This window comes from Pseudomonas sp. IT-P2, assembly GCF_949767575.1.
In the GTDB taxonomy this organism is placed as follows: Bacteria; Pseudomonadota; Gammaproteobacteria; order Pseudomonadales; family Pseudomonadaceae; genus Aquipseudomonas; species Aquipseudomonas pharyngis.
Window position 1 is genome coordinate 171,838 of record NZ_CATKQA010000046.1, and the last position, 114,344, is coordinate 286,181.

A 114,344-nucleotide genomic window follows, 5' to 3' on the forward strand; every position below is an offset into this window, starting at 1 on the left:
TGAAAAGGTGGAGCCTAATCAGGCTCCACTTCCAGTTTCAGGCTGTCGTCGTCCAGGCGTTCGGTATGGCGGACGTTGCCGTGCAGGCGGCGGCCCTCGACGTTGACGACGATGGTCTTGGCCTTTTCAAGGTCTTCCGGCAAGGGGGCCGGTACGCGCAGGGCGAAGCGGTAGGGGTCGTTTTCGACGGGTTCCAGGCCAACCGGGCAGTCGACGCTTTTGGTGATGCGACCGAACAGGGTGTCCAGGCCGTAGTCCAGATGCGCCGGGCTGTTGATGGTTGTCATGTGTAGTCCCCCCGAAAGTGTCCCCGCCTGCGCGCAAGCTTAGCTTGCCGGTCGCCATGTGACGTTTTCCACGCCGAATTTTTCTGCCATCGGCTTGCTGGTCTTCTGCACTTTCTCCCGGCCGAAACGCGGGATGCGGCCGACCCCTGCGTCGCAGCTTGCCCAGTGCCACGCCTCGGTGTTGTCCATTTTGTCCGAGCGGATAATGAACGACTTTGGCGCGCCGTGAAGGGTGTAATCGATGACGTACAGTTTTGCGTTGTTCATAAAGCCCATCTTCCTCCCTGTGGTAATAGAAGGATCGCTGCGCTCCGGGAAAATTCATTCGGATTGTCCGACGGTATCTATCAATGGCGAGGTCCCGGTCGGACTGGTTACCATGGCGCTTCGCCAACCCCGATGAATGTTCGCCATGGCCCTCGCTGCGCCCCCTGATCTGAGTGATACCGATGTGCCGGTGCAACCGCTGGCGCGCACGTATCCGCGTGGTTTGTTCATCGAGCCGCATGAGCATGTCTGGGGGCAGTTGCTGTACGCGATGAGCGGCGTAATGTGGGTCGAGACGCCCCACGAGGCGCTGGTGGTGCCGCCGCAGCGGGCGGTGTGGTTGCCGCCGGGGGTGCCGCACGGAATTCGGGTGGTGTCGGATTTGCAGATGCGCAATATCTACCTGCGCCCGGCGCTGGCGGCGACGCTGGATGAGACCGTGCAGGTGATTGAGGTCGGTGGTTTGCTACGCGAGTTGATCGTCGGACTGGTGGCGCAGGGCGACAGCGGCGATGCCGAGTACTACGAGGCACTGGTCGGGCTGGCGCTGCTGGAGCTGAAACGCGCAAGGCGTTCACAGCTGAAGATCCCGCTGCCTGACGATGCCGACCGGCGGTTGATGAGTCTGTGTCAGGCGGTGATGGCCGCGCCGTCGCTGGACATTCCTTTTGAACAACATGCCGAAAACGCCGGGGCCAGCGTGCGCACCCTGGCGCGGTTGTTCAAGGAAGGGCTGGGCATGGGCTTTGCCGAATGGCGGCGTCAGGTGCAATTGGCGACGGCGGTGGCGGAGTTGATCCAGGGCGTGCCGGTCAGTGCGATTGCCCGTGAGCTGGGTTATTCGCCGAGCAGTTTCAGCGACATGTTCCGCCGGGAGCTGGGTGTCGCCCCTTCGCAGTTCGGTGTGGGGCAGCTTCCAGCCTGATTTGGCAGAAATTCAGAAGTCCTTGGCCGATGCCGGTCGCCGCCTTTCCCTAGACTTTGCCCATTCCTTTTTGTGGCGGAGTGATCCCATGAATTACCTGATTTCACTGGCCGTCGGTCTGGGTGTCGGCCTGCTGTATGGCGCGCTGGATGTCCGTTCTCCGGCGCCGCCGGCCATCGCGCTGGTGGGCCTGTTGGGCATGCTGGCGGGCGAGCAGTTGTGGCCGATGGGCCGGCAACTGGTCAGTGGCTGGCTGTCCTGAATTCTGTCCTTTCCCTTCGGTGGAGATTTCCATGAAAGCATTGCAATTCGATAAAACCGGCGACCTGTCGTCCCTGCGCTTCGTCGAGGTGCCGACGCCAGTGCCGGGCGCTGACGAGGTGCTGGTGCAGATCAAGGCTGCTGGTCTCAATCCCAGCGACGTGAAGAACGTGCTCGGGCGTTTCCCGTACACCACGCTGCCGCGTATTCCCGGTCGGGATTTTGCCGGTGTGGTGGTCGAAGGGCCGCAGGCGTTGATCGGCCAGGAGGTCTGGGGCACCGGGCGTGAGCTGGGCTTTTTCGCCGATGGCTCCCATGCGCAGTTCGTCAAATTGCCGGCCAACGGCGTGGCGCACAAGCCTTCGCATTTGAGTTTCACCCAGGCCGCCAGCCTTGGGGTGCCTTACACCACGGCGTGGGATGCGTTGGAGCGCAGCCTGGTCAGTGCCGAAACCCGTTTGCTGGTGATCGGCGGCGGGGCGGTGGCGACGGCGGCGCTGGCGCTGGCCAAAGTGCGCGGCGCGCAGTTGCTGGCGGCGGCGCGGCGGCCGGAGCAGGTCAAGGAGTTGCAGGTGCAGGGTTATCAGACGATTCAGCTGGATAAACCCGAGGATCTGGGCGCGCAAGTCAACGCGGTGTATCGCGGCGGTGCCGACGTGATCTTCGACACCACCGGTTTCTGGCTGCCGGCGTCGGTGGCGGCATTGGCGACATTCGGGCGGATCGCGATCATCGCCGCGCCAGTCGATGGGCATGTGCAACTGCCGGCGCTGGCGCTGTATCGCAAGGGCGGTTCGGTGGTCGGCATCAACTCGTTGCTGTATGGCGTTGAAGCCTGCGCGGCGATGCTGGAACAGTTCGGCCGGTTCTTCGACGAAGACCTGCTGCCACTGCCGCAAGGGCTGGTCGAAGCGCCGCTGGCCGAAGGGCTGGCGCGGTATGCCGATGTGAATCAGGGCAGCGGTGACAAGGTCATCCTGATTCCCTGAGCGACACCAATGCATTAGATCGTTCCCACGCTCTGCGTGGGAATGCCTCAATGGACGCTCTGCGTCCGCTCTTTGGGACGCGGAGCGTCCCGGGCTGCATTCCCACGCAGAGCGTGGGAACGATCAGTCGATCAATCGATCAGGCTGCAGCGGACGCCTCAGTCTTCACTTCCAGATTATCCAGCACCCGATTCACCGCCAGCTCACCCAGCATGATCAGTTGCGCAATCCCCAACAGCACATGCCGCTGCGGGCCATCCACCAGCCCGGCGAAGTCATTGGCCATCACCTTGGCCGAGGTCAGAGTTTCGCAGGCGTCGGCCAGCAGTTCTTCGTTGTCGATGCCGGGGGCGATGAGGTAGCGGGTGTTGTGTTTGAGCAGGGGTTTTCGGGGGAGCAGTGGATTGAGATAGTGATCGAGGGCGCGTTCGGCGGCTTCGTGGAATTTCTTGGAGTCGAGGGTTTCGTAGGGCGAGGTGGGGTCGGTTTCGGGTGGATTGGGTGTGGGTTTGATCATGGTGAAGCTCCTATAAGAGTGGAGCCGCCCGGAGCTGTCGCTAAACAGGAAGGTGGCGGCTGTACGCAGGTTAGCGAACCGGTTATAGGCACCCGGCAGACCCGAGGGTCTCCCGCATACAGCCACCATAGCGGAGTTGCAGACGTTGAGCCTGCGACAAAGCATGGAGCGCTGATGCACCTATTTATGATTCGAGTCGCTAAACCCGATCGCTGTTTTTCAGCGACCGCCAAACAATAGAACCCGCCCCCAAGGCGCACAAGCCGGCGGATTCTGGCGGATGCGTAGGCAAAGGCGCAAGGTCGCGTGGCTTTGCGGACATAATCTTCAACACTCTTCAACACTGCGTTGATTTGTGCCCGAAACGACAAAATCCGCCGTCCCGATCAAACGGGGCGGCGGGTTTGTATACCTGATGCGCTGTATTGTTCTGTAGGCGTCAACGCGAGCAGTCTCGCCAGTATGTTCAGCCTTGAAAGGGGCGGGATCAGAACTGATACCCGACCCCCGCGTAATACCCCCAGCCATTGGAACGTGCACGGAAATTACCGTCGCCGAAGTTCAGCTCGCTGCCGTCCTCCCAGTTGCCACCGTTGTGGAAATAACGCCCGACCAGGGTGAAGCGCAGGTGTGTGAACGAGTACAGCAACACGTTGGTCGCCACCGTGGCATTGGCAGTGCGCGCCGGATTGTCCTTGTGCAGGTCCGAGCCGAAATCGAAGTTGGTGAAGCCGATGTAGGTCAGCGAGGCACCGTTGCTGAATGTGTCGATCGGCACGATGTACTTGAGCTGCGCGCGGTAGCCGTCCCACGAATATTCGTTGCTGGCGCCGTAGTTTTCCCACTGGTAGCGCCCGTACAGGTTGGCCGACAGATTGACCCGCGAATGGGTGTCGATGTCGGTGCCGAAACCGCTGTACAGCGTGTTGGCGCGGTTCTCTTTGCGGCTGCCGTGATCGTAGATCCAGTCGAACGCCACGTACCATTCCTTGAACGGCCCGATGGCCAGGCTGCGCCCGGCGAGGTAGTCGATGGAGATGCGCGGCTCGTGCTCCATGAACACCGGCGAGCCGTGATCCCACACGCCTTTGTCGTGGCTGTTGCCGATGTTGAAGATCTTCGGAATGTCGATGTAGCCGTACAGCTCGAACGGGCCCTTGCGCCCGAAGTACTCGTATTCCAGGTAGATGTCATCGGCCGGTTGCGGGCCGAAGCTGATGTCCTTGCTGCCGATCAGCATCAGGTCCTGGTTGTACCAGTCCGACAGGTACGCACCTTTTTTTGGCGGGCTGGCTTCGGGGCTGAGGGCTTCACCCTGGGCGGATTCATCGGGCAAGACCGGTTGCGCCAGCGCGGTGTGGCTGAGAACTCCGGTAACGCCGGCCAGTAGCAGGGAAACAGCAAAAGTGCGCGCACCGCGAAGGCGGTGGCAGGAAAAAGCGTGCATTCAAAGTCCTTTTTGCGGATCAAGGCCCGGAATCACGGGCCTGTACGGTTTTGTAACGAAAATGCGGTCAACAGCGACTCGCAAACGTTTGCACAAGCCGTACCAGTTTCCCAAGCCGCTGAAAAATCGATTGATTCGCGGGTTAACCTGGCGACTCGATCAACGCCCCCTCAAAGCGCCTGCAATCGTCCTCAAGCCCTTGCTCAGAACGGCCGGAAGTATCGACGCAGGGCCTTATCGCACAAAAGTATTAACACTATTTAACCGATGCTCCATCGCAGGGCATCAACTAGCGTGTGTCTGGAATGGGACGGTTTATCTGATGACCGTCATACGCTTGATACGCGTGTTGGATCTTGCCGCTGTTACACGCCTTCAAGGACGAAATCGGCCACGAAAGGAGTAGCCCGTGGAAGCAAGGTTTGGTGTCGCCCTCGTTTCGCGTTTTTCCCCACTGTCCCTTGCTGTGCATCTGAGTGTCGCCGGGTTGCTGTTTGGCGGTGTCAGTGAGCAGGCATTCGCCACCTGTTCGGCGGCGGGCTCCACGATTACCTGTTCGGGCGTTCCGAGCCTGCCGCTGTTTCTCAATGACTACAGCAGTGCCACCAGCGGCCTGACGGTCAACGTCAACTCGGGCGCGCAGATGAATGCGACGCTGGGCGGCAAAGTCATCAACCTGACCGGGGCCAATATCACCCTGAACAACTCCGGCACCGTCGACCCGGCCTTGCTGGGCCTGGTGTCGATCCTCAGTGGCGGTGCATTCATCGGCACCGGCGCGACCAGCACGGTCAGCGTGGTCAACAATGCCAGCGGGATCATGCGTGGCACGGGGATGTTGCTCGGCCTCAACCTGACCAGCATTGACGGCCTGGCTATCGGCGTGAACAACGCGGCGGCGGGTACCACGACCATCACCAACAACGGGACCATTACGTCCACCGGGCTGTCGGTCGGCGGCATCACCCTGGCCGATACCCCGGTGGTCGGGGTGTATGGCGGTTCGCAAGTCAACATGACCAACAGTGCCAGCGGCACGATCAACGGCCGGATTGCGTTCGAGACGTCGGCAGCAGGCAACACCTTCACCAACGCCGGTAACATCACCGGCGGTGTGTCGATGGGGGCGGGCAGCACCAACACCTTCTACGCGATCACCGGGTCCAGCGTTAACGTCGGTGACGGTGTGCAAGTGTCCGTCGGCCTCGGTGGCCTGGTCGGCATCAACCTGACCTTCGCCCCGACCGGCACCATCGATGGCGGCGCGGGGGGCACCAACACGCTGATCCTGCAAAACCCGATCGGCGTCGGTGGTGGCGTCACCGGGACCGGCACCGCGTCCAGCGCGACCTACGTCAACTTCAACAACCTGACCCTCAACAGCGGCACCTGGACCTTGCAGGGGCCGTTGGTCAGCGGGGCGACCACCCTCAATGGCGGTGTCGCGCAGTTCAACGACAACGCCGCGTTCGGCAGCGGTGTGCTGACGTCCAACGGCGGGATTCTTCAGGCCAGCAATGCCGGTTTGTCGCTGGCCAACCAGATCAGTCTGGGCGCCGGTGGCCTGACCCTGCAGGGCATCAACGGCACGACCCTCAACGGCGTGATTTCCGGTACTGGCGGCCTGACCAAGATCGGCAGCGGTCAGCTCAACCTCAACGGCATCAATACCTACACCGGCAACACCGTGCTCAACGGCGGGGTGGTGCTGGTGGGCAACAACCAGGCGTTCAGCACCGGCGGCATCACCGTTGACGGCGCTTCGAGCATCTCGGCAACGACGCCGATTTCGCTGGCCAACGCGATCACGCTTAACAGCACCCTGACCGCAACCGGCACCGGAGCGCTGACCCTGGGCGGGGTGATCAGCGGTACCAGCAACCTGACCAAGACCGGCAGCGGCAGCCTGACCCTCAACGGCATCAACACCTACACCGGGAACACCAGCCTCAGCGCCGGCACCTTGCGCGTCGGCAACAACAACGCGCTGGGCACCGGTGTCCTCAACACCAGCAACGGCACCAGCCTCGACAGCACCGGCAACGTGACCCTGGCCAATAACGTCGGCATCACCGGTGCGTTAAACGTGCTCGGCAGCAATGCCCTGACCCTGGCCGGCATCGTCTCCGGCACCGGCGCGATCACCAAAAGCGGCAGCGCCAGCCTGACCCTGACCGGCAACAACACCAACAGCGGCACCACCGCGCTCAATGGCGGCAGCTTGCTCGTCGGCAGCAACACCGCCCTCGGCACGGGCGCGTTGAACGCAGCGGCCGGCACTACGCTGGATGCGACCACCGCCGTGACCCTGGCCAACGCGGTGGCGCTGGCGGCGGATCTGACCATCGGCGGTACTCAGGCGCTGGGCTTGAGCGGGGTCATCAGCGGCGCCGGCAATCTGATCAAGAACGGCACCGCAAACCTGACCCTCAGCGGCAACAACACCTTCTCCGGCGGCACGGCACTGAATGCCGGGACGCTGATCGTCGGCTCCAACACCGCGCTGGGCACCGGCGCGCTGACCACGGCGGCGGGCACCACCCTCGATGCCAGCACCACTGTGGCACTGAGCAACGCCGTCGCCCTCGGCGGCAACCTGAACATTGGCGGCAGCGCCAACCTGACCCTCGGCGGCGTGGTCAGCGGCAGCGGCGGGCTGACCAAGAACGGCGCGGCGAACCTGATTCTCAACGGCACAAACACGTTCCTTGGTGCTGTTGCGTTGAACGCGGGCACCATCACAGCGGGTGCCAACGCTGCGCTGGGCAGTGGCAATATCACCGTCGGCGGCGCGGCGACCCTCGACAGCAATACCGCGGTGACGCTGAACAACAACGTCATTCTCAACAACAATCTGGGGATCGGCGGCAGCAGTGCACTGACCCTCGGCGGCGTGATCAGCGGCGCCAGCCAGTTGATCAAGAACGGCACGGCCAACCTGACCCTCAACGGCGCCAACACCTTCACCGGCGGCACCGCACTCAACGCCGGAAGCCTGACCATCGGCAACGGCGCGGCGCTCGGCACCGGCACGCTGACCGTGGGCGGGGCGGGCGGCACGCTCAACAGCAGCGCCAACGTGACGCTGAACAACGCCATCGCGCTGAACGCCAACCTCACCACCGGCGGCGCCAACCCGCTGACTCTGGGCGGTGTGATCAGCGGCGGCAGCAACCTGATCAAGACCGGTGCTTCGACCCTGACCCTGACCGGCAACAACACCTACACCGGCGCTACTTCGCTGAACGCCGGGACGTTGGTCGTCGGCTCCAACACTGCCCTCGGCACTGGCGTACTCAACGCCGCCAACGGCACCACACTGGATGCCAGCACCGCGACCAGTCTGGCCAACAACGTCAACCTCGGCGGCAACGTGACCATTGGCGGCAGCAATGCGCTGACGCTCGCGGGTGTGGTCTCAGGTGTCGGCGGCCTGACCAAAAGCGGCCCGGCCGACCTGATCCTCAACGGCGCCAACACCTACTTCGGCAACACCGCGCTGAACGTCGGCAAGCTGATTGTCGGCAGCAATACCGCGATCGGCAGCGGCGCGTTGAACGCAGCGGCCGGCACCACGCTGGACACCAACACCGCCGTCACTCTGGGCAATCAGGTCAACCTCGCCGGTGCGCTCAATGTGGGCGGCAGCGCGGACCTGACCCTTACCGGGACCGTCGCCGGTGCCGGCAGTCTGGTGAAAAACGGCGCGGCCAATCTGAATCTCAATGGCACCAACACCTACGCCGGCGGCACCACACTGAATGCTGGCACCCTGACCGTTGGCAACAGCTCGGCGCTCGGCACCGGCGCCTTGACGGTGGGCGGTGCGGCAACCCTCGACAGCAGTTCGCCGCTGGTCAACCTGGCCAACGCAGTCGTGCTGAATGCGGCACTGAGCGTCGGCGGCACGCAGAACCTGACCCTCGGCGGCGTGCTCAGCGGCACCGGCCAACTGGTGAAAGACGGGGCGGCCAACCTGACCGTCAACGGCACCAACACCTTCAGCGGCGGCACCACCCTCAACGCCGGCACCCTGACCCTCGGCGCGCCCGGCGCATTGGGCAGCGGCACGCTCACCGTCGGTGGCGCCGCGACGCTGGACAACAGCAGCGCTTTCACCCTCGGCAACAACATCACCCTCGATGCCGGGTTGACGGTGGCCGGCAACAACGGCCTGACCCTCAGCGGCGTGATCGACGGCGCCGGCAGCCTGACCAAAACCGGTCTGGACGACCTGGCCCTCAGCGGCACCAACACCTTCACCGGCGCGCTGAACATTGCCGCCGGCAGCGTCACCACCCTGAGCAGCGGGGCGCTGGGCAACACCTCCGGCGCCAACATCAGCGCCGGCGCCAGCCTCAACCTCGGCAGCAACGCCAGCCTCGACGGCCTGAGCGGCAGCGGCAGCGTGCAGATCGGCGGCGGCAATACCCTCACCGTGGGCGGCGTGAGCAGCACCAGCACCTTCGACGGTGACCTCAGCGGCAACGGCGGTCTGACCAAGGTCGGCACCGGCACCCTGAACCTGACCGGCATCAACGGCATCGTCGGCAACACCGCCGTCAACGGCGGCACCCTGAACCTCAGCGGTTCGCTGGCCAGTGCCCAGGTCAACGTCAATACCGGCGGCACCCTCACCGGTAACGGTTCGGCACTCGGCGCGATGACCATCAACAGCGGCGGTCACCTGGCTCTGTCGTCGGGTAATACACTTTCGGCCGGATCGTTGACGCTCGCGGCTGGCAGTAATGTCGATGCGGCGCTGGGGGCACCTTCGACCACGTCGCTGATGAACGTCGGCGGCAACCTCACCCTCGACGGTAATCTCAACGTCACCGATGCCGGTGGTTTCGGCGTCGGTGTGTATCGTCTGTTCAACTACACCGGTGCCCTGACCAATCTGGGCCTGGACGTTGCCAGCGTGCCGGTCGGTTATGGGCTGGGCGATCTGGTGGTGCAGATCGGGGTCGCCAATCAGATCAACATTCAGGTCTCGGCGCCGAATTCGGACATTCGTTACTGGGATGGCAGCCAGACCATCGCCAACGGCACTGTCGATGGCGGCAGCGGTACCTGGAACGGTGCCGGCACCAACTGGACCGACGCCAATGGTCTGGTCAATCAGACCTGGGCCGGCGACTTCGCGGTATTCCAGGGCACGGCCGGCACGGTATCGGTCAACGGCACGCAACTGTTCACCGGCATGCAGTTCCTCACCGATGGCTACAACGTGGTCAACGGCACCTCGGGACTGCTGACCGCCGTCAACGGTGCCGGCGGCACCACGGCGATGCGCGTTGATCCGGGCGTGACCGCCACGGTCGGCGTGAACATCAACGGCAGCGGCATTCTCAATAAACTCGACAGCGGCACCCTGGTGCTCAATGGCGCCAACAGCTACACCGGCGGCACGCAACTCGATGGCGGCAAAATCGTGGTCGGCAGCAACACCGCGCTGGGCAACGGTGCGTTGATCGCCAATGCCGGCACGCAACTGGACAGCAACACCGCCGTGACCCTGGCCAACGCGGCCACGCTCAACGGTAACCTCACGATCGTTGGCAGCAACGCGCTGACCCTCAACGGCGTGATCAACGGCACCGGCGGGCTGATCAAGAACGGCTCGGCCAACCTGACCCTTGGCGGCAACAACGCCTTCCTCGGCCCGGTGGCATTGAACGCGGGCGGACTGGTTCTGGCGTCGAACAGCGCGCTGGGTTCGGCCACTCTGAACGCGGCGAACGGCACTACCCTGGATGCCGGCAGTGCTGTCACGGCGGGTAACGCGATCAACCTGGCGGGCAACCTCGGCATCGTCGGCAGCAACGATCTGACACTCAGCGGTGCGATCAACGGCGCCGGCAGCCTGACCAAGAACGGCGCGGCCAACCTGATCCTGAGCGGGGCCAACAACTTCCTCGGCGGCGTCACCCTCAACGCCGGCACCCTGACCGCCGGCAGCAACGGCGCCCTCGGTCTGGGCAACCTGACGGTGGCCGGTGCTTCGGCGCTGGACAGCAACACCTCGGTGTCGCTGGGCAACAACGTGGTGCTCAACGCCAACCTGACCAACACCGGCAACAGCGACGTGGCCCTCAGCGGCGTGGTCAGCGGCACTGGCGGTCTGATCAAGAACGGCGCCTCCAACCTGATCCTCAACGGCATCAACACCTACAGCGGCGGCACCACCCTGAACGCTGGCACCGTGACCCTCGGCACCGCGGCGAGCCTGGGTTCCGGCGCGGTGACCGTTGCAGGCGCGTCGACCCTCGACACCACGGCGCCGCTGGTGCTGGCCAACAACCTCAACGTCAATGCCAACCTGAGCGTGGCCGGCAACAACAACCTGACGCTCGGCGGCGTGATCGCCGGGGCGGGCACCCTGACCAAGAACGGTCTGGCCGACCTGACGCTGTCCGGCAACAACACCTTCAGCGGCACCTTCGACGTGCAGTCCGGCAGCCTGACCACCCTGGGCAACTCGGCACTGGGCAGCAACGCCGGAGTCAATCTCGGCAATGCCGCGACGCTGAACCTCGGCGGTTCGGGCAGCCTCGCCAGCCTGACCGGCAGCGGCACCGCATTGATCGGCGGCGGCAACACGCTGAGCATCGGCGGCAACAACGCCAGCAGCATTTTCGGCGGTGTGCTCACCGGCACCGGCGAACTGAGCAAACTCGGCACCGGCACGCTGACCCTGACCGGCCTCAACAGCCTGACCGGCAACACCACGGTCAACGCCGGCACCTTGAATGTCAGCGGCTCGCTGGACAGCGCCAGTGTGCTGGTCAACAGCGGCGGCACCCTGACCGGCGGCGGCTCGCTCGGCGGGGCCGTGACCGTGGCGGATGGCGGTCATCTGGCCGGCGCCACCGGCAGCACCCTGTCGGTGAATTCGCTGGTGTTCAACGCCAACTCCAACTTCGATGTCGGCCTCGGCACACCGGTCTCCGGTGGCGGCAACGCGCTGGTCAACGTCGGCGGTAACCTGACCCTCGACGGCACCCTCAACGTCAGCGACATCGGTGGGTTCGGCAGCGGCGTGTACCGCTTGATCAACTACACCGGCGGCCTGACCGACAACGGCATGCTGATCGGCACCGTGCCGGGCAGCGTCACTCCGGGCGACCTGACCCTGCAAACCGCGCTGGCCAACCAGATCAACCTTTTGGTCACCGCACCCGGCGTCACCGTGCAGTTCTGGGACGGCAACCAACTGGTCGCCAACGGTTCGGTGGATGGCGGCAGCGGCACCTGGGGCACCGGCACCACCAACTGGACCGACGTCAACGGCACCACCAATCAGGCCTGGACCAACAACTTCGCGGTGTTCCAGGGCACGGCGGGCACTGTCACCGTCAACGGCGCGCAAACCATCACTGGCATGCAATTCGTCACCGATGGCTACAGCCTGCAGAACGGCACGGCCGGTTCGCTGAATCTGGTCAACGGTTCGCTGGGCAATGCGACTGTGCGGGTCGATCCGAACGTCACCGCGACCGTGGGCGTGGCGCTCAATGGCGCCGGCACACTGGGCAAATACGACACCGGCACCCTGGTGCTCAACGCCGCCAACGGCTACACCGGTGGCACCGCGCTCAATGGCGGCAAGATTGTGGTCGGCAACAACGCGGCCCTCGGCACCGGCGTGTTGACCGCCGCCAATGGCACGGCGCTGGACAGCAATACGGCGGTCAGCCTGGCCAACGCCGTGGTGCTCAATGGCGGACTCACCGTCGCCGGCTCCAACGCGTTGACCCTCGGCGGTGTGGTCAGCGGCAACGGCAGTCTGATCAAGACCGGCGCCTCAAGTCTGACTCTCAACGGCAGCAACACTTACAGCGGTGGTACTCAGCTGTCCGGCGGTTCGCTGATCCTGGGCAACAACAGCGCGATCAGCAGCGGCGCCCTCAGCGTGCTGGGCAATGGCACCCTCGACAGCACCTCTGCGCTGCAACTGGCCAACGCCATCAACCTGGGTGCGGAACTGACCCTGGCCGGCAACCAGAACACCACCCTGATCGGTGCGATCACCGGCAGCGGCAGCCTGGTGAAAAACGGCAGTGGCGACCTCGTCCTTAGCGGCGCCAACACTTACAACGGCGGCACGACGCTGAACGGCGGCAGCACCCGTGGCGACACCAGCAGCCTGCAAGGCGCCATCGCCAACAACGCGACGCTGACCTTCGAGCAGAACAGCGACGGCAGCTACACCGGCAACCTGACGGGCGCCGGCACACTCAACAAAACCGGCACTGGCGCCTTGCTGCTGACCGGCAACAACACCTTCACCGGCAACACCGCGGTGCAGGCCGGTGCGCTGAACGTCAACGGTGTGCTCAACAGTGCCAACGTCAACGTTGCGAGCGGGGCGAAAATCGGCGGCAGCGGCGTGTTCGCCGGCGCCGTGCAATTGGCCAACGGTGCGACGCTGACAGGTGGCGGCGCTGCAACGCCGTTGTCGGTCGGTTCGCTGGCGTTGTCTTCGGGCACCAACCTGGACTTCACCCTCGGCTCGGCCGCCAGTTCCACAACCGTGGTCAACGTCGCCGGCAACCTGACCCTCGACGGCACGCTGAACATCAGCAACGCCGGCGGCTTCGGCACCGGGGTCTATCAACTGTTCAGCTACGGCGGCAGCCTGACCAACAACGGACTGGTCTACGGCAGCCTGCCGGTGTCGGCGGCCAACCTGACCCTGCAGACCGCGCTGGCCAATCAGGTCAACCTGCTGGTGCAGAACACACCGGGTGAAGTGCAGTTCTGGAACGGCGGCACCACCAATCCGGACGGCAGCATCGGTGGCGGCAGCGGCGTGTGGGGGCCGGGCACCAACTGGACCGATCCGAGCGGTACCCAGGCGTTGGCGTCGAACGGTCAGTTCGCCGTGTTCGGCGGGCAGAGCGGGACGGTCACCGTGCAAGGCAATCAGAACTTTACCGGGTTGCAGTTCCTCTCCAGCGGTTACAGCCTGGTTCCAGGCGCCGGCGGTACGCTGACCCCGGTCAACGGCCCGGGCGGCAGCCTCGCGCCGGTGCGGGTGAATGCCGGTGGCAGTGCGGAAATCTCCGCACCGCTGGTGGGCAGTGGCGGTATCGAGAAGCTCGATTCCGGCACCCTGGTCCTCAGCGGCGCCAACACCTACAGCGGCGGGACCACGGTCAGCGGCGGTACACTGATCGGTAATACCACCAGCCTGCAAGGCAACATCCTCAACAACGCCTCGCTGGTGTTCCAGCAGAACGCCAACGGCCAGTTCAACGGTCGCCTCAGTGGTGTTGGCGCCCTGGCCAAACGCGGTGCCGCGCGCTTGCTGCTGACCGGTGATCAACCCTTCAGCGGCACCGTGGCGGTGGATCAGGGCGTGCTGCAAGTCGGCAGCCGTGCGGCGCGAGCGTCCCTCGCCGGGCAGGTCACCGTGGCCAATGGCGCGGGCCTGGGCGGTAATGGCAGCGTCGGTTCGGTGGTCAACCATGGCGTGGTGGCTTCCGGTGGTGAGGACGGCACCTTGAGTGTCGCCGGCAACTTGACCAACGCCGCTGACGGTGTGCTGGCCCTGACCGTCAGTTCGCCGACGGCTACTCCGCTGGCCGTCGGTGGTACCGCGACCTTGAGTGGTGGTCTGCAGGTCAACAGCCTGGCACCGTTCACCGGCAACACCGTGTACTCGCTGATCACCGCCGGTGGCGGGGTGACCGGCACCTTCAGCGCCGCCGACCTGCCGCAATATGCCTTCCTCGACACGGCGTTGGTGTATGACCCGAACGCGGTGAACCTGTTGGTCAGCCGCAACGGCAACTCGTTCGTCGACGTCGCTGCTACTCGCAACCAGCGCAACACCGCTTCGGCGTTGATGCGCAACGGCGCGGCGGGCAGCGCGTTGCAGGACGAAATCGTCAACCTCAGCGTGGCCGGGGCACGTAACGCCTTCGACAGTCTGTCGGGGGAAATCCATGCCAGCACCGCCAGCGCAGTCCTCGAGGATTCGCGCTACGTGCGGGACGCGGTCAACGACCGTATGCGCCAGCCGTCGTGCAGCGCGCCGGACGATCCACGCCGCGCCCTGGCCCCGAGCGACAACCAACTGAGCAGCAACGGCTGCCACGGCGAAATGGTCGGTTGGGCCCGTGCACTCGGCGCCTGGGGCGAGTCGGACGGCAACAGCAACAGTGCGAAGCTGGATCGCAACCTGAGCGGCTTCATGCTCGGCACCGACAAGCAGCTCGACGACCAATGGCGCGTCGGCATGGCCGCCGGCTACACCCGCAGCGATCTGGACGCCCATGATCGTCGCTCGGATGCCACGGTCGAGAGCTACCACCTGGCGGCGTACCTCAACTCGCAATTCGATGCCCTGGCGGTGCGCCTCGGTGCGGCGTACAGCTGGCACGACATCGAGACCAAACGCGACGTCAGCGTCGGCGCCTACAACGATCGGTTGAAAGCCAATTACGACGCCCGTAGCGCCCAGGTGTTCGGTGAAGTCGGCTATGCCATCGAAGCGGCCGGGATTGCCCTGGAGCCGTTCGCCGGTCTGGCGTACGTCAACTACGACAGCGACAAGGCCAAGGAAAAAGGCGGGGTGGGGCGTCTGCGCGCCGAGTCCGATCAGGACATCACCTTCTCGACCCTGGGCGTGCGCGCCGGCAAGGTCATCACCCTGGCCAACGGCGGGCAGTTCACCCCGCGCGCGGCTCTCGGCTGGCGGCATGCCTTCGGCGACACCAAACCTGACGCGGACCTGACCTTCATCGACGGCGGCGCCTCGTTCAACACCCAGGGCGTGCCGATTGCCAAGGACAGCGCGGTGGTCGAAGCAGGCGTGGACTTCCAGATCAGCCCGACCGGCAAACTCGGCATCGGCTATTCGGGGCAGCTGTCGAACGAGAGCAACGACCATGCGATGACCATCAGCTTCAGCCTCGGATTCTGATTCAGGAGCGAAGCACTTCAGCCGCCCGCAAGGGCGGTTTTTTTTTGCCAGTTCACAGGCTGCGGCAGTTGCCTTCACCGAAGCTCGGATTTTGCTGTAGGCGTTTGCTAAAGCGGCAGGCTTGTTTCTGGCATCACGGACATGTCCTACACGATTAAACGATTGTCCTGACTGCGTCGAACCGCAGACCCACGCAAAGTCCCGAGCCTGAAAAAGGCACAGGAAAAAGTGGATGTTTGGCGCCAGCAAACCCGTTGTATTCAGACTCGATATAAAGGGTTTTCCCCACGACCTTCAGGTGTTCGAATTCCGGGCCCGGGAAGCGCTCAACCAAACCTACCAGGTCGAACTTGAGCTGGTCAGTGAACGCCGCGACCTTGATCTCGAAGCCCTGCTGCACCGGCCAGCCTTTTTGTCATTCTGCCCGGACGGCTCTGGCATTCACGGCCAGATCCATCGAGTCGCGCAAGGTGATTCGGGCACACGCTTGACCCGCTACCAGATTGTTCTGGTGCCCCATCTGGCCTACCTCGCCCATCGTCATAACCAACGAATTTTCCAGCATCAGAGCGTGCCGCAAATCATCGCTCGCGTGTTGAGCGACCACGGCATGCAGCCGGATGCCTGGCGTTTCCAGCTCAGCGCCGATTACCAGCCTCGTCTGTATTGCGTGCAATTTGAAGAGACGGACTTGTTCTTCATCCAGCGCTTGTGTGAGGAGGAGGGACTGCACTTTCATTTTCAGCACAGTCGCGACGGGCACCTGCTGGTATTCGGTGATGATCAGAGCGCTTTCCCCACGCCGGCTGCACCGACGGCTTATGCACAAGGCAGCGGCATGGTTGCCGAAACTGCGGTCATAGACCGCTTTAACGTCCGCGTGGAAACCCGCACCACGCACGTCAGTCGCCGTGATTACCACTTCGAAAAGCCCACCGTGCAACTGGACGCCGAAGCCAAAGAAATGCGGCTTCCAGTGCTTGAGGATTACCGCTTTCCCGGTCAGTTCACTCATCGCGATCAGGGTAGACATCTCAGTCAACGCGCCCTTGAGCGGCATCGCGCCGATTACCGGCAAGCACAGGGGCGCAGCGATCAGAGCCTGATGCGCAGTGGCAGCTTCGTCGACATCAGGGAACATCCGCGCGCCGATTACAACGGTTTATGGCTGCTGACCCGTGTCGATCACGTTGGCCGACAGCCGCAAGTGCTGGAAGAGTCGGCGACCGATCTTGCTACCGCAGACGGCTTCACTCAGGGCTATCGCAACCACTTCGTCGCGACGCCCTGGGACGTCATTTTTCGCCCCGCCCTCGAACACCGTAAACCCCGAATCAACGGCAACCAACATGCCGTGGTGACCGGGCCGCCCGGCGAAGAGATTTACTGCGATGCCTACGGCCGGGTGAAAGTCCAACTGCTGTGGGACCGCGAAGGCCAGCTCAATGAACAATCCAGTTGCTGGTTGCGCGTAGCCACAGGCTGGGCTCATGACCAATACGGCAGCGTGCAGATTCCGCGCGTCGGCATGGAAGTGCTGGTCGGGTTCACCGAGGGGGATCCGGACAAGCCGTTCGTGCTGGGTTGCCTGCCCAACGCCGTGGCGCCAGTGCCGCTGGATCTGCCAGCGGAGCAGACGCGCAGTATCTGGCGCAGCCAGAGCAGCCCCGGTGGTGGTGGTTACAACGAGTTGCGCATCGAGGACAAAAAAGGCGCCGAAGAGATCGCCATCCGCGCGCAACGTGACCTTGTCCAGCTTGTGCTCAATGACCAGCGAGTCCAGGTCGACAATCAACGCACCGTGGTCGTTGGCGGCATTGCCAGTCATGAGCTGCACAGCGACGAACACCATCTGACCCACGGCAATCGCCTGACCGAACTCAAACAGGAAGATCACCTGTGGGTGCATGGCGACCGCCACATTCGGGTTGCCAGCCAACGGCTCAGTGCCGGTCAGCAAATCCACCTCGGGGCCGGTCAGCAAGTGGTCATTGACGGCGGCACCCATGTGACGATCAAGGCCGGCGGGCATTGGTTGACGCTGGGGCCTGAAGGCATTTGCAGCAGTGTGCCGATTCTTCAGGGCGGCGCGCCTGCGCTCGGAATGGCGGCGCAACCGTTGGTGCCGGGGGCGTTGCCGTTGTTGAAAGTGGCTTTTGATCCGGTTCAGCAACGCCACGCCCTGGTGTCTACGCGCGCTTCGCGTTGTCTGATCTGCGAGGCTGCCCGCGCGTGAGCCTTTCGACCGGTCTGCCCGACGATTTGCCATGGACCCGACACCAGGCCTTTTTGCTGCTGGATGGGGCGACGATCAGTGATCTGCCAACGCGGTTGAAGCAGATTAACCCTTCGGTCAGCACATTGGCTCTGTATGACCAGCCACCCTTCGCGGCACTGCGCGATCTGTCGCCGTTGCTCGTGGCCATCCAGCGGGCTGACGAGCCATTGGCACGGTTCTTCCTGCAACACGCAGCGCAAGAGTGGGGCGTGCTGTTGTTCAGCTGCGCGCCGATGCACAGCGTTGGTGAACACCTGCGCAAACTGCTGAGCGTCGAATTGCCGGCCGGGCAATCGGCGTTGTTGCGGCTGGCCGATGCCGGGGTGGTGCATGCGCTGTATGCCAGTGGCGATCAGCGTCTGTTCGGGCCCTTGACCTGTGTGGCAACGGCGGACTGCGTCAACGATGCCTGGCACGTCCATCGGCCTCGGCAGGCCGAGTGTCCGGAGCTGCCTGTCCCTTATTGTCTGAACCCGGAACAGAACGCGGCGCTGGATCAGGTGGATCGGCGCCGAGCGTTGCTGGATCTGGATGCGCATCTGTTGAAGCACTTTTCCCGATTTCATGTCGGAGAAACCCTGACCCAGCGCTGGCCAACGCTGCAGCAAATGGAAGCCCAGGCCAGCGCGCTTGGCCTGAGCAGCCGATCCGAGTTGTTCAACTTCGCCAACCTGCTGGCGTTGCTCGACAGCCGCGATATCGCCCAACACCCGCAAATCCACCACTTGTTCCACACGCCTTCTCTGCAATCACCGGGCGAGCGCCTCACGCTGGCCGTTGATGTGGCGCAGCGTTGGGCCAGTCAAAGGGAACGCCCATGACCCATCCCGCCATCCTCGACGCTGCCGCCGCCTCGAAAGCCCCCATCGTTGCGCCCGCGGCTTGCCCGCTGCAACAAACCCATGTGCAACTGCTGCCGTTGAGCTACGGCCTGGTGGAAAGAGCGTTCGATCCGGGCACCGAATTGAAATTGCCGTACACCTTGACCGTGCGCCCGCTGGGCATTCGCCGGCTGCGCGATGGCTGGCTGTACATCATCGACAGCCTCAGCGGCGAGTTGTACGAATACCGAATGCTCGACGGTATCGTCACGGCCCTGCTGCACCAGGGCAAACAGGTCAGCGAGGATCAGCGCGCAGCGATTGAAGCGCATCCGGCGCTGATCTTTCCCCGGCAAAGTACGTTGTACGTGACCTTTGCCGAGGTGCAGTGGACGGCGGGCAAGTGCCATCAGGTGCTGGACAGCCGCGAAGAGCGCGAGCACTTCATGCAGGCGGTCGATCTTGCAGCGGTGAATTGTCTGACCGGTGGCGAGCATTTACTCACCGTGGAGCAGACCAGACAGTGGTTGGCGGAGGTGGCCGCCGGCGCGGAACCTGTCGCGGAGGTTGACGCGACGCGGATGCCAACCGTGCAGGTCAGCGACGCTCCCGAGCACGAACGCGAACCTTATCTGTGGGAGCAACCGCGGCGTTTTCGCCCAGCGCACATCGGCGAATTCCTCGGCCGGGTGCGCGGGCCCTATCAGGACGACACGCTGTTTCTGCTGGTCAACGACGATCTGGGTGTGATGCGCGATCTGGCCGAGTATCAGGACACCGTGGTCGGCTGGGTCGATGACTGGAGCAACACCGGCAACAACGCGCGCGATTATCTGCTCGCCAGCTATATCGAGTCGCTGAGCCAACTGAGCGAGACCGATGTCGACGGATTGGCCAAGACCAGCGAACAGCCGCAGGCCAAAGCCCTGTTTGCCGATCTGGAACAGTTGCCCGAGCCGGATCGCGAGAATACGCGCAAGGCGTTGCTCGATTATTTGAACAAGGGCGGGGATGTCCAGGCCGATGCGCCGGCGCCGCCCGAACTGCAAAAACTGCGCGCTCAGGGTTTTGATGACGGCATGGGACAGAATCGTCTGGCCCCTACGGCTGAGGTGGATCGGCGTTTTTACACGCGCCAGTACTTCGAAGCCGTCGCTCCCCAGGACTTTGTCGAACAGCATCTGGAGACGCTGATCCGCCTCGGCAAGGATCAGGATCGGCGCATCAAAGACGTGCTCGACGGCCCGCTACTCAGCGGTAAACGCGGGATCAACGACCTGATCGACCGCCCGGCGATGGACGAGCGACTGAACCTCTTGCGTGACGACCTCGGTCGCTGGAACCGCCTGCTCGAACGCATCACCGCCGACCGCACGCAACTGCTGGTCGCCGGACGCTTCCATCGTTCGGCCTGGTACTACGACGCGCAAGTGGCGGCGCAACTCCATCAGGCCCTCAGCGCCGAATACGCCTGCCTCAAGGACCTGTGCCGCAGCGACGAAGCCAGCGAAAAAATGCTCGGTTATCTGGAGGAACACCCGGAACTGACCCGAACCGTCTTCTACACCTTGCCGCTGCGCCTGCAATCGGAGCAGAGCGGGCAATACTCAACGCTGTTCAACGCCCTTATGGCCACGTTCAACAACCTGCCGGACTGGCTGGCCAGGCTGAAAAAGATCGAACAACCGCAACTGCCGGCCCTCGACGAGATGCCCGAACACACCCGCGTCGTCGCGGCAGCCGTGCAGGACACCTACAGCCCGGCATTGAACCTGGGCCTGAACCGCGTGCTGGAAGGCTTCGACCTCTCGGCCGAAAAAATCCCCGACCTCGATGAACTGTTCCAGCGCCTGCCCAAAGCACTGCGCCTGCGCCTGTTCGACGCGGCAAAAACCAGCGGCGTGACCTTCACCGTCGCCAGCCCGGCTGAGCAGTCCGCGCTGCAAACGGTGATCAAGGAAGTTCTGCGCGAACGCGAATACCTCACGACCCTCAACCGCGAACGCAACCAGATCACCCACAACAAGAATCGTCAGGGCCACAAAACAGCGAGAGCGGTGGAGCTGCAGGAAGAGATCATGCGGGTGCGGGCACAATTGACGCAGATCGAAGGGCGATTGGCGGCAGCGTTAAGCCCGATTGAAGAACTGCAGGACCGCTCGGCCCGGTTGTACGGCGCGACGCCTGCAAGAGCAGGGGTGACGGTGGTGTTTCCGCCGGCGCAGCAGCAGGAACTGCGCGGGTTGTTGGGGAATATTCGGGCGGGATTGGGCGGAGTGTCGGCGGGGAGTCTGGTGAAGACGGAAGGGATGGGGTTGGTGGTGGTTTTGGTGCAGGTGGTGAATTTGGTGGGGGCTTATAGGGAGTTGATGAAGCAGACCCGAGACAAGAAGAAGCGGGCGGACTTTTTTGCTGCTTTGGCTGCGACGGGAGCGGCCGGGTTTACTGCGGCGCAAAGTCTTGCGGATACGGCGATGAAAGCTCGTGGAACCGCGCTTGTTGCAGGGCTTCAGCACCATGCATTGTTGAATGTGAATGTACAGATGGGGATGCTACATATTGGGTTGGGTTTCTTCACTTATGGCTTTGGCTTGGTGTCATCAGCGATGAGTTTTAACAACCAGGAAAAAAATTGGCAGGGGGCGGTGCGCAGTGGAAATCAATCGGCGCAAGTTGCAGCCGCGCTAGCCACAATAGGTGCTGGCGGCATGGTAACGGTTAACGCTTACGGACTGAGTCATACTGTCCACGCCACTTTCACTGTATTGACCGCTCCGAACAAGGCCGCACAAACTGCTGCCTGGGCCGCCGCCGGTACACGTCTATCAACAGTGTTTTTCCGCTTCAATCTTGCGGGGGCGCTATTCACCGTTTTGGAACTCAGTGGTACTTGGCTATACAACCGCTACAACATCAGCGCTCACGACAAATGGCTGAAAATCACGCCATGGAGCCGGGATTCCGAAATGCGCGGGGACCATTCGCTGGATGACTATCAAAGCTATCTGGCCTTTCTGATCCACGCGCCTTATGCGCAACTTGGCCCAAATCCGTACGACTCCTGGCTGAAAAACCTGTTGTTCAAAGCCAAACCCAGCGATATCCACTTGGTGCTACCAAGACTGACATTGAGTGATCTCCTGTCTCCTTTGGGAGGCAAATCGAAATATCGATTAGGTATCGGCGCGCACCGTATCTCCATTCCCTTGCATAGTCGAGGAGCGCCGCGAGAGCGCAAGAAAGTGATCAGCGATGAGATTTTAAGCAGCTTGCGGATCGTCAAGTCATCGCCCGAAGGGCTGGTGCTCTGTCTGCAGTACCCGGTGGATCCTGATTCTGGGTTCACTCCTGCAAAAGAAACTTTGGAGCTGGCGGTTTGCGTTCAAAACGCTAATGGCAAAGGCGAGTGGACTTCGCGAACCCGTGTGATCCATCTTGATCCTCACGGTGATGGTCATTTTTCAGTGGTTGCTCCTGAACTCGTCAAAGAGAAACCACCGATTTTGCTTGTCGAAATCCAGTTTTTGGAACGGGCCGATCATGCCGAATAATCTCGTCGAGCCATTAGCTGTGCAGCAGCTTGAACAACCCAGAAAGGCAGGAGATACAGAGCCGTTTCCTAGTGGAAAAATTACTCATGTCTCTCCGCTGCCATTACCAACACTAATGCCACCTTACGGCCCACATATCGGTGAGTTGAATGATGTGTACATGGACTTTGGGTTGGGGTCGCCCCAAGTCTTTTCTTGGCAGGTCGTATTGGGTGGACCATTCAGCGTGTCTTTCACAGTAGTTTTCCTATTCCCACTGATTACCGGGTTTTTGGGAGTTATTTTTGGGTATGGACAGGAAGCCATTTGGGACTCGATGGTTGGCATTTTTGAAGTAGCCTGCGAGAACATATCGTTCACTGGCCCATTCATGCTGCTCATCACCCTCGGCGTCTGGCACCACAACCACAAAAAACGCGCCTCAATCATCCCGACCCGCTTCAACCGCCAACGCCGAGAAGTCTGCTTCATGCCCGAGGGCGCCACCGAACCGGTCTTTGTCCCCTGGGAATCCCTCTCCGCCTGGATCATCGAAGCCCAGGGCGCCACCCAATACGGCATCCACCGCCAATACGGCATGGGCATCGGCTTCTACCACGGCGAAACCCTCACCAGCCTCGAATTCCAATGCGCCGGCCTGCCCCTCGCGATCAGCCATTGGGAGGCCATTCGCGGCTACATGGAATACGAAATCCACGACCTCAAATCGCTTCAAGACCTTCAAGACCTGCAAGGCCCCGATGACCCGCCCCACGAAGGCCTGCACACCTTCCGCAACGCCCGCGCACGCATGCATCAGCAGATCCGCGACGGTTCACGCACTCGGTTGTCGGGCTTCTTTTGGTACCTCTATCACGTCATGACCTTGTGGACGATTCCCAACCACCTCGTCGAATGGGAAGTGCGCCGCCTCGAAAGAATCGGCAAACAGGCACTGCCCGAGGCCATGCGCCAATGGTCGGAGCCGCTGCCGAAGGATCAATGGGCCAAACCGAGTGAAGAGTTGCTGCGACTCAGTGAGCAAGTACGCCAAATGCAAAAACGCCAGCCGCATCGGCCGATCACCGAGATTTTTGCCGAGGTGCAGCGCACGGCATCTACGGGTAAGCGCCGTGCATGAATTGTTTTCCCAAACAGCGCACGGGGGCCGAATTCACGCCAGCGAAGGAAACTCAGGAGTTGGCCGTTTTGTTCAGAACTTGAACGACAAAGGTGAATGGACATGTCGCACCCGTGTCATTCATATCGATCCTAGGCGAGAGGGGCATTTTGCAGTGGTTGCTCCGCCGTTGATTAAAGAAAAACCACCGGTTTTGCTTGTTGAAACCCAATTTCTGGAGCTGGCCGCTCATGCTGAGTAATCAAGTCGAGCCGATAGTCATTCCGCAAGTCGACACACCTCGAAAAGCAGGGGATGTCGAGCCGTTTCCAGGCGGTAAGATCACCTATCTGTCCCCTTTACCCTTACCAACACCGATTCCACCTTATGGTCCACATATTGGTGAGCTGAATGATGTTTGCATGGATTTTGGGTCGGGATCACCGCAAGTATTCATGTGGCAAATGACTCTTGGAGGCCCTTTCAGCGTTGCATGCATGATCGCCTTTCTATTTCCCTTAATAGGTGGCTTCCTGTTTTTTTTATTTGGCATGGGATGGGAGGACATAACTCATGCCATAAACGGGATTTTTCACGAGGCCTATGGAAAAGCATTTCTTGCCCTTTTCTGGGGACTACTTATCGGCCTCGGCGTCTGGCACCACAACCACAAAAAACGCGCCTCAATCATCCCGACCCGCTTCAACCGCCAACGCCGTGAAGTCTGCTTCATGCCCGAAGGCGCCACCGAACCGGTCTTCGTCCCCTGGGAATCCCTCTCCGCTTGGATCATCGAAGCCCAGGGCGCCACCCAATACGGCATCCACCGCCAGTACGGCATGGGCATCGGCTTCTACCACGGCGAAACCCTCACTAGCCTCGAATTCCAATGCGCCGGCCTGCCCCTCGCGATCAGCCATTGGGAAGCCATTCGCGGTTACATGGAATACGAAATCCACGACCTCAAATCGATTCAAGACCTTCAAGACCTGCAAGGCCCCGACGACCCACCCCACGAAGGCCTGCACACCTTCCGCAACGCCCGCGCACGCATGCACCAGCAGATCCGCGACGGTTCACGTACTCGGCTGTCGGGTTTCTTCTGGTACCTCTATCACGTCATGACCTTGTGGACGATTCCCAACCACCTCGTCGAATGGGAAGTGCGCCGCCTCGAAAGAATCGGCAAACAGGCACTGCCCGAGGCCATGCGCCAATGGTCGGAGCCGCTGCCGAAGGATCAATGGGCCAAACCGAGTGAAGAGTTGCTGCGACTCAGTGAGCAAGTCCGCCAACTGCAAAAACGTCAGCCGCATCGACCGATCACCGAGATCTTTGCCGAGGTGCAGCGGTAGTCCCGGGGGCAGTAGAGACGCAGGGTGGTCGATTGCATTGAGCGGCAGAAACGTGCTTCCCATCCCCTCTGCTAGTATTTGCCCCACTGCCTCCCGGAGACTGCCCCCATGACCGAGCCCATCCGTCTGACCCAATACAGCCACGGCGCCGGTTGTGGCTGCAAGATTTCGCCCAAGGTGCTGGAGGTGATTCTGGCCGGCAGCGGGGCGCAGAACCTTGATCCGAAACTGTGGGTCGGCAACGCGTCGCGCGATGATGCGGCGGTGTATGAAATCGATGCCGAGCGCGGGGTGGTCTCGACCACGGATTTCTTCATGCCGATCGTCGACGATCCGTTCGACTTCGGCCGGATCGCCGCCACCAACGCGATCAGCGACATCTACGCCATGGGCGGCGATCCGTTGATGGCGATTGCGATCCTCGGCTGGCCGGTAAACGTGCTGGCGCCGGAAGTCGCGCGGGACGTGATCCGCGGCGGACGTGCTGTGTGCGATGCGGCGGGGATTCCGCTGGCAGGCGGGCATTCGATCGATGCGCCGGAGCCGATCTTCGGTCTGGCTGTCACCGGGCTGGTGGAAAAGCGCTTCATGAAACGCAACGACACCGCCACCGCCGGTTGCCTGCTGTACCTGACCAAACCGTTGGGCATCGGCATCCTCACCACCGCCGAGAAGAAGGGCAAGCTGCGCCCCGACGACATCGGCGTGGCCCGGGACTGGATGTGTACGCTGAACAAGCCCGGCAGCCGTTTCGGCAAACTGGCCGGGGTCACCGCCATGACCGACGTCACCGGGTTTGGCCTGCTCGGGCATCTGGTGGAAATGGCCGACGGCAGTCACCTGACGGCGCGGGTTTTTTATGACCGGGTGCCGCGGCTTTCGAGCATTGAGTACTACCTCGAACAGGGCTGCGTGCCCGGCGGCACCTTGCGCAACTTCGACAGTTATTCGAGCCGCGTCGGGCGAGTGCAGGAATTGCACAAACGGGTTCTGTGCGACCCGCAGACCAGCGGCGGGCTGCTGGTGGCCGTGACCCCCGAAGGCAATGCCGAATTTCTCGCCGTCGCTGCCGAACTCGGCCTCGCGCTTGAGCCGGTCGGTGAATTGATCGCGCGACAGAGCCACGCGGTCGAGGTGAATTGATGACCGCCGACTTCACCGACTACCGCGACATTTTCCTCAACGACCGCCCGCTGATGGACGCCCGTGCGCCGGTCGAGTTTCACAAGGGCGCGTTTCCCGGGGCGGTCAATCTGCCGCTGATGAACGACATCGAGCGGCAGCGGGTCGGCACTTGCTACAAGCATCACGGGCAGCAGGCGGCCATTGAGCTGGGTCACCAATTGGTGTCCGGCGCGGTGAAGGCCGAGCGTCTCCAGGCTTGGGCGGCGTTTGCCCGGGCGCATCCCGAGGGTTATCTGTATTGCTTTCGTGGCGGCCTGCGTTCGCAAATCGTGCAGCAGTGGCTGAAGTCGGAAGCCGGCATCGACTACCCGCGTATCGGCGGTGGCTACAAGGCGCTGCGAGGTTTTCTGATCGACACCCTCGAATCGGCTATGGACGAGTGTGATTTCGTGCTGCTGGGCGGCATGACCGGCACCGGCAAGACCGAAGTGCTGGTGCAACTGCGCAACAGTGTGGATCTGGAAGGCCATGCCAATCACCGGGGCTCGAGTTTCGGCAAGCGCGCCACCGGTCAGCCGTCGAACATCGATTTCGAGAACCGGCTGGCCATCGACTTCCTGAAAAAGCGTGCGGCCGGCATCGATCAATTTGTGCTGGAGGATGAGAGCCGGGTGGTCGGCAGCTGCGCGCTGCCCTTGCCGTTGTATCAGGGCATGCAGCAGTACCCGATGGTCTGGCTCGAAGATCGTTTCGAGCAGCGCGTCGAGCGGATCCTGCGCGATTACGTGGTGGATTTGTCTGCCGAGTTTCAGGCCGTGCATGGGGAGGAAGGTTTCGGTCGGTTTTGCGAGCGCTTGCTGGAAAGCCTCGACAACGTGCACAAGCGCTTGGGCGGCGAGCGGCATCGACGGATGCGGGTGTTGATGGAAGAGGCGCTGGCAGAGCAGGGCCGCAGCGGGGCGGTGGAGTTGCATCGCGCGTGGATCGAAGGTTTGCTGCGTGAGTATTACGACCCGATGTATGTGTTTCAGCGCGAGAAGAAGGGCGGGCGGATCGAGTTTGCGGGGGAGCGGCAGGCCGTTATCGAGTACCTGCGTGAGCGGGTCAAACCCAAGGCCTGACGGGACCCGAGCGGGCCCCGGACAAACTCAGGTCGGACAGCTTTCCTGGCCGTTATCCAGTCCCTGTTTGTAGCTGTGGCTCTGCAGGCTGGCCTTGCCGTTGTGCCAGGTCAGGGTCAGCACATACAGCGAGTCGTAATCGCTGGATTCCCAATCCTCGGTGATCTTCTGCTTCCCGCCGACCGCCTTGTCCGCCACCTTGTTGATCAGCTCCGGCAGGTAGCCATGGGACCACGCGGTGTAGATGGTCGAGTTGTGGTACTTGTCGTCGATCAGCTCCCGGGCCAGGTCACTGGTGTCGTTGGCCGAGAACTCGATGTTCACCGGCAGGCCGAGCTTGATCGCGGCGGGGCTGATGGTCATCAACGGGCGGATATAGCTGTAGGAGTTGTCCAGCTCGCCTTCCTCGACATTGCGCGTCGGATTGGCGGCGAACACGTAGTCGGCCTTGCCGAATTTTTCCGGCAGCAGGGTCGACAGGTCGATGGCCCGGTTCAGGCCCTGGCAGTTGAGCTGGCCGAGACCACCGGCCGGTTTCTCCGCATGGCGCAGGAACACCAGGGTCTGGGTGCCGTCCACCGGTTGCGCACGGCTTTCGCTGGATTCCAGCGACAGGAACAGCGCGCTGACTGCCAGCAGGGTGGGCAGGGCCACATAGGCGCGATGTTTGAAGCGGTTGGCGACTTTCATCAAGTTCGTCATGGGATAAGGCGTCTTCAGTCTGTTCGGTTAAGGCTGACAAACCTCTGCACCGGGGCTCGCGCGCCGGGTGTTTTCCCTGTCATCAATGGCTTGCTTGGAGCCCCCTGAGGCCCGTTTGGTTCGATCCGCTTGAGTGCGCCGCACTTTACCGTTGAGGCTGTGCGGTTGGAGGGAAGGTTAATCACAGGATGTTGCGGATTTAAGTAAGCCGGCGGGCGAGGGCGTAAAGAACCCGAGCCAGAGCGCTGTTCGTGGATTATGCTCAGGCCTTTCATTTTGTGACTGGATGCTACACATGACTGATCTGTCCGCGTTCCCGATCACCCAGAAATGGCCGGCGCAGTACCCTGACTGGATTCAGCTCTATTCCCTGCCGACCCCCAACGGCGTCAAGGTCTCGATCATGCTCGAAGAGATCGGCCTGCCGTACGAGCCGCACCGCGTGGGCTTCGACACCAATGACCAGATGTCTCCGGAATTCCTCTCGCTGAACCCGAACAACAAGATCCCGGCGATCCTCGACCCTCACGGCCCCGAGGACAAACCGCTGCCGTTGTTCGAATCCGGCGCGATCCTGATCTACCTCGCCGACAAGAGCGGCCAGTTGCTGGCCCAGGAAGGCGCGCTGCGCTACGAAACCATTCAGTGGCTGATGTTCCAGATGGGCGGTATCGGCCCGATGTTCGGCCAGCTCGGTTTCTTCAACAAATTCGCCGGCAAGGACTACGAAGACAAGCGTCCCCGTGACCGCTACGTCGAAGAAAGCCGCCGCCTGCTCAGCGTCCTCAACACCCGCCTGGAAGGGCGCGACTGGATCATGGGCGAGCGCTACACCATCGCCGACATCGCCACGTTCCCGTGGGTGCGCAACCTGATCGGCTTCTACGAGGCGGGCGATCTGGTCGACATCAACAACTTCCCGAACGTCACCCGGGTGCTGGAGCGCTTCCTGGCGCGGCCGGCGGTGGTGCGCGGCCTGACCATCCCTTCCTGACCCTGCGGGAATCGGGCGCGCCGATTATTGCGCGCCCGGTAACGCACTGTTGATTGATCCAGGTTTGTACCCCGATCCCCGCAAGGCATAAGCTTCGCCCCCTACGACTTTCGTCTCATCCGCTGTTTTCAGGAAAGGCCCCATGTCCAGTCAGTTCCCCGAAGCACGTCCACGCCGTCTGCGCCGCAATGCGAGCCTGCGCAGCCTGTTCCAGGAAACCGAGTTTTCCCTCAACGATCTGGTGCTGCCGATCTTCGTCGAAGAAGAGATCGACGATTTCGTGCCGATCAAGAGCATGCCCGGCGTGATGCGTATTCCCGAGCGCAAACTGGCCGGCGAGATCGAGCGTTACGCCCGGGCCGGGATCAAGTCGGTGATGACGTTTGGCGTGTCTCATCACCTGGACGCCAACGGCAGCGACACCTGGCGCGAAAACGGCCTGGTGTCGCGCATGTCGCGGATTGCCAAGGACGCCGTGCCGGAAATGATCGTGATGTCCGACACCTGCTTCTGCGAGTACACCGACCACGGCCACTGCGGCGTGATGCACAACCATGAAGTCGACAACGACCAGACCCTGATCAACCTCGGCAAACAAGCGGTGGCGGCGGCGCGTGCCGGTGCCGACGTGATTGCGCCATCGGCAGCGATGGACGGCCAGGTACGGGCGATTCGCCGTGCGCTGGACGACGCCGGCTTCACGCAGATTCCGATCATGGCCTACTCGACCAAATTCGCCTCGGCGCTCTACGGCCCGTTCCGCGAGGCCGGCGGCAGCGCGCTGAAGGGCGATCGCAAAAGCTATCAGATGAACCCGATGAACCGCCGCGAAGCCCTGCGCGAATCGTTGCTCGACGAGCAGGAAGGCGCCGACGCGCTGATGGTCAAACCGGCCGGCGCGTACCTGGACATCATCCGCGACATCCGCGAAGCCTCGAACCTGCCGCTGGCGGCGTATCAGGTCAGCGGCGAGTACGCGATGATCAAGTTCGGCGCCCAGGCCGGGGCCATCGACGAAGATCGCGTGGTGCGCGAAAGCCTCGGCGCAATCAAGCGCGCGGGTGCGGATCTGATCTTCACCTACTTTGCGATGGACCTGGCCCTGGCCGGGATCTGATCCGTCAGGGGCAATTGAAAAACGGCCGGATCCCGTGATCACGGAAGTACCGCTCGATCACCTTCGGATCCGCGCTGTTGTCGGCAATCGCCACGTAGGTATCCGGGCGCAGCAGGTAAAAGCCGTTGCGCCCCAGGCCCGCCGTTTCAAACGCCGGACGCCAGTCGAACACGTGCAGCGGCAAGTGATGTTCATTGCACCAGGCGATCATCTCGTCGCTGGTGTCGCCGTACACATGCACCTGCCAGCACGGCTGGCGCAACGGCTCGTAATTGTCCCCCTCGCCATCATGGGCCCACGGCAAGCGGTCGCCGCCGTGGACGTGCCCGGCCACGCCTTCGCTCAACGCCATGCCCCGATAGTTGAGGGTGATCTGCGACACCGTGCGAAACAGCAATTCGCGGCTGGTCTCGAATGAGGCCATTTTCGGAATCAGGAACGGCGCCAGCCGTGTGCGCAACAGGTCGGCCATGCGGCCTTCGGCGGTGACGAAGCTGAAGACCTTGTCGGTGGTCGACACCAGTCGCCGGGCGAAGGCGATGCGTTCGGTTTCGTAGCTGTCGAGCAGTGTGGGCGTGGCCGCGCCGCCGAGCACCGCCGCGAGTTTCCACGCCAGATTGATCGCATCGCCGATGCCGGTGTTCATGCCCTGACCGCCAGCCGGGCTGTGCACATGCGCCGCGTCGCCGAGCAGAAACGCCCGGCCCTTGCGAAAGTGATCCGCCACCCGGTGATGCACGCGGTAGGTGGAGAACCAGTTGACGTCCTCGATGTGCACGTTCAGATGTTCGATAGCGCGAATGCTGACATCGGAAAATTCCAGGGTTTCGGCACGCTCCGCACGCTCGTCGCGCACGGTGCCAATCAACCGCGCGCGGCCTTCGCCGGCCAGCGGGAACACCGCCAGAAAATCCGCTTCATCCAGATCCAGATGCAACTCGCCATTGAGCGCCGGACCGCTGGCCCGCACATCCGCGACATAGAAAATCTGCTGATAGGTACCGCCGGGAAAACCGGTGTCGAGGGTTTTGCGCACGACCGAACGGGCGCCGTCGCACCCGGCCAGATAGCAGGCCTGACAGATTTCCTGCTCGCCATCCGGCAGGCGCAAATGTGCGGTGAGGCCGTCACCGTTTTCCGTGAAACTTTCCAGCGTCGTGTTGCGCTCGACGGTCACGTCGTAGTCTTCGAGGCGGTCGATCAACAGCCGCTCGTGTTCGTCCTGCGGGTACATCTCCAGAAAGGCATAGGGCGTCAGGCCTTCGCCGATCCGGTTCAACGGCAGCTGTGCCACGGGTTTGCCCTTGACCCAGAAATTCGCCGCGGCCACCCGATGACCGTTGCGCACCACCGTATCGGCCAGGTCCAGTTGCCGGTACAGCTCAAGGGTGCGCGCCTGTACCGCCAGCGCCCGCGAGGTGGTGCCGGGGGCAGAGGTCTTGTCGATGATGCGCACGCGCACGCCCAGTTTGCTCAGCCACAGGGCCAGCACCAGCCCGGTGGGGCCCGCGCCGATGATCAGAACATCACTGCGGTTCATGGTCTGTCCTCCTCGCGTGTCCTGACCCCAGGCTTGCCACTGAGTGTGCAGCAGCAAGTATGGATCAGACGGCGAGGGCGGCCAGTCGGCCTGCCAGACGGGACGATGGAACAGCGCCGCCGGCCCGCAGTCCTATCCTGCACCCTGCGATTGAGCGTAGGGTTAACCCGGCTCAACGGACTGGATGAAGCGTTATGCACACCCCTCGATTATTCGTCAGCCTCGCCGCGTTGCTGGTACTGGCCGGTTGCGCCGGTCAACGCAGCGAAGAACCGGCGCCGCGCCCGCCCGCCGAGGTCAAGGCACAGATCGTGCGCCTGCTGCCGGCCAAAACCGTCGACCGCCAAGGCTGGGCCACCGACATCTACGCCGCGTTCGCCGCCCAGGGCATCAGCCCGACCACGCAGAATCTGTGTTCGGTGCTGGCCGTCGCCGAGCAGGAATCCACTTTCCAGGTCGATCCGCCGGTGCCCGGCCTGGGCAAGATCGCCCGTGACGAAATCGACCGCCGCGCCGCCAAGGTTCATATCCCGAGCCTGTTGGTCAGCGGTGCCTTGCAGGTGCGCTCGCCGAACGGCAAGACCTACAGCGAACGCCTGAGCGCCGCCCGCAGCGAAAAGGAATTGAGCGCGATTTTCGATGATTTCATCGGCTCGGTGCCGATGGGTCGTACGCTGTTCAGCGGTTTCAACCCGGTGCACACCGGCGGGCCGATGCAGGTCAGCATCGAATTCGCCGAGCAGCACGCCAAGGACTACCCGTACCCGGTGGACGGCACGATTCGCCGCGAGGTGTTCAGCCGTCGCGGCGGGATGTATTTCGGCATCGCCCATTTGCTGGGTTATCCGGTGAGTTATCGCGAGCCGCTGTACCGCTTCGCCGACTTCAACGCCGGCTGGTACGCCAGTCGCAATGCGGCGTTTCAGAACGCGGTCAGCCGGGCGTCGGGCATTCCCCTGGCGCTGGATGGCGACCTGATCCGCCCGGGCGCGATCATGCCGGGCAGCACTGAACTGGCGGTGCGCACCCTCGGCAAATCCCTGGGCATGCGCAATCCGGTGATCCGCGATCAACTGGAGAAGGGCGATAGCCTGGCGTTCGAGGAGACCAAACTGTATCAACGGATCTTCGAACTGGCGGAGCGTGCGGAAGGCAAGACATTGCCCCGTGCGGTGCTGCCGGGCATCGTGCTGCAGAGCCCGAAGATCACCCGCAAACTGACCACGGCGTGGTTTGCCAAACGGGTCGACGAGCGTTATCGGCGCTGCATGGCCAAAGGCTGAGGACGATCAAAAGGGTATAAAAAAACCCGGCTGACGGGAGCCGGGTTTTTTCTGGGTTGTTGCGGTCAAGCCATTCATTCAGGCAACGCGACGTTCGATCAGACGATCCGAACCACCTTCAGCAACGCGGCGTTCGATCAGACGATCCGAACCACCTTCGGCAACGCGGCGTTCGATCAGTCGATCCGATCCACCTTCGGCAACGCGGCGTTCAATCAAACGATCCGAACCACCTTCAGCGACGCGGCGTTCAATCAGACGATCCGAGCCACCTTCGGCAACGCGGCGTTCGATCAGACGATCCGAACCACCTTCAGCAACGCGACGTTCAATCAGACGATCCGAACCGCCTTCGGCGATCATGGTGTGGGCCGGTTTGGCGGCAAATGCGTTGAAGGCCAGAACCGAAAGGGCAATGCTGAGGATGACTTGGCGTTTCATGATTTTGTGCTCCGGGGGTGTTGTTTGTTTGGTATGGAGCGGATGTTACGCCCGGGATTTTTTAAGAGAACTTCATTGACGTGATGGTGAACATCGACGCCGATGATGGTTTGTCAAAGCACCTTCACTGCGCGGCCAATTGCCTGGATCGGCCCGGTGGGTTTGCCGATCGGCGAACCGTTGGCGCCCTCCAGCGTCAGCTCGAACAACTGATTCGGTTGCAGCGGCGGCAGCTTGTCCAGCGGGATCGACAGCGCCTGGCCCGGTTTGACCAGCCCCAGCGACACCGGACCCTGCCAGCCGTCGGCCTTGGTCCAGAACTCCAGCGCCTTGTCGGCCGGCACTTCGACCACGCCCAGCGGAATCAACTGAATCTCCCGTGCACTGCTGGCCTGGATCACCCAGCCCGGCGCCTTGTCCTGCGGGGCGACCAGCACCACCAGATAGCTCGGTTTCGGTGTGGTTTGAGTCAGCAGGATCGAACCCAGCAACAAGGTCGCGGCCAGCCCGGCAGCGCTCAAACCGCGCCACAGCGACAGACGGTTCCACCAGGAAATCTCTGGCGCCCTCTTGTGGATGAGTTGCCCGACACTGCGCTCGATGCGTTGCCACAGCTGCGACGAAGGCTGATGCGCCGGGGCGAGGTCGGTCAGCTCCAGCAGCCGCCGCTCCCAGGCATCCACGGCCGCTTGCAGCTCGGGCTCGTTGGGCAAGCGCCGCTGCACTTCGGCGCGCGCTTCGGCCGAGAGCGTGCCGAGCACGTATTCGCTGGCCAGTTCATCGCGGTCCTGCGCCGATTCGGTGGTCATCCCATGCACTCCCGCAACGCATTGAGGCTGCGCTTGATCCAGGCTTTGACGGTGCCCAGCGGCGTGTCGAGGCGTTGGGCGATCTGCGCGTGGCTGTAACCGTCGACGTAGGCGTGAAGGATGCAGCGGCGGCGTTGCGGTTCCAGTTGATGCAGGCAGCGGTGGATGCGGGTCGATTGCGCCAGTGCGTCTAAGTCGTCATCTTTCGCGGGTGATTCGTTGCTGTCGTTCAGCGGCGTTTCCCGGTCGTGATTGCGCAGCACATTCAGCGCCAGATGCCGGGTCACGCTGAACATCCAGCCCCGGGCCGAACCGCGCGCCGGATCGAAACCCGCCGCGCCAGCCCAGATCTTGATGAATGCGTCGTGAACGATGTCTTCGGCCAGCGCCGTGTCACGCACCAGACGCCGGGCCACACCCAGCAGCCGCGGACTTTCCTGCACATACAATTCGCGCAGGGCCCCGCGCTCGCCGCGGGCACAGGCGGCGAGGCGGGCTTCGTAATCGAACGCGGTTTCGGGTAATGGCATGTCCTGCAATCTAGCAAGCATCGGCCAAACGTCCAGTCAGGCTCAGTTCGCCGCCCAGAAAATGTAGTCGGCCTGGTACTTCACCACTTCCTGTTTGCCCTTGTTCGCCGCCGTGCATTCGCTGCCCGGTGCCACGCCGCCCTTGAGCGCGACGCGCTGGATGTAGCTCACGCCGCTCATCGCGCCTTTGCCTTCGGCGGGGTTGGCCTTGACCAGTTGATAGGGCAGGTTGCCCGGGCTCGACGGCGCTACGGCCAGTTGCGTGCCGGTGACTTTCGAACCGTCCTTGGCCTGCCAGGTGGCGGGTGGGCCGAAGTAGGTGCCGACCTGTTTGCCGCTGCGATCGTTGAGCACCGCTTTCGGGCCGACGAACACCCACTCGGTCTGGCCGGCGGCATTGGCCTTGTCCCGGCATTCGTAGGTGATCTCGCCGATCCCGGTGGTTTCCATCGCGATCTTGTGGCCGTCCGGCACTTTGATCGCGTCGGGATAACTGCTTTGGGCAAAGCTTGTCGAGGCGACGGCGAGTAAACCGGTGAAGCCGATCAGTTGGGTGATGTTCATCAGTGTTTCTCCGAAAAAGGGTAAACCGCTGACAGCCGAAAGAGGGCTGTTACAGGGACTACCCGTGACGGAGCGGTTTGGATGCAGTGGCCGGAAAATAAATCTGAAAGCACTGACGGAAAGCACTGAAAGTCAGATTGTTGTAACCAGCTCTTTCCCGGTTTTTGCCAATGCCAGGCCGGAGGCTTTCAGCAGTTCCTGGGTATAGGCATGCTGCGGCGCCGCAAAAATCTGGCGCGACGCTCCCTGTTCGACCACCTTGCCGTCCTTGATCACCATCAAGTCGTGCGCCAGCGCATGCACCACCGCCAGGTCATGGCTGATGAACAGGTACGTCAGCCCATGGCGGATCTGCAATTGCCGCAACAACTCCACCACCTGTTTCTGCACCGTGCGATCCAGTGCCGAGGTCGGTTCGTCGAGCAGAATCAACGCCGGTTCCAGCACCAGCGCCCGGGCGATGGAAATGCGCTGGCGCTGGCCGCCGGAAAATTCGTGGGGATAGCGATGCCGGCTCTGCGGATCGAGGCCGACTTCCTCCAGCACGCGGATCACCGCTGCCTCACGTTCCTCAGCCGTGCCGATGCCGTGGGTCAGCAGGCCTTCGGCGATGATCTGCTGTACCGACATTCGCGGGCTGAGGCTGCCGAACGGGTCCTGGAACACCACCTGAATCTGCCGGCGCAACGGGCGCATCAAGCGCTGATTGAGCAGGCTCAAATGCTTGTTACCGAAGCGAATATCGCCCTCGGATTCCACCAGCCGCAGAATCGCCTGGCCCAGCGTCGACTTGCCCGAGCCGGACTCGCCGACAATGCCCAGGGTCTTGCCCCGTTGCAGCCGGAAACTCACGCCGTCCACAGCCTTGATGTACTCCTGAGTGCGACTGAACAGCGCCTTGGGCAGCGGGAACCAGACTTTCAGATCGTCCACCTCCAGCAGGTTGTGATCGTAGCGACTCGGCACCGGTGCGCCCGACGGTTCCGCCTCGATCAGCAGGCGGCTGTAAGGATGCTGCGGCGTGCGGAACAGCGTTGCGCAATCGGCCTGTTCGACGATTTCCCCGTGGCGCATCACGCACACCCGCTGGGCGATGCGTCGCACCAGATTGAGGTCGTGAGTGATCAGCAGCAGCGACATGCCGAGGCGTTGCTGCAACTCGATCAGCAACTCGAGAATCTTCTGTTGCACGGTCACGTCCAGCGCCGTGGTCGGTTCGTCGGCGATCAGCAATTCCGGTTCGTTAGCCAGCGCCATGGCGATCATCACCCGTTGCCGCTGGCCGCCGGAGAGCTGGTGCGGATAGGCCTTCAGGCGCTGCAACGGCTGGCGAATGCCGACCAGTTCCAGCAGTTCCAGCGTGCGCTGGCGCGCGGCACGGCCCTTGAGTCCCTTGTGGATCTCCAGCACTTCGCTGATTTGTTTCTCCACCGTGTGCAGCGGGTTCAGCGAGGTCATCGGCTCCTGGAAAATCATTGCGATGCGGTTGCCGCGCAAGCTGCGCATCTGCTGTTCGCTGGCGTGCAGCAAGTCCACGCCGTTGTAGCGGATGCTGCCCGTGCTGCTGACGGTTTTGCCTGGCAGCAAACGCAGGATCGAGTGGGCCGTCACCGACTTGCCCGAGCCGGATTCACCGACCAGTGCCAGGCACTCGCCACGGCGGATATCGAGGTTCACGCCGTGCACCACTTCGTGCCCGGCGAAGGCGACGCGCAGGTCGCGGATTTCAATCAGGTTATCGGTCATTTCAGCTCCGGGGATCAGGATCGCGGATCGAACGCGTCACGGCAGGCTTCGCCGATAAACACCAGCAGGGACAGAATCAGCGCCAGGGCAAAAAACGCCGTCAGCCCCAGCCACGGCGCTTGCAGATTGCGCTTGGCCTGGCCGATCAGTTCCCCCAGCGACGCGGTGCCGGCGGGCATGCCGAAGCCGAGAAAATCCAGCGCGGTGAGGGTGGCGATGGCGCCGGTCAGAATGAACGGCAGATAGGTGAGGGTGGAGGTCATGGCGTTGGGCAGAATGTGCCGGCGCATCAGCTCGCTGTCCGTCAGGCCCAGGGCCCGCGCGGCCTTGACGTATTCCAGGCTGCGCCCGCGCAGGAACTCGGCGCGCACCACGTCCACGAGTGCCAGCCAGGAAAACAGCGCCATGATCCCCAGCAGCCACCAGAAACTCGGCGAGACGAACCCGGACAAAATGATCAGCAGGTACAGCACCGGCAGCCCCGACCAGATTTCCAGCACCCGTTGCCCGAGCAAGTCGACCCAGCCGCCGTAATAACCCTGCAACGCCCCGGCGACGATGCCGATCAGCGCACTGACGGCCGTGAGAATCAGCGCGAACAGGATCGAAATCCGCGTGCCGAAAATCACCCGCGCCAACACGTCCCGGGCCTGATCGTCGGTGCCCAGCCAGTTGCTGGAGGACGGCGGACTCGGCGCCGGTTCAGTGAGGTCGTAATTGACCGTGTCGTAGCTGAACGGGATCGGCGGGAACAGCATCCAGCCGCCCTGATCCTCGATCAGTTTGTGCACGTAATTGCTGGCGTAATCCGGCTGGAACGGCAGTTCGCCGCCGAAATCGGTTTCCTGATACTCGCTGAGGATCGGGAAGTAAAAGGCGTTGTGGTAGCGGATCACCAGCGGCTTGTCGTTGGCGATCAGTTCGCCGCCGAGGCAGATCAGGCACAGCCCGATGAACAGCCACAGCGACCAGCGCCCGCGACGGTTGGCCTTGAATTGGGCGATGCGCCGCCGGCCCAGAGGGGAGAGTGTGAACATCAGGCAGTCCTCGCCGAGAAGTCGATGCGCGGGTCGAGCAGGGTGTAGCAGAGGTCGCCGATCAGCTTGATCAACAGGCCGAACAGGGTGAACAGGAACAACGTGCCGAACACCACCGGGTAGTCTCGCGACACCGCCGCTTCGTAGCTCATGCGCCCGAGGCCGTCGAGGTTGAAGATGGTTTCGATCAGCAGCGAGCCGGCGAAAAACACCTCGATCAACGCCGACGGCACACCGGCCACCACCAGCAGCATCGCGTTGCGAAACACATGGCCGTAGAGCACGCGTCTTTCGGTCAGGCCCTTGGCGCGCGCGGTGATCACGTACTGGCGGCTGATCTCGTTGAGGAAGCTGTTTTTGGTCAGGATCGTCAGCGTCGCAAAACCGCCGATCACCAGCGCCGTCACCGGCAACACCAGGTGCCAGAGGTAGTCGCCGAGCTTGCCCCACAGACTCAGGCTGTCGAAATTGTCCGAGACCAGCCCCTGTACCGGAAACCAGTTGACGTAGCTGCCCCCGGCGAACACCACGATCAACAGAATCGCGAACAGAAACGCCGGCATCGCGTAGCCGACGATGATCGCCGTGCTGCTCCAGACATCGAAAGCGCTGCCGTTTTTGATTGCCTTGCGAATGCCCAGCGGGATCGAGATCAGGTAGGTGATCAAGGTCGCCCACAGGCCGAGGGACAGCGACACCGGCAGCTTCTGCACGATCAGATCGGTGACCTTGGCACCGCGAAAGAAACTGCTGCCCAGGTCCAGTTGCGCGTAGTTTTTCAGCATCAGCCACAGGCGTTCGTGCATCGGTTTGTCGAAGCCGTAGTGGTGTTTGATCTCTTCGATCAGTGCCGGGTCCAGACCACGGCTGCTGCGCCCGGCACCGCCGATCGCGGTGACCTCGCTGGCACCGCCCATGCTGTGCCCGCCGAAGCCTTGCAGGCGGGCGATGGCCTGTTCCACCGGGCCGCCGGGCGCGGCCTGCACGATGACGAAGTTGACCACCAGAATGCACAACAGCGTCGGGATGATCAGCAACAGACGTCGACTCAGATAACGCCACATGTCACTGGCCCCCCGCGAGCTGGCGCAGGGCGCTCATCTGCTGATTGGTCAGCGGCTTGGCCGAAACCTCCCACCAGGTGTCGAGGCCTTCGCTGTAGATCGGCTGCACCGCCGGCCTGCCGAAGCGGTTCTGAAACACCGTCGGCGTGCCTTTGGAGTAGTAGTTGGGAATCATGTAGTCACCCCATTGCAGCACCCGGTCGAGGGCGCGGGCGTAACGCACCATGGCGTCGCGGGTATTGGCCTGGACCAGGCCGTCGATCAGCCGGTCCACCGCAGGGTTGGCCAGCACCATCGAATTGGAGCTGCCGACCTGCGTGGCGCTCTGCGAGGCATACAGGCTGTACAACTCGCGGCCCGGCGAGACGATCGGATCGCCGCTGCGCGGGAAACTGGTAACGATCATGTCGTAGTCCCGGGCGTTGAGCCGGTTGATGTACTGCGCCGAATCGATGCGTCGCAGATTCAGGGTGATGCCGATCTGCGCCAGGGTGCGTTTGTACGGCAGCAGCATGCGGTCGAAGCCGCCCTGGCCGTCGAGGAAGGTGAATTCGAAGGGCTCGCCGGCGGCGTTCACCAGCCGATTGTTTTTCGGCGTCCATCCGGCCTCGGCCAGCAGCTTCAGGGCTTGCAATTGCTTGTCGCGGATGTAGCCGCTGCCATCGGTTTTCGGTGCCTGATAGACCCGGCTGAAAACCTCGTCCGGAATCTGTCCGCGCAGCGGTTCGAGGATCGCCAGTTCTTCGGCGTCGGGCAGTGCGGTAGCGGCCATTTCACTCTTCGGCCAGTAGCTGTTCTGGCGCACGTAGAAGCCGCGCATCATCTGCTTGTTGGTCCACTCGAAATCCCACAGCAGGCTCAGCGCCTGACGCACGCGGCGATCCTTGAACAGCGGGTTCTGCAGGTTGAACACGAAACCCTGGGCGCTGGTCGGTTTGTCCGGGGCGAGAATCGCCTGTTGCAGGCGACCGTCACGCAGGGCCGGGCTGTCGTAGCCGACCACGTAACCGGACGAGGAAAACTCGCGGTTGTAGTCGAATGCGCCGGCCTGCAGCAGTTGCCGGGCGACGTCGGTGTCGCCGTAGAAATTCACGGTCAGGCTGTCGAAGTTGTACATCCCGCGACTGACCGGCAGGTCTTTGCCCCACCACTGCGGGTCACGCTGGAAACTGATGCTGCGTCCCGCATCGACCTTGCTTACCCGGTACGGGCCGCTGCCCAGCGGGGCTTCGAAACCGCCGCCGTTGGCGAAGTCGCGGGTTTCCCACCAGTGCTCGGGCACCGGCCGCAGCGACGCCAGATCCAGCGCCAGGGTGCGGTTGAGGTTGTTCTTGAAGGTGAAGCGAATCTGTCGCGGGCCTTCGATCAGTACATCCTGCACGTCGGCATATTGCTGGCGATAACTCAGGCTGCCCTTGGTCATCAACAGTTCGAAGGTGTAGCGCACGTCCTCGGCGGTGATCGGCGTGCCGTCGGCGAAACGCGCCTCGGGATTCAGGTTGAAACGCACCCACAGACCGTCGGGATCGCGCTCCATGGTTTGCGCCACCAGACCGTAGACGGTGTAGGGCTCGTCCAGCGAGCGGAACGCCAGCGGCGAATACACCCAGTCGTTGACCTGCACCACGGAAATACCCTGATCGGCATACGGGGTGATGTAGTTGTACTGACCGATCTCCATCGAAGCGCGGCTGAGCGAGCCGCCCTTGGGGGCGTCGGGATTGACGAAATCGAAGTGCTGAAAACCGGCGGGGTATTTCGGCGCCTCGCCGTACACCGTCATCGCGTAGCTGCCGCCGGCCAGCGCAGCTGCCGCGTTGCACAGCAGCGCGCTGCCGAGCAGCAGGCCGGCCATGTTGCGCATGAATGTCATGAAGTCGTTCCTCTGAGCCGGAAAAACCCGAAGCGGCGGCAGGCCGCTGCGGGATGCGAATTCGCAAGGGGAAGGGGCCGGCCGGAGTCTTGCGCGGCCCCGACCGGGACTCAGAAGTGGTACGTCATGCGCGCAAACAGCGTGCGGCCCAGCGGATCGGTGTAGCGCGGGTCATAACCGCTCTGGAAGTTGTAGGCCTGGTTGGAGAACGGCGGATCGCGGTCGAACAGGTTCTTCACCCCGGCATCGACGTCCAGCACCTTGTCGAAGGTGTAACCGGCCGACAGGTCCCACACCGAATACGACGCGACCCGCGCGTTGGTCTCGCGGTCGTAGTCGTTGTAGCCGGTGGTGAAGCGGTTGGTCAGCGCCGCGCGGGCTGCACCGAAGGTCCAGGACCCGGTCAGGTTGTGTTTCCAGCGGGCAATCACCCCGTCACCCTTGAAGTCGCCGACCTTGTCGGTGAACGGTCCCTTGATGGTGCTCTGGAAGTCGTACTCGTCGACATAAGTGCCTTGCAGGCCCAGACCGAATTGACCGTACGGCGTGTTCGGGAAGCGATAGTCCAGCGACACGTCGACGCCGTTGGTTTCGACGATGCCGAGGTTGGCGTTGCCGGTGACGATGTAGTTGAGCGTGCCATCGGCGTTGCGCACGAAGCGGTCAGGGTAACTGCCGGCCTGATCGAACACGGTGGATTCCGGGAACGGCTGGATCTGGTTCGAGATGTGAATCCACCAGAAATCCAGGCCGACTGACAGATTGCTGACCGGCTGATAGACGAAGCCCAGCGTCACGTTGCGCGCTTTCTCCGGGGCCAGGTCTTCGTTGCCGCCGATCTGGTTGAGGAACTGCTGACCGCAATCGCGCCCGCCGTTGCCGCCCGGTTGCACCACGCCGCCGGTACACAGCACCGGGTCGTTGTAGTAGCCCTGGGTGTAGGTGATGCTGCGCGGCGAATACAACTCATACAGCGACGGCGCGCGGAAGCCTTCGCTGTAGGCGCCGCGCACCACCAGCTCCTTGAGCGGCTGATAGCGGAACGAGTATTTCGGGTTGGTAGTGCTGCCGAAGTCGCTGTATTTGTCGTGACGCACAGCGGCGGACAGTTCCAGGCTGTCGAGCACCGGCACGTTGATTTCCGCGTAGGCGGCTTTCACGCTGCGGTCGCCCTCGACGCTGCCGGCCGGGTCGATGCCCAGGCTCTGGATGTCGCCGGCGAAGGCTTCGAAGTCCTGGTGGAATTTCTCTTTGCGGTACTCGCCGCCCAGGGCCAGGCCGGACGGACCGGCACCGAACCAGTCACCGATTTCGCGGCTGATCCGCCCGTCGAAACCGGCGACCCGACCGACCGCCGTGGAATAGGCACCGTGGTACATGGCCTGGTCGATGTACTGCTGACCGGCGCTGGTCTGCGGGCCGAACGGGTTGAGCAGGCCGCTGGCCAAACCGTCGATCATCGCCTGATCGCTGACGTAGCCGCTGGTGACGCTGGAGACGATCTTGTTCTGGTTGTACGAGGCGCCGACGTTGTAGTCCCAGCCGCCGACCAGACCGTCGAAGCTCAGCAAGAAGCGCTGGCTGGTGTTCTGGTCTTTCGATTCGCGCGGGCCCGCGGCGGTTTCGCGCCAGTTCACGTCCACCGGTTGCGTCGGGTCGAGGGCGAAACCGGTGGGCGCCGGGGTGATGCCGTTGCCGGGATAGTAGGGCGAGGACGAATCCAGGCTCAGGCCGGTCAATGGCGCCGGGCCGACAGCGGTGGCGTTGTTGTTGCGCGACCAGAAGTATTCAAGGTTGACGTTGTGGTCGTCGGCCAGTTTGCCGGTGGTCTTGCCGAAGAACGACGTCTTCTCGGTCTGCGGCACCAGGTCGATGAATTCCCGGGTGCTGAAGCGGCAGAGGCCGTCGCGGGCCACCAGGTTGGGGCCGTTGCAATTGCTGTTGGCCAGTGGGTTGGTGGCATTGCCGTTCTGGCTGTAGTTGCCGGGGAACGCGGTGCCGGAGGTCTGGTCCAGACCTCGGCCAGGCACGTAGTCACGGGCGAAGGAGCGGTCGTTGGCGTCGAGGTTCTGCTGCTTGTTGTAGTTGAACACGCCGAGCACGTTGAAGCGGTCCTGCTCCAGGTCGCCGTAGCCCCAGCTTGCGCTCATGTCCTTGGTCGCACCGCCGCCGCTGTGGGTCGGGGTTTCGCCGCCGAGGGTGAGCTGGCCGTCGGTCATGGATTTCTTGGTGATGAAGTTGATCACGCCACCGATGGCGTCGGTGCCGTACAGGGCCGAGGCGCCGTCGCGCAGCACTTCCACGCGCTCGATCGCGGCAAACGGGATCATGTTCAGATCCACCGCGCCACCGGCCGAGTTGGTGCCCGACAGGGCGTTGTTGGCCAGCCGGCGACCGTTGAGCAGCACCAGCGTCTTGTTCGCGCCGATGCCGCGCATGTCGGCGAACGAGGCGCCGCCGGTGGCCGCGCCGACCGAGCCTGCGCTGTTGTTGATCGACTGGCTGCCGGTGATGCGCTGCACCAGTTCGGCGGTGGTGGTCACGCCCTGTTTGCGCAGCTCTTCGGCCTTGAGCACGGTGATCGGCACCGCCGTTTCCGCGTCGACCCGACGGATCGCCGAACCGGTCACTTCGACCCGTTGCAGTTGCGTGGTCGGCGCGACCACCGCCGCAGCGGCCGGGACGCTGTTGTCGTCCTCGGCAGCCTGAACCCCGGCGCCCATCCCCATGGCCACCAGGTACAACGGAACGAAACGGTGGCGGGAAATCGTCGCCACCAAGGGTTTGAGCGTGAAGCGTGGAGTGTTCATCAGCATGGTTGTTTCCGACTTTGTTAGACGTTTATCGAAATGGCCTTGTGAGCCCTCTTTGCACGGAGCACGGTGGTGCCGCGCCGCGAAAACCACTTTCTTCAAGCAAGCCGATCCCCTCCGAAGACGCGCTGCGTTTTTTCGGTCGGCCGATTGCGACGGGATTCAACGAACGGTGTCGGGCGCGTCCCTCACAGCGCGCCCGGCACCGCCGTCAGCGGGTGGTCATCACCGATATCTTGGTGATGCCCGAGCGCTCGATGGACGCCATGGCTTTGGCGACCTGGCCGTAATTCACGGCGGAGTCGGCCTGCAGCTGCACGCGTACGTCGGCATCTTTGGCCTTGACCTCCTTGAGGCTGGCCTCCAGTGATTCCGGCGCCAGCTCAGTCTTGGCCAGGAAGAACTTGCCGTCCTGATCGACGCTGACCACCACCGGATCCTTCTTTTCGGCGGGAGCGACGGCGTCGGTTTTTGGCAGGTTGACCTTGATCGCGTTGGTCATCAGCGGCGCGGTGACGATGAACACCACCAGCAGCACGAGCATCACGTCCACCAGCGGCGTGACGTTCATTTCACTGAGCACTTCATCGCTGTCTTGAGTGGAAAAGGACATCAGCTGGCCTCCCGCACGGCGGCCGTGGATTTGGCGATGGCCTGGCGGCTGATGGAAAACGCACTGCGCGAGGCGAGGGCGTCAAAGTCGTGGGCGAAGTCATCCATGTCCGCCGAAGCCAGCTTCAGGCGCCGCAGGAAGAAGTTGTAAATCAGTACCGCCGGTACCGCGACGGCAATCCCCACACCGGTGGCGATCAGCGCGTGGCCGATCGGCCCGGCCACGGTTTCCAGGCTGGCCGAACCGCTGGCGCCGATGCTTTGCAGGGCTTCCATGATTCCCCACACCGTGCCGAACAGGCCAATGAACGGCGCGGTGCTGCCGATACTGGCGAGGATCGCCTGGCCGTTTTCCAGTGAGCGGCGTTCCTTCTGGATCTGCTGGCGCAGGTTGCGTTCCAGGCGGTCGGCACGGTTGATGGTGTGCGCCAGTTGTTGGGTGGTGCGCGGGGATTCTTCCACCAGCAAGGCTTCGAAACCGCTGCTGGCGATCCGCGCCAGGGAGCCCGGATACTGGCTGGCGTGTTCGGCGGCGGTCAGCAGGTCCGGCGCGCCCCAGAAGGCTTTGCTGAATTGCTTGTTCTGGGTTTTCTGGCGCAGGTATTGCGCCGACTTGACCAGCAGGATCGCCCAACTGACCACGGAAAACAGCACCAGCCCCCAGAGCACGCCGGGGACAATCATCGAAGACAGAGAATCGTTCATGGCTACACCTCGCTTGCGTTAATCGGTTGTGAGTTCGGTTGTTGTGCCGTCATTGCGGCAATTTGAAATCGATGGTCTGGGTGGCGAAGCCGTCGATCGGTGTGTCGCCGCGCTTGGCCGGGATGAACTTCCAGGCCTTCACCGCCGCGACCGCCGCGTCATCCAGTTGCGGCTTGCCGCTGGATTTGGTCACCGTCACCGAACCGGCGCGACCGTTGGCCAGCACCTGAATCCGCAGCACCACGCTGCCTTCCCAGTTGCGCCGCAGTGCCAGCGACGGGTATTCCGGCGGCGGGTTGCCGAGGCTGGCGAGGCCGGAAATCGCCGCCGACTCTTTCACCGGCCCCGGCGCCACAGCAGGTGCCGGAGGCGCGCTCGGGGTGGCCGGGGCGGCAGGCGCTGCCGGTTGTGCAGGGGCGGGCGGTGCTTTCGGTGGCTCGGCCTTTTTCACCGGTTTGGGTTTCTCGACCGGTTTCGGTTTTTCGATCGGCTTGGGTTTCTCGACCGGTTTGGGCGGCGGCTTGACCGCGTCCTCGTCTTCCACCGGTTGTTCCGGTTCGGGCGGTGGCGGTGGCGGTGGTGGGGGCGGCGGCTCCGGTGTCGGCGGGGCCGGCGGTGTCGGGCTGGTCAGCTCGACGGTCATTTCCGGAATTTCCGGCGGCGTGGGCAGCGGCTCGGCCCGCGCCTGCTGGAAAAACCACCAGGCGCCGCCGTGTATCAAGGCCGACACCGCCACCAGCAACAGCATCTGCTGTTTGTTCAGGCCGCCGGGCTGCGAAGTGTTGGCCTTAAACACGGGCCGGCCCGCAACCGACGGGAGCGGCGCTTCCCGCAAGGGCCCCGGCGGACTTCTGTGCTTTACCGCATCGTTCATTAAAGCTCCCTCGGGTGGATGAAGGGCAATAAGGTGCCGTTCGAACAACAGGGCGTTGTTCGAGTGAGTGGTCGCAACTTTCATACAGGTGTGCAGAAGCCGATAGTTGAACTATCTATTGAACAGGGCTTGTGCAGCTTATTGCTTCAGTAATGTCGACTTCGATGGTTCATTGATCCGGTCCGTGGCTGTTCTTTTATAAGTGAGTGTGCAATTGAGTGGCAAACATCATTCGTGCCCTCATGGTTGATGCAATAGCAACCGCTGTGCCAAAGAGTGACCAAATGTGTATCGGTTATTTCATGGGTGATACGTATGTCGCATTTATATAAGTTTCATTAACCAGGCCGGTTTTCCTGGGCGCATAACCTCCCGATGGCCCTGTTTGCAGGGCTTTTTTCAGGGCGAGACAGCTCTGGCGCGGTATCGCGCTGTTCAGCGAGATAGAGCGGCTGTTCTCGTGTCGGCCAGGGCGCGTGATGGTGCGTGGCGGACTGATTTGGTGCGGGTCAGGGTTTTAGCGGGTCACAGGCGATGTTCCTTGTTCTTGTTTAAGTAAAGTCGGTCGTTCCGCATGAACGATGTAATGACTGGAAGTGCAGTTTTGGTGCGCTTCGAGCATCAACTCCGAACAGCAAAAGTTGTACGGGTGTGCTGTCTGAAAGTTATTGTCGAACAATCTGTTCTGGCATTCATTAATGCAGCGCGCACGCAATGACTGCTTGCGTGCTATTTAAAAAATAAATAGTGCAGGTGTTCAGGTAATAAAAGGAATGCACGGACTGTTCGGCGGGCGAACGCGGCGCAGGTAAACGGGCATCGAGAGAAGAGGGTGGCGCAGCAGATGAAGATTCACGCGGTGAACTCCTTGTTGCCAGCTCGGATACGCGAACTTTTGGTTCGGTATCGCACCTTACAAGAACGCGGATAGCGTTCGCTGATTGCTCTTGGTGCGGGATGGGCACCGCCAGCGCTGTTTTGCGAGATCAGGGATTCGCAAGCTGCCGATGAATGCGCAATCCGTGCCAAATTCGATACAACGGCTATAAATAGGGCCAGGCGGGATGCCTTTCGCAGTGGAGGAGGGGATATGTATCAGCTCTACGGACACCGCAACTCAGGAGCAGCGGCCATCGAGGCGGCGCTCGAGCTGTGCCAGGTGGCTTACCGCTTCATCGATATCGAGGCCAGTGCGGAAGCGGCGCAGGAGCTGGCGCGGCTCAATCCGCTCAAACAGATCCCGACCCTGCAGCTGCCGGACGGCAGTGTCATCACCGAAAGTGCGGCGATCCTGATTCATCTGGGGCAAAGCTTTGCGCAATCCGGCCTGCTGCCGGCCAACGGCGCTGACCGCGATCAGGCGATTCGGGGCCTGGTGTACATCGTCAGCAATTGTTATGCGGCCATCGGGATCATTGATTACCCGGAACGCTGGCTGGTGATGCCGGACGAGGCCTCGCGACAGAATCTGATGGCGGGTGCGCGGGAACGACTGCACTGGAGTTGGGAGGTGTTTGCCGATCAGTTCTCGGCCGAGCTGTACCTGGACGATGAAACACCGGGGGCGCTGGATGTGCTGGCGGCGGTGGTCACGCGCTGGGCCGGTGCCCGCGAACACCTGCGCCAGGCCCGACCCGGTTTCCATGCGTGGCTGCAGCGCATCGACCGGCACCCGGTGCTGGCGCCGGTCTTTGCGCGGCATTGGCCCGGCTGATCACTCCCCGCGAATGTTGATCGTTCCCACGCTCCGCGTGGGAATGCAGCCCGGGACGCTCCGCGTCCCAAAGCGTGACGCAGAGCGTCACAAGAGGCGTTCCCACGCAGAGCGTGGGAACGATCAAACCGGAACTATTCCCCGCGAATGTACTGCTCCAGCTGTTTGATCAGCTCGGCCTGTTCGGCAATCGCTTCCTTGACCAGGTCGCCGATCGACAGCAGGCCGATCAGTTTGCCGTCCTCCACCACGGGCAAGTGACGCAGGCGTTTGTCGGACATGATGCCAAGGCAGGTGTCGACGGTCTGGTGGGTGTCCACCGTGATCACGTTCGCCACCATGATGTCGCGCACCGGCGTGCCCACCGAGGAGCGCCCGTGCAGCACCAGTTTGCGCGCGTAATCGCGCTCGCTGATGATGCCCACCACTTTGTCGTCTTCCACCACGAGCAAGGCGCCGACGTTCTTCTCGGCCATTTTCATCAGCGCTTCGAGCACCATGTGATCGGGTTTGATCTGGTGCACTTCCTGATTTTTCTGATCTTTGAGCTTGAGCAGCTGGGCGACGGTTTTCATGGCGGTTACTCAGGTGTTGTCGTTGTTCTCCAAGCATCGTAGACGCAGGCGCGCAGGGCAAGGCCGCAAAACGGCAGAAAACACGCAAAAAACGTCATTTGACCGGGTTTTTCATGGCGAGGCCTGTGTCACCGCTTGCGGCAATGCCGCGTAGAATGCCCGTCTGAATCAATTCCTGAGGTTGCAGTGGTGGATTTACAGCAGGGCTTCGTCCTGACCCGGCATTGGCGCGACACCCCGGCCGGCACCGAAGTCGAGTTCTGGCTGGCGACCGACGCCGGGCCGCGCCGTGTGCGCCTGCCGCATCAGCCGTCGGTGGCGTTCATCCCGGCGGCGCAGCGTGAGCAGGCCGAGCGGGTATTGGCGGACGAAAAGAGCGTGGAGCTGCGCCCCTTGGCCCTGCAGGATTTCGAGCATCGCCCGGTGCTCGGGCTGTATTGCCAGCAGCATGGTCAGTTGATGCGCCTCGAAACCGCGCTCAACCGGCACAGTGTCGATGTCTTCGAAGCCGACGTGCGACCGCCCGAGCGCTACCTGATGGAGCGTTTCATCACCGCGCCCGTCTGGTTCAGCGGCACGCCCGATGCCGACGGCGTGTTGCTCGACGCCCACCTCAAACCTTCACCTGACTATCGCCCGCAACTGCGGCTGGTCTCGCTGGATATCGAAACCACCGAGCAGGGCGAGTTGTATTCCATCGCGCTGGAGGGCTGCGGCGAGCGGCAGGTGTACATGCTCGGCGCACCGAACGGCGATCACAGCATCGTCGACTTCGATCTCGAGTACTGCGAGTCGCGCACCCTGATCCTGAAGAAGCTCAACGACTGGTTCGCCTGCCACGACCCCGACGCGATCATCGGCTGGAATCTCGTGCAGTTCGACCTGCGCATCCTCCACGAACACGCCCGGCGCCTCGGCGTGCCGCTCAAGCTCGGGCGCGGCGGCGAGGAAATGCAGTGGCGCGAACACGGCAGCCGCAATCACTACTTCGCTGCAGCGGCGGGACGGTTGATCATCGACGGCATCGAATCCCTGCGTTCGGCGACCTGGAGCTTTCCCTCGTTCAGCCTGGAAAACGTCGCCCAGACTTTGCTTGGCGAAGGCAAGTCCATCGACAATCCGTACCAGCGCATGGACGAGATCAACCGCATGTTCGCCGAGGACAAACCGGCGCTGGCCAAGTACAACCTCAAGGACTGCGAGCTGGTCACGCGGATCTTCGCCAAGACCGAACTGCTGAAATTTTTGCTTGAGCGCGCCAGCGTCACCGGCCTGCCGGCGGATCGCAGCGGCGGCTCGGTGGCGGCGTTCACGCATTTGTACATGCCGTTGATGCACCGTCAGGGTTTTGTAGCGCCTAACCTCGGCACCAATCCTCCGCAGGCCAGCCCCGGCGGATTTGTCATGGACTCGCAACCGGGGCTGTACGAATCGGTGCTGGTGCTCGACTACAAGAGCCTTTATCCGTCGATCATCCGCACTTTTCTGATCGATCCGGTGGGATTGATCGAAGGCTTGCAGCATCCCGATGACAGCGACTCGGTGCCAGGTTTTCGCGGTGCGCGCTTCTCCCGTACCCGGCATTGCCTGCCGTCCATCGTCGCTCGGGTCGCCGAGGGCCGCGAGACCGCCAAGCGCGAGCACAACGCGCCGCTGTCCCAGGCGTTGAAGATCATCATGAACGCCTTTTACGGCGTGCTCGGTTCCAGCGGTTGCCGGTTTTTTGATACGCGGCTGGCGTCATCGATCACCCTGCGCGGCCACGAGATCATGCTGCGCACCCGGCAGCTGATCGAAGCCCAGGGCCACGCGGTGATTTATGGCGATACCGACTCGACGTTCGTCTGGCTGCGTCGCCCCCATGGTCAGGAAGAGGCGGCGACCATCGGCCGGGCGCTGGTTGCGCACGTCAACGACTGGTGGCGCGAGCATGTGCGTGAGCAGTATGGGCTGGAAAGCGCCCTCGAATTGCAGTTCGAGACCCACTACAAGCGCTTCCTGATGCCGACCATCCGTGGCGCCGAGGAGGGCAGCAAAAAGCGCTACGCCGGCCTGGTGACCCGCGCCGACGGCAGCGAGGAAATGGTCTACAAAGGCCTGGAAACCGTGCGCACCGACTGGTCGCTGCTGGCCCGGCAATTTCAGCAGGAGCTGTACGAGCGGATCTTCCAGCGCAAGCCGTATCAGGATTACGTGCGCGAGTATGTGCGCAAGACCCTGGCCGGCGAGTTCGACGAGCGACTGGTCTACCGCAAGCGCCTGCGCCGCACCCTCGACGACTACGAACGCAACGTGCCGCCCCACGTGCGCGCCGCGCGGCTGGCCGATGATTACAACGCGCAACACGGTCGCCCGCGCCAGTACCAGAACGGTGGCTGGATCAGCTACGTCATCACCCTGGCCGGCCCCGAGCCGCTGGAAGTGCGCCGCGCGGCCATCGACTACGACCACTACATCACTCGCCAGCTGCAACCGGTGGCGGATGCGATCCTGCCGTTTGTCGACGACGATTTCTCAACCCTGATCGGGGGACAACTGGGCCTGTTTTGAGTCCAGCAGTTGCAGGGTCCACTCGTCCTGAATGCCGTGGAAGAAACGCTCCAGCGCCTGATGCCAAGGGCTGTCGTCGACAGCGAACTGGGCGAACAGGGTCATTGATGAGTGGAATTTCAGGTCGTCCGGATGGCCAAATATCTCGGCAATCGAACGCTGCTGAACATTCAGCACAAGCTGCGTGCAAGTCCGCAGCCGGGCGCCGAGCAAAGGGTGGTCGAGATAGGCGCGGGTTTCCGGCGCCGAGTTGATCGCGAACCGTCGCGACATCTCGCTGCCGCCGAGCCCGGCGAACTGCGGGAACACGAACCACATCCAGTGGCTGCGCTTGCGGCCCTCGCCGAGCTCGCGCTGGACCCGTTCGAACACCGGGTCCTGGGCAAGCACGAAGCGTTGCAGGTTGAATGGATCGTCCTGATCAGTGCTTCTCATGGCGAAGCCCTCTGTCAGTCGGCGGTGGCTCAGACCATGGCCAGCCGCTGCTTGCGTTTTGGCGCGTGAAACGCCTGGTCCAGCGCCGCCAGATCCCCGGCATCGAGTTGCAGCTGCGCGGCTTGTGCATTGAGCTGCACGTGTTCCGGGCGCACGGCCTTGGGAATCGCAATCACCCCATCCTGACGCAGAATCCACGCCAGCGAAACCTGTGCCGGGGTCACGCCGTGACGAGCGGCAATCTGTTTCAGCACCGGCTCGACCAGCATCGCGCCGCCCTGGCCGATCGGGCAGTACGCCATCAACGGCATGCGCTGCTGTTGGCACCACGGCAGCAGGTCGAATTCGATGCCGCGTTCTTCCAGGTTGTACAGCACCTGATTGGTCGCGCAGACCGAACTCGACAGTTCCTCAAGATCGTCGACATCGAAATTCGACACGCCCCAGCGACCGATCTTGCCGGCCTCGCGCAGACGCTCGAACGCCTCGACGGTTTCTTCCAGCGGATACTGGCCGCGCCAATGCAGCAGATAGAGGTCGATGTAATCGGTGTCGAGCCGGCGCAGACTGCGCTCGCAGGCCTGGGGAATGCCCTTGCGACTGGCGTTGTGCGGGTAGACCTTGCTCACCAGGAACACTTGATCGCGCAGGCCGGCAATGGCTTCGCCGACGACGGTTTCGGCACCGCCTTCACCGTACATTTCCGCAGTGTCGATCAGGGTCATCCCCAGTTCGATGCCACTGCGCAAGGCCGCCACTTCACGCTTGTGCGCCGAACGGTCTTCGCCCATGCGCCAAGTGCCCTGGCCAATCACCGGCACCTGCACGCCAGCCAATTCGAGGGTACGCATTCAAACCTCCTTTCTGAAACGGTCGATACCTTGAGTGGGCAGCAGAATAGCCCACGGGTTCCGTCCGGTTCCAGAAAGGAGGTCAGGTGCTTACCTGGCGGAGAACTTCAACACCACGCTCTGGGTGTAGGTCTGGCCGGGATCGAGCCGGGTGCTCGGGAAGTTCGGCTGATTCGGCGAATCCGGGTAGTGCTGAGTCTCCAGGGTGAACGCGCCCCAGTGCGGATAGACCTTGCCACCCTTGCCCTTGACCGTGCCGTCGAGGAAGTTGCTGGTGTAGAACTGCACGCCCGGTTCGTTGGTGAACAGCTGCAAGTGGCGACCGGATTGCGGGTCGCTGACTTCGGCGGCGAGTTTGCTGACGTCTCCCTTGGTGTCCAGCGCCCAGTTGAAATCGAAGCCGCCTTTTTTCTCTTCAGCGAATTTCAACTGCGGATGGTCGGCCTTGATGTGCTGGCCGATGGCGGTCGGTTTGGTGAAGTCCATTGGCGTGCCGGCCACGGGCGCCAGTTCGCCGGTCGGGATCAGCTTGGCGGTGACCGGGGTGTAGTGACTGGCGTGCAGGGTGGCGACTTGCTTGAGGATGTCGCCATTGCCGGCGCCGGCAAGGTTGAAGTAGCTGTGGTTGGTCAGGTTGAGCACGGTCGGTTTGTCGGTGCTGGCCTTGTAGTCGATGCGCAGTTCGTTGCTGTCGGTGAGGCGGTAGGTCACCTCGGTGGTGAGGTTGCCGGGGAAACCCATTTCACCATCCGCCGACAGATAGGTCAGGGTCACGCCGACCGAATCCTTGTCCTTGGTTTCCTTCGCCTTCCAGACCTTTTTGTCGAAGCCCTGAGTGCCGCCGTGCAAGGCGTTGGTCTTGTCGTTCTGCGGCACCTGGTAGCGTTTGCCGTCGAGCTCGAACGCACCGTCGGCCAGGCGATTGCCGAAACGGCCGATGGTTGCGCCGAAGTACGCGGTGCCTTTCTGATAACCCTGCACATCATCGAAACCGAGGACGATGTCGTCGAGCTTGCCGTGCTTGTCCGGCACTTGCAGCGCCTGCAAGGTCGCGCCGTAGGTGATGACCGTGGCTTGCATGCCGTGGCTGTTGCGCAGGATGTATTGCTCGACCGGCGTGCCGTCATTGGTTTTGCCGAAGGCTTTGTGTTCGCTGGACAGGCCGGCGGCCTGGGCGGAGAGGGTGGCGATCATCAGGGACAGTCCGAGGCCGCAGAGTGAGTGTCGGGATTGAAGCATGGGTTGACCTTCCTTTTTGTTGTTGTTTTGAAAAATCGGTAAATAGTCATGCTAATTAACGGGTGAGTGGGAATTTATAGCGGATTAAACGGTTAATGCAAAAATAAAGTCGGACTAAATTGATTAAGCCAACGGCGCCGAAGGTCGGGAATCCACGTCGGCACTGCACTTTTGCGAAATCCCCGGCTCTATCCATGGCCAGGGTGCGGTGACTTCCGCCGCACAGGAACGTGTCCGTCAAAGAATTCATGCCGAGAGTTTTGCACCCCATCGCTGCATTCATTCATCGCCCGTGCTTGCTACTGGCCTGCCTGTCGACGCTGTTGCTCGGCGGTTGCAGCCATCAGGACGGCAACAATTTCATCACCCAGATGCGCGAGGGCAGGCCTCAGGAATTTCTCCAGACCAGTGTCGACCGCATGGCAACTCTGGCGATGCGTGACAACCTCGACAGCCTCTATCGCTTGATGGGCAAGTTGTACCTGCGTAACCCTGAGGAGCTGCGCAAATCCGGTTTTCTCGACATTCGCACGGCGGTCAAACAGGTGCGGCTGGCCATCGAGCAACAGCAACCTTTGCCGACTCTCGGCGGCAAGAAAGATCTGGCGGCACTGAGCTATGCCATGAGCCCGGAATTCCTCGGCGACCGGGTCGGCGCGTTCATCTATGCGATCGGCAGCATGCTGGTCACCGCCCACGGCAACCGCACCGAGTTCTACATGACCGATGCGATCAACCCGACCTTCGTCAACAACGCCGCGCGCAACATCGAGAAAGCCACGTGGATCCTCGCCCAGCGGCAGAACAAGGATGGCCAGCCGCTGCTGTTTTCCAACGAGATTTCCGAAGAGGGCAGCAATCTGAGCTTCGCCACGGAGTTCGGCAAAGTCGTGGCGCGTCTGGATCTGCTGACCCAGATGCTCGACGAGCGCTACCGGCGCATTGGCCTGAATTACGCCCAGAGCCTGTTGTTTTTGAATTTTTTGCCCGTGCAGTGAAATGGCATAACGATAGATCCGATCGATATAGGGCGTTATAAGAAAACTGGTTATGCTGCGGGCCGGATTTTTCCTGTGGTTTGTCTGGACGTCTTAATGGAATTGGCAAATTTCGGCCTGGTGATTGCCGGGCTGGTGGTGGGGTTCATCGTCGGCATGACCGGTGTCGGCGGCGGTTCGTTGATGACGCCGATCCTGCTGTGGTTCGGCATCAATCCGGCCACGGCGGTGGGCACGGATCTGCTGTACGCGGCCATCACCAAATCCAGTGGCGTGCTGGTGCACAGGAAGAACAAGAACATCGACTGGGCCATCACTGGCTGGCTGACCCTGGGCAGTGTCCCGGCGGTGGCGATGACCTTGTGGTTCCTCAGCACCCTGCACACCGCGCCGGATGCGATGAACGCCATCATCAAGCAAGCGCTGGGCTTCGTGCTGTTCGCCACGGCGCTGGCGATTCTGTTCAAGAAGCGCCTGCTGGAATTCGCCCACAAACGCGCCGGCGGCAACTACAACCCCAGCGGTGCGCGCCTGAATGGCATGACCGTGATCACCGGTCTGATCCTCGGCACCATGGTCGCCCTGACCTCCATCGGCGCCGGTGCCCTCGGCACCGTCGCACTGTTCATCCTCTATCCGCTGCTGCCGACCCGCCGCCTGGTCGGCACCGAAATCGCCCACGCCGTCCCGCTGACCCTGGTCGCCGGCCTCGGCCACGCGAGCATGGGCAACATGGACTGGGGCGTGCTGGGCTTTCTGCTGGTCGGCTCGCTGCCGGGCATCTGGCTTGGCAGCCACCTGACCGGCCGCGTCTCCGATGAACTGCTACGCCCGTGCCTGGCGACGATGCTGGTGTTGATCGGTTACAAGCTGGCGTTCTGATCGGCGAGCATCCATGACCCCGAAGGGTCGAGCGTCAGGCTGGCGGGGCATGAAAGGTAAACAAATGGGCGCAGGGTCGCGCCCATCCGGTTGCGCAAAACCGGTGCTGACCTAAGCTTTGGGCAAGGCGAAACACTTTTGCCGGGCAGCCTCCGGAACAATCGCCGCGATGCGCAATCATTAGAGCGTGGATATCAAAAGGAGATGCGCATGCTCATCAGGTCACTGACCCTGACACTCTTGCTGGCGATTGCCGGCCCCCTGTTCGCCGCCGACGGCGATTCCCCTCTGGACGTCGACAAGGGCATTAACCGCCCATTGATCGTGATCGCTTCCAGTACGGTCGATTCTTATTGGGTCAGCCTGAAAAAAGCGCTGGACGACCCGGCCAACAAACAAGGCATCGCCGACCGCAAGATCAAGGTCTACACCATCCTGAGCATGAGCGGTCAGGTCGATGGCAAAAGCCTCGAGCAGCAGCAAACCATGGCGCTGTTGCGCTCGCTGAAGCTGGGTGCGGGGGCGTATCCGAAGGTATTTCTGGTGGGCAAGGATGGCGAGACCAAACTGACGGCTTCGGGGGATGAAGCGGCGGCGGTCGATTTGAAGAAGATTTTCGACACCATTGATGCGTTGCCTGCCGCTGAAAAAGAAGCCACTTCCACCGTGGTCACCGCCCCGGCTGCTGTAGAACCCGCACCGGCCAAAGGCGCAAAAGGGACCAAACCGGCGAAGCCAACCAAACCGGCCAAGCCGCCGGAAATGCCGGATGACTGATTGCGGCAGGCTCTGAATAAAATGGCGAACGTTATCAAGCGTTCGCCATTTTTTTTGCCCTCGGTGTTTTGATCTGAAGATGATCGCAGGCGGTCATGGATGACATTTCAGCCCTGTTTTGCGATGCAGGTCCGCATCTGACTGGCATGGAATTTTCAAAGGCTATTGCGCTCATAAAGCTCGTCGTCATTCAGCACGTAAACCAGTGCATCTTTTGCTTCGCTAACGACCAAGGGAGACTGGGTTGTCAGCACGAATTGGCAGTTTGGAAATGTTTTGCTCAATTGCTGGATAAGGTTGAGCTGCCATTCCGGATGCAGATGAAGGTCCACTTCATCGATGAGGACGATGCCTTCGCCGTGGAGCGGATTGTCTAGTGACGGGTTCATCATGGCCAGTCGGCGGGCGATGTCACCGACCAGCGCCAGCATCGATTTTTCGCCTTGTGACAATTGGGCGACATTCAAAGTGACGCCGTCCTTGTCGATCGCCATGTGCAGGCGAGGTTGTCGCTGTATTCGCAGGTTGGTGAAGCCCGGCATGAAGGCCGCGATGGCGCAGCGGACGGCCGTCAGTTGGGAGTCACGGGACGAAGCTTTGAGCTCGGATAACGTCTTCCAGGCTTCGCTTTCAGCACCAAACTTTTGAGCTATTTCGTTCAATGCGGAATCGGAAATGCCGGACTCGTTTTCGCTGTCTTCACGCTCTCGAAACCATTCAAAGAAGCGGCGAAAGTCGGTGCTGTATTTCAGTGAGTCGTCGTAGCCCGCCAGTTGATCGAAGGTGTGTCCGCTTTTGATTTTCAGCGGGATTTCGAGAACCGATCGCTCCACCGGATAGTAGGCGATCAGGGGGAGTGAGGCGTTGTCATCGGCTGTCAGCAGGGCGCGATAGTGATCGGCGAGCAGATTTACATCTTCCAAGGAGCTGCTCAGAGCCGTTTTCCCTTCCTGCTTGCTGTGTGACATACCCCATACGAATACATCGTCTTCTTCATCGGGATCAGACTCGGGATTGACTCGCGGATGTGCGGGTTCTGTTACCGCGATCGAGACGATGGCAGCCGGGGTCCCGTTTTGAATGTCTTCCTCTGCGATATGGCTGCCATTGCCTCTTTGGGTGCGAATTCTTGCTATCAGCCAGCTCAGGCAGGTGGTGAGCGCTTTCAGCAGGGTGGTTTTGCCGGCGCCGTTGATTCCCACGAAAACTGTGACGTTGGAATGGGGGCCGGAGAGAGGAGCCAAATGAACGGTGATGTCATTGAACCGACCTACATTCGTGAGTTTGAGGCTGTCGATCTTCATTCATTCCCCTCTGTGTTTCAGTCGGTCAGGTGTTTGGCGAACGTCATTTCATCCGCGATAACCCGGCAATGCGGTGCAGTTTAGATGCATCTCTTTCAGCCGGTCACCTTTGAAAATCATTGCTGAATGTGCCCGGAAATTTACGCGGCAACACCCTTCAAACCCATCGGACGTTTCCTTCAAAACGCGGCGGCGTTGGTGAACTGGTGGCTTGAGTGATAGGCCGATAATCTATTTGGGTCGCTGCAAAATCAGCCTCCGGATGTGGAAGTCCGATGATCACCGAGAACGTATTTGCGCCAGTACCCGTTGGCGTGTTCCTTTAGTTATCGAGATATTCACACATGGAAAAATCAGATCCAAACGCACCCGAAACGCCGACGAACACAGATTCTCCCAAACCCCGCTACATCCCCATCACCGGCATCGACTGCCAGATTCCCTGCCTCCTGATCGACCGCGAAGCCCCGGTAGACGTACTCCACGGCACTGCCGCCTACCGCTTGCGCAGCGTGACTCAACTGCTGGAAACACTTTCCCTCAGCGATGGCACCGGCCACGACGCCTTGCTGCTGCAGGATTTCGCTAGGGTGCTGGCAATCCCTCTGCGCGATAGCTGCGATCTGATGGATGTACTGGGCTGGAAGCTACAGGCGTAGTATTCAAACCCCCAAACAAAAATGGGCGACCTTCTCAGGTCGCCCGTTTTTTATGGCGTGATTATCGGGTCAACTCACCCAGAATCCTGTGCGCAATCTTCACCCGCTCTCCATTCGGGTAATTGCGGTTCGCCAGAATCACGATCCCGACTTTCTTCGACGGTACAAACGCGACATATGCGCCGTAGCCTGCGGTGGAGCCGGTCTTGTTCAGCAGCACGTTCGCCGGTTCAGGCTGTGGCGGATTCAGCCATTTGACCTTGTGCGGTTCCATGGCCATTGGCGTCGAGTTGCCGTCCAGCAGGCGGTCGAGGCTGATCGGGTAGGTGTAGCGTTCCCAGCCCAGGCCCTGGGTCATGTCGCCGACGGTGTAGTAGCCGGTGTGGGTGAGGGCGATGGCTTTTTGCAGAGGTGTTTCGAGTTTGTCGGTGTCGAGGTTGGCCTGGACGTATTGCAGCAGGTCGGCGGCGCTGGTTTTCACGCCGTAGGCTTCGGAGTCGAGGGCGCCGGGGCTGACTCGAACCGGTTTGTTGTTCTTGTCATAGCCTTGGGCGTAGAGCTTTTGTTCAGACGCCGGCACCGACAGGAAGGTGTGCTTGAGCCCGAGTTTCGGCAGCAGGGTTTCGGTCATGACCTGATTGAAAGGCTGGCCGAGGCTTTTTGCGGCCAGGTAACCGAACAGGCCGATGCTCGGGTTGGAATACAGGCGATGACTGCCGGCCGGATACGTCGGTTTCCACTGTTGGTAATAGCCGAGCATCTTGTCGGAAGAATCCGCAGCATCCGGAAATTGCAGCGGCAGGCCGCCCGCGCTGTAAGTGCCCAGTTGCAGCAGGCTGATGTGGTCGAAGGCGCTGCCTTTGAGTTCGGGCCAGTGCTGGCTGGCCTTGTCGGAGAACTCCAGTTTGCCACTGGCCTGGGCGTAGCCGGCGAGGGTCGCGGTGAAGGTTTTGCTCACCGAACCGATTTCGAACAGGGTGTTTTCACTTACCGCTTGCCCGGTGCTTTTGTCGGCGACACCGTAATTAAAGTAATGCGCCTTGCCATCGACTGTCACGGCCACGGCGAGACCTGCGATGTTCTGTTGCTGCATGACCGGGGTCACGGTGGCCTTGACCAGCGCCTGCAACTGATCGTCGGTTGGCGGGGCGGCCAGGCAAGTGGCGGCGCTGAAGAAAAGTCCGAAAGCGCTGTAGGACTTGAGTTTATTCAGGTTGATCGAAGACATGCTTGAACCACTCTCCATGAGTGTTGATGGTGTTATCCCGCTACACTGCGAGCGTTTTCCGTCGGGCCGGCTGATCGGCGCCGCCAAATCTAGGCAGTCCGGCGTCTTTCGACAAACGATGAAAACTCGGACGAGCCATTAGAAAAATTTGGGACTTGGCATGATTCGACCTCAATTGCCCTTGAATGCGTTACGTGCCTTCGAAGCCTCTGCGCGTCACTTGAGCTTTACGCGCGCCGCCGTGGAGTTGTGCGTGACCCAGGCGGCCGTCAGCCATCAAGTGAAAATCCTGGAGGCGCAACTCGGCGTGATCCTGTTCAAACGCCTGCCCCGTGGGCTGATGCTGACCGGCGAGGGCGAAACCCTGCTGCCGGTGCTGACCACGTCGTTCGATCATATCGCGCAGATGCTCGAGCGTCTGGCGGGTGGGCAATATCGGGAAATGCTCACGGTCGGCGCGGTGGGCACCTTCGCGGTGGGCTGGTTGTTGCCGAGGCTGGCGGACTTTCAGGCGAAACATCCGCTCATAGATTTGCGACTGTCGACCAACAACAACCGGGTGGACGTCGCCGCCGAAGGGCTGGATTACGCGATCCGCTTCGGTGCCGGGGCGTGGCACGGTATCGAGGCGACCCGTTTGCTGGAGGCGCCATTGTCGGTGCTCTGCGTGCCGGAAATTGCCCGGCAACTGCATACGCCGGGGGATCTTCTGCAGCAGCGTTTGCTGCGCTCCTATCGCACCGATGAGTGGCCGGAATGGTTTCATGCGGCGGGGCTGGCAACCCATGCCGCGCCGCCCCAGAGCATCGTGTTCGACTCGTCGCTGGCGATGATGGAGGCGGCGTTGCAGGGTGGCGGGGTGGCACTGGCGCCGCCGTTGATGTTTGCCCGGCAACTGGCGGCGGACCTGATCCGCCAACCTTTTGCCATCGAAATCACCACCGGCAGCTATTGGCTGACGCGCTTGCAGTCACGGCCGGAGACGTCGGCGATGGCGGCGTTCAGACACTGGTTGCTGGAGGCTGCGCAGGCCTAGCGCACCAGGCACGGCTTCTTGTTATCGAACGTCCAGCCCGGAATCAGAAACTGCATCGCCACGCTGTCATCCCGCGCGCCCAGTCCCATGCCTTTATAGAGTTCGTGGGCCTTGGCCACTTGATCCATGTCCAGCTCCACGCCCAGCCCCGGTTTCTTCGGAACCTGCACGCAGCCGTCGACGATTTGCAGCGGTGCCTTGGTCAGGCGCTGGCCGTCCTGCCAGATCCAGTGGGTGTCGATCGCGGTGATGTCGCCCGGCGCGGCGGCCGCGACGTGGGTGAACATCGCCAGGGAAATGTCGAAATGGTTGTTGGAGTGCGAGCCCCAGGTCAGGCCCCATTCGTGGCACATCTGCGCCACGCGCACCGAACCCTGCATGGTCCAGAAATGCGGATCGGCCAACGGAATGTCCACCGACTGCAGCTGAATCGCGTGGCCCATTTCGCGCCAGTCGGTGGCGATCATGTTGGTGGCGGTTTTCAGCCCGGTGGCGCGGCGGAATTCAGCCATCACTTCGCGGCCCGAATAGCCGTTTTCCGCACCGCACGGGTCTTCGGCGTAGGCCAGCACATGATGCTGGTCGCGGCACAGACGGATCGCTTCTTTCAATGACCACGCGCCGTTCGGATCGAGGGTAATGCGGGCGTCGGGGAAGCGTTCGGCCAGTGCGGTCACCGCTTCGATTTCCGCATCGCCGCTGAGTACGCCGCCCTTGAGCTTGAAGTCCTTGAAGCCATAGCGTGCGTGGGCAGCCTCGGCCAGACGCACCACGGCATCGGCAGTCATGGCTTTCTCGTGACGCACGCGGAACCAGTCGTTGTCGGCATCCGGTTCGCTGCGGTAGGCGAGGTCGGTTTCCCGGCGATCGCCCACGTAGAACAGATAACCGAGCATCTTCACTTCATCGCGCTGCTGGCCTTCGCCGAGCAAAGCGGCCACCGGCACGTCGAGGTGCTGGCCGAGCAGGTCGAGCAGTGCGGCTTCGAGTCCTGTGACCGCGTGAATGGTGATGCGCAGATCGAAGGTTTGCAGGCCGCGGCCGCCGGCATCACGGTCAGCGAAGGTCTGGCGCACCTGGTTGAGGATCTTCTGATACGTGCCGATCGGGCTGCCGACCACCAGACTGCGGGCGTCTTCGAGAGTCTGGCGGATGCGTTCTCCGCCGGGTACTTCGCCGACGCCGGTGTGGCCGGCGTTGTCCTTGAGGATGACGATGTTGCGGGTGAAAAACGGCCCGTGGGCGCCACTCAAATTGAGCAGCATGCCGTCGTGGCCAGCCACCGGAATGACTTGCATCTCGGTGATGATCGGGGCTTTGGCGATGTCGTGTGCGGTCATTTGGGATTGTCCTTTCAAGCGTGTTTCGGCGCGGCATCGGCCACGGCGATGTCAGGTGCGGATTTGGGTGTCATACGGGCGGCGAACACGATGATCGCGGCAATGATCGAGGTTGCGGCCAGACCATAGAGGCCGCCCTGGATCGAACCGGTATGTTGTTCCAGCAAGCCGAAAGTGGTCGGGGCGACGAAGCCGCCGAGGTTGCCTACCGAGTTGATCAGCGCGATCACGGCAGCGGCGATCCGTGCATCGAGATAGGCCTGCGGAATCGGCCAGAACAGCGACGACGCGGATTTGAAACCCAGTGCGGCAAAGCAGATCGCAACGAAAGCGAAGATCGGCCCGCCGGTGGTGGACATGAACATCCCCGCCGCGGCGATCAACAGCGCCGTGGCGACCCACGCCTGCTGGTGTTTCCATTTGGCCGAGAACGAGGCGAATGCATACATGCCGATGATCGACAGCAGCCACGGAATCGAGTTGAACAGGCCGACCTGGAAGTCGCTCATCTCGCCCATTTTCTTGATGATGCTCGGCAGCCAGAACGTCGCGGCGTAGATGGTCAATTGAATGAAGAAGTAGATCAGGCAGAACAGGATGATCTGGCGATCCTTGAGCAGTTTGCCCAGCGACGGCCGGATCGGGGTCGCAGCTTCGCGTGCCTTCTGTTCATCGTCGATGGCTTTGACCAGCGCATCCTGCTCGGCGCGGGTCAGCCACTTGGCGTCGTGGGGCTTGGCGTCGAGCCAGAACCAGACGAATACGCACAGGCCAACCGAGAACATCCCTTCAATGAAATACATCCACTGCCAGCCGTGCATGCCCAGACCTTCGATCTGCAACAGCAGACCGGACAACGGGCCGGAAATCAGCGAGGCCACGGCCGAACCGCTCAAGAAAATCGCAATCGCCTTGCCGCGCTCGGCCCCCGGCAACCAGCGGGTGAAGTAGTAGATCACCCCGGGAAAGAACCCGGCCTCGGCCACGCCGAGCAGGAAGCGCAGAATGTAGAAGTGGGTTTCGTTCTGGATGAACGCCATGCCGGCGGCCACCAGCCCCCAGGTGAGCATGATGCGGGTCAGCCAGATTCGCGCGCCGACCTTTTGCAGCAACATGTTGGAAGGGACTTCGAACAGCGCGTAACCGATGAAGAACAGACCGGCACCGAAACCGTAGGCCGCGGCACCGATGCCGAGGTCGTGTTCCATGTGGGTACGGACGAAACCGATGTTCACCCGGTCAATGTAATTGACGATGAACATGATGACGAACAGCGGCAGGACGTGGCGTTTGACTTTGGCAATGGCGGAGGACAGCACCGAATCGGCGCCCTCGTTCATCCCGGCGATGGATGATTTCACTTGGTTTTCTCCCACTCGTTATTTTTATGCGGGGTGTGGCTGGTGTTGCGTTGTTGATAGACATCATACAACTAGATTTTTTTGTCCTACAAGCGGGAGTGCTCAATCAAATTTGTCTACGGGAAAGGGTTTTTATGCTTTTTCAGATTTTATGCGCCGTGTTTGTTGGCTTTTGTAGGGGTTTTGGCACGCGTAGTAGAGCGTTTTGTTCCAGTGCAAGTGGGGCGACTGCTCGGCGCAGTGGAAGATTTTCTAGCTAAAATTGAGTGTTGTCATACAAGTTAGATCCCGGAATTCATAGGAGCTCATACAAGTCATTGCCGCCAGTGCTACGATCGGTTTGCCCCGATCACCGGAACCGACCATGCAAGACGACCTCGACGCCCCCGCCCGTAAACGCGCGCACAACCTGGCCCACGACCTGGTGGAAAAACTGACCCAGAGCATCCTGCTCGGTCAGATGCTGCCCGGTGACAAGTTGCCGTCGGAAAACTCGATCGTTCAGGAACACGGCGTCAGCCGCACCGTCGTGCGTGAGGCAATTTCCAAATTGCAGGCGTCAGGGCTGGTGGAGACGCGGCACGGTATCGGCACCTTCGTGATCGAACGTGCGCCGGAGCAGGGGCTACGGCTGAATGTCGACACAGCGCTGGGCGTGCGCAGCATTCTCGAATTGCGCATGGGCCTGGAGACGCAAGCGGCGGCGCTGGCCGCGCAGCGTCGCACCGAGCAACAACTGGTGCAGATGCGTCAGGCGCTGGACGACTATCAGCGTCTATTGGCCAACAACGACAGTTGCGTCGAGGCCGACCGGCGCTTCCATCTGCTGATTGCCGAAGCCACCGGCAATGTCTGCTTCACCGAAATCATGCAGCATCTGGGCAGCGCGATGATCCCGCGCACCCGGGTCAATGCGGCCGAGCGCGGCGCGGTGGATTTGAGTAAGCTCGGGCAACTGGCGAATCTTGAGCATGAGGCGATCCTCAACGCGATCAAGCGTCAGGACCCGGACGCGGCGCGCGCGGCGATGTGGCTGCACCTGACAAACAGTCGAGACCGGTTTTCAGCCACGAGCTGAATGCCGCTGGTCTGTTCGATAGCACGCCCGGTGCGGCGGCACTTCCAACGAGTACGACCCGGATCTTCCGGGCCTCATGCTCTGAGGTGCAATCATGGCTGACGATACGCTGTTTCAGGGAGGCACGGCCCCAACCGACCCTACCCGCAAAGTCCCCGGTACGGATGAGCCGACGCTGGCCGATCACGAGATGCCGCCGGGCGTCATGCCCGGGCGCGACCCGTTGAGCGATGCCGACCGGCCAGAAGACTGGAAGGATCCGACGTCCGATGAAGACATACCGCCGGCTGATGAGCCGACACCGCTGTCCGATGACAGGCGCTGAACAAAACCCGGCTGATTGGCCGGGTTTTTTTGCTGCTTCTAAACAGCGCCGAGATCGCGCATCAACAACCCGAACCGCAAATCCACCGCATCCGGAATCGGCAGATACACCGTGTGCCCGTCCCCCGGTGCCACGTCGATGGCTTCACCTTTCAGGTTCTGCAATTCATGCAGATCAAAGTGGAAATTGCCCTTGGGCGTCATCAGTTCCAGGTGATCGCCCAGTGCAAAACGGTTCTTAACCTTGACCTCGGCCAGACGATCCCGACGTTCGCCGGTCAACTCGCCCACAAACTGCTGACGCTCCGACACCGAGCTGCCGTTCTGATAGTTCTGGTATTCGTCATGCACATGCCGGCGCAGGAAGCCTTCGGTGTAGCCGCGCTGGGCGAGGGATTCCAGATCGGTCATCAGGCTGCGGTCGAATTCGCGGCCGGCCACCGCATCGTCGATGGCCCGGCGATAGACCTGGGTGGTGCGCGCGCAATAGAAGTGCGATTTGGTCCGGCCTTCGATCTTCAGTGAGTGCACGCCCATGCGGGTCAGGCGCTCTACGTGCTGCACCGCGCGCAGGTCCTTGGCGTTCATGATGTAGGTGCCGTGCTCGTCTTCGAAGGCCGGCATCAGCTCGCCGGGGCGGTTGGCTTCCTGCAACAGGAAGACCTGATCGGTGGGGGCGCCGAGGCCGAGGGTCGGTTGCGGTTCGAAGGTCTGCACGATTTCGCCGAGCTGGTTTTCGCTGGCCTCCTGCGCCGAGTATTTCCAGCGGCAGGCGTTGGTGCAGGTGCCCTGATTGGCGTCGCGTTTGTTCATGTAACCCGAGAGCAGGCAGCGGCCGGAATAGGCCATGCACAGCGCGCCGTGGACGAACACTTCCAGTTCCATGCCGGGCACTTGCTCGCGGATTTCGCCGATCTCTTCCAGCGACAATTCACGGGACAGGATGATCCGACTCAAGCCCTGCTGTTGCCAGAATTCGACACTCGCCCAGTTCACCGTGTTGGCCTGCACCGAGAGGTGGATTGGCATCTGCGGGAAGTGCCGGCGCACCAGCATGATCAGGCCGGGGTCGGACATGATCAGCGCGTCCGGCGCCATCTCGATCACCGGCGCCAGGTCCTTGAGGAACGTCTTCAGTTTGGCGTTGTGCGGCGCGATGTTGACCACCACGTAGAAACGCTTGCCCTGGGCCTGAGCTTCACGAATGCCGAGCGCGAGGTTGGCGTGATCGAATTCGTTGTTGCGCACCCGCAGGCTGTAGCGCGGCTGGCCGGCATACACCGCATCGGCCCCGTAGGCGAAGGCGTAACGCATGTTTTTCAGGGTGCCGGCGGGGGCGAGCAGTTCGGGGGTGAAGGAGGTCGTCATGGCGGCGTCGGTCGCAAAAGCGCGGCAGGGTAGAGCAGTTGCGCCGAGGGTTTATTGATCTGGATCTATGCTCAATGAAGAAACAGGGCACTCGCGCTGACGCTGGCTGACTAAACGGGACGGGCGCGGGTGGCGCCTGACTGACCTGGACCGGACATGAACCAAAAGAGTCTGCAATTCAAATCCCTCACCGTGCTGTTGTTTCTGGTGACGGTCGCCTTCATCTGGATCCTGCTGCCGTTCTACGGTGCGGTGTTCTGGGCGGTGATCCTCGGCATCCTGTTCGCACCGATGCAGCGCCAGTTGCAACTGAAATTCGGCTGGCAACGCAACCTCACATCACTGTGTACCTTGAGCATCTGCCTGGTGATCGCGATCTTGCCGGTGATCGTCCTCAGCGTGCTGCTGGTGCAGGAAGGGGCGACACTTTACGACAATATCGAAAGCGGCAAGCTCGATATCGGCGCCTATTTGGCGCAATTCAAGCACAGTCTGCCGCCTTACTTTCAGCACCTGCTCGACCGCTTCGGCATGGGCGAGCTGAATGCCTTGCGCGAGAAGATCGTCAAGGCCGCCATGCAGGGCAGTCAGGCGCTGGCGAGCCAGGCGTTCAGTTTCGGCCAGGGCACGTTCGAGTTCGTGGTGAGTTTTTTCATCATGCTGTACTTGCTGTTTTTCTTCCTGCGCGACGGCGCCGAACTGGCGCGCAAGGTGCGCACAGCGATACCGCTGGAGGAGCATCACAAGCGTCGCTTGCAGTTGAAGTTCAATCGCGTGGTGCGCGCCACCGTGAAAGGCAATCTGCTGGTGGCGATCACGCAGGGTGCGCTGGGCGGGGCGATTTTCTGGTTTCTCGACATTCCCAGTGCGTTGCTCTGGGCGGTATTGATGGCGTTTCTGTCGTTGCTGCCGGCGGTGGGCGCGGGGATTGTCTGGGTGCCGGTCGCGATTTACTTCCTGCTCAGCGGGATGATCTGGCAGGGCGTGGTGCTGGGGCTGTTCGGGGTGTTCGTGATCGGTCTGGTAGACAACCTGCTGCGCCCGATTCTGGTGGGCAAGGACACCCGGATGCCGGACTACATGATCCTGATCTCGACCCTGGGCGGGCTGGCGGTGTTCGGGCTGAACGGCTTTGTGATCGGGCCGCTGATCGCGGCCCTGTTCATGTCGAGCTGGGCGTTGTTCATCGAGAGCAAACCGAAAGTGCAGCTGCCTTAAGCCTTGAACGGGCCGTTGAGCAATTGTTGCGACAGTGCCTGCGCCGCCGGCAAGGACGTGAGCGGGCCGCTGACCGGCTCGCCGTCGCGCACCAGATACCAGCAGGCGAGCAGCCCCAGCTCTCTGAGCGATGCGGGAACGGCGCTGCCGACAACGGACATGATTTGAACCTGAGCCATGAAAAGTACCTCCATCAATCTGTGGAGCTACCTTAGGGAATTGGCCGTTTCAGGGACAATCAACGCTTTCGATAGTGGTCATTGACGCCGCTGAGGGCTGGCTCAATCCACCACTTGATCGAGCATGTGCACGATCTCGTGTTCGTTGAGAAAACCCTTGCGCACCAGGTTTTCCGCCAGCAACGAGAGAAACTTCGCGGTGCGGTGGCCTTCCAGGTGCTTGAGTTCGGTCAGGGCGTTGTAGACCTTGCTCGAGGTGCATAAACCGACGATGCGGTGCGGATTCTGTGTAGGCATTCAAGTCGTCCTTGTTGTTATCAACCTGTTGTTTGCGGACGGATTCAGAGTGCGGTTCCGTCATGACAAATAGATGACCGTTTGTGTTTTGCCCTTAACGGTCGAGTCCATCATGCCGACTTTAGCGGTTCAAACTGTCCTCACAGCGACCTTGGCGAGATTTTTTCAGACCCTGGCCGACGAACGGTCGGCTTTCCCGAAGGCAATAAAAAGCCCCGCGATCAGGCGGGGCTCTGGGGACCGGTTACCAGCGCGGGCCACCGTAGTAGTGTGGCCGGCCGTAATAACCGCGCGGTGGGCCGTAATACACCGGGGCCGGTTGGACGTAGACCGGTTGCTGCACATAGACCGGGGCCGGCTGGTAATAAACCGGTGGCGGCGGTTGCTGGACATAGACCGGCGCCGGTTGAGCGTAAACAGGCTGCTGGACGTACACCGGCCGATCCTGGTTGATGAGCGCCGAGCCGATGATGGCCGAGCCGACGATCGCACCAAATACCGCCGGGCCCTGCCAGCCACCGCCGTGGGCTTCTGCCTGACCCGTGATCGCGAATGCACCAATCAACAAGGCCACGATGGGGAGTTTACGAATCATGATAATTCCTCGGTTCTTCGACCCGGCGTCCGAACCTGCAACAGGCCCGGAATGGCGCGGGGATACTTCTAAGACAGCAACATTTTGAAAAACAGCACGGCCGCCAGGTAAATTTTGTGTAAGGTCTGTACCGGTTTGTTTACCGAGCTTGCGGCATCGACCGTGATGCCCGGAACAGACCGCCTTATGATCGTTCAGAACCCGATGGCCTGGCTAATCCCGTCCATCCGAAAGTGCATACGAAGGAGCCTCCCATGCAGATGAACCCCAATAAAGACACCCAATTGTGCATGTCCCTGTCTGGGCGTCCCGGGAATTTCGGTCTGCGGTTTCATAACCATTTGTATGAACAACTGGGCCTGAATTTCTACTACAAGGCCTTCAGCAGCCAGGATCTGCCCGGTGCGGTCGGCGGGATCCGCGCGCTGGGGATTCGCGGTTGCGGGGTATCGATGCCGTTCAAGGAAGCCTGCATTGCGCTGGTTGATGAACTGGACGCCTCGGCGGCGGCGATCCAGTCGATCAACACCATCGTCAACACCAACGGTCATCTCAAGGCCTACAACACCGATTACATCGCCATCGCTCAGTTGCTGGAAACCCACGCGGTGCCGAAGGACTCGACTTTCGCCCTGCGCGGCAGCGGCGGCATGGCCAAGGCTGTGGCCAGTGCCTTGCGCGATGGCGGTTACAAGAACGGTTTGATCGTCGCCCGCAATGAGCGCGCCGGTCGTGCGCTGGCGGACTCGCTGGGGTATCGCTGGCAGGCGGAACTGGGCGACGAGCGCCCGCAGATGCTGATCAACGTGACCCCGGTGGGGATGGACGGTGGGCCAGAAGCAGGTCAGCTGTCTTTTGAGATGGATGTGATCAAGTCTGCCGACACCGTGTTCGATGTGGTGGCGATCCCCTCGGAAACCCCGCTGATCGTGCGCGGTCGTGCCGAAGGCAAAAAGGTGATCACCGGGCTGGAAGTGATCGCGATCCAGGCGCTGGAGCAGTTCGTGCTGTACACCGGCGTGCGGCCGACGGTTGAGCAGTTCGATGCGGCGGTGGCGTTTGCCCGTAGTTGATGGAGCCTGAGCAACGGCGAACCCACCCGGATTTGCCGTTGCCTATACTGCCGGATCAGCAAGCACAGACTTGCCTACACAAAAGCCGAGGTTTGCATGCATCCGCCCATTCTCAACCTGAATGACGTTGAACTCGAACCGCTCCCCGAAGCCCTGTCGCCCGAAGGCGAAACCGCCGGGCGTTATCAGCAACGCCTGGCCCGGGTCGGTCAGCAACTGGGTGCGCAAAAGCTTGGTTATCGCCTGTATGCGCTGCCGCCAGGCATGCGCGGCAGTCCGTTTCACAGTCATCGGGTCAATGAGGAAATGTTTTACGTGGTGGCCGGGGAAGGAGAGGTGCGCCTCGGTGCCGAACGTTTCCCGATCCGTGCCGGTGATGTGATCGCCTGCCCACCGGGCGGCCCGGAAGCGGCGCATCAGATCATCAACACCAGTGCTGCGGAGCTGCGCTATCTGGCGGTCAGCACTCAGCAGCAACCGGAAATCTGCGAGTACCCGGACTCGAACAAATACGCGGTGATGGACAACTTCAACATCGATGCCGAGGGCAACGCCTCAGGATTCGTGGCGGTGGCGCGGCAGGCGGACGGGCTGGATTACTGGGACGGCGAATAACACCGTCCCCGGTGCACTTATTCTTCGAGACGGGCCAGACGCTCTTCCAGCGCCGCAATCCGCGCTTCCAGCTCTTCGATGCGCTCCAGTGACACGCCGCTGGCAGCGCCGCGATCGCTCGGGTTCTGCCGCGCCGCGATAATCGCCTCGATGTCCGCCGGATCGCCCAGCGCGTGGGTGTAACGATCTTCACGCTGACCGGGCTGACGCGGAATCAACACCGCCAGCTCCCGGGCGATCAGGCGTTCCAGCTGATGCACCACTTGTTCGGCGTCTTCAAACTCATGCATTCGACCGCTGCGGGTCAGCAGTTCGTTGACGGTCTGCGGGCCGCGCAGGAACATCAACCCGGTCAGGACCAATTGCGCCGGCACCAGCTCCAGTGCCTTGTCGACCTTATGCTCCCAGCGGTCGGCGCGACTGCCCATCACCAGTCTGGCGAAACCGCGGCTTTCGAGGGCGCGCAGGCTCTGGCCGACCTGGCCCTGAGTCAGGTTCATCACTGGCTCCCGGCTGGTTTTCTGGTTGCAGGCCAGCACCAGTGCGTTGAGGGTCAACGGGTAGGTTTCCGGGCTGGTGGCCTGTTTCTCGATCAACGAGCCCAGAATGCGGATTTCCGTGGCGTTGAGCCGTGGTTCATCGGAGCGGGTTTGAAATTCTGTGGTCATCGCGCGTTCCCTCTGCAGTCGAAGGCGCCTAGCCTAATCCTTGCTGGATAAAAGACAAGCCGCGCCGCCATGCGAGCATGGCTATAATCGCCCCCACGATTCACCCAGCCACCACGTGAGACAGCCATGACCATTTCCCTATACGCCGCATCCGTCCCGGTTTTCCAACAAATGCTCAACGCCGTGAGCGATGTGCTGAAAAAGGCTGAAGCCCACGCCACCGAGAAAAACATCGACCCGAACGCCTTCCTGCAAGCGCGTCTGTACCCGGACATGTTCCCGCTGGTGCGTCAGGTGCAGATCGCCGTGGACTTCGCCAAAGGCGTTTCCTCGCGTCTGGCCGAAATCGAAATCCCGAAATACGACGACACCGAAACCACCTTCGCCGAGCTGCAAGCGCTGATCGCCAAGGTTCTGGCCTTCATCGGCGAGATCAAGCCAGAGCAAATCAATGGCAAGGAAGGCATCGAGATCGTGACTCGCCCGGGCACCCCGAAAGAGAAGCGCTTCAGCGGCCAGGCTTATCTGCTGAGCTACGGCCTGCCGCAGTTCTTCTTCCACGTCACCACCACCTACGCATTGCTGCGTCACAACGGTGTGGAAGTGGGCAAGCGCGATTACATGGGCGCGTTCTAAAACGTTCTGCAACAAAAAGCCCGCCAAGGTTTACGCCTTGGCGGGCTTTTTGTTGCGCCGGGTTTTTACGCCGGACGCTGGGCTTTCTGCTCTTCGCCCAGGCACGCGGCGGCGGTGAACAGCACGTCGGTGGAGGAGTTCAGCGCCGTCTCGGCCGAATCCTGCAGCACGCCAATGATGAAACCGACGGCCACCACCTGCATGGCGATTTCGCTCGGGATGCCGAACAGGCTGCACGCCAGCGGGATCAACAGCAGCGAACCACCGGCCACGCCCGAGGCACCGCAGGCGCAGATCGCAGCGACGACGCTGAGCAGGATCGCGGTCGGGATGTCCACGGCGATACCCAAGGTGTGCACGGCGGCGAGGGTCAGCACGGTGATGGTGATCGCCGCGCCGGCCATGTTGATGGTGGCGCCGAGCGGGATCGATACCGAATAGGTGTCTTCATGCAGGCCCAGGCGCTTGCTCAGTTCCAGATTGACCGGAATGTTCGCCGCCGAGCTGCGGGTGAAAAACGCAGTGATGCCGCTTTCACGCAGGCACTGGAGCGTCAGCGGGTACGGGTTGCGGCGCAGCTTCCAGAACACGATCAGCGGGTTCATCACCAGCGCCACGAACAGCATGCAGCCGAGCAGTACCGCCAGCAGGTGCGCATAACCGATCAATGCGCCAAACCCGGAGGTGGCCAGGGTCGACGCTACCAGACCGAAAATGCCCAGCGGTGCGAAGCGAATCACGACCCGGACAATCAGCGTCACGCCATTGGACAGATCGCCCAGCACTTCGCGGGTGGTGTCGCCGGCGTGCCGGATCGCCACGCCCATGCCGATGGCCCAGGCCAGAATGCCGATGAAGTTGGCGTTCATCAGTGCGCTCACCGGGTTGTCGACCACGCTCAGCAACAGGCTTTGCAGCACTTCACTGATGCCGCCCGGCGCGCTTACGGCGATGTTGTCAGTGGACAGCACCAGATGCGACGGGAACATCATGCTGGCAATCACCGCGACCACGGCAGCGGCGAAGGTGCCCAGCAGATACAGGAACAGAATCGGCCGGATGTGGGTTTCCTGGCCGTGCTTGTGGTTGGCGATCGAGGCCATGACCAGCACGAACACCAGGATCGGCGCCACGGCTTTCAGGGCCGAGACGAACACTTTGCCGATGAAGGCTGTGCCTTTGGCCGCTTCCGGCGCGAACAGCGCGAGGGCGATGCCGGCAATCAGGCCGATCAGGATCTGGGTGACCAGGCTGAGGCTTTTAAGACGTTGCAATAGAGAAGGGGATGAAGCGGTCATGAACGGCATCTCTGTTTTTATAGGGTACAAGGTTGCGTGATCCGGGCGATTGATCGGGGGCAGGCCATGGACACAAACCGAAAGAACTGACGCGCCAGACACGCCGTTAAACGGGTGGCTGAACAGGGTGTACGTTTTGCAGGGCGCGGACTTTATCACAGCGTCGTCCGGATCCTTCAGACCTGTGACGATCTGCCACCCGATCCCTCTGTAACTTAGACAGGTTTGTGCAAGTCACCCGGGAAACACTCTGTTAAGATTGCGCATCCTTATTTTCAAGTTCTGCCAGCGGGCCTTCGGGTCAACGCTGGTGTCGTCGTTTTGCTGGAGTTCCTCATGCTGTTGCCCATCCTTCTGTTGTCCGCCGCCGGGTTTACGGTGCTGACCACGGAGTTCGTCATCGTCGGCCTGCTGCCGGCGATTGCCCGCGACCTGGCCGTCACCATCCCGCAGGCCGGGCTGCTGGTGACTCTATTCGCTTTCACCGTGGCGATGTTCGGTCCTTTCTTGACCGCGTATTTCGCCCGCTTCGAGCGACGCAAGCTGTTCATCACCATCCTGATCATGTTCGGCCTGGCCAATACCGTGGCGGCATTGGCGCCGAACATCTGGGTCATGGCCATCGCCCGGTTGATCCCGGCGTTGGGATTGCCGGTGTTCTGGGCGCTGGCCAGCGAAACGGCGGTGGATATCGTCGGCCCGGACTTCGCCGGTCGCGCGATCGCCAAGATTGGCTTCGGCATTGTCTGCGCCACCGTGTTCGGAATTCCGGTCGGTACGTTGATTTCCGATGCGTTCGGCTGGCGCAGCGCGTTCGCCATTCTGGCGGTGATCGCGTTTGCCAAGGCGCTGCTGCTGTTTGTCTATCTGCCGAAAACCAGCCTGCACCAGCATCAGGTCAGTTTCGCCTCGCAGTTCAAGATCCTGCGCAGCCCGTTGATGCTCGGCCATGTGTTGCTGTCGATCCTGGTGTTCAGCGGCATGTTCACCGCCTACACCTATCTGGCGGACATCCTCGAACGTCTGGCCGGCTTCAATGGCACCGTGGTCGGCTGGTGCCTGATGGGCTTTGGCGCGGTCGGTCTGATCGGCAACTCGCTGGGCGGTCGTGCGGTGGATCGCCATCCACTGATGGCTTCGGTGATGTTCTGCGCGTTCATGATTCCCGGGATGGTGGCGCTGGTGCCTAACATCAATTCGTCGCTGGGTCTGGCGGCGGCGATGGGCATCTGGGGCGTGACGCAGGCGGCGCTGTTTCTGGTCAGTCACGTGCGCTTGATGAAAGCCGCACCGGAAGCGCCAGCCTTTGCCGCCTCGCTGAACATTGCCGGGGCCAACCTCGGGATTGGTTTGGGCGCGATCATTGGCGGTCGAGTGATCGACAGCGCCGGCCTGGGTTTTGTGGGTTTCGCCGCTGCCGGGTTCATTCTGCTGTCGATTTTCCTCGCCATGGTGCTGATGGTGCTCAAGCCGCGCGACGTCTGCGCGCCGGCTTAAAACGCTGTAAACAGCTCGCGTCGGGCACCTTCGGTAATCGCTTTGATGCCGGGGTGCTTGACCTTGCGCTCCACCGAGATCGCGTAAAACGACTCGCTCACCGCATCGGTCTGGCCGATCAACTCGACGCCGTACTGGCGCTTCACCTCATCGGCAATCACGCTCGGGCCGATGAAAATCCCGCTGCCGGACTGGCCGAACGCCTGCATCAGGGCGCTGTCATCGAACTCCCCGACAATCCTCGGCTGAATCTGTTGCTCTGCGAACCAGCGCTGTAAACGGCTGCGCACCACGGTTTCCGCGCCGGGGATCAACAGCGGCGCACCGTGCAGGCTGCGCGGGAAATCCTGACCGTATTGCGCTGCCAGTTCGGCGGTGGCGAAAAAACTGATCCCGCATTCGCCTAGCTTCTGGCTGTAGCCCTTGATGTCCAGGTGCGAGGGCATCGGGCTGTCGGAGATCACCATGTCCAGGCGCTGGATCGCCAGATCCGCCAGTAATCGCTCGAGTTTGTCCTCGCGGCAGGTGATGCGCAGCGGCTCGCTCAATTCCATGGTCGGCGCGATCAGGCGATAGACGATGGATTTGGGCACCACGTCCGCCACGCCGACCCGGAACAGGATCTGCTGTTCGTTGGGCTGGGCGCGCAGCATCAGCTCCAGCTCGCCGCCGAGCTGGAACATCTGCTCGGCGTAGGGCAGGGCCTGGCGCCCGGCCTCGGTGAGTTCTAATTGCCGGCCGACTCGTTGAAACAGCTCGATGCCGTAGGTCTGTTCGAGCAGGGAAATCTGCCCGCTGATGGTCTGCGGCGTCAGGTTCAGTTGCTCGCACGCGCGCACGATGCTGCCGGTCTTGGCCACCACCCAGAAGTAATGCAGTTGTCGGTAATTGAGCATGGGGTTCGGTCCGTCCAATACAGTTCGTATAAATCGAAGTATAGCCGCTAAAAATACGAATTTTCCTGAAGTGTTTGTCTCCCTAGAATGCCCAGCCATCGACGGCCGGCCTGTACGGCGCTGTCTGTTCTATCGAGGGAAGCATCATGAAACTAAAAACTACGGCGTTGTTGATCGCGTCTTTACTGGTACTGGCCGGTTGCGACCAGGCCGAAAAGAGCGCCCAGCAACTGATGGGGCAGGCGGCTGAAGCGGCCAAGCAAGCCATCGATGACACGCACAAAGCTGCCGAGCAGGCGCTCAGCGATGCCACCGGCAATCTGATCAGCAAGAAAGAACCGAAAGACGACGAAGAAAAATCCGAATCGTCCTCCCAGGAAATCTAAACCGTCTTACACAGAGTCAGGACTGACCCATGGAATACCTGTTAGAACTCGCTTCCAGCCCGACCGCATGGATTGCCTTGGCCACACTGGTGGTGATGGAAATCGTGCTCGGCATCGATAACCTGATCTTCATCTCGATCCTGACCAACAAGCTGCCCGAGCAGTACCGGCAGAAAGCCCGTCGTCTGGGGATCGGCATGGCGCTGATCATGCGTCTGGCCTTGTTGAGCACCATCGCGTTCATCGTTCAGCTGACCGCGCCGGTCATCGAGATCCTTGGCCACGCGTTCTCCTGGAAGGACATGATCCTGATCGCCGGCGGCCTGTTCCTGTTGTGGAAGGCGACGACCGAGATCCATCACAGCATGGACCCGGCACCGGAAGATCCGAAAACCGCGACGTCCAAGGTGACCCTGGGCTTCGCCGCCGCCATCGGGCAAATCCTGATGCTGGACATGGTGTTCTCGATCGACAGCATCATTACCGCTGTCGGCATGACCGAACACTTGCCGATCATGGTGATTGCGGTTGTGGTCTCGGTGCTGGTGATGCTGTTTGCGGCTGACCCGCTGGCCAAGTTCATCAACGATAACCCGACGGTGGTGATGCTGGCTCTGGGCTTCCTGATCATGATCGGCATGACGCTGATCGCCGAAGGCTTCGGCGCCCACGTACCAAAAGGTTATGTGTATGCCGCCATGGCGTTCTCGGCTGCGATTGAAGTGCTGAACATGATGTCGCGCCGCGCCAAGCAGAAGAAACTGACTGCCGAAGCGTAATCGTTGGAAAAGCAAAGGCCGCCTGAACTCGCGAGAGTCCAGGCGGCCTTTTTGTTTGTATCGGTTACGGAAAGTCAGTGCGCGGTGGCGTGACGGGCGTCGTGTTTCTCGATCTTCCTGGTCGGTGCAGGTTGTACCGGGTGGTGATGGCGGCGGGAAATCCGCAGTACGCCCCACAACATGGCGGCGGCAACGGCCAGCCAGCCGGCAATCAGCATTACGATGGTCATGGTCAGGCTCATCTGTGCCTCCTCTTTGCCCTGCGTCGGGCTAACGCTCTTTGGCTCTTCTCTGAATGACAGTCTAGTCGCTGGTGTGTTTCAGGCTATTGACCAAAGGTCGGTGGTGATCAATCAGTTCGCTCTATGCAGCCGATGCATCTGCCGTTTTGGGCTATACCGCAGCGTGACGCCGTCCTATGATCCTCGACCAAGCCGGAACACGATGACCGGTAACTGATCAAGAGAGTGACGATGGTGCAGCTATTTTCCCGGATTCGCGCGGCGCTGCTGGTGGCCGGTTGCGTGACAGCATTGGTGGGGTGTGCGGGCAGTGTGGCGCCGGAGGTCAAGCGCCTGCCGGAGCGGGTCGAGCTCAGTGGCACCTTCTATCGCGGTGAGGCCTATCAAAGCGGGCCGCAAGTGCTGGCCAGTCTGCTGTCGCAGCAGGGCATCGTGATCACGCCGGGTCTGCTGGAAAAGCCGCTGCACTTGCCGGGCGCCGAGGACAAGTTGCAACAGAATCTGCAGAGTCTGGCCCGTGAATACGGCATGGTCGTGTATCCGCTGGACAGCAATCTGCCGGCGCTGCTGACTCAGGTGGCGGCCGGGTATCCGGTGATGGTGCGTTTCAGCGAGGGTTCGGCGTTTTGGGCTGAGCCGCGTTACGCGATCCTTTCCGGCTACGATCGCTTGAAGCAGAAGGTGCTGCTGCGCGCCGGGATGAATCGCCGTGAATTGATGAGCTTCAGCTCCTTTGAGTCGGCCCTCGAAAAATCCGGAGGCTGGGCGGTGTTGATCCAGAAACCGGCGCAGATTCCGGCGGCGGTCGATCAACAGCGCTGGCTCAAGGCTGCCGACGCACTGGCGCAAGCCGGGCAGGAGCGGGAAGCGGCGCAGGCGAGGAAGGCGCTGGCGGCGCATTGAAGTTCCGTTCGTCGCCTGTCGGGCACCCTGATGGAGGATGCGCTTCTGAACTGTAGCGTCCCGTGTTTTTCGGGCCAGTATCAGGAGGCGAACATGGCAATTCCAACTTCACCCACTGGGCCGCATTCTTCCGAGCATGGCAGCGGCGACGACCTGGGCTTTGATCCGGACTCGCCTGATCTGGACGATCCGCAAGTCGATCCCATTGGCCCGGCGAAGGCGCCGAAGGATGTGCAGCCGGGCGACGATCCCAAGCGTCCGGCCAAGCCTTACGATCCCTTGGCTGATCTCAAGCCTTGAAGCGAGGTGCGTATGAGTACCGATTCGAGTTTCGACGACCACAAACCTGACAGTGTGCCAACCACCCCCGAGCCGGAAGTCGATCCGGTTCTGGATCCGGAGAGCCCGCTGCGCGATCCGCTGGCGCGTCCGGCGGTGGTGACGCCGGAGCATTCCCGCGACCCGAGTGCCGGTGACGGCATTCCCGATGACGACAAGATGCCGTTGCCAAACGACTGAGTGCATAAATGAAAAAGCCCCGACGATTCGGGGCTTTTTCATGGGGGACGGATTACTTGGACGCTTCGATCACGCCGCTCTGGCGACTCTTGAGGTTTTTGTCGGCCTTGTATTGCTGAGCCACGGCTGGGACGTTGGCACTCTTGCCGGTTTCCACCCAGCTGCGGATGCGGCTGGCATCGGCGAAGTGAGTGTATTTGCCGAACGCGTCGAGAATCACCAGGGCAACCGGACGGTTGGCCATGCGGGTCACCAGCACCAGACAGTGACCGGCAGGGTTGGTGAAACCGGTTTTGGTGATGCGGATATCCCAGTCGGCCTTGTTGACCAGGTGATCGGTGTTGCGGAAACCCAGGGTGTAATTGGGTTTACGGAACGAAACGGTCTTTTCCTTGGTGGTGGTCAGCTCGATGAGCAGCGGCTGTTTATGCGCAGCCACCAGCAACTTGCTCAGGTCGCGGGCGGTGGAGACGTTGCGCTCGGACAGGCCGGTGGGTTCGACAAAGTGCGTGCTGGTCATGCCCAGCGCCTTGGCCTTGGCGTTCATTGCGGCGATGAATGCCGCGTAACCACCCGGATAGTGGTGGGCCAGGCTGGCGGCGGCGCGGTTTTCCGAGGACATCAGGGCAATCAGCAGCATCTCCCGGCGGGGCAGTTCGCTGCGCAGCTTGACGCGGGAAAACACGCCTTTCATTTCCGGCGTGTGGCTGATGTCGACGTCAATCCATTCGTCCATGTTCTGGTGTGCTTCGACAACTACCAAACCGGTCATCAATTTGCTCACGGAAGCGATGGGCACCACCACGTCCGGGTTGCTGGAATAAATGACTTTGTTGGTCTGCAGATCCATCAGCAGGGCGCTGCCGGAGGCAATCTTCAATTGCGAGGCGTCTCGAGGGGCAGCGGTGGTTTCGGCGGCGTTGACCGTTGGCGTGAGGAGCGTGCCTGAAAATGCAAAAACCAGGCTCAGGATGGACAGACGAATATTCACGCGGGCGAACTCATGAAGGTTGGAAATGCCGTTCTTTGTAACGGCCTGTGTCGTAAAAACGACGCATTGTAGGAGTATGGTTGAAGAACTGTCGATGGTTGTCCGCCAGGCATGAAAAAGTCGTGAAAAGCCCTGTAAAAATAGGGGTTTCCGGCGAACGGTAAAGGTTTTTTCGAGGGCATGAAAAACCCCGCGCAAGGCGGGGTTCTCGGAGCGCGGAAAACGCGACTCAGGCGTGCAGGGTTTCTGCCGCGTAGAGCGTGTTCTCAAGCAGGCAGGCGCGGGTCATCGGGCCGACGCCGCCGGGTACCGGAGTAATCCAGCCGGCGCGGGGCAGGGCGGTCTCGTAGACCACATCACCCACCAGTTTGCCGTCTTCCTGGCGGTTGATGCCGACGTCGATCACGATCGCGCCTTCCTTGATCCACTCGCCCTTGACCAGGCCCGGCTTGCCGGCGGCCACGACCACCAGATCGGCGCGGCCGACGTGGCCGGCCAGATCCTTGGTGAAGCGGTGGGTAACGGTTACGGTGCAACCGGCCAGCAGCAGCTCCATCGCCATCGGACGACCGACGATGTTGGATGCGCCAACAACCACCGCGTCCATCCCGTACAGATTGGCACCGGTGCTTTCCAGCAGGGTCATGATGCCTTTCGGGGTGCACGGACGCAGCAGCGGAATGCGCTGGGCCAGACGACCGACGTTATAAGGATGGAAACCGTCGACATCCTTGTCCGGGCGGATGCGCTCCAGCAGTTTGGAAGCGTCCAGGTGCTCTGGCAGAGGAAGTTGAAGCAGAACGCCGTCGATTGCCGGATCGTCGTTCAGTCGATCGATCAGATCGGTCAGTGCTTCCTGAGTGGTTTCGGAAGGCAGGTCGTACGCTTGAGAGAGGAAGCCGACCTCTTCACAGTCTTTACGCTTGTGCGAGACATAAACCTGAGAGGCAGGATCGCTGCCGACCAGGATCACCGCGAGGCCTGGCGTGCGCAGACCTTGCTGGCGACGTTCGGCAACCCGTTGGGCGATCTGCTGGCGCAGGCTGGCGGCGATCGATTTGCCGTCGATTAGTTGTGCAGTCATTGCGCGTGATTAACCATCGAGAGGGGAAAAAAAGAGAACGCATTCTCGCATGTCAAACGGTGAGGGCAAAGGCGCTTGGTCAGCAAATTCCCCTAAGCCCTTTAATTAAATGAATTTTTTTTAAAAAGGATTTGACGACCTTCGGGTCGCTCTATACTATTCGTCGCACTTGTCGGGCACAGCCTAGCACTGGTTAAGAAGGTCGAGCTAAATCAACGTTTTGCGAGACTGGAAAGCACTTAGTTTGTAGTCCTCCAAGGGTACAGCTAACAAGGCGCCCGTAGCTCAGCTGGATAGAGCATCCGCCTTCTAAGCGGATGGTCGCAGGTTCGAGTCCTGCCGGGTGCGCCATTAGGCAGCATTGGCACAAGTAACGCGATATGGTGGGCGTAGCTCAGTTGGTAGAGCACGGGATTGTGACTCCCGTTGTCGTGGGTTCGATCCCCATCGTCCACCCCATATTTCGAAAGGCGCCAGATGTAACAGTCTGGCGCCTTTGCTTTAAAAGCTTCATCTGCGGATGTGGTGGAATTGGTAGACACACTGGATTTAGGTTCCAGCGCCGCGAGGCGTAAGAGTTCGAGTCTCTTCATCCGCACCAATCAAAGCTTCATTCATGCCGTTGGCCGGGTGAAGTTCTACAAAGAAGTTGTTTGGCTTCTTTGACACGCAATATGGTGGGCGTAGCTCAGTTGGTAGAGCACGGGATTGTGACTCCCGTTGTCGTGGGTTCGATCCCCATCGTCCACCCCATATTCCGAAAGGCGCCAGATTTCACAGTCTGGCGCCTTTTTTGTTTTACGGTTTCGGATTTTCGCGGCTGCAGGTTTCGGGTCGCAGGGCAGGGTGCTTCGTCGTATTAATGTTGCTCGATGATGCTGCGCTGCCCGCCGTCCTTGCTTGCGAGGTCGGCTGTCAGGGAGATGATTCAACCGCCTCTATATATAGAAGAGGTTGGCGCAGAGCCCTGGCTTGAATTGGCTGTATTTGCTAACAGGGCGAGGCGCAACCGTTTGTCCCCGCCTTCAAATGGCCTGCTGTTTTTTACCCGTTTTCAGTAGGGTGACTTCTTGAGTTTGACCTACTAGAATGCTTGCCCTTGATTCTTGGGTCGGAAACGGCCGGCTAACGTCTGTGCAACGAGGAATATCCATGCAAGTTTCTGTTGAAAATACTACTGCTCTTGAGCGCCGCATGAGCATCACCGTGCCGGCTGAGCGCATCGAGACTCAGGTCAACAAGCGTCTGCAGCAGACTGCCAAAAAGGCCAAGATTGCTGGCTTCCGTGTTGGCAAGGTGCCAATGAGCGAAATCAAGCGCCGTTTCGGTGCTGATGCGCGCCAGGAAGCAATCGGCGACGTGATCCAGTCCTCCTTCTACGAAGCTGTGGTTGAGCAGAAGCTGAACCCGGCCGGTTCGCCATCGATCGAGCCAAAATCGCTCGAGGCTGGCAAGGATCTGGAATACGTAGCCGTATTCGAAGTGTTCCCAGAGTTCACCGTTGCCGGCTTCGAAGGCATCACCGTCGAGCGCCTGAGCGCTGACGTGGCTGACGCCGATCTGGACAAGATGCTGGACATCCTGCGCAAGCAGAACACCCGTTTCGAAGTGGCCGATCGTGCTGCCCAGAACGAAGACCAGCTGAACATCGATTTCGTTGGCAAGGTTGACGGCGAAGTGTTCGCTGGCGGTTCCGCCAAGGGCACTCAGCTGGTACTGGGTTCCGGTCGCATGATCCCTGGCTTCGAAGAAGGCCTGGTAGGCGCTAAAGCCGGCGAAGAGCGCGTTCTGAACCTGACCTTCCCGGAGGACTATCAGAACCTGGACCTGGCTGGCAAAACCGCCGAGTTCACCGTGACTGTAAACACCGTTTCCGAGCCAAAGCTGCCAGAGCTGAACGAAGAGTTCTTCGCTCAATTCGGCATCAAGGAAAGTGGCATCGACGGTTTCCGCACCGAAGTTCGCAAGAACATGGAGCGTGAACTGCGTCAGGCGATCAAATCCAAGGTCAAGAATCAGGTCATGGACGGTCTGCTGGCCACCAACCCGATCGAAGTGCCCAAGGCTCTGCTGTCCAACGAAGTTGACCGTCTGCGCGTGCAGGCTGTTCAGCAGTTCGGCGGCAACATCAAGCCAGACCAACTGCCGGCCGAGCTGTTCGAAGAACAAGCCAAGCGTCGCGTTGTCCTGGGTCTGATCGTGGCCGAAGTGGTCAAGCAGTTCGACCTGAAGCCAGACGAAGCCCGCGTTCGCGAAATGATTCAGGAAATGGCTTCGGCTTACCAAGAGCCTGAGCAGGTCGTGTCCTGGTACTACAAGAACGACCAGCAACTGAACGAAGTTCGTTCGGTTGTGCTGGAAGAACAAGTTGTGGATACTGTTCTGCAGAAAGCTAGCGTGACCGACAAATCGGTCTCTTACGAAGAAGCGGTCAAGCCGGTAGAAGCTCCAAAAGCCGACTGATTGTTTTTGCGTTAGAAGCACACACCATAAGCCAGCCTTCGAGCTGGCTTATGCGTATTCAAGACATGACTATTTGGGAGTGACTGCAGAGCATGTTCCGTAATTCCTATATTCAGCAGAACTCTGATATCCAGGCCGCCGGCGGCCTGGTCCCGATGGTTGTCGAGCAATCTGCTCGTGGCGAGCGCGCCTATGACATCTACTCGCGTCTTCTCAAGGAACGAGTAATCTTTCTGGTGGGTCCGGTAGAGGACTACATGGCCAACCTGATTTGCGCGCAATTGCTGTTCCTTGAAGCGGAAAACCCGGACAAGGACATCCATCTTTATATCAACTCCCCGGGCGGTTCGGTGACAGCGGGCATGTCGATCTACGACACCATGCAGTTCATCAAGCCAAACGTATCGACTACCTGTATCGGTCAGGCGTGCAGCATGGGCGCATTCCTGCTGACGGCCGGTGCACCTGGCAAGCGTTTCTGCCTGCCGAACTCGCGCGTGATGATTCACCAGCCACTGGGCGGTTTCCAGGGCCAGGCATCGGACATCGAAATCCATGCCAAGGAAATCCTCTTCATCCGCGAGCGTCTGAACACGCTGATGGCCAAGCACAGCGGCCGTACGCTTGAAGAAATCGAGCGCGACACCAACCGCGACAACTTCATGAGTGCAGAAGCTGCGAAGGAATACGGTCTGATCGACGAAGTGATCAACCAGCGCCCAGCTTAAAAATAAGCAGCTCAAAATAGGCTTGGTCGGCGCGTCTGATCAGCGGCGGGCTTGAAAAAGCCCGCAATAGCCTTCATCTTGTGTTGCAAGCCTATCGGATTTGGATCGAACGAATGACTGACACCCGCAACGGCGAGGACAACGGCAAGCTGCTCTATTGCTCCTTCTGTGGCAAAAGCCAGCATGAAGTACGCAAATTGATTGCCGGCCCCTCGGTCTTTATCTGCGACGAGTGCGTCGACCTGTGCAATGACATCATCCGCGAGGAGGTGCAGGAAGCACAGGCCGAAAGCAGCGCGCATAAATTGCCTTCGCCTAAAGAAATCAGCGGCATCCTTGATCAGTATGTAATTGGTCAGGAACGTGCCAAGAAGGTTCTGGCAGTAGCGGTGTACAACCACTACAAGCGTCTGAACCAGCGTGACAAAAAGGCTGACGACGTCGAACTCGGCAAAAGCAACATCCTGCTGATCGGCCCGACAGGCTCCGGTAAAACCCTGCTGGCCGAAACTCTGGCCCGCTTGCTGAACGTTCCGTTCACCATCGCCGACGCAACCACCCTCACCGAGGCCGGTTACGTGGGTGAAGACGTCGAGAACATCATTCAGAAGCTGCTGCAGAAGTGCGATTACGACGTAGAGAAAGCCCAGATGGGCATTGTCTACATCGACGAAATCGACAAGATTTCGCGCAAGTCCGACAACCCGTCGATCACCCGGGACGTTTCCGGTGAAGGCGTGCAGCAGGCCTTGCTCAAACTGATCGAAGGCACGGTCGCTTCCGTTCCGCCGCAAGGTGGCCGCAAGCATCCGCAGCAGGAATTTCTTCAGGTTGATACCCGTAACATTCTGTTCATCTGCGGTGGTGCGTTCTCCGGTCTGGAGAAGGTCATTCAGAACCGTTCCACCAAGGGTGGTATCGGATTCAACGCAGAAGTGCGCAGCAAGGAAGAAGGCAAGAAAGTCGGTGAATCCCTGCGTGAAGTCGAGCCTGACGATCTGGTCAAGTTCGGTCTGATCCCGGAATTCGTCGGTCGTCTGCCGGTTCTTGCGACGCTGGACGAGCTGGATGAGGCTGCTTTGATGCAGATTCTCACCGAGCCGAAAAATGCCCTGACCAAACAGTATGCCAAGCTGTTCGAGATGGAAGGCGTGGATCTGGAATTCCGTTCCGACGCGCTGAAATCGGTCGCCAAGCGTGCCCTGGAGCGTAAAACCGGTGCCCGTGGCCTGCGTTCGATTCTCGAAGGTGTACTGCTCGACACGATGTATGAAATCCCCTCGCAGTCCGAGGTGAGCAAAGTCGTGATCGATGAAAGCGTGATCGAAGGCAAGTCCAAGCCACTGTATATCTACGAAAACAGTGAGCCGGCTGCCAAGGCAGCGCCGGACGCGTAAGCGCCCAGCCTGCCGGAACAAGGAAGGGGCCTTCGGGCCTCTTTTTTTTATGTCGTTTTTTACATCCGCTTTGCGCTTGTTTTTTTTCAAGGCAACCCCCATCTTGGTTTCAAGCTTAATTCCATCTGATTACGGCCATATGGCCGCCGTAGAGGCGAAATCATGAAGACCACCATCGAATTGCCTCTCCTGCCATTGCGTGATGTCGTTGTGTATCCGCACATGGTTATCCCGCTGTTCGTGGGGCGCGAGAAATCCATCGAAGCCCTCGAGGCCGCGATGACGGGTGACAAGCAGATCCTGCTGCTGGCCCAGAGAAACCCGGCTGACGACGATCCCGGTGAAGAAGCTCTCTATCGCGTAGGTACTATCGCCACCGTTCTGCAGCTGCTGAAGCTGCCGGACGGCACCGTCAAGGTTCTGGTCGAAGGCGAGCAGCGTGGCGCTGTCGAGCGCTTCAGCGAAGTCGATGGCCACTGCCGTGCCGAAGTGTCGCTGATCGACGAAGTCGACGCCGCCGAGCGCGAATCCGAAGTGTTTGTGCGCAGCCTGCTGTCGCAGTTCGAACAATATGTGCAGTTGGGCAAAAAAGTCCCGGCTGAAGTCCTGTCGTCTCTCAACAGCATCGACGAGCCTGGCCGCCTGGTAGACACCATGGCTGCGCACATGGCGCTGAAGATCGAGCAGAAGCAGGAAATCCTCGAAATCATCGATTTGTCGGCCCGGGTCGAGCACGTTCTGGCCTTGCTGGACGCCGAGATCGACCTGCTGCAAGTCGAAAAACGCATTCGTGGCCGCGTCAAAAAGCAAATGGAGCGCAGTCAGCGCGAGTACTACCTGAATGAGCAGATGAAGGCCATTCAGAAAGAACTCGGCGACAGCGACGAAGGCCACAACGAAATTGAAGACCTGAAAAAGCGCATCGACGCTGCCGGTCTGCCGAAAGACGCGCTGGCCAAGGCCACTGCCGAGCTGAACAAGCTCAAGCAAATGTCGCCGATGTCCGCTGAAGCCACCGTGGTGCGCTCGTACATCGACTGGCTGGTTCAAGTGCCGTGGAAGGCTCAGAGCAAGGTACGTCTGGACCTGGCCCGTGCCGAAGACATTCTCGACGCCGATCACTACGGCCTCGAAGAGGTCAAGGAGCGCATCCTCGAATACCTCGCCGTGCAAAAGCGCGTGAAGAAAATCCGTGGCCCGGTGTTGTGCCTGGTCGGTCCTCCGGGCGTGGGTAAAACCTCGCTGGCCGAGTCGATCGCCCATGCCACCAACCGCAAATTCGTGCGCATGGCCCTCGGTGGCGTGCGTGACGAAGCGGAAATCCGTGGTCACCGTCGGACCTACATCGGTTCGATGCCAGGAAGATTGATTCAAAAGATGACAAAAGTGGGTGTCCGCAACCCGCTGTTCCTGCTCGATGAAATCGACAAAATGGGCAGCGACATGCGTGGCGACCCGGCGTCGGCATTGCTGGAAGTGCTTGATCCGGAGCAGAACCACAACTTCAACGATCACTATCTGGAAGTCGATTACGACCTCTCGGATGTGATGTTCCTGTGCACCTCGAACTCGATGAACATTCCACCGGCGCTGCTGGACCGGATGGAAGTCATCCGTCTGCCGGGCTACACCGAAGACGAGAAGATCAACATTGCGGTCAAGTACCTGTCGCCCAAACAGGTTGCAGCCAACGGCCTGAAGAAGGGCGAGCTGGAATTCGACGAAGAAGCGATCCGCGACATCATCCGTTACTACACCCGCGAAGCCGGTGTGCGTGGCCTCGAGCGGCAGATTGCCAAGGTCTGCCGCAAGGCGGTCAAAGAGCACGCGCTGGAAAAACGCTTCTCGGTAAAAGTGACAGCTGATCTGCTGGAGCATTTCCTCGGCGTTCGCAAGTTCCGCTACGGTCTGGCCGAGCAGCAGGATCAGATCGGACAAGTCACCGGCCTGGCCTGGACTCAGGTGGGCGGCGAACTGCTGACCATCGAAGCCGCTGTGGTGCCGGGCAAAGGTCAACTGATCAAGACCGGTTCGCTGGGTGACGTAATGGTCGAATCGATCACTGCGGCCCTGACCGTTGTGCGCAGCCGTGCCAAGAGCCTGGGCATTCCGCTCGACTTCCACGAGAAGCGCGACACCCACATCCACATGCCGGAAGGCGCTACTCCGAAAGACGGCCCGAGCGCTGGTGTAGGCATGTGTACCGCACTGGTGTCGGCTTTGACGGGTATTCCTGTGCGCGCCGATGTCGCCATGACCGGCGAGATCACCCTGCGTGGTCAAGTTCTCGCCATTGGCGGTCTGAAGGAAAAACTGCTGGCCGCTCACCGTGGCGGAATCAAGACAGTGATTATTCCGGAAGAGAACGTGCGTGATCTGAAGGAGATTCCTGACAATATCAAGCAGGATCTGCAGATCAAACCGGTTAAATGGATTGACGAAGTCCTGCAAATTGCGCTGCAATACGCGCCGGAGCCCTTGCCGGATGTGGCTCCGGAGATAGTTGCCAAGGACGAAAAACGTGAGTCTGACTCTAAGGAAAGAATTAGCACGCATTAATACGCTTTTGCCTGGGGGGCTTCCTTGACAGCTTTTTAGAGCCCTTGTTATAAAGCGGCTCTTAAGTGTCTGTAGGCCATTCAGCACTCGTTTTTGCTTTCACCAAAAAACTTAGAATCATACTCAAATAGATATAAGGGGACTTAGAGTGAACAAGTCGGAACTGATTGATGCTATCGCTGCATCCGCTGATATCCCGAAAGCTGCTGCTGGCCGTGCGCTGGACGCTGTAATCGAATCCGTCACTGGCGCTCTCAAGGCTGGCGACTCCGTTGTTCTGGTTGGTTTCGGTACTTTCTCCGTGACTGATCGTCCAGCTCGCATCGGTCGTAACCCACAGACCGGCAAGACTCTGGAAATCGCGGCAGCCAAAAAACCAGGTTTCAAAGCCGGTAAAGCCCTGAAAGAAGCCGTCAACTAAGTTTGATTCAGGTTTTTACCCATCCGGGTCGGGGTTACGCCTGACTTGGCAGCGGAGCGGTAGAGCAGGCGGTTGGAATAGCTGCCTGTCACACCGGGATCGAGGGTTCGAGCCCTGTCCGCTCCGCCAGTTACGAGAAGGCGCATCCTCGGATGCGCCTTTCTTCTATCCGGATTCTACCCACGCTCCACGGTTGCCTAATTTTGAAGTTCAACCGTTTCTGGGGGACGCATGCTGCAGAATATCAGGGACAATTCACAAGGCTGGATTGCCAAGACCATTATCGGGGTCATCGTTGCACTGATGGCTCTGACCGGTTTCGACGCCATTTTCCAGGCCACGACTCACAAGAATGAGGCGGCCAAGGTCAACGGTGAAGAAATCAGCCAGAACGAGCTGAGCCAGGCGGTGGATATGCAACGCCGTCAGCTGATGCAACAACTGGGCAAGGACTTCGACGCTTCCTTGCTGGACGAAAAAATGCTGCGCGAATCGGCCCTCAAGGGTCTGATCGATCGCAAGCTGCTGCTGCAAGGCGCGGAACAATCGAAATTCGCTTTCTCCGAAGCGGCCCTGGACCAAGTGATCCTGCAGACGCCTGAATTCCAGGTCGACGGCAAGTTCAGCTCCGACCGTTTCGATCAGGTGATCCGTCAACTGGGCTACAGCCGCATGCAGTTCCGCCAGATGCTGGCTCAGGAAATGCTGATCGGCCAACTGCGCGCCGGTGTGGCGGGCAGCGGTTTCGTGACCGATGCTCAGGTGCTGGCCTTCGCCCGTCTGGAAAAACAGACCCGCGACTTCGCCACGCTGAACATCAAGGCTGACCCTTCGGCCGTGAAGCTGACCGATGACGAGGTCAAGGCTTACTACGACGAGCACGCCAAGGAGTTCATGACCCCGGATCAAGTGGTCATCGATTACCTGGAGCTGAAGAAGGCTTCGTTCTTCGATCAGGTCGCCGTCAAGGACGAAGACCTGCAGGCGGCGTATCAGAAAGAGATCGCCAACCTGTCGGAACAGCGTCGTGCGGCGCACATTTTGATCGAAGTCAACGACAAAACCACCGAAGCCCAGGCCAAGGCGAAGATCGAAGAAGTCCAGGCGCGTCTGGCCAAGGGCGAGAAATTCGAAGCGCTGGCCAAGGAGTTCTCGCAGGATCCGGGTTCGGCCAACAACGGCGGTGACCTCGGTTATGCCGGTCCTGGCGTTTACGATCCAGCCTTTGAGAAAGCCCTGTATTCGCTGAACAAGGATCAGGTTTCCGAGCCGGTTCGCACCGACTTCGGTTTCCATCTGATCAAGCTGCTGGGTGTCGAGGCGCCTGAAGTGCCGACTCTGGCCAGCCTGAAAGACAAGCTGACTCGCGAGCTGAAAACCCAGCAGGTCGAGCAGCGTTTCGTGGAGGCGACCAAGCAACTGGAAGACTCTTCGTTCGAAGCATCCGACCTGGCCCAGCCGGCGCAGGATCTGAAGCTGACCGTGCACACCTCCAAGCCGTTCGGCCGTGAAGGTGGCGAAGGCGTTGCAGCCAACCGTGCCGTGGTGACTGCCGCGTTCAGCACCGAGGTGCTGGAAGAGGGTGCCAACAGCACCGCCATCGAGCTGGATCCGGAAACCGTGATCGTGCTGCGCGCCAAGGAGCACCTCAAGCCGACTCAATTGCCGCTGGAAAGCGTGGCCGCTGCCATTCGCACCCAGTTGACCAAAGAGCACGCCAGCGCGGCTGCCAAAACCAAGGCGGAGCAACTGATCGCCAGTCTGCGTGATGGCAAGACCCCTCTGGACAAAGCGGTGGACGGTCAGAGCTGGAAAGTCACTGAAGCGGCGAACCGCGCTCAGGAAGGCGTTGATCCAGCGGTGCTGCAAGCGTTGTTCCGCATGCCGAAACCGGCCGCCAAGGACAAGCCGACCTTCACCAGCGTGACGTTGGCGGACGGTAGCCTGACCATCGTGCGCCTTAATGGCGTGAACGAAGCGGCGGCTCCGACCGATGAAGAGAAAGCGCAATATCGTCGCTTCCTCGCCTCGCGTGTGGGTCAGCAGGACTTCGCGGCGTATCGCAAGCAGCTGGAAGCCGAAGCCGACATCAAGCGTTTCTGATGCCTGGCTGAGCCGCAAGACCCGAGCCCCGGATGAAAATCCGGGGCTTTTTTGTGCGCGTTATCCGGCGTTCGGGAAACCATGGCTTCGGGCATTGACGGCCGCATAAAGGGTCAGCAGCAACAGACCCGCGACAATCCATGGGTAACTTCCGACGCCCAGGTTGTTCAGCAGCAGGCCTCCGACAAGTCCGCCACCGGCAATGCCGACATTCCACAGCGTCACCAGCATTGATTGCGCGGTGTCGGCAGCCTCCCTGGCGGTTTTCGCCAGGGCCGTCTGCAACAGCGAGGGCATCGCGCCGAATGCCAGCCCCCAGACGGCGGTGGCGGTGTAGACCACGCCCGGCCATTCGCGCCACAAGCCCAGTGCGATCGCCGACAGCAGGAACAACAAGCCGCTGACCAATACCAGCTGACGCAGCCAGCGATCAATCAGGCTGCCGACGATCCACAGGCTCAGTACCGACGCCAAGCCAAACACCAACAACACTCGGTCGATTTCTCCGCCAAGCCCCGAAGGCTGCAGAAAGGGTGCGATATAGGTATACAACAGGTTGTGCGCGACGACGTAGGACAGGGTCACGAACAGCACGGATCGCACGCCCGGCAAGGTAAACACCTGACGCAGTGGCAGGCGTTTACCGGCGCGCTCACCGGCAAAGTCCGGCACTTGCCAGCGCACCCAGATCACCAGCAGCACGGTCAGCCCGGTCATGATCGCAAAGCTCAGGCGCCAGCCGACCGCCGTGCCCAGCAGCGTCCCGGCCGGAATGCCCAGCGACAGCGCAAGGGGTGCTCCGAGCATGGCCACCGTAATCGCCCGGCCCTGCAAGTGGGGTGCGACCATCCGGCTCGCGTACCCCGCCAGCAACGCCCAAAGCAGACCGGCGAACACGCCTGCGATCAAGCGTGCAATCAGTGTCAGCCAGTACAGCTCCGACAGCGCGGTGATGCTGTTGACGATGGCAAACCCACCAATGGCCGCCAGCAGCAGCGGGCGTCGACGCCACCCTCGGGTGGCAATGGTGAGCGGAATCGCCGCCAGCATCGAACCGATCGCGTACAGCGTGACCAGTTGCCCGATCAGTGCCTGAGAAACATCGAGCCCTGCGCTCATCTGCGGCAGCAGGCCGGCAGGCATCGCCTCGGTCAACACGGTGATGAACCCGGCGGTGGCCAGTGCGAGCAGTGCGCCCAGCGGTAATCGTTCTGCGGGTTCGACGGTGCCGGCGAGCGTGGAGGAAGTGAGTGGCGCATCGTTCATGGGCGGGTTTCCATTTTGCCAAAGGAGACGAAGGCCATAGGGTAGGGCGCTGCACATTCGGGAAAAACAGGTTAGGGTTCCGAACATCTCGGACAAGAATGTCGTGAATCAGGGAGGGATGAATGGACAGCCTGGGCAGTATTTCAGTGTTTGTGCAGGTGGCGGAAACCCGCAGCTTTACCGAGGCCGGCCGCCTGCAGGGCGTGTCTTCGTCGGCGGTCGGCAAAAGCATTGCCCGACTGGAGGCACGACTCAATGTGCGGTTGTTTCACCGCACCACCCGCAGCATCACGCTGACCAGCGAGGGCGCGCTGTTTCTTGAACGTTGCCGCAAGATCCTCGCCGAAGTGGAAGCCGCGGAATTTGAACTGTGCGACGCCGCAGCGGCGCCTCACGGCAAGTTGCGGGTCAGCCTGCCCCAGGTGCATGACCTGGTGATGCCGGTCATGAACGAGTTCATGGCGCTGTACCCGCAGATCGAACTGGATCTGGACCTGACTGATCGCATGGTTGATGTGGTTGAAGAAGGTTTCGACGCAGTGATTCGAACGGGGAAACCGCGAGACTCGCGACTGATGGCACGACCGTTGGGCGAGTTTCATATGGTGCTGGTGGCCTGCCCCGCGTACCTGCGCGAGCGCGGCGAACCGCTGACCCCGGCCGATCTGGCGGAGCACGCCTGCCTGCGCCATACGTTTCACGCCACCGGCAAACTGGAGCCCTGGCCGCTCAAACGCGAGGAGGGCGCGCCCGAGCCGACCTTGCCGACACGCCTGGTGAGTACGTCGATCGAGGCCGTGCGGCATGCAGCGCTGGCGGGCATGGGCATCGCTTGTCTGCCGGACTTCATGATCCTTGAGGCGCAGCAGCAGGGTCGCCTGCAGCGCGTGCTGGATGAGCATCTGGAGCACGTCGGACAGTTCTGGGTGCTGTGGCCGTCGAGCCGGCATGCAACCGCCAAGTTGCGGGTGTTCATCGATCATTTATCGGCGCGACTTTTTCCTGCCACTGAAGGTCGATAGAGTTGTAACTGTTTTAAGACACTAATCCATACGCCGCGGGGCAGCGATCTGTTGCACAATACGCCCCGGACCGTTTTCCCTCAGGATGTTTAATGTTGAATTCTATTCCCGTGCGTTTCATCGGGTTGGCGTTGTTGCTGACCGCCGCTGCCGGCTGCTCCAAGGACAAGCCTATCTACGAGCATGAGAATTTCGACGACTCTGGCACCTTTTCGCGCAATTATCCGGTGACCGACACCGCCAGTTGCGAAGCGGCCCGCCGAGCGTTGCTCAGCCAGGGCTACATCATTACCAGCAATGACCCGAAACTGGTCAGTGGGCACAAGAGCTTCCAGCAGACCGGTGAAACCCACCTGGAGATCAGCTTCAACGTGGTATGCGCCGATGATGGCAGCGCCGGCCATCACGCAACCGTGTTCGCCAACGCCCTGCAGGACCGCTACGCGCTGAAGAAGACCAACAACTCGGCCAGCCTCGGGGTTGGCGTGTTGGGCTCGGTCTCGATGCCGATCGGCTCGTCTGACGATTCGATGGTCAAGGTGGCCAGCGAAACCGTGTCGTCGCAGAAGTTCTACGAGCGTTTCTTCACGCTGGTCGAGCTGTTCCTGCCGGCTGACGCGAAGAAGGCCGCGCACATCACCGAAAAACCGAAGACCGACCTGGGTGTGCCGGAGGCTAAAGCGGCACCGGCTCCGTTGGCTCCAGCCCCAGCGGCTGAACCGGCCCCAGCACCGGCCGCCGAGCCCGCTGCAGCACCGACGCCAGCGCCTGCAGAAGCGACCCCTGCCAGTTCCGAGCCGGTAGCGCCGCCAGCGGAAGCGGCGCCGATTACCCCGGCACCGGTTACCGAGCCTGCGCCCGCCACGGAAACCATCACGCCACCGGCCAATCCGACGGATATACCGCCGCCCTCCGAGCCGATCCCGGCCATGCCTGCCTCCGGGCAGTGAACTTCACGCCACGCCTCCGACCCCTGTCGGACGCGTGGCGTTTTGTTGTCTCCCTTGAGCTTCTTCCTGCAAGCCCCGTCGAAAAATTTCCCGCGATAAATTCCTGACCGCCTGCTACGTTTATTTCATGAAGGCCGTGTTTCATTTTTCCTTCACACGGGCACTTTATGCTCGAGGCACTGGTCATTTGTTCCAGGCCATTTCAAGCAAGTAGTAGGGGGATTACGCAATGGATGACTATCAAGAAGAACTGCTTGAATTCCAGGCCTTTGAGCTGGATTCACCAGAGCCTGCGGAAGACGCCACCGAGCTGTAAGGCGTCAGCCTGTCTTGCGGTGACTGCGGCGAAATTCGCCCGGTGTCTGGCCGTTCCAGCGCTTGAAGGCGCGCTGGAAAGCTTCGGCCGAGGCAAAGCCCAGCAGGTAGGCAATTTCACCGAATGCCAGTTCGGTGTCGCGGATGTAGGTCATTGCCAGATCACGGCGGGTGTCATTGAGGATCGCGCGAAACTGCGTGCCTTCCTCGGCCAGTTTGCGCCGTAACGTCCAGGTCGGCAGCTTCAGGCGTGCTGCCACTTCTTCCAGGTCGGGTTCCCGGCCACCATTGAGCAACGGCCCGAGCAATTGCGTGATGCGTTCGCGCAGGCTGCGGGTGCGGGTCAATTGTTCCAGTTCCCGTTCACACAAACCGAGCAAATGTTTCCAGGTGCTGGGGCAATGCTCCGGGTTGCGTTGGGCCAGGCTGGTGAGGCTCAGGCGCAGTTGATTGTGTTCAGCGCCGAACTGGATCGGGCATTCGCCAAGCACCGCATAAGCGTCGCGATAATCCGGACTGTCGAATTCGATCTCGATCCGTTCGGCACGCAAGGGTTCGGGGCTGACGCTCGACAGCTGATGCAGCCAGCCGGCAATGATCGAATCCACCACAAAGCGGTTGTAGGCGTTGTACGGGCTGATCGAGTAGAAGCGCAGCCACGCACCGCTGGCGTCCTCGTGGAAACTCGACTGGCCACGATAGTTGGAGCCGTACAACGGTTCGAAGCGAGTCAGGCAGCGAGCGGCTTCGCGCACCGTCGGCGCCTGCGCGGCGGTCACACCGGCCAGCCCGGCCTGACTCAGGCGACTGAGCCGGCCCATGCGCAAACCCAATGCCGGATCGCCGGTCAGCTGAATCGCGCCATGCCCCAGGCGCATGTAGCGCGGGATCGACAGGCGGGCGCCGGCTTCGGCCAGCCGTGCGGCATCCAGGCCGTACTGTTCGAGCAATGGCAGCGGATCGACGTCATGGCTGCGCACAGCATCGGCCAGGCTGTGGACGAAGCCCACCGACAGATCCCCGAGGCGCATCGGCAGCGGTTTCACGGGTTACAACCAGAGGTTCAGCAGGCGCGCGCCGCGGGCTTCGCTGTCGGCGAATTGCTGGCCGTTGCTGCTGAGGAAACTTTGCCCGGAACTCGGCTTGTCCCAGAACTGCCCGCGCAGGAACACACTCATACCGGCCAGCGCCTTGCTGGCCGACGGTTGCGCGGTCAGGGTCAGTTGATGCCAGGCCTGGCCTTCACTGACGTCTCCCGGTTTAAGGCTGACCGAGTCCGGCACGCTCAAGCCCTTGTAACCCTTCCACGGTTGATCCCACACGCCATGACCGACGACGAACGCGGGCACCGCGATCAGCTGCGCGCCTTGCTCGTCGAGTTTGCGGTAGTTGTCCGGATACCAACTATCGCTGCCGATCAACACGCCGAGGCGTCCGGCCGGGGTGTCGATCACATTGATCCGGGAAGCTGCGCGAGTGCCGGATGGTTCGTCCTGATCGAAGATCGGGCGCATCTGCCGCTGTGGCTGGCCGAGCGGGGCGCCATCGCGACCGAAGACCACCGTGCTGTTGTACAGCGCGCCACTGCCGGCCTTGAGTCGGCCGTTGGTGATATTCGGTTCAGGCAGCACGATCGAGCCGGCCACCAGGGTGACGTGGAATTCCTTGGCCAGGCCACCGAACAGTGCCTGATAGTCCTTGGCCATGTCCCGGGACTTCATGCGCAGGTGCGCGTCATCCAGACGGCTGCTGCCCTTGGCGGTGAGCCAGGCGCGAGCAAACTGCACCGGGTTGCTCGCCGCCAGCCAGTTCATTGCTTCGGCGAGGGTGGCGGCCTGGTACAGCTCATCTTTCTCGCCGCTGATCATCAGCCAGGTGCCGACATGCTCCGGCAGGATGACCACGGTTTTTTCATTCAACAGGCCTTGATCCTGCGCCTGCTGCAAATAGGCGGCGAGCTTGCGGTGCAGGCGTTCGGGGCTTTGGTAGTCGGTGGGGAACAGCTCGGGCTGGATGCCCAGCAGGTTGCCGCGATCGGCTGGGGTGCCCTGATCGACCGCGAGTTTGATCCGCAGGTCCGACAGGTAATGACCGGCCGGACGGTCAGCCGCCCACATGGCGTAGAAGGTGAGCGCGGCGATGAGCGCCATGGAAAAAGTCAGGTACAGAAGTTTGCGCATGAAATCCAACAGCAACCGGGTACAGGGTGTGCGGACAGGGTAGGGCGCCAGCCCCGGCTTGCCAAGGGGCGCTGCGCATTTGGATCAATAACTTGTCAGTTACGGTCATTGAGTGACAGCGATGCGACTCCTAATCTGTCGAGCATGACTGACGGGGGACGCAGAGCTCCCGCATTTTCCGTGATTGCTTGCTGTGGAGTTAACGATGACCGCCACTCAATACCCGCACCTGTTGGCCCCGCTGGACCTGGGATTCACCACGTTGCGCAACCGCACCCTGATGGGTTCGATGCACACCGGCCTTGAAGAGAAGCCGGGTGGTTTCGAACGCATGGCGGCGTATTTCGCCGAGCGTGCCCGTGGCGGTGTCGGCCTGATGGTGACCGGCGGTATCGGTCCGAACGACGAGGGCGGTGTGTATTCCGGCGCGGCCAAGCTGACCACCGAGGAAGAAGCGCTCAAGCACCGCATCGTCACCCGTGCCGTGCATGATGCGGGCGGCAAGATCTGCATGCAGATCCTCCACGCCGGCCGTTATGCCTACAGCCCGAAACAGGTCGCACCGAGCGCGATCCAGGCGCCGATCAACCCGTTCAAGCCCAAAGAGCTGGACGAGGAAGGCATCGAGAAACAGATCCGCGATTTCGTCACCTGCTCGGTTCTGGCCCAGACCGCCGAGTACGATGGCGTGGAAATCATGGGCTCGGAAGGTTATTTCATTAACCAGTTCCTCGCCGCCCACACCAACCACCGCACCGACCGTTGGGGCGGCAGCTACGAAAACCGCATGCGCCTGCCGGTGGAAATCGTACGCCGCGTACGTGAAGCGGTCGGCCCGAACTTCATCATCATCTTCCGTCTGTCGATGCTCGATCTGGTGGAAGGCGGTAGCACATGGGAAGAAATCGTCACCCTGGCCAAAGCCATCGAGCAGGCCGGTGCGACCCTCATCAACACCGGCATCGGCTGGCACGAAGCGCGGATCCCGACCATCGCCACCAAAGTGCCGCGTGCGGCGTTCAGCAAGGTCACGGCCAAGCTGCGTGGCTCGGTGAATATTCCGCTGATCACCACCAACCGCATCAACACCCCGGAAATTGCCGAGCAGATCCTTGCTGAAGGCGATGCCGACATGGTCTCGATGGCGCGGCCGTTCCTCGCCGACCCGGACTTCGTCAACAAGGCCGCCGAAGGCCGCGCCGACGAAATCAACACCTGCATCGGTTGCAACCAGGCCTGCCTCGATCACACCTTCGGCGGCAAGCTCACCAGTTGCCTGGTCAACCCGCGTGCCTGCCACGAGACCGAACTCAACTACCTGCCGGTCAAGCAGATCAAGAAGATCGCCGTGGTCGGTGCCGGTCCTGCCGGTCTGTCCGCCGCCACCGTGGCCGCCGAGCGCGGGCATCAGGTGACGCTGTTCGATTCGGCCAGCGAAATCGGTGGCCAGTTCAACGTCGCCAAACGTGTGCCGGGCAAGGAAGAGTTTTACGAAACCCTGCGTTACTTCAAACGTAAACTGCAGACCACCAACGTCGAGGTGTGCCTGAACACCCGCGTTGACGTGGCGAAACTGGTCGAGGGCGGTTACGACGAAGTCATTCTGGCGACCGGCATTGCGCCGCGTCTTCCGGCGATTCCGGGTGTCGACAACGCTAAAGTGCTGAGCTACCTGGATGTGCTGCTCGAGCGCAAACCGGTCGGCAAGCGTGTGGCGGTGATCGGTGCCGGCGGTATCGGTTTCGACGTGTCGGAATTCCTCGTCCACGAAGGGGTGGCCACCAGTCAGGATCGCGCCGCGTTCTGGAAAGAGTGGGGCATCGACATGCATCTGGAAGCCCGTGGTGGCGTGGCCGGGATCAAGGCTGCACCGCACGCACCGGCGCGCGACGTGTTCCTGCTGCAACGCAAGAAATCCAAGGTCGGCGACGGTCTGGGCAAGACCACCGGCTGGATTCACCGCACCGGTCTGAAGAACAAGCAGGTGCAGATGCTCAACAGCGTCGAATACCTGAAAATCGACGACGAAGGCCTGCACATCCGCATCGGCGAAACCGGCGAGCCGCAAGTGCTGCCGGTGGACAACATCGTCATCTGCGCCGGCCAGGATCCGCTGCGCGAGCTGCACGACGGTTTGGTCGAAGCCGGGCAGAACGTGCACCTGATCGGCGGCGCCGATGTGGCGGCCGAGCTGGATGCCAAACGTGCGATCAATCAGGGCTCGCGTCTGGCCGCCGAGCTCTGATCCACCCTAGAATGCCGGCTCTTTGCACAGAGCCGGCCTTCATGTTTCTGCCTCCCACCGACTGGCTACCTCAAGCCCCCCTCGATCCCTTTCATCTGGACTGGCTCACCGCCGCCGGCATTGAAGTCGCGGTCCTGCGCCTGGACCGTATCGATCCGCTGATCAGCGGCAACAAGTGGTTCAAACTTGTCGAACATCTCAACGCCGCCGACCGTGCGGGTGCCGAAGGCATCATCAGCCTGGGCGGTGCGCACTCCAATCATTTGCATGCACTGGCGGCTGCGGGCAAACGCCTGGGATTCACAACCGTCGGGTTATTGCGCGGGCATCCGCAGGACACGCCGACGGTCAGGGATCTGCAGGATTTCGGCATGCAACTGCACTGGCTTGGTTACGGCGGCTATCGGGCGCGACACGAGCCGGGGTTCTGGCAGCCGTGGCAGGCGCAATATCCGACGCTGCATCCGGTGCCCGAAGGGGGCGGCGGTTTGCCGGGGGCGCTGGGGTGCGAGGCGCTGAAGGATCAGGTCAGTGAACAACTCGGCAAACTTGGCTGGGACGACTACCACGGTTGGTGGCTGGCCTGCGGCACGGGCACCACGCTCGCGGGATTGGTGTTGGCCGAGGCAGGACAACATGCGGTGTACGGCGCAATGGCCGTGCCCGATGATCACGGCGTCGCGGCCAATGTCGAGGCGATTGTCGGTGAGATGGGAGGCTACGAGCTGATCGACGCCAGCCGTGGCGGTTTCGCCAAGGTCGATCCGGCGTTGCTTGAATTTATCGCGCAAACCGAACAGGCCAGCGGCATTCCCCTCGAACCGCTGTACACCGGCAAAGCCTTGCTGGCGCTCAAACAACAGATCGAGGCGGGCCGCTTTGCCCGGGGTTTGCGCTTGATCTTCGTCCACACCGGCGGCTTGCAGGGCCGGCGCGGATTCGACGGTTAACCCTGGCTGCGCTTGGGCATCATCCGCAGCAACGTGTTATCGCGCACCACGTAATGGTGATAGATCCCCGCCAGCGCATGCAGACCGATCAGCCAGTAGCCGATGGTGCTGATCAGCACATGCCAGTGCTCAACCTCTTTGGCGAACACCTTGTCTTCACTCACCAGCAACGGCAGGTCGAAACCGTAGAACATCACCTGATGACCTTCGGCGCTGGTGATCAGCCAGCCGAGGATCGGCATGCTGATCATGAACAGGTACAAGGCCCAGTGCATCAAGCGTGCGAGGGCGGTTTGCCACTGTGGCGAAGCCGGGAAGATTTTCGGCGCAGGGCCCAGGCTGCGGGCGAACAGGCGAAACCAGACCAGCACGAACACGGTCAGCCCGAGCATGTAATGCACTTCTCGGATCAGCGTGCGACCGCCACTGCCCTTGGGAAACAGCCCGCGCAATTCCATGCTGGCGTACACCAGCACCAACAGCACCAGCATCAGCCAGTGCAACAGGATCGACACGGTGCTGTAACGGGATTCGGAATTTGTCCACGGCATACGGCGTTCCTCACGGTTCAGGGCTCAAGCGTGCCGTTCTGCGACGGCATGCCTTAACTGTAATCCCCTTTGGCGCGTTTGCCCGAGGCTAAAAAAGCTTTCACTGAGCTGCGTCAGCGATTTAGCTGAAAACCCCCATGAAAAAACGCCAGTGTCGGGCAGACACTGGCGTTTTTTTTGCCGCGATGGATGCAATCAGCTGCTTTGCGGCATCTCGCCGTTGGCCAGGCGCTTGTTGATGTCGGCGATCACTTCCGGCAGATCGCTGATGGTGTCGATCATGTAGTGCGGGCGCGAGCCGTCGAACAGCGCGTGAATGCGCTTGCGCTCGCTGGCCAGCGCGTCGCTGCCCAGTGCGCGATAGCCTGCGTAATCCAGGCCCAGCGCGTTGCCGGAGCAGATCAGCGCCACGGTCCACATCCCGGCGCGACGGCCTTCGAGAATCCCCGGCACGGTGTCGTCGATCTTGACGCAGGCGGCGACATCGTCGATGCCTAGCGCAATCACGTTGGCCAGTGCTTGGGCCGGCCATGGGCGGCCGTTCGGCACTTCGTCGGTGGCGACGACGTGGTCGGCGATGTAGCCGTTGGTGGCGGCCAGTGCCACGACCTTGTCCATAACCTGCTTCGGATAACCGGAGCAGGAGCCGATCTTGATCCCTTGTTGACGCAGGTTGGCGATGGTCTCCAGTGCACCGGGAATCAGCGCCGAGTGCTCGGCGATTTTCTCGATCTGCAGCGGCATGAAGCGGTTGTAGATCGCGGTCACGTCATCGTCGGTCGGGGTGCGACCGAACACCTTGCGATAGCGCTCGGCAACCTGCGGCTGATCGCATAGGGTGCGGATGTGATCCCACTTGCCCATGCCCATCGGGCCACGGGCCTCTTCGATGGAGACCTGGACGTCGAACTCGGCGAAGGCTTCGACAAAGATCTGGGTCGGCGCGAAGGAACCGAAGTCGACCACGGTGCCGGCCCAGTCGAGGATGGCGGCTTGCAGCTGGGTTGGGTTGTTGTAGTTCATGTTGGTCAGAATCCTGTGTGGGCGATGCGATTCAAATAAGGGAGCGGGCCGGGTGAATCAGATGTCGAGCACTTCCATCTCGCGCAGCACTTCACCCACCGCCGCGACGGCTTCGCGCATCTGTGCCGGGGTGACGTGGCCGATGCAGCCGACGCGGAAGGTTTCGACCTGGGTCAGCTTGCCGGGGTAGAGGATGTAACCCTTGGCTTTGACCCGTTCGTAGAAGTCCTTGAACTGGTAGCGCGGATCTTTCGGTGCGTGGAAGGTCGCGATGATCGGCGCCTGAATCGCGGCAGGCAGGAAGCTGCGCAAGCCGAGTTTGCCCATCTCTTCCATCAATGCTTGGCAGTTGGCGGCGTAACGCGCATGCCGTGCCGGCAGGCCGCCTTCTTCGTTGTATTGCAGCAGCGCTTCGTGCAGCGCCGCGACTACGTGGGTTGGCGGGGTGAACCGCCACTGGCCGGTCTTCTTCATGTAGCTGTGCTGGTCGAACAGGTCCATCGCCAGCGAATGCGAATTGCCGGCGGCTGCGGCCAAGGATTCCTTGCGGGCAAACACGAAGCCCATGCCCGGCACGCCTTCCAGGCATTTGCCGGAGGCGGCGATCAGCGCATCGAACGGGATTTTTTGTGCATCCACCGGTAAGGCGCCGAAGGAACTCATGGCGTCGATGATCAGGCGTTTGCCGTGTTGTTCGACGACCTGAGCGATTTCCGGCAGCGGATTGAGAATACCGGTGCTGGTTTCGCAGTGGATCAGCGCGACGTGGGTAATGTCGCCGTCGGCGCGCAGCAGGCGGTCGACGTCGGCGGCGGTGGTCGGCTCATCTTCAGCGGTTTCAAAGGTGCTGAACGAGCGGCCGAGCACTTCGCAGATTTTCGCCAGACGCTTGCCGTAGGCGCCGTTGATCAGCACCAGCACCTTGCCGTCGCGGGGGACGAGGGTGCCGATCGCAGCTTCGACGGCGAAGGTGCCGCTGCCTTGCAACGGTACGCAGTGGTGGCTGTCGGCGCCGTTGAGGATCGCCAGCAGTTGCTCGCACAGGCTGGCGGTCAATTGGTTGAAGCGGTCATCCCATGAACCCCAGTCGACCATCATCGCCTGGCGGGTGCGGGCCGAGGTGGTCAACGGGCCGGGAGTGAGCAGGATGGGTGCGGCAGTACTCATTCGTGTGTCCTCGCGATAGCGCTGTGGGATGAAGCTACGGGGCCTACGTTGCAATTCGCCGGATCATCAATCAAATTGTTTGTTGTTATGCCAGCCATCAGTGAGGGTTATTCATGAACCTGTTTCAGCTCCGCGCCTTCGACGCCGTGGCCCGGGAAGGCAGCTTCACCCGTGCCGCCGTGCGGTTGTTCATCAGCCAGCCGGCGGTCACCGGACACATCAAGGCGCTGGAGGAGCATTATCAAATCACCCTGTTACGACGCACCGCGCGCCGGGTCGAGCTGACCGAGGAGGGCACCAAACTGGCGGCAATCACCCGGGCGATGTTCGGCATGGCCGAAGAGGCGCAGGCGCTGCTGGAAGCCAATCGGCAGTTGCTGACCGGACGCCTTGAGGTGGCGGCGGACGGCCCGCACATGGTCATGCCGATGCTTGCCAGCCTGCGGGCGCACTATCCGGGGATCACGGTGAATCTACGGTTGGGCAACGCTCAGGAAACGTTGGCGGCGTTGTTGTCCGAGCATGCCGATGTGGCGGTGCTGACCGAGGTCGAGCCGCGCAAGGGCCTGCATCTGCAAGCGTTGAGTGAATCGCGGATTTGCGCGCTGGTGCCGGCGGGGCATCCGTGGGCGAGTCGCAGCGGCGAGGTCAGGCTCAAGGAGCTGGATCAGGTGATCATGGTCTTGCGCGAGCCGAGTTCGATTACCCGGCGCACCTTTGATCAGGCCTGTGCCCAGGCATCGGTCAGCCCACGGGTGTTGCTGGAACTGGACAGCCGCGAGGCGGTGACAGAGGCGGTGGCGGCTGAGTTGGGGGTAGGGGTGGTGTCATCGGTGGAGGTCAGTCATGACCCCCGTGTCGTCGCGATTCCCATTGCCGGAGAAGGGCTGGTAAACCGGCACATGATCGGCTGCGTGGAGCGGCGGCGGGAGCTACGGTTGATTCAGGCGTTTTTCGGGTTGGCCCCCACCTGATACCCACCAGATCGTTCCCACGCGGACGGTTCGACGCCTCGACGTGGGAACGATCTACGGGAGGCTTTCGCGCACCATTTCGAGAAACGTCGCCACCACCCGCCGCGAACTCTGCTCGCGCAGGCACACCAGTGTCTCGGTCAACCGCCGGGTGCAATCGGTGATCGGCAGCGCGCAAACCCGTGAGTCCGCACCAAACTCCGCCGCCGACACCACCCCCACGCCAATCCCCACCACCACCGCCTCCCGCGCCGCTTCCCGGCCCTCGACCTGAATCGCCGGGCGGATGCGGAAGCCGGCGCGGGCCATTTCTTCTTCCAGGGTCTGGCGGGTCACCGAGCCGTGTTCACGCAGCACCAGCGGCGTGTCGTCCAGATCTTCCAGGCAGATCGATTCACGTTCGGCCCACGGATGATGGCGCGAGACGAACGCCACCATCGGGTCGTTGCGCAGCGGCACACACAGCAGGCGTTCATCGCTGACATCGCGACCCAGCAACGCCAGATCGGCCTGATAGTTGAACAGTCGGAACAGCGATTCATCGGTGTTACCGGTCTCGATCTTTACGCTGATCCCCGGGTAGCGTTCGCAGAACCGGGCGATCTGCGGCAACACATGCACCGGCGCATCCACCGCCAGAATCAGGCTGCCGGTCCGCAAGGCCTGAGACTCCTGCAACAACTCCTGAGCTTCGGCCTCGACCACAAACAGACGCTGGGTGATCGCCAGCAAGCGTTCGCCCAAATCGGTCAGGCGCACCGAGCGTTTGTTGCGATGGAACAGCAACACACCGAAGCGTTCTTCCAGCTTGCGTACCTGGTCGGAAATCGCCGGCTGCGTCAGATAAAGCCGCTCGGCGGCCTTGGTGAAGCTTCCGTGCACGGCCACGGCGTGAAAGGCTTTGAGCTGTGCGTGTGAAACCGACATGTTCTGACTCCAGTAACAAGCTGAGCTTATGTGTGAAATACGATAAATCGATTTTATTTATTAAACAGTAATTGCTTTGATCGGCTCACGCCAACGCTGACTGCCCGGTCGGGCAGCGACGCTGGCCATGAGCCTGTGCGTGCAACACCAGGACTCATCTGACCGGTATCGCCGAAGGGACGGGGTGATATCGCAGTGCTCAACAATAAAAACACAGGCGTTTACTTATCGATTCTGCCGGCACACTCACACCCTGAGGTCAGAACCACAATGAACAAGCACATCGGCACCCTTGCGCGTTGGCGCATGCAGATCTTCGCTGTCACCTGGCTCGCTTACGCCGCGTTCTATTTCACCCGCAAAGCCTTTTCGGTGGCCAAACTGGGCATCGCCGAAGACCCGAGTTTCACCCTCGACAAAATGGCCATGGCCAACCTCGACGCGATTTACCTGGCGGCCTACGCCATCGGCCAGTTCACCTGGGGCATGCTCGCCGACCGCTTCGGCCCACGGGTCGTGGTACTCGGCGGTTTGCTGATTTCCGCTGCGGCGGCGCTGGTGATGGGCAGTTTTGCGACCTTGCCGATTTTCGCCACCTGCATGCTCATTCAGGGGCTGGCGCAGTCCACCGGTTGGTCGGGGTTGTGCAAGAACCTCGGCAGTTTCTTCCCTTCCGAACAACGCGGGCGTGTGCTCGGGTTGTGGAGTTCCTGTTATGCATTTGGCGGTCTGGTGGCCTCGCCGTTCGCCGGTTGGTGGGCGTACACGCTGATCGGTTCGTGGCACGCGGCGTTCATTTCCAGCGCGGCGGTGGTCGCGGTGGTGGCGGTTTTGTTCTTTATCTTCCAGCGCGACAAACCGGAAGACGTCGGCCTGCCCGCCGTGGAACCGGAGCCGGTGATCAGCACCGAAGAAGCCGAGGCCAACAGCAAACTCAGCGTCTGGGAGCCGCTCAAGGAAATCCTCCGTAACCGCACGGTGCTGGTGCTGGGTCTGGCGTATTTCCTGCTGAAACCGGCGCGTTACGCGATTCTGCTGTGGGGCCCGGTGATCGTGTTCGAACAGATGCCCTCGGTCGGCAAGGTCGGTGCGGCGATCATTCCAACGGCATTTGAACTGGCGGGCCTGCTGGGTCCGATCATGATCGGCCTGGCCTCGGACAAACTGTTCGGCGCCCGCCGCATGCCGGCCTGCGTGTTGAGTCTGCTGGCGCTGACCGTGACCCTCGCGCTGTTCATGGGCGCCTTGCACACCGGCAGCGTGATGCTGGTGGTCGCATTGTTGTTCGTGATGGGCCTGACCCTGTACGGCCCGGACTCGATGATCAGCGGCGCGGCCGCCATCGATTTCGGCAAGGCCAGGGCCGGCGCCACGGCGGCCGGATTCGTCAACGGCTGCGGCTCGGTCGGTGCGGTGCTCGGTGGTTTGCTGCCGGGTTACTTCGACTCGGTGACGGTGTTCATCGTGTTCGCCGGTTGCGCGCTGTTTTCGGCGCTGGTGCTGATTCCGCACTGGAACAGCCGCCCGGTCGGCGTCATGGAACCACGTGCCTACGTGCCCAACCGCGCCCTGACGATCAAACCCCTGCGTAACTGAAAACCCTCGCCTCGCGGCCTGCTGCGGCACTCGCGGCAGGCTGTACCGTGGCCGACTGACTGGAGAATTTTCGTGAGACCGTTTTGGCTGGAGCAGGCTTTGCAGCTCGACACGTCCGAACCATGCCCGCCGCTGCAAGGCGAGGTGCGCACCGACGTGTGTATCGTCGGCGGCGGTTACACCGGGTTGTGGACGGCGATCATGCTCAAGCAGCAGAACCCCGAGCTCGATGTGTTGCTGATCGAAGCCGACATTTGCGGCGCCGGCGCCAGTGGGCGCAACGGCGGTTGTGCGCTGTCGTGGTCGGCGAAGTACTTCACTCTGGAACGACTGTTCGGCGTCGAGGAGGCGGTGCGGCTGGTCAAGGAATCCGAGCGCAGCATCCACGCCATCGGCGAGTTCTGCGAGCAGTACGGCGTGGATGCCGATTACCGCCTCGACGGCACGCTTTACACCGCCACCAACCGCGCGCAATGCGGCTCGACCGATGCGGTGATTGCGGCGCTGGAGCGCAATGGCATCAACTCGTTTACCCAGCGGCCGGTCGCCGATGTTCAGCGCATGGCCGGTTCGGAAAAGCACCTGGAGGGCTGGTTCTCGCCGGCCGCCGCCAGCGTGCAGCCGGGCAAGCTGGTGCGCGGCTTGCGGCGGGTGGCATTGCATCTGGGCGTGCGGATTCATGAAGGCACGGCGATGACCGGGCTGGAAGAGGGCCGTCCGGCGCGCGTTCACACGGCGAACGGCCGGGTGACCGCCGACCGTGTGGTATTGGCGATGAACGCGTGGATGGCCCGTGCGTTCCCGCAGTTCGAGCGCAGTGTGGCGATCGTCTCCAGCGACATGTTGATCACCGAACCGCGTCCGGATCTGTTGCAGGAAATCGGTTTGACCAGCGGCGTGACCGTGCTCGATTCGCGGATTTTCGTGCACTACTACCACAACACCCCGGACGGCCGGATCATGCTCGGCAAGGGCGGCAATACCTTCGCTTACGGCGGGCGGATGTTGCCGGTGTTCGACCAGCCCTCGCCCTATACCGGGTTGCTCAAGCGCAGCCTCGACGACTTCTTCCCGGCCTTTGCCGATGTGAAAGTCGACGCAACCTGGAACGGCCCCTCGGATCGCTCGGTCACCGGCCTGCCGTTCTTCGGCCGGATGAGTTCCAGCGGGAATGTGTTCTACGGTTTCGGTTATTCCGGCAGCGGTGTCGGGCCGTGCCACATGGGCGGGCAGATTCTCGCCTCGCTGGTGCAGGGCCTCGACAACCCGTGGACGCGTTCGCCACTGGTCAACGGGCCGCTGGGTTACTTTCCGCCGGAGCCGATCCGCTACCTCGGCTCGCTGATGGTGCGCAACGCCATTCGCCGCAAGGAGCGCGCCGAGGATCACGGTCGGCGGCCCCGGCATCTTGATGTGCGTCTGGCGAAATTCGCGGCGGCGGCGGGCAAGGCCGACAAGGCTTGAGCGTCAGCGCGGTGGGGCGGAGCGGTTGAGCAGCCAGTCGAGCAAGAGGTCGTCGTCGGGCTCGGCTTCCGTGGGCTGCGACGCTCGGGGGCGGCAGGCGTCGAGGCAGAGGATCGGTCGGTCGGGATCGCTGTCGAGAAAACTGACCCAGACTTCGCTGCCGGCGCAGGGAAGATTTTCCCGAGGTACGCAGGCGTCGGCATGGGGCATGACCAACGGCAGCCACAACCCTTCGCTTGCGCCGTCAGGTGAATGTTCCGGCCATAACCGGACGGCCATGCGTCCCTGATCGTCCACCTGCGCCGGTTGCCCCGGTGCACCAAGCAATTGCGCCGGGTGATACCCCGGAATGCGCGGACGCGGTTGTTTCGGCGGCGGGCGAAACGGGGTCGACCAGGGCAGCGCCGAGAAGTCGTTGTGATACCGGCGAACCGTGGGTACCGGATCGAGAATCGAAGGTTGCTGGCCCTGATGACGCAATTCGGTGATCAGCCACTGCTCGTTGAAGGCGTTCACCGGGTGCTCCGTGACTTGCAACAGGCGCCCGCTGAGCAGGCGCAGACAATCGCTGCGGCCCTGAATCGAGCGCGACCGGCAGCGTTGGCGCTCGAGTAGACGGCGACTGCGCTGGGTGGCGTGACGTTGCGCAGTTGGCAGAGACTCCTGTGGGGCGACGGTACTGCCCAGCGTGTGATTGGCGGCCTCCTGACCCTTGATCGGTTGCCCTCGCTCTCGTACGCCGGCAGGCATCGGAGGCAGTATTGCCTCATGCCGCTGGGACAGGCTGCTGAGGCCGCTGGTTGGCGCATCGAGTTGGGTGTTGAAAGGAATCGCCGTCAGTTGCTGTGGCAGGCTCAGGCTGTCATCGGCGAACACCACCACATGGCCGTCCGGCTGATGTTCGAAGTGGTAGTGAATGCCTTCCTCTTCGCAAAGCCGATGCAACAGGGCCAAATCGGTTTCGTCGTACTGAATGCAGAACGGACGCGGCGGATAGTGGCCGACGGTCATCTCGATCCGGTAGCTGTGGGCAGGCAGGTGATGTTCGCTGAGCAGTTGCTCAAGGATGGCCGGCACGCTCAGTTGCGTGAAGACCCGGCGTACGGGATGTTGCTCCAGCGTTTGCAGATGCGGCATCAGCACCAGTTGGTAGGCGATCCGGTGCGTTGCGCGATGTTCGCAGCTGGCACTTTGAATGATGCCGTGAACTCCGTGGTCGTCGTCCAGATGCAGAAACGCCGTCTGATGCAGCAACGTGCCGGGTGACCAGGCGGGCGCCAGGCCCATGACCTCGATCTCGAACCGATAGGGCTGATTCAACGCTTCATGACCGCTGAAGCGCAGGACCGGCAGGCTAATTCCGCCTTCGGCCAGGGTCAGCGAAAACGGACTTTCCTTGTCATTGAGCATGTGGGTCGGGCTCTGTCAGGCAATACGGGCGAAAGAGGGTACGAAAACGCGACGTTGATTGGACGTGGCAAACCGGTTTTTCAGAATCGCCCTACAAGGCGCGTAGAAGATGTCGATCCGCAGCGGATTTTTTGGTCGATTGCCGACTTTAGGCCGTATAAACTTGCCGCCATGCGTCGGCCAATAGATGTCTCGGCGCCACAGATCAAGAGAGTGAGTAATGGGCGCACAGTGGAAGGTTAAACACAAAGAAGCGGCAGCCAATGCCAAGGGCAAGATCTTCGGCAAACTGGTGAAGGAAATCACCATTGCTGCGCGTAACGGTGCCGATACCGCCACCAACGCACACCTGCGTCTGGTGGTCGAACAGGCCAAGAAAGCCTCGATGCCCAAGGAGACCCTGGACCGCGCCATCAAGAAGGGCGCAGGCCTGCTGGGCGAAACCGTTCAGTACCATCGCGTGACCTACGAAGGCTTCGCGCCGCATCAGGTGCCGCTGATTGTCGAGTGCGTCACCGACAACATCAACCGCACCGTGGCGGAAATCCGCGTGGCGTTCCGCAAGGGTCAACTGGGTGCTTCCGGTTCCGTTGCCTGGGACTTCAACCATGTCGGCATGATCGAAGCGTCGCCGGACACCCCGGACGCCGATCCGGAAATGGCCGCGATCGAAGCCGGCGCGCAGGATTTCGAAGCGGGCGAAGAGGGTGCGACCCTGTTCCTGACCGATCCGACCGACCTCGATGCCGTGCAGAAAGCCCTGCCGGAACAAGGCTTCACCGTGCTGTCGGCCAAACTCGGCTACCAGCCGAAGAACCCGGTCAGCGGTCTGAGCGACGAGCAGATGGCTGAAGTCGAGGCGTTCCTCGAAGGCCTGGACAACCATGACGACGTGCAGGACATGTTCGTCGGTCTGGCCGGCTGACACACCAGAAAATCGCAGCCCTCGGGCTGCGATTTTTTTTCAGGCGTGTTGCAACGCCTGGCTGATCTCGCCGAACCCCGGCCGCGCCAGCACATCCGGCTGACAGCAGCGCTGTTCCAGGGCCTCCAGCGCCTGACGCTGTTCATCACTCAACCCCGAGTCGATGCGCGCCAGCAGTTCCCCCAGCAGAATCCCGAATGCCCGCACTTCGAGGCGTTGCAGCGCACGGGTTTCAGGCGTGTCCGCCGTGGCATGGAATGACGCCGCGCCAAAATCCCCCAGCAGACAATCGCCCTGATCGTTCAACAGAATGTTGTGTCCGTAGAGATCGCCATGGGTGATGCCGTGACGGTGCAGATGCCCGGCGACCGAGGCGATGCCCCGGGCAATACGCAGGGCGACGTCGGCACTGAAGCGGCAATCCTCGGCATACACATCCCGTGAACAGGACGCCAGGCTCGGCAGCCCGGCCAGGTTGCGGTAGCTCGGATCAATCAACTGCATCACCAGACCTTGCTGGCCATCGGGATGCTGGTCGATTCGGCCTTCAACGCGGATCAGGTTCGGGTGCAGCCCGGCGGTGATGCACGCGTTCATTTCATGCAGCGGCGAGCCGTCGCTGGTCATCTCGCCCTTGTACAACTTGACCGCCACGGGCGTGGCCGGCTGATTCGCAGGCTGCCACTGTGCCCGGTAAATCACCCCGGAAGCGCCTTCGCCCAGCCGTTGCTCCAGCTGCAGCGCCGACCAGTCGATCAGGGGCGCGTTGTTGAGCGCGTCGGCATCGGCTTCGGTTTCCAGCGGATTGCCGGCGTAGGCCAGCCAGGTCAGGCTCGGCAAGGTCAGCAGCCATTGCGGCAGCTCGGTCAACTGGTTGGCGGCAATACGGATCAGTTCCAGCCGATGGCACTGGCTCAGTGACGGCGGCAGCGTGCGCAGGCGATTGCCGGCGAGCATGAGCTTTTGCAACAGCGGACGCTCGCCCAGTTCCGTGGGCAGGGTTTCGATGGCGTTGTCGGTCAGGATCAGCCAGCGCAACTGCGGCGGCAGCGCCGCGCCGGGCACCTGAGTGATCCGGTTGGCCTTGAAACCGATCATCGTCAGCGTCTGACACTGGCCCAGGCACGCCGGCAACCGGGTGAACTGATTGTCCGAGCAGAACAGCACGCGCAGGCGCGTCAGACGATGCAAGTCGTCCGGCAGACTGCTCAGGGCATTGCCGCTGAGGTTGAGCACTTCCAGCGTGTCGGCCAGGTTGAAAATCTCCGGTGGAAATTCGCTCAAGCCTTCAGCCAGATCCAGCCGGGTGATGCCCGACAGTTCGCCGGCGCGCAGTTGTGCAAGGGTGTGCATGAAAAGGATCGCTATCTGGAAGGCGCCCGAGCGCCGGAAATGGGCGGCATGATAACGGCAAATCAGCCCGGTTCGTGCACTTCGCGCAATTGCCCGAGCCGGCTGCGGGTGCGGGCCAGATCGATCGCCTGGCCGCCGAGGCTTTCACGCAACGGGAGCCGGCCGAGCAGGGTCAGGTGCTTGTCCTGATCGTAGAGCACGTCGATCAGGTTGATGAAGCGCTGCTGGGCTGCGATCGAACATTCGCCCAACTCCGGCAGCTCATCGATGATCCAGTGGTCGAAGCGCCGGCACAGTTCCAGATAATCCATCACGGCGGTGGGCTGTTCGCAGAGGTCGTTGAAGGTAAACCCGACACGCCGGTCTTCGCACAGTCGCGCCTGCAAATGGCGGCTGCCGACTGCCAATGGCAACGGCGTGGTGCCGAGTGGCGGCAGCTTCAAAGCCTGGCGCTGCGCCGGGGTGGCCGGCCAGACGTAATAGCCTTGGGTGAACACCTGATGCGCATGCCGACGCGCCTGGCTGCGGTAATCGTGCGGGCCGCCGACTTCCATGACCTGCATGCGCGCATTGATCAGGTCGATCACCGGTTTGAACCGCGCGTGGTACAGCGGGTTGGGCAGCAAGCCTTCGGGCGGGTAGTTGGAGGTCACCAGCAACAGGATCCCGCGCTTGAACAGCGCCTTGAACAAGCGGGAGATGAGCATCGCATCGCCGATGTCATGCACATGAAATTCATCGAAACACAGCACCCGACAATCCATCAGCAGCGCATCGAGGGTAACGGCCAAGGCATCGTCGCAGTCACGATGCTCGAACATGCCTTGGTGCAACTGGGCGAAGAACCCATGGAAGTGCAGACGGCGCTTTTGCGCGATCGGCAACGCCTCGAAGAATCCGTCCAGCAGCCAGCTCTTGCCGCGCCCGACCGCACCGTGCAGATACAGGCTGGGCGGGGTTTGCGCAGGGGTGCCGAACAACAGGCCGGCCTGCTGCGCCATGCAGTCGATGACCCGCTGCTGGCTGTGGCTGAGGGTGTAGCCCTGGCCGTGGGCCTTTTGCCGGAAGTAGTCGCGGACCGATTGCGCGCTGGCAGCGCACTGGCCCGCAGCGGTACTGGAGCGTTTGCCGAAGAAGCGGCGCAAGGCTGGCCAGCGATGGGTCAGACGCGAACGTTCGGGCGGTCGGGCGGGCACTGCAGTCACTCCGTCATCATCGGGCCGGCTCCCCGCGAGCGCGGCGGCGTAGTGTAACCAGACGGGTAGTTTTGCTTCCACTGCGCTTTATCGTTTTTCCAGACAGTAATCTGCGGTGTGTACAGGTTTTTTCAACATTATGAATCGACCTGTTGCCAACCTTTCGAAACAATTCCCGGCGGGTGACTGGATCCAATCGACTGGCGCAATCGGTGTCCGTTGCTAACCTGAAACACTGTAACGGCAGATACGCCGTCGCGATCAGGGAGCGGGCGGTGAAAGCAGGGATGGTCTGGGCATTGCTGGGCGGGCTCGCGGCACCGGTCCACGCCGCCGATCTTCAGGTCGAGGTGCGGGTCGATGTGCAGCGCGGTTGCCAGTTGGTTGGCCAGCAACGTGAAGCCGGTATCGAACAACTGGGCGTACTCGACTTCGGCACCACGGCGCGGCTCGGCGACCGGGACGGGCCACTCGGAGCGGCGCTGACGAATTCGCGCCTGCCGCGTCTGGAATGCAACCCGGACACCCCGTACCAGTTGCGTGTCGATGGCGGCCTGCACGGTGGCGTCGGTGAGGTGCGCTATATGGTGGGGGAGGCCGGCAGCAAGCCGATTCCTTATCGCCTGTATCAGGACGCTGCGCGGCGGGTGCCGCTGGTGGTGGATGTGCCGGTCAGTGGCCGGGTGCCGGACAGCGGCACGGTGGACTTGCCGCTATACGGGCGGATCGAACGGATGGCAGAAGTGCCACGGGTCAGCCGGTATTCGGATCTGGTGAAGGTGACGGTCACTTGGTGATCGCGGCGTTTTTTCAGCCATCCGCTGGATCCGGGTGGCGCAGGGAAGGGCGTTCAGTGATGAGCGCAATGGTCGAGTGATCCTGAAGGAGTAGGCGCTCAATGATGGACAGACACGGGCGGGTCATCGCCATAGCCACGCTGCTGATGCTCACCGAGGTCGCGCCAGCGGCAGTCAGTGGGCAGATCGTCGCGCGGCTGACGTTGATCGCCGGCTGCGAAGTGACCAACGCCTCAAGCCCCGCCAGCCCGGTGGATGGGCTGGGCTCTCTCGATTTCGGCCAGCAGGGCCCGACCTGGAACGCACCGATCAAGGCCAGCCTCAGCGAAGCGGGCAGCGGCCAGCTCAACGTCGCCTGCAATCCTTCGGTGACCGGCTTCACCGTGACCATCGACGGCGGCACCCATGGCGACGGCACCACACGCCGCCTGAGCAACGGGCGCCAGACACTCCCCTATCAGCTGTTTCTCGATGCCTCCGGCAGCCAGAGCTACAGCATTGGTCAACAACACAATTTCGCTGTCACCAGCGGCGCACAGATACCCATTCCGGTATTTGGTTCGGTGGTGGCGAACACCCGTGCGGTACCGGCCGGTGTCTATACCGACACCCTGACGGTGACGCTCGACTGGTAACCCCGTAGAGGACGGACACCATGCGTACGATTGCATCAAGGATAGGTTTGTCGTTGCTCGGCCTGACGCTCGCTTCCAGCGTCAATGCCGCCACCACGGTCACCGGCCAGATCACTTCCAGCCTGACCCTGATCAGCAGTTGCCAGGTCAACGGTTCCGGCGGTTCTACCGGGCTGAACTTCGGTGCGTTGAACTTCGGCACCGCCAACAGCCTGTTCACCACGGCCACCGGGCAGGTGCTGGGCGGCGGGGGCGGGGCGCTGTCGATCCTGTGCTCGGCCGGCACCACGCCGACGGTCAAGGTCCGGGCCGGCGCCCATGACGGGCTCTCGCCGGGTGGCACTCGCGCGTTGTATGACGGAGTGGCCAATTACGTGCCGTATGACCTGTACACCGACGCCGGGCACTCGCAATTGCTGGCCATCGACGGGGTGATCAACCTCGCGGCCAGCACCGGTGTGGCGCAGACCGTAAACATCTACGGTCAGGCGGTCGGCAAGGCCGGGCTGCCGGCGGGTACTTATACCGACACGATTTCCGTTGAACTGACGTTCTAGCGCCATGGGCCGGCATGGCTGTGCGGGGCTGTTGCTGCTGTGTGCGGGCAGCTTGCCGCTGCCGTTGGCGGCGGTCACCAGTCAGAGTTTTCAGGTCAGTGCCACGGTGACGCCGGGCTGTCTGGTGGTGGGGGGCGTATCGAACTATGGCGGGCTGAATTTCGGTTCGCGGTCGGCGCTGGCTACCGGCACGGTACAGGTCGCGTTGACCGGTGGCGTGACGCTGCAATGCACGCCGGGGGTGGCGCTGAACATGACGGTCGATGGCGGCCAATACAACAGCGGCGGACGACGAATGCAGATCAGCGGAGGCAGCGCGAAGGTGGCGTATGCGCTGTTTCGCGATGCGGCGTACAGCCAGAGCCTGGGCATCGGCCAGAGTGTGGCGGTGGCCTACAGCGACGCGAACAACATCAGTCTGCCGATCTACGGGCAGGTGCAATTGCCGGGCAATCAACCCGGGGGGACATACAGCGATGTGTTGCAGGTGCAGCTGTCGTGGTGATGTGAAATGACAAGGAGCAGGTTTATGGGGTTTTTCACGTCACGCTATTCGTTCGCGTGTTGCGCCGTGCTGGCGCTGGTCATGTTCGGGACGCTCAAGGCCCAGGCCGCCAGTTCGGTGCTGATCTGGCCGATCGACCCGGTATTGGAGGCCGATCAGCAGGCCAGTGCGCTGTGGCTGGAAAATCGCGGCACGGAAACCGCCAACCTGCAGATCCGCGTGTTTGGCTGGAGCCAGAGCGGTTTCGAAGAGCAATACCGCAATCAACGCGAGGTGATCGGCAGTCCGCCGGTGGCGAAGATCGAGCCGGGTCAGAAGCAACTGGTGCGCCTGACCCGTACCAAGGACGTGCCGCCAGGCCAGGAGCTGGCGTATCGGATCATCATCGATGAAATCCCCTCGGCCCAGCCGCCCGTCGCCGAAGACGGCAAGACCGCTGCGGCGATCCGCTTCCAGATGCGCTACTCGGTACCGCTGTTCGCCTATGGCGCGGGTTTGTGGAGCAAGGAGGACAGCGCCCGCCAGCGTGATCCCAAGGGCATCGGCCTGCCGCAATTGAGCTGGCGCACGGTGGCGGTGGAGGGCCGTCCTTATGTGGAAGTGCGCAATCAGGGCGCGGTTCATGCGCGGCTGACCGATGTCGCCATCAAGCAGGGTGGCCAAAGCAAACCGTTGGCCGAGGGTCTGCTCGGTTACGTATTGCCCGGCGCGGTGATGCGCTGGCCGGCACCGGGGCCGGTGGCGGGAGAGCTGGCGGGACGTATCAATGGCGCGGCCAAGGTGCAGAGCATTCCGCCGGCGCGATAGCCGTAGTGAGCCATGTCGAAGTGTTCAGGCTTCGGCGCCAGCGGTTTCAGGAGGAATCAGTCCATTGACGGACGTAACACGCTAATGAGTCCGGGATGGGCTCGCAGTATTCAGCGTCCGTTGTGGCTCATGACCGGCGCGTGGTGCCTGATGTTCATTCATCCATCCGGGGCCGGTGAACTGCCGCCGCCTCCCAGCGGCATGGAGGCCGTGAGTGATGCACAGTTGTTTCTGGAACTGGTGGTCAACCAGATGAATACCGGTCGGGTGGTGGCGGTGGAGCAGCGCGGCGGGCGCCTGTTCCTGCCGGCCAGCGTATTGCGCGACACCGGCATGAAGCTGCCGGAAGAGGCCGGTGCCGAAGTCGATCTAGACGGCCTGCCGGGCCTGCACAGCGATTACGACAGCGTCAGCCAGCGCTTGCTGCTCGACGTGCCGCCGGACTGGCTGCCGGAGCAGTTCATCGGTAACCGTGAAGTCTATCCGCGCACCCCGGCGCTGAGCAGTTTCGGCGCTTTGTTCAACTATGACCTCTACCTCAATGACACCGACGACGCCGGCACTTATCTCGCGGCGTGGAACG

The 114,344-nt window shown here is 61.5% G+C and carries 100 protein-coding genes and 4 tRNA genes (1 of these 104 running past the window's edge); 58 read left to right on the forward strand and 46 right to left on the reverse strand.

Annotated elements, in window-relative coordinates; translation table 11 throughout:
• Positions 1-14 precede the first annotated feature (14 nt).
• Together ACM6JM_RS24805 and ACM6JM_RS24810 are read right to left on the reverse strand one after the other, a co-directional pair.
• On the reverse strand, positions 15-287 hold the full coding sequence (locus tag ACM6JM_RS24805; RefSeq protein WP_011335096.1) for a hypothetical protein: 273 nt from the start codon (positions 285-287) through the stop codon (positions 15-17).
• Between the two features lie 39 nt (positions 288-326).
• On the reverse strand, positions 327-554 hold the full coding sequence (locus tag ACM6JM_RS24810) for a DUF6555 family protein (RefSeq protein ID WP_011335095.1): 228 nt from the start codon (positions 552-554) through the stop codon (positions 327-329).
• Positions 555-699: 145 nt separating this feature from the next.
• Here ACM6JM_RS24810 and ACM6JM_RS24815 point away from each other — a divergent pair, with 145 nt between their 5' ends.
• The 3 genes from ACM6JM_RS24815 to ACM6JM_RS24825 all read left to right on the forward strand — a co-directional run bounded on the left by ACM6JM_RS24815 (position 700) and on the right by ACM6JM_RS24825 (position 2,729).
• Complete coding sequence (locus ACM6JM_RS24815) at positions 700-1,479, forward strand: AraC family transcriptional regulator (protein ID WP_170928286.1); 780 nt, start codon at positions 700-702, stop codon at positions 1,477-1,479.
• An 88-nt stretch (positions 1,480-1,567) separates the two neighbouring features.
• Positions 1,568-1,741, forward strand: a complete 174-nt coding sequence (locus tag ACM6JM_RS24820) for a DUF1427 family protein (protein WP_074689141.1) — start codon at positions 1,568-1,570, stop codon at positions 1,739-1,741.
• Between the two features lie 31 nt (positions 1,742-1,772).
• A complete protein-coding gene (locus ACM6JM_RS24825; protein WP_414882677.1) occupies positions 1,773-2,729 on the forward strand; it encodes a quinone oxidoreductase family protein in 957 nt (318 codons plus the stop codon).
• A gap of 139 nt (positions 2,730-2,868) precedes the next feature.
• Here the strand turns inward: ACM6JM_RS24825 and ACM6JM_RS24830 are convergent, their stop codons facing one another.
• Entirely contained in the window at positions 2,869-3,246 is a 378-nt protein-coding gene (locus ACM6JM_RS24830; protein ID WP_039770242.1) for a DUF6124 family protein, read from the reverse strand.
• 487 nt (positions 3,247-3,733) lie between these two features.
• A complete protein-coding gene (locus ACM6JM_RS24835; RefSeq protein WP_039770240.1) occupies positions 3,734-4,693 on the reverse strand; it encodes a nucleoside-specific channel-forming protein Tsx in 960 nt (319 codons plus the stop codon).
• Positions 4,694-5,102: 409 nt separating this feature from the next.
• Between ACM6JM_RS24835 and ACM6JM_RS24840 the strand changes: the two genes are divergently transcribed.
• The 9 genes from ACM6JM_RS24840 to mnmH all read left to right on the forward strand — a co-directional run bounded on the left by ACM6JM_RS24840 (position 5,103) and on the right by mnmH (position 26,976).
• Entirely contained in the window at positions 5,103-15,626 is a 10,524-nt protein-coding gene (locus ACM6JM_RS24840) for an autotransporter-associated beta strand repeat-containing protein (protein WP_414882678.1), read from the forward strand.
• Between the two features lie 232 nt (positions 15,627-15,858).
• Positions 15,859-17,862, forward strand: a complete 2,004-nt coding sequence (locus ACM6JM_RS24845) for a type VI secretion system tip protein VgrG (RefSeq protein WP_414882679.1) — start codon at positions 15,859-15,861, stop codon at positions 17,860-17,862.
• Positions 17,859-18,725 carry a DUF4123 domain-containing protein gene (locus tag ACM6JM_RS24850; RefSeq protein WP_414882680.1) on the forward strand — a complete coding sequence of 289 codons (867 nt, stop codon included), beginning with the start codon at positions 17,859-17,861 and terminating at the stop codon, positions 18,723-18,725. Before ACM6JM_RS24845 ends, ACM6JM_RS24850 begins: the two co-directional genes overlap by 4 nt.
• An 83-nt stretch (positions 18,726-18,808) precedes the next feature.
• A complete protein-coding gene (locus ACM6JM_RS24855) occupies positions 18,809-22,276 on the forward strand; it encodes a toxin VasX (protein WP_414882681.1) in 3,468 nt (1,155 codons plus the stop codon).
• Positions 22,266-23,396: a hypothetical protein gene (locus tag ACM6JM_RS24860; protein ID WP_414882682.1), complete on the forward strand. Its 1,131-nt coding sequence runs from the start codon at positions 22,266-22,268 to the stop codon at positions 23,394-23,396. Before ACM6JM_RS24855 ends, ACM6JM_RS24860 begins: the two co-directional genes overlap by 11 nt.
• Positions 23,389-23,637 (forward strand): hypothetical protein, encoded by a 249-nt coding sequence (locus tag ACM6JM_RS24865; RefSeq protein ID WP_414882683.1) that lies wholly within the window; start codon positions 23,389-23,391, stop codon positions 23,635-23,637. Before ACM6JM_RS24860 ends, ACM6JM_RS24865 begins: the two co-directional genes overlap by 8 nt.
• A complete protein-coding gene (locus tag ACM6JM_RS24870; RefSeq protein ID WP_414882684.1) occupies positions 23,627-24,730 on the forward strand; it encodes a hypothetical protein in 1,104 nt (367 codons plus the stop codon). The genes ACM6JM_RS24865 and ACM6JM_RS24870 overlap by 11 nt, the downstream gene beginning before the upstream one ends.
• Before the next feature lie 108 nt (positions 24,731-24,838).
• The gene (selD, locus tag ACM6JM_RS24875) at positions 24,839-25,873 is read left to right on the forward strand and encodes a selenide, water dikinase SelD (RefSeq protein ID WP_039770236.1); all 1,035 of its coding nucleotides are present in this window, start codon (positions 24,839-24,841) and stop codon (positions 25,871-25,873) included.
• Positions 25,873-26,976, forward strand: coding sequence for a tRNA 2-selenouridine(34) synthase MnmH (mnmH, locus tag ACM6JM_RS24880; protein ID WP_414882685.1), 1,104 nt, complete (start codon positions 25,873-25,875; stop codon positions 26,974-26,976). Before selD ends, mnmH begins: the two co-directional genes overlap by 1 nt.
• Before the next feature lie 27 nt (positions 26,977-27,003).
• Here the strand turns inward: mnmH and ACM6JM_RS24885 are convergent, their stop codons facing one another.
• Positions 27,004-27,678, reverse strand: a complete 675-nt coding sequence (locus ACM6JM_RS24885; RefSeq protein WP_039770232.1) for a hypothetical protein — start codon at positions 27,676-27,678, stop codon at positions 27,004-27,006.
• 295 nt (positions 27,679-27,973) lie between these two features.
• Between ACM6JM_RS24885 and ACM6JM_RS24890 the strand changes: the two genes are divergently transcribed.
• The gene (locus ACM6JM_RS24890; RefSeq protein WP_414882686.1) at positions 27,974-28,672 is read left to right on the forward strand and encodes a glutathione S-transferase family protein; all 699 of its coding nucleotides are present in this window, start codon (positions 27,974-27,976) and stop codon (positions 28,670-28,672) included.
• A gap of 142 nt (positions 28,673-28,814) precedes the next feature.
• Positions 28,815-29,789, forward strand: coding sequence for a porphobilinogen synthase (gene hemB / locus ACM6JM_RS24895; RefSeq protein WP_085648205.1), 975 nt, complete (start codon positions 28,815-28,817; stop codon positions 29,787-29,789).
• 4 nt (positions 29,790-29,793) lie between these two features.
• Here hemB and ACM6JM_RS24900 read toward each other — a convergent pair whose 3' ends face one another.
• The gene (locus ACM6JM_RS24900) at positions 29,794-31,329 is read right to left on the reverse strand and encodes an FAD-dependent oxidoreductase (RefSeq protein ID WP_414882687.1); all 1,536 of its coding nucleotides are present in this window, start codon (positions 31,327-31,329) and stop codon (positions 29,794-29,796) included.
• A gap of 194 nt (positions 31,330-31,523) precedes the next feature.
• On the opposite strand from ACM6JM_RS24900, the gene ACM6JM_RS24905 reads away from it, so the two are divergent.
• Positions 31,524-32,612 carry a DUF1615 domain-containing protein gene (locus tag ACM6JM_RS24905; RefSeq protein ID WP_414882688.1) on the forward strand — a complete coding sequence of 363 codons (1,089 nt, stop codon included), beginning with the start codon at positions 31,524-31,526 and terminating at the stop codon, positions 32,610-32,612.
• 78 nt (positions 32,613-32,690) lie between these two features.
• Here ACM6JM_RS24905 and ACM6JM_RS24910 read toward each other — a convergent pair whose 3' ends face one another.
• From ACM6JM_RS24910 to ACM6JM_RS24965, 12 genes are all read right to left on the reverse strand, one after another.
• Positions 32,691-33,053: a hypothetical protein gene (locus ACM6JM_RS24910; RefSeq protein ID WP_039770223.1), complete on the reverse strand. Its 363-nt coding sequence runs from the start codon at positions 33,051-33,053 to the stop codon at positions 32,691-32,693.
• Positions 33,054-33,166: 113 nt separating this feature from the next.
• Complete coding sequence (locus ACM6JM_RS24915; RefSeq protein WP_414882689.1) at positions 33,167-33,862, reverse strand: anti-sigma factor domain-containing protein; 696 nt, start codon at positions 33,860-33,862, stop codon at positions 33,167-33,169.
• The gene (locus ACM6JM_RS24920) at positions 33,859-34,392 is read right to left on the reverse strand and encodes a sigma-70 family RNA polymerase sigma factor (protein WP_414882690.1); all 534 of its coding nucleotides are present in this window, start codon (positions 34,390-34,392) and stop codon (positions 33,859-33,861) included. The genes ACM6JM_RS24915 and ACM6JM_RS24920 overlap by 4 nt, the downstream gene beginning before the upstream one ends.
• 42 nt (positions 34,393-34,434) lie before the next feature.
• Positions 34,435-34,956, reverse strand: a complete 522-nt coding sequence (locus ACM6JM_RS24925; RefSeq protein ID WP_085667483.1) for a DUF3455 domain-containing protein — start codon at positions 34,954-34,956, stop codon at positions 34,435-34,437.
• Positions 34,957-35,088: 132 nt separating this feature from the next.
• Positions 35,089-36,702 (reverse strand): ABC transporter ATP-binding protein, encoded by a 1,614-nt coding sequence (locus tag ACM6JM_RS24930; protein WP_414882691.1) that lies wholly within the window; start codon positions 36,700-36,702, stop codon positions 35,089-35,091.
• Positions 36,703-36,716: 14 nt separating this feature from the next.
• Positions 36,717-37,739 (reverse strand): ABC transporter permease, encoded by a 1,023-nt coding sequence (locus ACM6JM_RS24935; RefSeq protein ID WP_129974300.1) that lies wholly within the window; start codon positions 37,737-37,739, stop codon positions 36,717-36,719.
• Positions 37,739-38,803, reverse strand: coding sequence for a microcin C ABC transporter permease YejB (locus ACM6JM_RS24940; RefSeq protein WP_085667485.1), 1,065 nt, complete (start codon positions 38,801-38,803; stop codon positions 37,739-37,741). Before ACM6JM_RS24940 ends, ACM6JM_RS24935 begins: the two co-directional genes overlap by 1 nt.
• Position 38,804: 1 nt before the next feature.
• Entirely contained in the window at positions 38,805-40,676 is a 1,872-nt protein-coding gene (locus tag ACM6JM_RS24945; RefSeq protein WP_414882692.1) for an extracellular solute-binding protein, read from the reverse strand.
• A gap of 110 nt (positions 40,677-40,786) precedes the next feature.
• Positions 40,787-43,492 (reverse strand): TonB-dependent receptor, encoded by a 2,706-nt coding sequence (locus ACM6JM_RS24950; protein ID WP_414882693.1) that lies wholly within the window; start codon positions 43,490-43,492, stop codon positions 40,787-40,789.
• 208 nt (positions 43,493-43,700) lie between these two features.
• Complete coding sequence (locus tag ACM6JM_RS24955) at positions 43,701-44,102, reverse strand: ExbD/TolR family protein (protein WP_011335072.1); 402 nt, start codon at positions 44,100-44,102, stop codon at positions 43,701-43,703.
• A complete protein-coding gene (locus ACM6JM_RS24960; protein ID WP_085667488.1) occupies positions 44,102-44,806 on the reverse strand; it encodes a MotA/TolQ/ExbB proton channel family protein in 705 nt (234 codons plus the stop codon). Before ACM6JM_RS24960 ends, ACM6JM_RS24955 begins: the two co-directional genes overlap by 1 nt.
• Before the next feature lie 49 nt (positions 44,807-44,855).
• Positions 44,856-45,680, reverse strand: a complete 825-nt coding sequence (locus ACM6JM_RS24965) for a TonB family protein (protein ID WP_414882694.1) — start codon at positions 45,678-45,680, stop codon at positions 44,856-44,858.
• A 1,090-nt stretch (positions 45,681-46,770) separates the two neighbouring features.
• Between ACM6JM_RS24965 and ACM6JM_RS24970 the strand changes: the two genes are divergently transcribed.
• The gene (locus tag ACM6JM_RS24970; protein WP_011335069.1) at positions 46,771-47,394 is read left to right on the forward strand and encodes a glutathione S-transferase N-terminal domain-containing protein; all 624 of its coding nucleotides are present in this window, start codon (positions 46,771-46,773) and stop codon (positions 47,392-47,394) included.
• A gap of 134 nt (positions 47,395-47,528) precedes the next feature.
• Here the strand turns inward: ACM6JM_RS24970 and ACM6JM_RS24975 are convergent, their stop codons facing one another.
• Positions 47,529-47,969 carry a CBS domain-containing protein gene (locus ACM6JM_RS24975; protein WP_007959054.1) on the reverse strand — a complete coding sequence of 147 codons (441 nt, stop codon included), beginning with the start codon at positions 47,967-47,969 and terminating at the stop codon, positions 47,529-47,531.
• Positions 47,970-48,158: 189 nt separating this feature from the next.
• Between ACM6JM_RS24975 and ACM6JM_RS24980 the strand changes: the two genes are divergently transcribed.
• The gene (locus tag ACM6JM_RS24980; protein ID WP_414882695.1) at positions 48,159-50,519 is read left to right on the forward strand and encodes a DNA polymerase II; all 2,361 of its coding nucleotides are present in this window, start codon (positions 48,159-48,161) and stop codon (positions 50,517-50,519) included.
• Here ACM6JM_RS24980 and ACM6JM_RS24985 read toward each other — a convergent pair.
• From ACM6JM_RS24985 to ACM6JM_RS24995, 3 genes are all read right to left on the reverse strand, one after another.
• On the reverse strand, positions 50,484-50,954 hold the full coding sequence (locus tag ACM6JM_RS24985; protein WP_085667491.1) for a DUF1810 domain-containing protein: 471 nt from the start codon (positions 50,952-50,954) through the stop codon (positions 50,484-50,486). The two genes, ACM6JM_RS24980 and ACM6JM_RS24985, sit on opposite strands and share 36 nt — an antisense overlap.
• Positions 50,955-50,983: 29 nt before the next feature.
• Positions 50,984-51,805, reverse strand: a complete 822-nt coding sequence (locus tag ACM6JM_RS24990; RefSeq protein WP_414882696.1) for an aldo/keto reductase — start codon at positions 51,803-51,805, stop codon at positions 50,984-50,986.
• 90 nt (positions 51,806-51,895) lie between these two features.
• The gene (locus ACM6JM_RS24995; RefSeq protein WP_414882697.1) at positions 51,896-53,044 is read right to left on the reverse strand and encodes an aldose epimerase family protein; all 1,149 of its coding nucleotides are present in this window, start codon (positions 53,042-53,044) and stop codon (positions 51,896-51,898) included.
• Between the two features lie 248 nt (positions 53,045-53,292).
• Here ACM6JM_RS24995 and ACM6JM_RS25000 point away from each other — a divergent pair, with 248 nt between their 5' ends.
• The 3 genes from ACM6JM_RS25000 to ACM6JM_RS25010 all read left to right on the forward strand — a co-directional run bounded on the left by ACM6JM_RS25000 (position 53,293) and on the right by ACM6JM_RS25010 (position 55,701).
• The gene (locus ACM6JM_RS25000) at positions 53,293-54,042 is read left to right on the forward strand and encodes a hypothetical protein (RefSeq protein ID WP_039767696.1); all 750 of its coding nucleotides are present in this window, start codon (positions 53,293-53,295) and stop codon (positions 54,040-54,042) included.
• A 96-nt stretch (positions 54,043-54,138) separates the two neighbouring features.
• Positions 54,139-54,924, forward strand: coding sequence for a sulfite exporter TauE/SafE family protein (locus tag ACM6JM_RS25005; RefSeq protein WP_039767649.1), 786 nt, complete (start codon positions 54,139-54,141; stop codon positions 54,922-54,924).
• Positions 54,925-55,134: 210 nt separating this feature from the next.
• Complete coding sequence (locus ACM6JM_RS25010) at positions 55,135-55,701, forward strand: DUF4174 domain-containing protein (RefSeq protein ID WP_414882698.1); 567 nt, start codon at positions 55,135-55,137, stop codon at positions 55,699-55,701.
• Between the two features lie 155 nt (positions 55,702-55,856).
• Here ACM6JM_RS25010 and ACM6JM_RS25015 read toward each other — a convergent pair whose 3' ends face one another.
• Positions 55,857-57,005, reverse strand: a complete 1,149-nt coding sequence (locus ACM6JM_RS25015; protein ID WP_163975916.1) for an AAA family ATPase — start codon at positions 57,003-57,005, stop codon at positions 55,857-55,859.
• A 344-nt stretch (positions 57,006-57,349) separates the two neighbouring features.
• Between ACM6JM_RS25015 and ACM6JM_RS25020 the strand changes: the two genes are divergently transcribed.
• A complete protein-coding gene (locus ACM6JM_RS25020; RefSeq protein ID WP_163975915.1) occupies positions 57,350-57,664 on the forward strand; it encodes a hypothetical protein in 315 nt (104 codons plus the stop codon).
• Positions 57,665-57,725: 61 nt separating this feature from the next.
• On the opposite strand, the gene ampC is transcribed toward ACM6JM_RS25020, so the two are convergent.
• A complete protein-coding gene (ampC, locus tag ACM6JM_RS25025) occupies positions 57,726-58,892 on the reverse strand; it encodes a class C beta-lactamase (protein ID WP_414882699.1) in 1,167 nt (388 codons plus the stop codon).
• Between the two features lie 160 nt (positions 58,893-59,052).
• Between ampC and ACM6JM_RS25030 the strand changes: the two genes are divergently transcribed.
• Positions 59,053-59,928 (forward strand): LysR family transcriptional regulator, encoded by an 876-nt coding sequence (locus ACM6JM_RS25030; protein WP_103386214.1) that lies wholly within the window; start codon positions 59,053-59,055, stop codon positions 59,926-59,928.
• Here ACM6JM_RS25030 and gudD read toward each other — a convergent pair.
• Together gudD and ACM6JM_RS25040 are read right to left on the reverse strand one after the other, a co-directional pair.
• Positions 59,925-61,268 (reverse strand): glucarate dehydratase, encoded by a 1,344-nt coding sequence (gene gudD, locus ACM6JM_RS25035; protein WP_085608310.1) that lies wholly within the window; start codon positions 61,266-61,268, stop codon positions 59,925-59,927. The two genes, ACM6JM_RS25030 and gudD, sit on opposite strands and share 4 nt — an antisense overlap.
• Positions 61,269-61,282: 14 nt before the next feature.
• Positions 61,283-62,629, reverse strand: coding sequence for an MFS transporter (locus tag ACM6JM_RS25040; RefSeq protein WP_039767640.1), 1,347 nt, complete (start codon positions 62,627-62,629; stop codon positions 61,283-61,285).
• 364 nt (positions 62,630-62,993) lie between these two features.
• Here ACM6JM_RS25040 and ACM6JM_RS25045 point away from each other — a divergent pair, with 364 nt between their 5' ends.
• Both ACM6JM_RS25045 and ACM6JM_RS25050 read left to right on the forward strand, forming a co-directional pair.
• Positions 62,994-63,707, forward strand: a complete 714-nt coding sequence (locus ACM6JM_RS25045) for a FadR/GntR family transcriptional regulator (RefSeq protein ID WP_414882700.1) — start codon at positions 62,994-62,996, stop codon at positions 63,705-63,707.
• A 94-nt stretch (positions 63,708-63,801) separates the two neighbouring features.
• Positions 63,802-64,032: a hypothetical protein gene (locus ACM6JM_RS25050; protein ID WP_039767638.1), complete on the forward strand. Its 231-nt coding sequence runs from the start codon at positions 63,802-63,804 to the stop codon at positions 64,030-64,032.
• 38 nt (positions 64,033-64,070) lie between these two features.
• On the opposite strand, the gene yegQ is transcribed toward ACM6JM_RS25050, so the two are convergent.
• Positions 64,071-65,399: a tRNA 5-hydroxyuridine modification protein YegQ gene (gene yegQ / locus ACM6JM_RS25055; RefSeq protein WP_064597885.1), complete on the reverse strand. Its 1,329-nt coding sequence runs from the start codon at positions 65,397-65,399 to the stop codon at positions 64,071-64,073.
• Positions 65,400-65,555: 156 nt separating this feature from the next.
• On the opposite strand from yegQ, the gene ACM6JM_RS25060 reads away from it, so the two are divergent.
• Entirely contained in the window at positions 65,556-66,617 is a 1,062-nt protein-coding gene (locus tag ACM6JM_RS25060; RefSeq protein WP_085667496.1) for an AI-2E family transporter, read from the forward strand.
• Here the strand turns inward: ACM6JM_RS25060 and ACM6JM_RS25065 are convergent.
• The 3 genes from ACM6JM_RS25065 to ACM6JM_RS25075 form a co-directional block, all read right to left on the reverse strand.
• Positions 66,614-66,796, reverse strand: coding sequence for a hypothetical protein (locus tag ACM6JM_RS25065; RefSeq protein WP_007951581.1), 183 nt, complete (start codon positions 66,794-66,796; stop codon positions 66,614-66,616). The genes ACM6JM_RS25060 and ACM6JM_RS25065 overlap by 4 nt on opposite strands.
• Before the next feature lie 102 nt (positions 66,797-66,898).
• On the reverse strand, positions 66,899-67,093 hold the full coding sequence (locus ACM6JM_RS25070; protein WP_007951579.1) for a hypothetical protein: 195 nt from the start codon (positions 67,091-67,093) through the stop codon (positions 66,899-66,901).
• A 244-nt stretch (positions 67,094-67,337) separates the two neighbouring features.
• Positions 67,338-67,688 (reverse strand): hypothetical protein, encoded by a 351-nt coding sequence (locus tag ACM6JM_RS25075; protein WP_007951578.1) that lies wholly within the window; start codon positions 67,686-67,688, stop codon positions 67,338-67,340.
• A 254-nt stretch (positions 67,689-67,942) separates the two neighbouring features.
• On the opposite strand from ACM6JM_RS25075, the gene ACM6JM_RS25080 reads away from it, so the two are divergent.
• Together ACM6JM_RS25080 and ACM6JM_RS25085 are read left to right on the forward strand one after the other, a co-directional pair.
• Positions 67,943-68,761, forward strand: a complete 819-nt coding sequence (locus ACM6JM_RS25080; RefSeq protein ID WP_074689062.1) for a shikimate 5-dehydrogenase — start codon at positions 67,943-67,945, stop codon at positions 68,759-68,761.
• Between the two features lie 96 nt (positions 68,762-68,857).
• The gene (locus ACM6JM_RS25085; protein WP_414882701.1) at positions 68,858-69,376 is read left to right on the forward strand and encodes a cupin domain-containing protein; all 519 of its coding nucleotides are present in this window, start codon (positions 68,858-68,860) and stop codon (positions 69,374-69,376) included.
• A 17-nt stretch (positions 69,377-69,393) separates the two neighbouring features.
• On the opposite strand, the gene ACM6JM_RS25090 is transcribed toward ACM6JM_RS25085, so the two are convergent.
• Positions 69,394-70,044: a YceH family protein gene (locus ACM6JM_RS25090; protein WP_074689058.1), complete on the reverse strand. Its 651-nt coding sequence runs from the start codon at positions 70,042-70,044 to the stop codon at positions 69,394-69,396.
• 126 nt (positions 70,045-70,170) lie between these two features.
• Between ACM6JM_RS25090 and ACM6JM_RS25095 the strand changes: the two genes are divergently transcribed.
• Positions 70,171-70,680: a DUF1993 family protein gene (locus tag ACM6JM_RS25095; RefSeq protein WP_007951572.1), complete on the forward strand. Its 510-nt coding sequence runs from the start codon at positions 70,171-70,173 to the stop codon at positions 70,678-70,680.
• A 65-nt stretch (positions 70,681-70,745) separates the two neighbouring features.
• On the opposite strand, the gene sstT is transcribed toward ACM6JM_RS25095, so the two are convergent.
• Positions 70,746-71,978 carry a serine/threonine transporter SstT gene (gene sstT, locus ACM6JM_RS25100; protein ID WP_064600897.1) on the reverse strand — a complete coding sequence of 411 codons (1,233 nt, stop codon included), beginning with the start codon at positions 71,976-71,978 and terminating at the stop codon, positions 70,746-70,748.
• 336 nt (positions 71,979-72,314) lie between these two features.
• Here sstT and ACM6JM_RS25105 point away from each other — a divergent pair, with 336 nt between their 5' ends.
• Positions 72,315-73,475 carry an MFS transporter gene (locus tag ACM6JM_RS25105; protein WP_007951570.1) on the forward strand — a complete coding sequence of 387 codons (1,161 nt, stop codon included), beginning with the start codon at positions 72,315-72,317 and terminating at the stop codon, positions 73,473-73,475.
• Here ACM6JM_RS25105 and nhaR read toward each other — a convergent pair.
• Positions 73,472-74,371: a transcriptional activator NhaR gene (nhaR, locus tag ACM6JM_RS25110; RefSeq protein ID WP_414882702.1), complete on the reverse strand. Its 900-nt coding sequence runs from the start codon at positions 74,369-74,371 to the stop codon at positions 73,472-73,474. The two genes, ACM6JM_RS25105 and nhaR, sit on opposite strands and share 4 nt — an antisense overlap.
• Before the next feature lie 146 nt (positions 74,372-74,517).
• Between nhaR and ACM6JM_RS25115 the strand changes: the two genes are divergently transcribed.
• Positions 74,518-74,757, forward strand: coding sequence for a hypothetical protein (locus ACM6JM_RS25115; protein ID WP_039767627.1), 240 nt, complete (start codon positions 74,518-74,520; stop codon positions 74,755-74,757).
• A gap of 29 nt (positions 74,758-74,786) precedes the next feature.
• Positions 74,787-75,536, forward strand: a complete 750-nt coding sequence (locus ACM6JM_RS25120) for a TerC family protein (protein WP_039767626.1) — start codon at positions 74,787-74,789, stop codon at positions 75,534-75,536.
• A gap of 74 nt (positions 75,537-75,610) precedes the next feature.
• Here ACM6JM_RS25120 and ACM6JM_RS25125 read toward each other — a convergent pair whose 3' ends face one another.
• Positions 75,611-75,778 carry a hypothetical protein gene (locus tag ACM6JM_RS25125; protein WP_007951566.1) on the reverse strand — a complete coding sequence of 56 codons (168 nt, stop codon included), beginning with the start codon at positions 75,776-75,778 and terminating at the stop codon, positions 75,611-75,613.
• Between the two features lie 231 nt (positions 75,779-76,009).
• Between ACM6JM_RS25125 and ACM6JM_RS25130 the strand changes: the two genes are divergently transcribed.
• From ACM6JM_RS25130 to ACM6JM_RS25140, 3 genes are all read left to right on the forward strand, one after another.
• Positions 76,010-76,681, forward strand: a complete 672-nt coding sequence (locus ACM6JM_RS25130) for a peptidase C39 family protein (RefSeq protein ID WP_414882703.1) — start codon at positions 76,010-76,012, stop codon at positions 76,679-76,681.
• 93 nt (positions 76,682-76,774) lie between these two features.
• The gene (locus ACM6JM_RS25135) at positions 76,775-76,981 is read left to right on the forward strand and encodes a DUF6021 family protein (RefSeq protein ID WP_039767621.1); all 207 of its coding nucleotides are present in this window, start codon (positions 76,775-76,777) and stop codon (positions 76,979-76,981) included.
• Positions 76,982-76,993: 12 nt separating this feature from the next.
• Positions 76,994-77,200, forward strand: coding sequence for a hypothetical protein (locus ACM6JM_RS25140; RefSeq protein WP_007951563.1), 207 nt, complete (start codon positions 76,994-76,996; stop codon positions 77,198-77,200).
• A gap of 52 nt (positions 77,201-77,252) precedes the next feature.
• Here the strand turns inward: ACM6JM_RS25140 and pbpG are convergent, their stop codons facing one another.
• Positions 77,253-78,191: a D-alanyl-D-alanine endopeptidase gene (pbpG, locus tag ACM6JM_RS25145; RefSeq protein ID WP_011335039.1), complete on the reverse strand. Its 939-nt coding sequence runs from the start codon at positions 78,189-78,191 to the stop codon at positions 77,253-77,255.
• Between the two features lie 229 nt (positions 78,192-78,420).
• Positions 78,421-79,275: a bifunctional methylenetetrahydrofolate dehydrogenase/methenyltetrahydrofolate cyclohydrolase FolD gene (folD, locus tag ACM6JM_RS25150; RefSeq protein ID WP_085667502.1), complete on the reverse strand. Its 855-nt coding sequence runs from the start codon at positions 79,273-79,275 to the stop codon at positions 78,421-78,423.
• 274 nt (positions 79,276-79,549) lie between these two features.
• On the opposite strand from folD, the gene ACM6JM_RS25155 reads away from it, so the two are divergent.
• From ACM6JM_RS25155 to ACM6JM_RS25200, 10 genes are all read left to right on the forward strand, one after another.
• Positions 79,550-79,626, forward strand: a tRNA-Arg gene (locus tag ACM6JM_RS25155).
• A gap of 32 nt (positions 79,627-79,658) precedes the next feature.
• A tRNA-His gene (locus ACM6JM_RS25160) sits at positions 79,659-79,734 on the forward strand.
• Between the two features lie 57 nt (positions 79,735-79,791).
• A tRNA-Leu gene (locus ACM6JM_RS25165) sits at positions 79,792-79,876 on the forward strand.
• Between the two features lie 76 nt (positions 79,877-79,952).
• A tRNA-His gene (locus ACM6JM_RS25170) sits at positions 79,953-80,028 on the forward strand.
• A 399-nt stretch (positions 80,029-80,427) separates the two neighbouring features.
• The gene (gene tig, locus ACM6JM_RS25175) at positions 80,428-81,738 is read left to right on the forward strand and encodes a trigger factor (protein WP_074689056.1); all 1,311 of its coding nucleotides are present in this window, start codon (positions 80,428-80,430) and stop codon (positions 81,736-81,738) included.
• A 92-nt stretch (positions 81,739-81,830) separates the two neighbouring features.
• The gene (gene clpP / locus ACM6JM_RS25180; protein ID WP_007951559.1) at positions 81,831-82,466 is read left to right on the forward strand and encodes an ATP-dependent Clp endopeptidase proteolytic subunit ClpP; all 636 of its coding nucleotides are present in this window, start codon (positions 81,831-81,833) and stop codon (positions 82,464-82,466) included.
• 113 nt (positions 82,467-82,579) lie between these two features.
• Entirely contained in the window at positions 82,580-83,863 is a 1,284-nt protein-coding gene (gene clpX / locus ACM6JM_RS25185) for an ATP-dependent Clp protease ATP-binding subunit ClpX (RefSeq protein WP_007951558.1), read from the forward strand.
• A 162-nt stretch (positions 83,864-84,025) separates the two neighbouring features.
• Positions 84,026-86,422, forward strand: a complete 2,397-nt coding sequence (gene lon, locus ACM6JM_RS25190) for an endopeptidase La (protein WP_039767614.1) — start codon at positions 84,026-84,028, stop codon at positions 86,420-86,422.
• A gap of 148 nt (positions 86,423-86,570) precedes the next feature.
• Positions 86,571-86,843 (forward strand): HU family DNA-binding protein, encoded by a 273-nt coding sequence (locus tag ACM6JM_RS25195; RefSeq protein WP_002552737.1) that lies wholly within the window; start codon positions 86,571-86,573, stop codon positions 86,841-86,843.
• Positions 86,844-87,074: 231 nt separating this feature from the next.
• Positions 87,075-88,946: a SurA N-terminal domain-containing protein gene (locus ACM6JM_RS25200; protein WP_074689054.1), complete on the forward strand. Its 1,872-nt coding sequence runs from the start codon at positions 87,075-87,077 to the stop codon at positions 88,944-88,946.
• A gap of 60 nt (positions 88,947-89,006) precedes the next feature.
• Here the strand turns inward: ACM6JM_RS25200 and ACM6JM_RS25205 are convergent, their stop codons facing one another.
• On the reverse strand, positions 89,007-90,212 hold the full coding sequence (locus ACM6JM_RS25205; protein WP_414882704.1) for an MFS transporter: 1,206 nt from the start codon (positions 90,210-90,212) through the stop codon (positions 89,007-89,009).
• A gap of 122 nt (positions 90,213-90,334) precedes the next feature.
• Between ACM6JM_RS25205 and ACM6JM_RS25210 the strand changes: the two genes are divergently transcribed.
• Together ACM6JM_RS25210 and ACM6JM_RS25215 are read left to right on the forward strand one after the other, a co-directional pair.
• A complete protein-coding gene (locus ACM6JM_RS25210; RefSeq protein WP_414882705.1) occupies positions 90,335-91,234 on the forward strand; it encodes a LysR family transcriptional regulator in 900 nt (299 codons plus the stop codon).
• 92 nt (positions 91,235-91,326) lie between these two features.
• The gene (locus tag ACM6JM_RS25215) at positions 91,327-92,184 is read left to right on the forward strand and encodes a DUF2242 domain-containing protein (protein ID WP_039767568.1); all 858 of its coding nucleotides are present in this window, start codon (positions 91,327-91,329) and stop codon (positions 92,182-92,184) included.
• 320 nt (positions 92,185-92,504) lie between these two features.
• On the opposite strand, the gene ACM6JM_RS25220 is transcribed toward ACM6JM_RS25215, so the two are convergent.
• Together ACM6JM_RS25220 and ACM6JM_RS25225 are read right to left on the reverse strand one after the other, a co-directional pair.
• Complete coding sequence (locus ACM6JM_RS25220) at positions 92,505-93,545, reverse strand: AraC family transcriptional regulator (protein ID WP_414882706.1); 1,041 nt, start codon at positions 93,543-93,545, stop codon at positions 92,505-92,507.
• A gap of 3 nt (positions 93,546-93,548) precedes the next feature.
• Entirely contained in the window at positions 93,549-94,679 is a 1,131-nt protein-coding gene (locus tag ACM6JM_RS25225; protein WP_039767693.1) for a nitrilase-related carbon-nitrogen hydrolase, read from the reverse strand.
• Between the two features lie 205 nt (positions 94,680-94,884).
• Here ACM6JM_RS25225 and ACM6JM_RS25230 point away from each other — a divergent pair, with 205 nt between their 5' ends.
• A complete protein-coding gene (locus tag ACM6JM_RS25230; RefSeq protein ID WP_414882707.1) occupies positions 94,885-96,924 on the forward strand; it encodes an FAD-dependent oxidoreductase in 2,040 nt (679 codons plus the stop codon).
• A 41-nt stretch (positions 96,925-96,965) separates the two neighbouring features.
• Positions 96,966-97,874 carry a 1-aminocyclopropane-1-carboxylate deaminase/D-cysteine desulfhydrase gene (locus ACM6JM_RS25235; protein WP_414882708.1) on the forward strand — a complete coding sequence of 303 codons (909 nt, stop codon included), beginning with the start codon at positions 96,966-96,968 and terminating at the stop codon, positions 97,872-97,874.
• Here the strand turns inward: ACM6JM_RS25235 and ACM6JM_RS25240 are convergent.
• The 3 genes from ACM6JM_RS25240 to ACM6JM_RS25250 form a co-directional block, all read right to left on the reverse strand.
• Complete coding sequence (locus ACM6JM_RS25240; protein ID WP_039767559.1) at positions 97,871-98,425, reverse strand: cytochrome b; 555 nt, start codon at positions 98,423-98,425, stop codon at positions 97,871-97,873. The genes ACM6JM_RS25235 and ACM6JM_RS25240 overlap by 4 nt on opposite strands.
• Before the next feature lie 195 nt (positions 98,426-98,620).
• Complete coding sequence (gene phnX, locus ACM6JM_RS25245) at positions 98,621-99,448, reverse strand: phosphonoacetaldehyde hydrolase (RefSeq protein WP_134333871.1); 828 nt, start codon at positions 99,446-99,448, stop codon at positions 98,621-98,623.
• 57 nt (positions 99,449-99,505) lie between these two features.
• Complete coding sequence (locus ACM6JM_RS25250) at positions 99,506-100,615, reverse strand: 2-aminoethylphosphonate--pyruvate transaminase (protein ID WP_074689039.1); 1,110 nt, start codon at positions 100,613-100,615, stop codon at positions 99,506-99,508.
• Positions 100,616-100,728: 113 nt separating this feature from the next.
• Here ACM6JM_RS25250 and ACM6JM_RS25255 point away from each other — a divergent pair, with 113 nt between their 5' ends.
• A complete protein-coding gene (locus ACM6JM_RS25255; RefSeq protein WP_414882709.1) occupies positions 100,729-101,589 on the forward strand; it encodes a LysR substrate-binding domain-containing protein in 861 nt (286 codons plus the stop codon).
• Positions 101,590-101,643: 54 nt separating this feature from the next.
• On the opposite strand, the gene ACM6JM_RS25260 is transcribed toward ACM6JM_RS25255, so the two are convergent.
• Positions 101,644-102,516 (reverse strand): LysR family transcriptional regulator, encoded by an 873-nt coding sequence (locus ACM6JM_RS25260; protein ID WP_414882710.1) that lies wholly within the window; start codon positions 102,514-102,516, stop codon positions 101,644-101,646.
• Between the two features lie 270 nt (positions 102,517-102,786).
• On the opposite strand from ACM6JM_RS25260, the gene ACM6JM_RS25265 reads away from it, so the two are divergent.
• Positions 102,787-104,112, forward strand: coding sequence for an MFS transporter (locus ACM6JM_RS25265; RefSeq protein ID WP_414882711.1), 1,326 nt, complete (start codon positions 102,787-102,789; stop codon positions 104,110-104,112).
• A 66-nt stretch (positions 104,113-104,178) separates the two neighbouring features.
• Positions 104,179-105,576, forward strand: a complete 1,398-nt coding sequence (locus tag ACM6JM_RS25270) for an FAD-dependent oxidoreductase (RefSeq protein ID WP_414882738.1) — start codon at positions 104,179-104,181, stop codon at positions 105,574-105,576.
• A 3-nt stretch (positions 105,577-105,579) separates the two neighbouring features.
• On the opposite strand, the gene ACM6JM_RS25275 is transcribed toward ACM6JM_RS25270, so the two are convergent.
• Positions 105,580-106,986 (reverse strand): type VI secretion system Vgr family protein, encoded by a 1,407-nt coding sequence (locus tag ACM6JM_RS25275; protein WP_414882712.1) that lies wholly within the window; start codon positions 106,984-106,986, stop codon positions 105,580-105,582.
• 220 nt (positions 106,987-107,206) lie between these two features.
• On the opposite strand from ACM6JM_RS25275, the gene ACM6JM_RS25280 reads away from it, so the two are divergent.
• On the forward strand, positions 107,207-107,911 hold the full coding sequence (locus ACM6JM_RS25280) for a YebC/PmpR family DNA-binding transcriptional regulator (RefSeq protein ID WP_011335021.1): 705 nt from the start codon (positions 107,207-107,209) through the stop codon (positions 107,909-107,911).
• A 39-nt stretch (positions 107,912-107,950) separates the two neighbouring features.
• On the opposite strand, the gene ACM6JM_RS25285 is transcribed toward ACM6JM_RS25280, so the two are convergent.
• Both ACM6JM_RS25285 and zapE read right to left on the reverse strand, forming a co-directional pair.
• Positions 107,951-109,264 carry a leucine-rich repeat-containing protein kinase family protein gene (locus ACM6JM_RS25285; RefSeq protein WP_414882713.1) on the reverse strand — a complete coding sequence of 438 codons (1,314 nt, stop codon included), beginning with the start codon at positions 109,262-109,264 and terminating at the stop codon, positions 107,951-107,953.
• A gap of 62 nt (positions 109,265-109,326) precedes the next feature.
• Positions 109,327-110,460, reverse strand: coding sequence for a cell division protein ZapE (zapE, locus tag ACM6JM_RS25290; protein ID WP_074689026.1), 1,134 nt, complete (start codon positions 110,458-110,460; stop codon positions 109,327-109,329).
• 287 nt (positions 110,461-110,747) lie between these two features.
• On the opposite strand from zapE, the gene ACM6JM_RS25295 reads away from it, so the two are divergent.
• The 6 genes from ACM6JM_RS25295 to ACM6JM_RS25320 form a co-directional block, all read left to right on the forward strand.
• Positions 110,748-111,257 carry a spore coat U domain-containing protein gene (locus ACM6JM_RS25295; RefSeq protein WP_039767541.1) on the forward strand — a complete coding sequence of 170 codons (510 nt, stop codon included), beginning with the start codon at positions 110,748-110,750 and terminating at the stop codon, positions 111,255-111,257.
• A 101-nt stretch (positions 111,258-111,358) separates the two neighbouring features.
• Positions 111,359-111,892 (forward strand): spore coat U domain-containing protein, encoded by a 534-nt coding sequence (locus tag ACM6JM_RS25300; protein ID WP_134333876.1) that lies wholly within the window; start codon positions 111,359-111,361, stop codon positions 111,890-111,892.
• A gap of 20 nt (positions 111,893-111,912) precedes the next feature.
• Positions 111,913-112,449, forward strand: coding sequence for a spore coat U domain-containing protein (locus ACM6JM_RS25305; RefSeq protein ID WP_039767536.1), 537 nt, complete (start codon positions 111,913-111,915; stop codon positions 112,447-112,449).
• 4 nt (positions 112,450-112,453) lie between these two features.
• Positions 112,454-112,954 (forward strand): spore coat U domain-containing protein, encoded by a 501-nt coding sequence (locus ACM6JM_RS25310; RefSeq protein WP_064597816.1) that lies wholly within the window; start codon positions 112,454-112,456, stop codon positions 112,952-112,954.
• Between the two features lie 24 nt (positions 112,955-112,978).
• A complete protein-coding gene (locus tag ACM6JM_RS25315) occupies positions 112,979-113,761 on the forward strand; it encodes a molecular chaperone (protein ID WP_039767533.1) in 783 nt (260 codons plus the stop codon).
• A gap of 84 nt (positions 113,762-113,845) precedes the next feature.
• Positions 113,846-114,344 carry the 5' portion of a fimbria/pilus outer membrane usher protein gene (locus tag ACM6JM_RS25320; RefSeq protein WP_163975868.1) on the forward strand. 1,859 nt of this gene lie beyond the right edge of the window, so 499 of the gene's 2,358 nt are visible here — the first part of the coding sequence; the start codon lies at positions 113,846-113,848; the stop codon falls past the right edge of the window.

Bases quoted from the DNA above. Each gene is read 5' to 3' on its own strand.
- ACM6JM_RS24805 (WP_011335096.1), bottom strand. From the start codon at position 287: ATGACAACCATCAACAGCCCGGCGCATCTGGACTACGGCCTGGACACC.
- ACM6JM_RS24810 (WP_011335095.1), bottom strand. From the start codon at position 554: ATGAACAACGCAAAACTGTACGTCATCGATTACACCCTTCACGGCGCG.
- ACM6JM_RS24815 (WP_170928286.1), top strand. From the start codon at position 700: ATGGCCCTCGCTGCGCCCCCTGATCTGAGTGATACCGATGTGCCGGTG.
- ACM6JM_RS24820 (WP_074689141.1), top strand. From the start codon at position 1,568: ATGAATTACCTGATTTCACTGGCCGTCGGTCTGGGTGTCGGCCTGCTG.
- ACM6JM_RS24825 (WP_414882677.1), top strand. From the start codon at position 1,773: ATGAAAGCATTGCAATTCGATAAAACCGGCGACCTGTCGTCCCTGCGC.
- ACM6JM_RS24830 (WP_039770242.1), bottom strand. From the start codon at position 3,246: ATGATCAAACCCACACCCAATCCACCCGAAACCGACCCCACCTCGCCC.
- ACM6JM_RS24835 (WP_039770240.1), bottom strand. From the start codon at position 4,693: ATGCACGCTTTTTCCTGCCACCGCCTTCGCGGTGCGCGCACTTTTGCT.
- ACM6JM_RS24845 (WP_414882679.1), top strand. From the start codon at position 15,859: ATGTTTGGCGCCAGCAAACCCGTTGTATTCAGACTCGATATAAAGGGT.
- ACM6JM_RS24860 (WP_414882682.1), top strand. From the start codon at position 22,266: ATGCCGAATAATCTCGTCGAGCCATTAGCTGTGCAGCAGCTTGAACAA.
- ACM6JM_RS24870 (WP_414882684.1), top strand. From the start codon at position 23,627: ATGCTGAGTAATCAAGTCGAGCCGATAGTCATTCCGCAAGTCGACACA.
- selD (WP_039770236.1), top strand. From the start codon at position 24,839: ATGACCGAGCCCATCCGTCTGACCCAATACAGCCACGGCGCCGGTTGT.
- mnmH (WP_414882685.1), top strand. From the start codon at position 25,873: ATGACCGCCGACTTCACCGACTACCGCGACATTTTCCTCAACGACCGC.
- ACM6JM_RS24885 (WP_039770232.1), bottom strand. From the start codon at position 27,678: ATGACGAACTTGATGAAAGTCGCCAACCGCTTCAAACATCGCGCCTAT.
- ACM6JM_RS24890 (WP_414882686.1), top strand. From the start codon at position 27,974: ATGACTGATCTGTCCGCGTTCCCGATCACCCAGAAATGGCCGGCGCAG.
- hemB (WP_085648205.1), top strand. From the start codon at position 28,815: ATGTCCAGTCAGTTCCCCGAAGCACGTCCACGCCGTCTGCGCCGCAAT.
- ACM6JM_RS24900 (WP_414882687.1), bottom strand. From the start codon at position 31,329: ATGAACCGCAGTGATGTTCTGATCATCGGCGCGGGCCCCACCGGGCTG.
- ACM6JM_RS24905 (WP_414882688.1), top strand. From the start codon at position 31,524: ATGCACACCCCTCGATTATTCGTCAGCCTCGCCGCGTTGCTGGTACTG.
- ACM6JM_RS24910 (WP_039770223.1), bottom strand. From the start codon at position 33,053: ATGAAACGCCAAGTCATCCTCAGCATTGCCCTTTCGGTTCTGGCCTTC.
- ACM6JM_RS24915 (WP_414882689.1), bottom strand. From the start codon at position 33,862: ATGACCACCGAATCGGCGCAGGACCGCGATGAACTGGCCAGCGAATAC.
- ACM6JM_RS24920 (WP_414882690.1), bottom strand. From the start codon at position 34,392: ATGCCATTACCCGAAACCGCGTTCGATTACGAAGCCCGCCTCGCCGCC.
- ACM6JM_RS24925 (WP_085667483.1), bottom strand. From the start codon at position 34,956: ATGAACATCACCCAACTGATCGGCTTCACCGGTTTACTCGCCGTCGCC.
- ACM6JM_RS24930 (WP_414882691.1), bottom strand. From the start codon at position 36,702: ATGACCGATAACCTGATTGAAATCCGCGACCTGCGCGTCGCCTTCGCC.
- ACM6JM_RS24935 (WP_129974300.1), bottom strand. From the start codon at position 37,739: ATGTTCACACTCTCCCCTCTGGGCCGGCGGCGCATCGCCCAATTCAAG.
- ACM6JM_RS24940 (WP_085667485.1), bottom strand. From the start codon at position 38,803: ATGTGGCGTTATCTGAGTCGACGTCTGTTGCTGATCATCCCGACGCTG.
- ACM6JM_RS24945 (WP_414882692.1), bottom strand. From the start codon at position 40,676: ATGACATTCATGCGCAACATGGCCGGCCTGCTGCTCGGCAGCGCGCTG.
- ACM6JM_RS24950 (WP_414882693.1), bottom strand. From the start codon at position 43,492: ATGCTGATGAACACTCCACGCTTCACGCTCAAACCCTTGGTGGCGACG.
- ACM6JM_RS24955 (WP_011335072.1), bottom strand. From the start codon at position 44,102: ATGTCCTTTTCCACTCAAGACAGCGATGAAGTGCTCAGTGAAATGAAC.
- ACM6JM_RS24960 (WP_085667488.1), bottom strand. From the start codon at position 44,806: ATGAACGATTCTCTGTCTTCGATGATTGTCCCCGGCGTGCTCTGGGGG.
- ACM6JM_RS24965 (WP_414882694.1), bottom strand. From the start codon at position 45,680: ATGAACGATGCGGTAAAGCACAGAAGTCCGCCGGGGCCCTTGCGGGAA.
- ACM6JM_RS24970 (WP_011335069.1), top strand. From the start codon at position 46,771: ATGTATCAGCTCTACGGACACCGCAACTCAGGAGCAGCGGCCATCGAG.
- ACM6JM_RS24975 (WP_007959054.1), bottom strand. From the start codon at position 47,969: ATGAAAACCGTCGCCCAGCTGCTCAAGCTCAAAGATCAGAAAAATCAG.
- ACM6JM_RS24985 (WP_085667491.1), bottom strand. From the start codon at position 50,954: ATGAGAAGCACTGATCAGGACGATCCATTCAACCTGCAACGCTTCGTG.
- ACM6JM_RS24990 (WP_414882696.1), bottom strand. From the start codon at position 51,805: ATGCGTACCCTCGAATTGGCTGGCGTGCAGGTGCCGGTGATTGGCCAG.
- ACM6JM_RS24995 (WP_414882697.1), bottom strand. From the start codon at position 53,044: ATGCTTCAATCCCGACACTCACTCTGCGGCCTCGGACTGTCCCTGATG.
- ACM6JM_RS25000 (WP_039767696.1), top strand. From the start codon at position 53,293: ATGCCGAGAGTTTTGCACCCCATCGCTGCATTCATTCATCGCCCGTGC.
- ACM6JM_RS25005 (WP_039767649.1), top strand. From the start codon at position 54,139: ATGGAATTGGCAAATTTCGGCCTGGTGATTGCCGGGCTGGTGGTGGGG.
- ACM6JM_RS25010 (WP_414882698.1), top strand. From the start codon at position 55,135: ATGCTCATCAGGTCACTGACCCTGACACTCTTGCTGGCGATTGCCGGC.
- ACM6JM_RS25015 (WP_163975916.1), bottom strand. From the start codon at position 57,005: ATGAAGATCGACAGCCTCAAACTCACGAATGTAGGTCGGTTCAATGAC.
- ACM6JM_RS25020 (WP_163975915.1), top strand. From the start codon at position 57,350: ATGGAAAAATCAGATCCAAACGCACCCGAAACGCCGACGAACACAGAT.
- ampC (WP_414882699.1), bottom strand. From the start codon at position 58,892: ATGTCTTCGATCAACCTGAATAAACTCAAGTCCTACAGCGCTTTCGGA.
- ACM6JM_RS25030 (WP_103386214.1), top strand. From the start codon at position 59,053: ATGATTCGACCTCAATTGCCCTTGAATGCGTTACGTGCCTTCGAAGCC.
- gudD (WP_085608310.1), bottom strand. From the start codon at position 61,268: ATGACCGCACACGACATCGCCAAAGCCCCGATCATCACCGAGATGCAA.
- ACM6JM_RS25045 (WP_414882700.1), top strand. From the start codon at position 62,994: ATGCAAGACGACCTCGACGCCCCCGCCCGTAAACGCGCGCACAACCTG.
- ACM6JM_RS25050 (WP_039767638.1), top strand. From the start codon at position 63,802: ATGGCTGACGATACGCTGTTTCAGGGAGGCACGGCCCCAACCGACCCT.
- yegQ (WP_064597885.1), bottom strand. From the start codon at position 65,399: ATGACGACCTCCTTCACCCCCGAACTGCTCGCCCCCGCCGGCACCCTG.
- ACM6JM_RS25060 (WP_085667496.1), top strand. From the start codon at position 65,556: ATGAACCAAAAGAGTCTGCAATTCAAATCCCTCACCGTGCTGTTGTTT.
- ACM6JM_RS25065 (WP_007951581.1), bottom strand. From the start codon at position 66,796: ATGGCTCAGGTTCAAATCATGTCCGTTGTCGGCAGCGCCGTTCCCGCA.
- ACM6JM_RS25070 (WP_007951579.1), bottom strand. From the start codon at position 67,093: ATGCCTACACAGAATCCGCACCGCATCGTCGGTTTATGCACCTCGAGC.
- ACM6JM_RS25075 (WP_007951578.1), bottom strand. From the start codon at position 67,688: ATGATTCGTAAACTCCCCATCGTGGCCTTGTTGATTGGTGCATTCGCG.
- ACM6JM_RS25080 (WP_074689062.1), top strand. From the start codon at position 67,943: ATGCAGATGAACCCCAATAAAGACACCCAATTGTGCATGTCCCTGTCT.
- ACM6JM_RS25085 (WP_414882701.1), top strand. From the start codon at position 68,858: ATGCATCCGCCCATTCTCAACCTGAATGACGTTGAACTCGAACCGCTC.
- ACM6JM_RS25090 (WP_074689058.1), bottom strand. From the start codon at position 70,044: ATGACCACAGAATTTCAAACCCGCTCCGATGAACCACGGCTCAACGCC.
- ACM6JM_RS25095 (WP_007951572.1), top strand. From the start codon at position 70,171: ATGACCATTTCCCTATACGCCGCATCCGTCCCGGTTTTCCAACAAATG.
- sstT (WP_064600897.1), bottom strand. From the start codon at position 71,978: ATGACCGCTTCATCCCCTTCTCTATTGCAACGTCTTAAAAGCCTCAGC.
- ACM6JM_RS25105 (WP_007951570.1), top strand. From the start codon at position 72,315: ATGCTGTTGCCCATCCTTCTGTTGTCCGCCGCCGGGTTTACGGTGCTG.
- nhaR (WP_414882702.1), bottom strand. From the start codon at position 74,371: ATGCTCAATTACCGACAACTGCATTACTTCTGGGTGGTGGCCAAGACC.
- ACM6JM_RS25115 (WP_039767627.1), top strand. From the start codon at position 74,518: ATGAAACTAAAAACTACGGCGTTGTTGATCGCGTCTTTACTGGTACTG.
- ACM6JM_RS25120 (WP_039767626.1), top strand. From the start codon at position 74,787: ATGGAATACCTGTTAGAACTCGCTTCCAGCCCGACCGCATGGATTGCC.
- ACM6JM_RS25125 (WP_007951566.1), bottom strand. From the start codon at position 75,778: ATGAGCCTGACCATGACCATCGTAATGCTGATTGCCGGCTGGCTGGCC.
- ACM6JM_RS25130 (WP_414882703.1), top strand. From the start codon at position 76,010: ATGGTGCAGCTATTTTCCCGGATTCGCGCGGCGCTGCTGGTGGCCGGT.
- ACM6JM_RS25135 (WP_039767621.1), top strand. From the start codon at position 76,775: ATGGCAATTCCAACTTCACCCACTGGGCCGCATTCTTCCGAGCATGGC.
- ACM6JM_RS25140 (WP_007951563.1), top strand. From the start codon at position 76,994: ATGAGTACCGATTCGAGTTTCGACGACCACAAACCTGACAGTGTGCCA.
- folD (WP_085667502.1), bottom strand. From the start codon at position 79,275: ATGACTGCACAACTAATCGACGGCAAATCGATCGCCGCCAGCCTGCGC.
- tig (WP_074689056.1), top strand. From the start codon at position 80,428: ATGCAAGTTTCTGTTGAAAATACTACTGCTCTTGAGCGCCGCATGAGC.
- clpP (WP_007951559.1), top strand. From the start codon at position 81,831: ATGTTCCGTAATTCCTATATTCAGCAGAACTCTGATATCCAGGCCGCC.
- clpX (WP_007951558.1), top strand. From the start codon at position 82,580: ATGACTGACACCCGCAACGGCGAGGACAACGGCAAGCTGCTCTATTGC.
- lon (WP_039767614.1), top strand. From the start codon at position 84,026: ATGAAGACCACCATCGAATTGCCTCTCCTGCCATTGCGTGATGTCGTT.
- ACM6JM_RS25200 (WP_074689054.1), top strand. From the start codon at position 87,075: ATGCTGCAGAATATCAGGGACAATTCACAAGGCTGGATTGCCAAGACC.
- ACM6JM_RS25205 (WP_414882704.1), bottom strand. From the start codon at position 90,212: ATGAACGATGCGCCACTCACTTCCTCCACGCTCGCCGGCACCGTCGAA.
- ACM6JM_RS25210 (WP_414882705.1), top strand. From the start codon at position 90,335: ATGGACAGCCTGGGCAGTATTTCAGTGTTTGTGCAGGTGGCGGAAACC.
- ACM6JM_RS25215 (WP_039767568.1), top strand. From the start codon at position 91,327: ATGTTGAATTCTATTCCCGTGCGTTTCATCGGGTTGGCGTTGTTGCTG.
- ACM6JM_RS25225 (WP_039767693.1), bottom strand. From the start codon at position 94,679: ATGCGCAAACTTCTGTACCTGACTTTTTCCATGGCGCTCATCGCCGCG.
- ACM6JM_RS25230 (WP_414882707.1), top strand. From the start codon at position 94,885: ATGACCGCCACTCAATACCCGCACCTGTTGGCCCCGCTGGACCTGGGA.
- ACM6JM_RS25235 (WP_414882708.1), top strand. From the start codon at position 96,966: ATGTTTCTGCCTCCCACCGACTGGCTACCTCAAGCCCCCCTCGATCCC.
- ACM6JM_RS25240 (WP_039767559.1), bottom strand. From the start codon at position 98,425: ATGCCGTGGACAAATTCCGAATCCCGTTACAGCACCGTGTCGATCCTG.
- phnX (WP_134333871.1), bottom strand. From the start codon at position 99,448: ATGAACTACAACAACCCAACCCAGCTGCAAGCCGCCATCCTCGACTGG.
- ACM6JM_RS25250 (WP_074689039.1), bottom strand. From the start codon at position 100,615: ATGAGTACTGCCGCACCCATCCTGCTCACTCCCGGCCCGTTGACCACC.
- ACM6JM_RS25255 (WP_414882709.1), top strand. From the start codon at position 100,729: ATGAACCTGTTTCAGCTCCGCGCCTTCGACGCCGTGGCCCGGGAAGGC.
- ACM6JM_RS25260 (WP_414882710.1), bottom strand. From the start codon at position 102,516: ATGTCGGTTTCACACGCACAGCTCAAAGCCTTTCACGCCGTGGCCGTG.
- ACM6JM_RS25265 (WP_414882711.1), top strand. From the start codon at position 102,787: ATGAACAAGCACATCGGCACCCTTGCGCGTTGGCGCATGCAGATCTTC.
- ACM6JM_RS25275 (WP_414882712.1), bottom strand. From the start codon at position 106,986: ATGCTCAATGACAAGGAAAGTCCGTTTTCGCTGACCCTGGCCGAAGGC.
- ACM6JM_RS25280 (WP_011335021.1), top strand. From the start codon at position 107,207: ATGGGCGCACAGTGGAAGGTTAAACACAAAGAAGCGGCAGCCAATGCC.
- ACM6JM_RS25285 (WP_414882713.1), bottom strand. From the start codon at position 109,264: ATGCACACCCTTGCACAACTGCGCGCCGGCGAACTGTCGGGCATCACC.
- ACM6JM_RS25295 (WP_039767541.1), top strand. From the start codon at position 110,748: ATGGTCTGGGCATTGCTGGGCGGGCTCGCGGCACCGGTCCACGCCGCC.
- ACM6JM_RS25300 (WP_134333876.1), top strand. From the start codon at position 111,359: ATGATGGACAGACACGGGCGGGTCATCGCCATAGCCACGCTGCTGATG.
- ACM6JM_RS25305 (WP_039767536.1), top strand. From the start codon at position 111,913: ATGCGTACGATTGCATCAAGGATAGGTTTGTCGTTGCTCGGCCTGACG.
- ACM6JM_RS25310 (WP_064597816.1), top strand. From the start codon at position 112,454: ATGGGCCGGCATGGCTGTGCGGGGCTGTTGCTGCTGTGTGCGGGCAGC.
- ACM6JM_RS25315 (WP_039767533.1), top strand. From the start codon at position 112,979: ATGGGGTTTTTCACGTCACGCTATTCGTTCGCGTGTTGCGCCGTGCTG.